Here is a 114,079-nt window from a genome sequence, read left to right as displayed (position 1 = left end):
ACGATCCGGCCGTCCTTGTCGAAGACGATGCAGCGGCTGGAGGTGGTGCCCTGGTCGATGGCCGCGATGAACGGGCCGGTGGTGTGTGCGTCGGTCACGGTGTGCTCCCGGAGGTCTGTAGAGGGTCGGCCGGTCGGCTCAGGCGAACGCGATGGTGTAGATACCCGCGGCGATGGCTCCGCCGACCAGCGGTCCGACGACGGGGATCCAGGCGTAGCTCCAGTCGGAGCCGCCCTTGTTCGGCAGCGGGAGCAGGGCGTGCACGATGCGCGGCCCCAGGTCACGGGCCGGGTTGATCGCGTAACCGGTCGGGCCGCCGAGCGAGAGGCCGATGCCGACCACGACGAGGGCGACCATCAGTCCGCCGACGGCGCCGAGGCCCTTGCCGCTGTCGTTGAGGCCCTGCGTGAGCACCGCGAGGACGAGCACGACCGTGCCGATGATCTCGGTGGCGAGGTTCTGCCAGACGTTCCGGACCTCGGGCCCGGTGGAGAAGATGCCGAGCACGGGGCCGGCCTTGGGTGCGGCCTTCTGGTCGACCAGGCCCTCTTCGGCGGGCTGCGCCGCGAGGATCTCCGGGTCCCTGAGATGGGCCTGGAACTGGCCGTAGTACGCGATCCAGACCAGGGTCGCGCCGATCATGGCGCCGAGTATCTGGCCGGCGAAGTAGACCGGAACGTTGCTCCAGTCGCCGTCCTTGATCGCGATGCCGACCGTGACCGCCGGGTTGAGGTGGGCGCCGGAGAGGCTGCCGGTCATGTAGACGGCGGTCATGACGGCGAATCCCCACCCGAAGGTGATGGCGAGCCAGCCGGCGTTCTGCGCCTTCGAGCGCTTGAGTACGACGGCGGCGACCACGCCGCCGCCGAGCAGGATGAGCACGGCGGTACCAATGATCTCGCCGATGAAGATGTCGGAGCTGGACACCCGCGACTCCTTTGTCCTTCGTCCAGGGGAAAGGCGAACCCCGGGTCCCTCCGGGTGGTCCGCGCCCTCGGTGAGGGCCTAGCCGGTCCCTTGGCGTTGCCACACTCTAGCGCGTATTGCCGGTAGGTGTTCGGCATTGCCGACCGATGAACGGCAGTTTTGTCCTCGGTTAACACGCACGTCAAGAGTTCCGTGACCGGTTTCCCGATCGTTACCAGCCTGGCAGGAGAGAGCGGAACGCGCCTCAGAAGCGGCTGGCGCCCAGGTCCCGCGACACCGCGCGGGCGCAGTCCCGTACGGCCGCGACGAGGTCGCCGCGCAGATCCTGGCCCTCACGGAGCCGCTCCACCGCGCCGGTGATGCCGACGGCGCCGACCGGCATCCGCCGGCGGTCGTGGATGGGGGCGGCGATCGAGGCCACCCCGTCCCAGGTCTCCTCCACGTCGGCGGCCCAGCCGCGCGCCCGCGTCAGGTCGAGCACCGCCTCGAAGTCCCGCACGTCCGTGATCGTGTGCGGGGTGAAGGTCTTGCGCTCGTTCTCGACGACCTCGTTGTGCGCCACCGGGTCGTACGCCGACAGCACCTTGCCCAGCGCGGAGGAGTGCAGCGGCTGCATCGCCCCGACTTCGAGCACCTGCCGGCTGTCGTCCGGACGGAAGACGTGGTGGACGATCAGTACGCCCTTCTGGTGCAGTACGCCCAGATAGACACTCTCGCCGCTGGAGCGGGCCAGGTCGTCCGTCCACACCAGCGCGCGGGCGCGCAGCTCGTGTACGTCCAGATAGGTGCTGCCCAGGCGCAGCAGCTCGGCGCCGAGCTGATAGCGGCCCGAGGCCGGGTCCTGCTCGACAAAACCCTCTGCCTGGAGGGTGCGCAGGATGCCGTGGGCCGTACCCTTGGCAAGACCGAGGGACGAGGCCACTTCGGACAGGCCGAGCCTGCGCTCGCCTCCCGCAAGCAGGCGCAGCATCGCCGCCGCCCGCTCGAGCGACTGGATGTTCTTCGCCACGCTCGGCCACCTCCACCTCGGTTCGACAATGCTGAACACTATCGGTTCATGCCGACCTGGCGGCACCGCCCGGGGCCCGCCCGGCGATCGCCGGCCATCAGAACACGACGCGGACATGACGCCGTCCGGCCCGTGGGACGACTTCACGCCACGGACGGGGTCACGGCTACGCTGGCCAGGTGCGCCTTCCGCCGGGAAGGCGCAAAGCCGACAGCCGTCGCACTCCAGGGAGCAGATCCATGGCCTCGTTGCCAACCCCCACGCCTGCCAGCCACAGCAGCCGCGCAGACGCCCTCCGCGAAGCACTCGCCAGCCGGGTCGTGGTCGCCGACGGGGCGATGGGCACCATGCTGCAGGCGCAGGACCCCAGCCTGGAGGACTTCGAGAACCTCGAAGGCTGCAACGAGATCCTCAACATCACCCGCCCCGACATCGTGCGCACCGTCCACGAGGAGTACTTCGCGGTCGGCGTGGACTGCGTCGAGACCAACACCTTCGGCGCCAACTTCGCCGCGCTTGCCGAGTACGACATTCCCGAGCGCGTCTTCGAGCTGTCCGAGTCGGGCGCCCGCATCGCCCGCGAGGTCGCCGACGAGTTCGCGGCCAGGGACGGCCGCCAGCGCTGGGTGCTCGGCTCGATGGGCCCCGGCACCAAGCTGCCCACGCTGGGCCACGCCCCGTACCTCACGCTGCGCGACGCCTACCAGCAGAACGCCGAGGGCATGCTCGCGGGCGGCGCGGACGCGCTCCTGGTGGAGACCACCCAGGACCTGCTCCAGACGAAGTCCGCGATCATCGGTGCCCGCCGCGCCATGGACGTCGCCGGCATCAGCGTCCCCCTGATCTGCTCCGTGACGGTCGAGACCACCGGCACCATGCTCCTCGGCTCCGAGATCGGCGCCGCGCTCACCGCGCTGGAGCCGCTCGGCATCGACATGATCGGCCTGAACTGCGCCACCGGCCCCGCCGAGATGAGCGAGCACCTGCGCTACCTCGCCCGCCACTCGCGCGTCCCGCTCTCCGCCATGCCCAACGCCGGCCTCCCCGTCCTGGGCAGCAACGGCGCGCACTACCCCCTGTCGGCCGCCGAGCTGGCCGACGCCCAGGAGGCCTTCGTACGCGAGTACGGCCTGTCCCTGGTGGGCGGCTGCTGCGGTACGACGCCCGAGCACCTGCGCCAGGTCGTCGAGCGGGTACGCGACCTCACCCCGGCCGCCCGCGACCCGCGCCCCGAGCCCGGCGCCGCCTCGCTCTACCAGACCGTCCCCTTCCGCCAGGACACGTCGTACCTGGCCATCGGCGAGCGTACGAACGCCAACGGGTCGAAGAAGTTCCGCGAGGCCATGCTGGAGGGCCGCTGGGACGACTGCGTGGAGATGGCCCGCGACCAGATCCGCGAGGGCGCGCACATGCTCGACCTCTGCGTCGACTACGTGGGGCGTGACGGCGCCGCCGACATGGCGGAGCTGGCGGGCCGGTTCGCGACCGCGTCCACCCTGCCCATCGTGCTGGACTCCACCGAGCTGGACGTCCTGCGGGCCGGCCTGGAGAAGCTGGGCGGGCGCGCGGTCATCAACTCGGTCAACTACGAGGACGGCGACGGGCCGGAGTCCCGGTTCCAGAAGGTCACCAAGCTGGCGCGGGAGCACGGCGCCGCGCTGATGGCGCTGACCATCGACGAGGAGGGCCAGGCCCGCACGGTCGAGCACAAGGTCGCCGTCGCCGAGCGGATCATCGCCGACCTGACCGGCAACTGGGGCATCCACGAGTCGGACATCCTCATCGACTGCCTCACCTTCACCATCTGCACCGGCCAGGAGGAGTCCCGCAAGGACGGCGTCAACACGATCGAGGCCATCCGCGAGCTGAAGCGGCGCCACCCCGACGTCCAGACGACGCTCGGCCTGTCGAACATCTCCTTCGGTCTCAACCCGGCCGCCCGCATCGTCCTGAACTCCGTCTTCCTCGACGAGTGCGTGAAGGCGGGCCTCGACTCGGCGATCGTGCACGCGAGCAAGATCCTGCCCATCGCCCGCCTCGACGAGGAGCAGATCAAGGTCGCCCTCGACCTGATCCACGACCGCCGCGCGGAGGGCTACGACCCGCTGCAGCGGTTCCTTGAGCTGTTCGAGGGCGTCGACACGAAGTCGATGAAGGCCGGCAAGGCCGAGGAACTCCTGGCGCTGCCGCTCGACGAGCGGCTCCAGCGCCGCATCATCGACGGCGAGAAGAAGGGCCTGGAGGCCGACCTCGACGAGGCCCTGGCCGAGCGCCCGGCCCTCGACATCGTCAACGACACGCTCCTTGAGGGCATGAAGGTCGTCGGCGAGCTCTTCGGCTCCGGCCAGATGCAGTTGCCGTTCGTGCTCCAGTCCGCCGAGGTCATGAAGTCCGCGGTGGCTTACCTGGAGCCGCACATGGAGAAGACCGACGACGAGGGCAAGGGCACGATCGTGCTCGCCACCGTCCGCGGCGACGTCCACGACATCGGCAAGAACCTCGTCGACATCATCCTGTCCAACAACGGCTACACCGTCGTCAACCTCGGCATCAAGCAGCCCGTCTCCGCGATCCTGGAAGCCGCCGAGGAACACCGCGCCGACGTCATCGGCATGTCCGGTCTCCTGGTCAAGTCGACCGTGATCATGAAGGAGAACCTCCAGGAGCTCAACCAGCGCAAGATGGCCGCCGACTTCCCCGTCATCCTCGGCGGCGCCGCGCTGACACGGGCGTACGTCGAACAGGACCTCCACGAGATCTACGACGGCGAAGTCCGCTACGCCCGTGACGCGTTCGAGGGCCTGCGCCTGATGGACGCCCTGATCGGCGTCAAGCGCGGCGTCCCCGGCGCCAAGCTCCCCGAGCTCAAGCAGCGCCGCGTCCCCAAGACGGCCACGACCGCCGTGCTCGAAGTCGAAGAGCCCGAGGGGTCCGTACGCTCCGACGTCGCCGTCGACAACCGGATCCCCGAACCGCCGTTCTGGGGCACCCGCGTCGTCAAGGGCATCGGCCTGAATGAGTACGCCTCCTGGCTCGACGAGGGCGCGCTGTTCAAGGGCCAGTGGGGCCTCAAGCAGGCACGGACCGGTGACGGGCCGACGTACGAAGAGCTCGTCGAGACCGAGGGCCGCCCCCGGCTGCGCGGCTGGCTGGAGCAGCTCCACACCAGGAACCTGCTCGAAGCCGCCGTCGTCTACGGCTACTTCCCCTGCCACTCCAAGGGCGACGACCTGATCCTCCTGAACGAGGACGGTTCCGAGCGCACCCGCTTCACCTTCCCGCGTCAGCGCCGCGGCCGCCGCCTGTGCCTCGCCGACTTCTTCCGCCCGGAGGAGTCCGGCGAGACCGACGTGGTCGGCCTCCAGGTCGTCACCGTGGGATCGAAGATCGGCGAGGCGACGGCCGAGCTGTTCGAGTCGAACTCCTACCGTGACTACCTCGAACTGCACGGACTGTCCGTCCAGTTGGCGGAGGCGCTCGCCGAGTACTGGCACGCCCGGGTCCGCAGCGAACTCGGCTTCGGCGCCGAAGACCCGGCCGCCGTCGAGGACATGTTCGCGCTGAAGTACCGCGGCGCGCGCTTCTCGCTCGGTTACGGCGCCTGCCCCGACCTGGAGGACCGCGCGAAGATCGCGGACCTTCTCCGGCCGGAGCGGATCGGCGTCCACCTGTCGGAGGAGTTCCAGCTGCACCCGGAACAGTCCACCGACGCGATCGTCATCCACCACCCCGAGGCGAAGTACTTCAACGCGCGCTAGAGCCGGACCAGTCGTACACTGGTCGGTCCAGCGCAGGCCGGTCGCCTTCCCACCTGGGGAGACGGCCGGCCTTCTCGTCCCTTCAGGAGGTGTGCCCGGATGACCAGCACCGTCCCCGCGCCCAGTACCCGTACGGCCGAAGGCTCCGCACTGCAGGCTGTTTTCCTCGACATGGACGGCACCCTGGTCGACACCGAGGGATTCTGGTGGGAGGTCGAGGCGGAGGTCTTCGCCGACCTGGGGCATGTGCTGGACGAGGCGTGGCGCGACGTGGTCGTCGGCGGGCCGATGACGCGCAGCGCGGGTTATCTCATTGAGGTCACCGGCGCGGACATCACGCTGCCCGAGCTCACGGTGCTGCTCAACGACCGCTTCGAGAAGCGCATCGGGCACGGCGTGCCGCTGATGCCCGGTGCGGCGCGGCTGCTCACGGAACTGGCCGCGCACGAGGTGCCCACCGCTCTGGTGTCCGCCTCGCACCGGCGCATCATCGACCGCGTCCTGGAGACGCTGGGCCCCGAGATGTTCGCGCTCACGGTCGCGGGGGACGAGGTGGCCCGTACGAAGCCGCACCCGGACCCGTATCTGCACGCCGCGGCCCGGCTCGGTGCCGACCCCTGGAGATGCGCGGTCGTCGAGGACACGGCGACCGGTGTGGCGGCCGCCGAGGCCGCCGGCTGCCGCGTGGTGGCCGTACCGTCCGTCGCGCCGATCGCGCCCGCGCGCGGCCGGGTGGTCGTGGGATCGCTCGAAGAAGTGGATCTCGCTTTTCTCACCACGCTGATCACACGAATGAACTGACCCGTACACCGAGCGTGCTTTCGCTATTCGGGCGGAACTCTCGGCATTGGACCGTGCATTTTCCGTGACACACGGAAATAGAAATGCGCAGCGGAACAAAACTATTCACCGGGTGAGCTTGGTCACCCCCCGGCCGCGCCGCGAGGCGCGGGGCGGCGCCAAAGCGCCCATGAGAGGCCGTATTTGGCGTCCTTGTGTCCCGATTGGTGGAGTGGTGTACGAATCATTCCGGCCCCACCGCCCCACCCCATGGCGATTGATGATCGCGGGCCGATAACGGGTCGGCCCTGCCCTGGTCCGGCCTCCCCGGCGATCCCCACTAATCTCAACACGAGAACTTCGCCGCACCACCATGTGCCCCAGCGCTCAACCAGTTGCTGGGACCACAGAACCGATCGCTCTGATCCCGGCCCGATCGCTCCGCCCCGACCGGGCGGCCGCGGCGGAGTATCCCGTACACCGCTGTAACTCAGTGCCGGATGAGGAGAACGTCCAGGATGAACCGCAAGACTTTGGTGCTGCCGGCCGTAATCGGCCTGCTGGCGCCCGTGCTCGCCGGATGCGGCGGGCCGGGCGGCGGCAAGGGCGGTGATGCCATTGTCGTGGGCACCACGGACCAGTTCGTGGCCACGAAGGACGCGCCCGCACCCTTCGACCCCGCGTTCGCCTATGACGCGGGTGCCTGGAACGTTCTCCGCCAGACCGTCCAGATGCTGGTGCACGTCCCGCGAGGCGGCGGCGAGCCCGTGCCGGACGCGGCTTCCAAGTGCGGCTTCACCGACACCCAGAACGAGAGCTACCGCTGCACCCTGCGCAGCGGGCTGACCTTCGCCGACGGTGACGCGATCACCGCTGAGGACGCCAAGTTCTCGATCGAGCGCGTCCTGAAGATCAACAACAACAACGGTCCCGTCGCCCTGCTCTCGAACATCGACACGATCGAGACCAACGGCGACCACGAGATCGTCTTCCACCTCAAGACGCCGGACGCCACGTTCCCGTACAAGATCGCCACGCCCGCCGCGGCCATCGTCGACTCCGACACGTACCCGGCGGACAAGCTCCGCGCCGGCGTCGCCGCCGACGGCTCGGGCCCGTACAGGCTGAAGACCGAGACCGAGGGCGACCGGGTCGTCAAGGCGGTCTTCACCAAGAACCCCGACTACAAGGGCGACTTGAAGCTCCAGAACGACAAGGTCGAACTGCGGTCGTTCACCGACGCCCGGTCCATGGAGAAGGCGCTGCGGGACGGCGACATCAGCATGATGACGCGCACCCTGCAGCCCGAGCAGATCAAGGATCTGTCGGACAATCCCGCCGAGGGCATCGAACTCGTCGAGATGCCCGGCCTGGAAATCCGCTACCTCGGCTTCGACACCGACGACTCCACGGTCAAGAGCAAGGCGGTGCGCCAGGCGCTGGCCGCCGTCGTCGACCGCGGCGAGCTCGCCACCAAGGTCTACCCGCAGACGGCCGAGCCGCTGTACTCGCTCATCCCGAACACCATCACCGGCCACCAGAACGCGTTCTTCAACAAGTACGGCGAGCCGAACCGGCCCAAGGCCGCCGGCATCCTCGGCGCGGCCGGCATCAGCACGCCGGTGAAGCTGACGCTGCACTACACGAGTGACCACTACGGCCCGGCGACGAAGAGGGAGTTCGAGGTGCTCCAGGAGCAGCTCAACGCCACGAAACTCTTCGACGTCATCATCAAGGGCACCGAGTGGTCGAAGTTCCGTGACAAGCAGAAGCGCGGCGAGTACGCCGTCTACGGCATGGGCTGGTTCCCCGACTTCCCGGACGCCGACAACTACGTCGCGCCGTTCCTGGACAAGGACAACTTCCTCAACTCCCCGTACGTGAGCGGCGAAGCCAGGAACAAGCTCATCCCCGAGTCGCGCCGCGCGGCCGACCGGGCCACGGCCGCGGGGCCGTTCGAGCGGATCCAGGAGATCGTCGCCAACGACGTACCGGTGCTGCCGCTGTGGCAGGGCAAGCAGTACGTCGCCGCGCGCGACAGCATCACCGGCGTCGAGTGGGCACTCAACTCCTCGGCGGACCTGCAGTTGTGGGAGCTGGGCCGCGGCGTCTCCTGACGCCGGAAGGCAGTAGTCCTTCACAAGCCGGGCCGCGAAGACCGCGTCGCCGGTAGGCAATTCATCGAATCTGTGAGGCAAGGATCCGTGAAAAGGCGTAATCAGTGGCTGACGGCCCCGCTTGCGGCGGGACTGGCGGCGGGGCTGCTCAGCGGTTGTGGCACCGACGGGGGCGGCTCGGGCGGCACGGATGGCGGGGTGGTCATCGGAATGTCGGACGAGGTGCTGGCCACCGATCCGGCATCGGGTTACGACCCGGGCTCCTGGCTGCTGTTCAACAACGTCTTCCAGTCGCTGCTGAGCTTCCCCAAGGGCAGCTCCTCTCCGCAGCCCGAGGCCGCGGAGACCTGCGACTTCGACAAGGGCGGCAGCACGGTCTTCCGCTGCACGCTGCGCGACGGGCTGAAGTTCAGCAACGGCAACGAGCTGACGTCGAAGGACGTGAAGTACTCCTTCGAGCGCTCGCTGAAGATCAACGACAAGGCCGGCCCGGCGGCGGTCATGCTGGGCTCCATCGACACGATCGAGACGCCGGACGAGAAGAACATCGTCTTCCGCCTCAAGGTGCCGGACGCCACCTTCCCGAGCAAGATCGCTTCGGGTGCCGGTTCCATCGTCGACCACCGCGAGTACGCCTTCGACAAGCTGCGCACCGACCAGAAGGCGGTCGGCTCGGGCCCGTACAAGCTGGACAGCTTCGGCCGGACCGAGGCGTCCTTCTCGGTCAACGAGAACTACAAGGGCACCGCCGAGACGAAGAACACCGGCGTCACCATGAAGTTCTTCCACGGTGACCAGAAGGCGCTGGCCGCTTCCCTCAAGGAGCGCGACGTGGACATCGCCTACCGAGGCCTCACCGCCGACGACATCACCGAAATCGAGCACTCGAAGGCCGAGAACGCCAAGGGCATCGAGGTCGTCGAGGGCTCCAGCGCCGAGGTCCAGCACCTGGTCTTCAACGTGAACGACCCGGTCGTCGGCAAGCCCGCCGTGCGCAAGGCCATGGCGTACCTCATCGACCGCGACGCCCTGGTGCGGGACGTCTACCAGTCCACCGCCACCCCGCTGTACTCCATCATCCCGAGCGGTATCGGCGCCCACAACACGGCGTTCTTCGACACCTACGGCGGCAGCCCGCAGCCCGACAAGGCCAAGCGGGCCCTGCGCGGCGCGGGCATCAACGGCAAGGTGAAGCTCACCCTGTGGGCCACGCCGAGCCGCTACGGACCCGCGACGGTCGAGGAGTTCAAGGCGATCGCCGGCCAGCTCAACAAGAGCGGGCTCTTCGACGCGAGCGTCGAGTCGGTCGAGATCAACGAGTACGAGCAGAACATCGCGGCCGGCAAGTACGGCGTGTACGTGAAGGGCTGGGTCCCCGACTACCCGGACCCGGACAACTTCACCCTGCCGTTCTTCGGCAAGGACAACGTCCTCGGCAACAACTACGAGAACAGCCGGATCACCGACGGGATCATCCCGGACACCGCCGCCGCGACCGACCGCCCCAAGGCGGAGGAGGACTTCAACAAGCTCCAGGAGATCGTCGCCGACGAGGTGCCGATCATCCCGCTGTGGCAGGGCAAGCAGTACGCCGTGGCCTACGACGACATCTCGGGCCTGGAGTGGACCCTGGACGCGTCGACCGTCTTCCGGTTCTGGGAGATCAGCAAGGGCTGAGGCAGGCAGGACGCCGGCCGGCAGCAACGCGCTGACGGCCGGCCCCCACCGGTCCGGGTCCGGCGTCCGCTACTGGGCGCCGGGCCTGACCAGGCCGCTCTCGTACGCGTACACCGCGGCCTGCACGCGGTCGCGCAGCCCGAGCTTCGTCAGTACATGCCCCACGTGCGTCTTCACGGTCGTCTCGCTCACGAAGAGGTCGGCGGCGATCTCCGCGTTGGACAGCCCGCGGGCCACCAGCTTCAGCACCTCGACCTCACGCTCGGTCAGGGTGTGCAGCGTATTGGGGACCTGCTCCTCGCCGGACGGCAGGTGATCCGCGTACTTGTCGAGCAGCCGGCGCGTGATGCTCGGCGCCAGCATCGCCTCGCCCGCGGCCACCACCCGGATCGCCTGCACGAGCTCGTTGGCGGGCGCGTCCTTCAGCATGAAGCCGCTGGCCCCGGCGCGCAGCGCCTCCACGACGTACTCGTCGAGGTCGAAAGTGGTCAGCACGAGCACCTTCGCCGGGCCGTCCTTGCCGGGCCCCGTGATCTGACGCGTCGCCTCCACACCGTCCATGCGCGGCATCCGGATGTCCATCAGGACCACATCGGGCTGCAGCGCCCGGACCTGGTCGAGCGCCTGCAGACCGTCTCCGGCCTCACCGACGACCGCGAGATCCTGCTCGGCCTCCAGAATCATCCGGAAGCCGGTGCGCAGCAGGGGCTGGTCGTCGACCAGTAGGACGCGGATAGCCACGGAGTCTCCTTCTCTAGACCGGCCCCATTCTGCCCTGGCCGCCCTCGGCCGGATCGGCCGGGCGCTCCGTCAGCGCGACGGGCAGCGGGTACGCCGGGGGAGTACCGCCGAATTCCGGGCACACCGCCCGGTGGTCGCACCACCCGCAGAGCTTGGTCGGGCGCGGCCGCCAGTCACCGGTCTCGGTCGCTTCCCTGATGGCCTCCCACAGCGCGAGCAGCTTGCGCTCCACCCGCTCCAGATCGGCCTCGACCGGGTCGTACGTCAGCACGTCACCGCTGCCGAGATACACGAGCTGAAGCCGGCGAGGTACGACGCCCTTCCACCGCCAGATCACCAGCGCGTAGAACTTCATCTGGAACAGCGCGCCCTCGGCGTACTCCGGCCGGGGCGCCTTGCCCGTCTTGTAGTCGACGATCCGCACCTCGCCCGAGGGCGCCACATCCACCCGGTCGATGATGCCGCGCAGGCGCAGACCCGACTCCAGCTCCGTCTCGACGAAGAGCTCCCGCTCGGCCGGCTCCAGCCGCGTCGGGTCCTCCAGCGTGAACCACCGCTCGACCAGTTCCTCGGCCTCCACCAGCCAGCGCGACAGCCGCTCGCCCTCCTGATCCCCGGCGAACAGCTCCGTGAGCTGCGGCTTCGACTCCAGGAGCCGGTCCCACTGGCCGGGCACCAGCGCCCTGGCCCGCCCCGCCGTACGCTCCGTCGCCGGGTCGTCGAAGAGCCGCTCAAGGACGGCGTGCACCAGCGTGCCGCGCGTCGCCGCCTCGCTCGGCTTCTCGGGCAGCTTGTCGATCACCCGGAACCGGTAGAGCAGCGGGCACTGCATGAAATCGCTCGCCCGCGAGGGGGAGAGCGACATGGGGCGCTGGGCAGCGTCGGCCCGACCGGAACTCGTAGTCATGTCGAAGACCCTAAGACCCACCACTGACAGCCCGGCATCATCCGGCATCATCCGGCACCAACAGGCCTCAAAAGGGGAGCCGAGGCGGGGTGCGGCGGGGCCGTCCGCATACCATCGACGGCAGACACCTCTCGCGCTGCGTGGCCCGGCGGACGCGGCGCGAGGACGCCGGCGAACGAAGGGCCCCTGTGAACGAGAGCGGCGAGCGCGACAAGCGCGGCGAGAGCGGCGGGAGCGGCGAAAAGCCGCAGCGTCCGCCCGAGCCGGGCGGCGGCCTGCTGATGGGCCGCCCGTTCGGCGTGCCGGTCTACGTCGCCCCCAGCTGGTTCCTCGTCGCCGCCCTCATCACCTGGGTCTTCGGCGGCCAGCTCGACCGCGTCCTGCCGGAGTTGGGCAACCTCCGCTACCTGGTCTCCCTCTTCTTCGCCGTCGCCTTCTACGCCTCCGTACTGGTCCACGAACTGGCCCACACGGTCGCGGCACTGCGCTTCAAGCTGCCGGTTCGCCGCATCCAGCTCCAGTTCTTCGGCGGTGTCTCGGAAATCGAGAAGGAGTCGGAGACGCCGGGCCGCGAGTTCGTCCTCGCCTTCGTCGGCCCGCTGCTCTCGCTCGTACTGGGCGGCGTGTTCTACGCCGGCATGCGGATCGTCGAGCCCGGCACCGTACCCGGCGTCCTGCTGGCCGGCCTGATGATCTCCAACCTCATCGTGGCGGCCTTCAACCTGCTGCCCGGCCTGCCCCTGGACGGCGGCCGGATGCTCCGCGCCATCGTCTGGAAGATCACCGGCAAGCCGATGAGCGGCACCATCGCCGCCGCCTGGGTCGGCCGGGCGCTCGCCGTCGCCGTCCTCATCGGCCTCCCGCTGCTCACCCACACCGGCGCCCTCGGCAACTCCACCCAGGACATCGGCGGCATGGAAACCGTCACCGACGCCCTGCTCGCCGCCATCCTCGCCGCGATCATCTGGACCGGCGCCGGCAACAGCCTGCGCATGGCCCGGCTGCGCGAACACCTCCCCGACCTGCGCGCCCGTACGCTCACCAGGCGCGCCGTCCCCGTCGAGTCGGCCACCCCGCTCTCCGAGGCCCTGCGCCGCGCCAACGCGGCCGGCGCCCGCGCCCTGGTCGTCGTCGACGGCCAGGGAGAGCCCACCGGCGTCGTCCGTGAGACGGCCATCGTCGGCGTACCGGAACACCGCAGGCCCTGGGTCGCGGTGAGCGCCCTCGCGCAGGACCTCACCGAGGACATGAAGATCGCCGCCGAGCTGGCCGGCGAGGCCCTGCTGGAGCGCCTGCGGGCCGCTCCGGCGACGGAGTACCTGGTGGTCGAGGAGACAGGCGAGATCTACGGCGTGCTGTCCACCGCCGACGTGGAGCGCGCCTTCGTGTCGGCCATGGCCCGCCCGCGGTAGACAGTCCCGGCAGCAGACCTGGCCCCTCCGACGGCGTACCGCGGCGAATCGGGCCCCCAAAAGACCGGTAGGCTGGTCACATGTCCGAACCGACCGGTGCCGCCCGCCGTCGCGGCCCCTTCCAGGTCGGGGACCAGGTCCAGCTCACCGACCCCAAGGGACGCCACTACACGTTCACGCTCGAGGCCGGGAAGAATTTCCACACCCACAAGGGTTCCTTCCCCCACGACGAGCTGATCGGTGCTCCCGAGGGCAGTGTTGTCCGTACCACGGGAAACGTCGCCTACCTCGCGCTGCGCCCCCTGCTCCCCGACTATGTCCTGTCCATGCCCCGCGGTGCCGCCGTGGTCTACCCCAAGGACGCGGGGCAGATCCTGGCCTTCGCCGACATCTTCGCCGGCGCCCGCGTCGTCGAAGCCGGGGTCGGCTCCGGCTCGCTGAGCAGCTTCCTGCTGCGCGCCATCGGTGACCAGGGCATGCTGCACTCCTACGAGCGCCGCGAGGACTTCGCCGAGATCGCCACGCAGAACGTGGAGCGCTACTTCGGCGGTCCGCACCCCGCCTGGCAGCTCACCGTCGGCGACCTCCAGGACAACCTGACCGACACCGACGTCGACCGCGTGATCCTCGACATGCTCGCCCCGTGGGAGTGCCTGGAGGCCGTCCGCAAGGCGCTCGTCCCCGGCGGCATCCTCTGCTGCTACGTGGCCACCACCACGCAGCTCGCGCGCACCGTCGAGTCCATCCGGGAGATCGGCTGCTTCGCGGAGCCGACCGCCTGGGAGTCGATGATCCGCAACTGGCACGTCGAGGGCCTGGCCGTCCGCCCCGACCACCGGATGATCGGCCACACCGGCTTCCTGCTCACAGCCCGCCGCCTCGCGGACGGCGTGGAGCCCCCGCTGCGCCGCCGCCGCCCCGCCAAGGGCGCGTACGGCGAGGACTACACGGGTCCCGGAAGCGAGAGCGGGTCGGCCTCCCGAGGCTGACCCGGCAACGAGCAAGCGCCGCCGCTGAGTTCCCCGACCGACCGGGGAACTCAGCGGCGGCGCTTTTCCGTTACCGGCTCGTCGTCACCAAAATTTCCGTCGCTGGTACGGACCCCGCCATTCCGCGGCCCTGTGACGTGTGGCACTATGCTCGCCACCCCCGCCGGCACAGCCCCAGGAGACACCCCGCGTGCAGCCCTCCGCCGCCCTGGACCTCGCGCACACCCGGCCCCGTCCGGTGCACTGGCTCGCCACCGCCGCCGCCATGGCCGCGGTCGTCGCCGCAGCCGGCCTGCTCCAGCCCGAAGCCGCCACCGCCTCCCAGACGGCTCCGGGCACGGAGCCCCGGCCGGTCAGGGCCGCGGCCGCACCCGCACCCGACGCGTCGAGCGCGGCGTACCCGCTGGAGTGCCACGGACAGAAGCCCGCCGTGGTCAAACAGGGCTCCGGCGACCTCGACGGCGACGGCCGGCCCGAGACCGTGGCGGTCGTGCGCTGCGTGTCGGGAATCGGTACACCGCCCAGCGGCGTCTTCGTACTCACCGGGCCTTCGCGCGTCGTGGCGACGCTGGTGGACCCGGCGGACGGGATGGGAGTCAGCGACTTCGCGGTAGGCGGGGGCACGGTCTTCGCGACGCTGCTCGGCTACTCGTCGCCGGACGTGCCGCGCTGCTGCCCGGACCGGCAGGAGAAGGTCAAGTGGCAGTGGAAGGGCGGCAAGTTCGCCCGGACCGTCCTGCCGGATGCGCGCAGTATGTGATTCGTCACTCCGCGTCGGGGCCGTAGACCTCGACCCTGTCCGAAACGCGGCGTACGTGGATGCAGTCGCCCGGGCACTCCTTCGCCGAGTCGACGACGTCCCTCAGAAGCGGCAGGGGTACGGGCGTTGTGGCGCCGGGGCTCTGCAGCAGTTCGTCGCCGGCGCTCTTCACGTACGCCAGGCCGTCGATGTCGAGCTCGAAGACCTCGGGGGCGTACTGGACGCAGATCCCGTCACCGGTGCAGAGGTCCTGATCGATCCACACCTCCAGCGGGTCGCCGGTCTGTGCGCCGTCGTCGGTGGGAGCCTTCTGCTGCACGGTCATATCTCCTGCCGTTTCCTGCGCGGTTGTAGCAATTGGAGCCAGCCCTGACGGGTGTTGAACACTTCGACGATACAACCGGCCGCTTTCCGATGTTGATGGGTGGGTATTCCCCTGGTGTGAGGGAGTACGCAAGGGTGAAGATCGGACACACCCCGGAGTCTTTGTGATCTAGGGGTTTCAACCCGCACCCGCCCAGGTAGGGTCAGGAAGCGTCCAGCTCCCCTTGGAGGAGGTGAGGACCGTGGCAGCCCACGACGACGACATCAACCGCGGCATCCGGCCGGGGCGAGGGTCTGAGGACCCCGCCGGCCAGGTTGCCTATCTCGAGCAGGAAATCGCCGTCCTGCGCCGCAAGCTCGCCGACTCTCCGCGTCATACGAGGATTCTCGAAGAGCGGATCGTCGAGCTGCAGACCAACTTGGCCGGCGTGTCCGCACAGAACGAGCGGCTCGCCAACACGCTCCGTGAGGCCCGCGACCAGATCGTGGCCCTCAAGGAAGAAGTCGACCGGCTCGCGCAGCCGCCGGCCGGCTTCGGTGTCTTCCTCATGGCGAACGAGGACGGCACGGCCGACATCTTCACCGGTGGCCGCAAGCTACGGGTGAACGTCAGTCCCAGCGTGGAGCTCGAAGAGCTCCGGCGTGGCCAGGAGGTCATGCTCAACGAGGCCCTCAACGTGGTCGAGGCCATGGAGTTCGAGCGCGCCGGGGAAATCGTCACCCTCAAGGAGATCCTTGAGGACGGCGAGCGCGCCCTGGTGCTGGGGCACACCGACGAGGAGCGGGTGGTGCGGCTCGCCGAGCCGCTGATGGACGTCACCATCCGCCCCGGCGACGCCCTGCTGCTGGAACCCAGGTCCGGTTACGTCTACGAAGTCATCCCGAAGAGCGAGGTCGAGGAGCTCGTCCTCGAAGAGGTCCCGGACGTCGACTACGACAAGATCGGCGGTCTGGGCAGCCAGATCGAAATGATCCGTGACGCGGTCGAGCTTCCGTACCTCTACCCCGACCTCTTCAAGGAGCACGAACTGCGGCCGCCCAAGGGCATCCTGCTCTACGGTCCGCCCGGGTGCGGCAAGACGCTGATCGCGAAAGCCGTCGCCAACTCCCTTGCCAAAAAGGTCGCCGAGGTGACCGGCCAGCCCGCGGGGAAGAGCTACTTCCTCAACATCAAGGGCCCCGAGCTCCTCAACAAGTACGTCGGTGAGACCGAGCGGCACATCCGCCTGGTCTTCCAGCGTGCCCGTGAGAAGGCGAGCGAGGGCACCCCCGTCATCGTCTTCTTCGACGAGATGGAGTCGCTCTTCCGCACCCGTGGCTCGGGTGTCAGCTCGGACGTGGAGAACACCATCGTTCCGCAGCTGCTCGCCGAGATCGACGGCGTGGAGGGCCTGGAGAACGTCATCGTCATCGGCGCCTCCAACCGCGAGGACATGATCGACCCCGCGATCCTGCGGCCCGGCCGGCTCGACGTCAAGATCAAGATCGAGCGTCCGGACGCCGAGGCGGCGAAGGACATCTTCGCGAAGTACCTCCGCTCCACCCTGCCGCTGCACGCGGACGACCTGGCCGAGCACACCGGCTCCAGGGAGGCCGCGGTCCACGGCATGATCCAGTCGGTCGTCGAGCAGATGTACGCGGAATCCGAGGAAAATCGCTTCCTCGAGGTCACGTACGCGAACGGTGACAAGGAAGTCCTGTACTTCAAGGACTTCAATTCCGGCGCGATGATCCAGAACATCGTCGACCGGGCCAAGAAGATGGCGATCAAGGCCTTCCTCGACCAGAACCAGAAGGGCCTCAGGGTCTCCCACCTCCTCCAGGCTTGCGTGGACGAGTTCAAGGAGAACGAGGACCTGCCGAACACCACGAACCCGGACGACTGGGCTCGTATCTCCGGAAAGAAGGGCGAGCGGATTGTATTCATCCGCACGCTCGTCACTGGAAAACAGGGCGCGGACACCGGACGCTCCATCGACACGGTGGCAAATACCGGTCAGTACCTCTAGATCGCAGACCGGCTGCGGGTGCCCGCCCGGGCATCCGCAGCCGGCTGCTTTCCAGCCACCCCGGCCGCCACACCGACCACACCAGAGCAATGACGCAATTGATCTCCCCACCAGCGCAGAGGCGTTCTAGGCTCTTCGGTACCGCCGAGTCGCGCAGTGCGGGGCCGGGCACCGCACACGCACCGGAGAACCAGCGGTACTTGAGTGCCGCCCCCGTCCGGGGGCGACGCCGGGCAAGGAGGGCCGCATGACCGTACGGCGAGTAATGGGCATCGAGACGGAGTACGGGATCTCCGTCCCCGGCCACCCCAACGCCAATGCCATGCTCACCTCGTCCCAGATCGTCAATGCCTACGCGGCGGCGATGCACCGGGCGCGCCGCGCCCGCTGGGACTTCGAGGAGGAGAATCCGCTGCGGGACGCGCGAGGCTTCGACCTCGCCCGTGAGGCCGCCGACAACAGTCAGCTCACCGACGAGGACATCGGCCTGGCCAATGTCATCCTCACGAACGGGGCGCGGCTCTACGTCGACCACGCGCACCCCGAGTACAGCTCCCCGGAGGTGACCAATCCGCTCGACGCGGTGCTCTGGGACAAGGCCGGCGAACGGATCATGGCCGAGGCCGCCGAGCGGGCCGCGCAGCTCCCCGGCGCCCAGCCGATCCACCTCTACAAAAACAACACCGACAACAAGGGCGCGTCCTACGGCACGCACGAGAACTACCTGATGAAGCGGGAGACCCCCTTCTCGGACATCGTGCGCCACCTGACGCCGTTCTTCGTGTCCCGGCAGGTGGTCACGGGCGCGGGCAGGGTGGGCATCGGCCAGGACGGCCACGAGCACGGCTTCCAGATCAGCCAGCGCGCCGACTATTTCGAGGTCGAGGTCGGCCTGGAGACCACGCTCAAGCGCCCCATCATCAACACCCGCGACGAGCCGCACTCCGACGCCGAGAAGTACCGCAGGCTGCACGTCATCATCGGTGACGCCAACCTTTCCGAGATCTCGACGTACCTGAAGCTGGGCACGACGTCCCTGGTGCTCTCCATGATCGAGGACGGCTTCATCAACGTCGACCTCGCGGTCGACCAGCCGGTGCGCACCCTGCACCAGGTCTCGCACGACCCGGCGCTGCAACGGCTGATCACGCTCCGCAGCGGCCGGACACTCACCGCTGTCCAGCTTCAGATGGAGTACTTCGAGCTGGCGCGCAAGTACGTCGAGGAGCGGTTCGGCGTCGACGCGGACGACCAGACCAAGGACGTCCTGGGGCGCTGGGAGGACGTACTGAACCGGCTGGAGAACGACCCGATGAGCCTGGCGGGCGAGCTGGACTGGATCGCCAAGCGGGAGCTTCTGGAGGGCTACCGCAGGCGCGACAGCCTGGACTGGGACGCGCCCAGGCTCCACCTGGTAGACCTCCAGTACGCCGACGTACGCCCCGAGAAGGGCCTGTACAACCGCCTGGCGGCCCGCGGGAAGATGAAGCGGCTCCTGGACGAGGGCGGGGTCCGCAAGGCCGAGACAAAGCCTCCTGAGGACACGCGGGCCTATTTCCGCGGGCGCTGCCTGGAGCAGTACGCGGACGACGTCGCGGCGGCCTCCTGGGACTCGGTGATCTTCGACCTGCCGGGCCGGGACTCGCTCCAGCGCGTGCCCACCCTGGAACCGTTGCGCGGTACACGTAATCATGTCAAGGAGCTTCTCGACCGGTGCAGGACGGCGGAGGACCTGGTCCGGGTGCTTTCGGGCGGCTGAAAGGTGCGGCGGGTGGGAATCATCGAGGTGATCCCCACGCGTTGTGAAAGTACGGCGCGGATGTCAGACCCCGCTTGTAGGGTCTGATCAAGGACATCGAACCGAGCGAGCGGGGTGAGGTAGAGATGGCGACCAAGGACACCGACGGCGGACAGCAGAAGGCGACGCGCTCCACCGAGGAGGTCGAGGAGACCGCGCAGGACGCGCAGGCCTCGGAAGACCTCAAGGAGCGCCAGGAGAAGCTGTCGGACGACGTCGACTCCGTACTCGACGAAATCGACGACGTACTCGAAGAGAACGCCGAGGACTTCGTTCGGTCCTTCGTTCAAAAGGGCGGAGAGTAAGGCCCGTTGTCCGTCCCGGTGGCCGTGGACCCAGGTCCGGCACACCGGGACGGATGACCGGCGACGGTACGGGTATGGTCCGTGCACAGTTCGAAAGATCGGTCCGGCCTCCCAGTGGCGGGCCGCCGCCTATCCGGAAGGAAACGCGTGGAAGCCAACCCTCGTAGCACCGGGCGTCTGCCGGCTGCCTTCCTGACGCCGGGCTCGTCGTCGTTCATGGATTTCCTGGGCGAGCAGGCGCCCGAGATGCTGCCGGGAAGGCGTGTCCTGCCGCCCGTCAAGGGCGTCATCGAGGCTCCGCACGGCACGACGATCGTCGCCGCCGCGTTCCCCGGCGGTGTGGTGCTCGCCGGTGACCGGCGGGCCACCATGGGCAACATGATCGCGCAGCGCGACATCGAGAAGGTTTTCCCCGCCGACGAGTACTCGGCGGTGGGCATCGCCGGCACCGCCGGTCTCGCGGTGGAGATGGTCAGGCTCTTCCAGCTCGAGCTCGAACACTTCGAGAAGGTGGAAGGCGCCCAGCTCTCCCTGGAGGGCAAGGCGAACCGGCTCTCCACCATGATCCGCAGCAACCTGGGGATGGCCATGCAGGGCCTGGCCGTCGTCCCGCTCTTCGCGGGCTGGGACGTCGACCGCGAGAAGGGCCGCATCTTCTCGTACGACGTGACGGGCGGCCGCTCCGAGGAGCACGGATTCGCGGCCACGGGTTCCGGTTCCATCTTCGCCCGCGGGTCGATGAAGAAGCTCTACCGCGACGACCTGACGGAGCAGCAGGCGACCACGCTGGTGGTCCAGGCGCTGTACGACGCGGCCGACGACGACTCGGCGACCGGCGGCCCGGACGTGGCCCGCCGTATCTACCCGATCGTCACCGTGATCACCGAAGAGGGATTCCGGAGGCTCACCGAGGCGGAGTCCTCCGAGCTGGCCCGCTCGATTCTTGAGCGGCGCCTGGAGCAGCCCGACGGTCCCCGGGCCGCGCTTCTCTGACGGCTCCTGTCCTTGGAATCAACGTGATAACGACAGAAAGGGACGGATAGCCGGTGTCGACGCCGTTCTATGTCTCACCCCAGCAGGCCATGGCCGACCGGGCGGAATACGCCCGCAAGGGCATCGCCCGCGGTCGCAGCCTTGTCGTGCTGCAGTACGCCGACGGCATCGTATTCGTCGGCGAGAACCCGTCCCGCGCACTGCACAAGTTCAGCGAGATCTATGACCGGATCGGCTTCGCCGCCGCCGGCAAGTACAACGAGTACGAGAACCTGCGGATCGGCGGCGTCCGGTACGCCGATCTGCGGGGATACACGTACGACCGTGAAGATGTGACGGCCCGTGGCCTCGCCAACGTCTACGCGCAGACGCTGGGCACGATCTTCTCCAGCAACGCGGAGAAGCCGTACGAGGTGGAGCTGGTCGTCGCCGAGGTCGGGGCCCGCCCCGAGGGTGACCAGATCTACCGGCTGCCCCACGACGGTTCGATCGTGGACGAGCACGGCTCGGTCGCGGTCGGCGGCAACGCGGAGCAGATCAGCAGCTTCCTCGACCAGCGCCACCGGGACGGGATGACGCTGGCGGAGGCACTCAAGCTCGCCGTGCAGGCGCTCTCGCGGGACACCAACGGCAGTGAGCGGGAGATCCCCGCCGAGCGGCTGGAGGTGGCGGTCCTGGACCGTACACGCCCGCAGGAGCGCAAGTTCAAGCGCATCGTCGGCCGCCAGCTGGCGCGCCTGCTGGAGGCGGACGGCGACGCGGCCACTCCCACCGACACTCCGTCGGACACCGAGGAGCCGTAGCCGCTGCGACGTCACCGTCCGGTGCCCCGGTCCGCCCAGGCGGTCCGGGGCACACGCGTCACCCGACGGTGCGTCAGACGCGTGCGGTGGAGCCGCGGACCATCAGCTCCACCGGGACCTCGCCGCCCTCGGGCCGCCGGCCTTCCAGGACGGCCAGCAGTGCGGCCATGCCCCGCTCCCCGACCTGCTCGGCGGGCAGCCGTACGGTGGTGAGTTCCGGCTCCACGGCGGTCGCCAGAGCGAGGTCGTCGAAGCCGGTGACCGAGACGTCCTCGGGCACCCGCAGTCCGAGGCGGCGTACCGCCTTGCAGGCGCCCGCCGCGACGATGTCGTCGTCGCAGATCAGCGCCGTCGGCCTCGGCCCTGGACCGGTCAGGGCCAGTTCGGCGGCTGCTCTGGCGCCGTGCACGTCCAGGGGCGCGGGCACCGTGCGTACGACCGCGTCGGGGGCCCGGCGCAGCGCGTCGTGGAGGGCTGAGGCCCGTACATCGAACGTCCAGGACGTCACGGCCGACGCGAGATGGACGAACCGGCGGTGGCCGAGAGCGAGCAGATGCTCCGTCACCTGGCGCATGCCGTCGGCGATGTCGAGGTTCACGTACGCGGCGGCGCCCGGGTCGGCCGGGTCGCTGTCGAGCATCACGAGCGGCAGCCCCGCGCCCCGGATCGCGCCGAGGGCGCCGGCGGCCATGGACGACGCGATGACGCCGTCCAGGGTGGCCTGTGCGGAGGCGAAGGGGTCGCGGGCGGGGCCCACGCCCTCGGGGGAGGGGTAGAGGACGACGCCGAAATCGTGGGCGGCGGCCGTGCGGGCGGCGCCCGTGTAGACCCGGGCGAAGAATTCGTTGGTCAGGGCGGGCACGACGAGCAGCGCGGTCCTGGTCCTGCCGAGCCGCAGGTTCCGGGCGGCGAGGTTCGGACGGTACCCGAGCTCCCGCGCCGCCCCGCGCACCTGATCCGCGGTGCGCTCCGACACACGCCCGCGCCACTTGTCGCCGAGCACGAGTGAGACGGTCGCCTGCGAGACCCCGGCGGCGCGGGCGACGTCCCTGCTGGTCGGCGGCGCGGGAGGCGCCCCGGATCCGGCGGCCTCGTAGGTCTCGTCCGGGGTGTCGTCCGGGCTGGTCACTGGTGCCTCCGCAGCAAGGGCTCCTGACCGCGAGGTGGACCCGCGGCCTGGCTCATGGTACGTATGGCACCGGACGTTATACGTACAACTTCGGTGCCGGCCGGAGCGGAGAGGGGCGGACATGGCCGCGGGATACGCGGAACTGCTGAGGACGCGGTACGCCGCGCGCCTGCTGGCGGGCACTTTGGTGGGGCGGCTGCCCAACGCCACCGCCCCCATCGCGATCGTGCTGCTCACCCGCGCCGAGGGCGGCAGCTACTCACTGGCCGGCGGCCTTGCCGCGGTGTACGGGCTGGCCAACGCGGTGGGACAGCCGCTGCTCGGCCGGGCCGTGGACCTGTACGGGCAGCCGCGCGTGCAGCTCCCCGCCGCCGTCCTGTCCGCCCTTGGCATGGTCCTGCTCACCCTCGCCGGAATCGACCCGCTGCCGCTCACGTACGCCGCCGTGGCCCTGGCGGGCGTCTTCACACCGCCCCTCGAAGGGGGTTTGCGGGCCCTGTGGCCCAATGTGCTCGGCCGCGAGGACCGGGTGCACCGGGCGTACGCCATGGACGCGGTGGCGCAGGAAATCATGTTCACCGTCGGTCCCCTGCTCGTCACGCTGCTCGTGGCGCTCTGGTCGCCGGCGGCCGCACTGCTCGTCATCAACGCCGTAGGCGTGCTGGGCGCGCTGTCCGTCGTCCTGTCCGAGCCTTCGCGCACCTGGCGGTCGGCGCCCCGCGAGGCGCACTGGCTGGGCGCCCTGCGCTCGCCGGGCCTGCTGGCCCTCCTCGGCTCCTTCTTCTTCATCGGCCTCGCCCTCGGCTCCATCACCGTCGCGGGTGTCGCGTACGCCGACGACCACGGCCGCGAAGCGGTGTACGGCTGGCTGATGGCGGCGCTCGGGCTCGGCGCGCTCGCCGGCGGCGTGGTGTACGGCGCCCGGCAGTGGGCCGGCGCCCCCGAGCGGCGGCTGCGGTTCATCGTCGCCCTGCTCGCGGCCGGTTACCTGCCCCTCATGCTCACCCCCGGCGTCCCGGCGATGGTCGTACTCGCCGCCGTCTCCGGAGTCTTCCTCGCCCCCGCGCTCGCCTGCGCCTTCATCGTCGTCGACCGGCACGCCCCGCGCGGCACCGTCACCGAGGCGTTCTCCTGGCTGGTCACCACCTTCGGCGTAGGCGCCGCGGTGGGAACCGGAGCCGCGGGACCGGCCGTCGAGTACGGCGGCACGGCCGCGAGCTTCGCCGTCGCGGCGGGCGGCGGAGTGGCCGCGCTGCTTGTCCTGCTGGCCACCCGCAGGGTTCTCACGATTCCCGTTGCCACGCCTCTTCCCACAGACTCCGTCGTAATGCCTTGCGAAAATGATCGAATCGGTGCGGCCGAACCCGGTTTCAGGACAGGCCATCAGGCGTAATGTTCAGTCATGGACCGCCGCATTTTCGGGCTGGAGAACGAGTACGGCGTCACGTGCACGTTCAGGGGACAGCGCCGACTGTCACCTGACGAAGTGGCGCGCTACCTCTTCCGCCGTGTTGTGTCATGGGGCCGCAGCAGCAATGTCTTCCTGCGGAACGGCGCCCGCCTCTACCTCGACGTGGGATCGCATCCGGAATACGCAACCCCCGAATGCGACAACGTGACCGAGCTCGTCACCCACGACAAGGCGGGCGAGCGCATTCTCGAAGGCCTGCTCGTCGACGCCGAACGCCGCCTGCACGAGGAGGGAATCGCGGGCGACGTCTATCTCTTCAAGAACAACACCGATTCTGCGGGAAACTCCTACGGCTGCCACGAGAATTATCTGGTGGCCCGGCACGGGGAGTTCTCCAGGCTCGCGGACATCCTCATCCCGTTCCTCGTCACCCGGCAGCTCATCTGCGGCGCCGGCAAGGTGCTGCAGACCCCGCGGGGCGCGGTCTTCTGCGTCAGCCAGCGTGCCGAGCACATCTGGGAGGGCGTCAGCTCCGCGACGACCCGCTCCCGTCCCATCATCAACACCCGCGACGAACCGCACGCCGACGCCGAGCGCTACCGCAGGCTCCACGTCATCGTCGGCGACTCCAACATGTCCGAGACGACCATGCTCCTCAAGGTCGGCGCCACCGACCTCGTCCTGCGCATGATCGAGGCGGGCACGGTGATGCGCGACCTCACCCTGGAGAACCCCATCCGGGCCATCCGTGAGGTCAGCCACGACATCACCGGGCAGCGCAAGGTGCGCCTGGCCAGCGGGCGCGAGGCGTCCGCCATAGAGGTGCAGCGGGAGTACTACGAGAAGGCCGTGGACTTCGTGGACCGCCGCGGCATCCGTACGGGCACGGTCGAGCAGGTCCTCGAACTGTGGGGCCGCGCGCTCGACGCGATCGAGGCCGAGGACCTCGACCGGATCGGCACGGAGATCGACTGGGTCATGAAGTACAAGCTGATCGAGCGCTACCGCGCCAAGCACAACATGACCATGTCGCACCCACGGGTCGCCCAGATAGACCTCGCCTACCACGACATCCACCGGCGGCGCGGGCTCTACTACCTCCTGGAGAAGAAGGGACAAGCCGCCCGCATCTGCAACGACTTGAAGATCTTCGAAGGCAAGTCGGTGCCGCCGCAGACCACCCGCGCGCGGCTGCGCGGCGACTTCATCCGCAGGGCCCAGGAACAGCGCAGGGACTTCACCGTCGACTGGGTGCACCTCAAGCTCAACGACCAGGCACAACGCACAGTGTTGTGCAAGGACCCCTTCAGGTCGGTCGACGACCGGGTGGAAAAGCTCATCGCCGGTATGTGATCCGGCCATGTCCGGTTTTCCGGAACGCAACCCGGGCCCCGCACGTTCCTCGTGCGGGGCCCCGGCCACGCCTTAGAGTGGCGGGCGACTACTGTGCCGTCTGAGATCTGAGGAACACGTGCGCCGACTTGCCGGCCTACTTGTCGTCCCCCTGCTGCTGCTCTCGACAGCGGCGTGTGGCAACGACAAGGGCTCCGACTCCACCTCGTCAAAGAACGGACTGCCGGCGATCACCGCGGGAGCCAAGTTCGGCGAGAAGCCGACCCTCGCCAAGGGAGAGGGCGATCCGCCCAAGGAACTGAAGACCGAGGTCCTCAGCAAGGGCAAGGACGATGCTGCGACCCTCAAGAAGGGTGACGCCATCGAGGTGAACTACCTCGGCCAGCAGTGGGACTCCACGAAGCCCTTCGACAACAGCTTCGACCGCAAGCAGCCCTTCCCGCTGACCCTCGGCGCGGGCATGGTCATCCCCGGCTGGGACAAGGGCCTGGAGGGCCAGAAGGTCGGCAGCCGCGTCCAGCTCGTCATCCCGCCCGAGATGGGTTACGGCGCGCAGGGCCAGCCCCCGACGATCAAGCCGAACGCCACCCTGGTCTTCGTCGTGGACATCCTGAAGGCCAAGAGCATCCCCTCCTCCGCCAAGGGCAGCGAGGTCGCGCAGGACAACATCGACCTGCCCAAGGTCGGCGTCAACACCGACGGCAAGGCGCCGAAGGTCACGATGCCGAAGAAGTCGGACCCGCCGAAGAAGCTCCTCTCCACCTACGTACTGGAGAGCGACGGCGCGGTGGTGAAGGACTCCGACACGGTGTCCGTCGCCTACCAGGGGCTGATCTGGAAGGACGGCAAGCTCTTCGACAGTACGTACGCCCAGGGCAAGACCCAGCAGTTCGCGCTGCCGCAGGTCACGCTGAAGGGCCTCAAGGACGGACTGGTCGGCAAGAAGGCCGGCAGCCGCGTGCTCCTCGTCATCCCGCCGGACCAGGCCTTCGGTGACAAGAAGCAGCAGTCCATCCCCGCCAACTCGACGCTGGTGTTCCAGGTGGACATTCTCGCGGTGATGTAAGACTGTCCAGGTTGCCCAGTTCGTAGTACAGAGGAGCATTTTCCGTGAGCATCGAGAAGCCCGAGGTCGACTTCCCGGGTGGAGAGCCGCCGAAGGACCTGCAGATCAGGGACATCTGGGAGGGCGACGGCGAGGTGGCCAAGGCGGGCCACAACGTCAAGGTCCACTACGTGGGTGTGGCCTTCTCCACCGGCGAGGAGTTCGACTCCAGCTGGAACCGCGGCACGCCGCTGCAGTTCCCGCTCGGTGCCGGCCGCGTCATCGCCGGCTGGGACCAGGGCGTGCAGGGCATGAAGGTCGGCGGCCGCCGCGAGCTGATCATTCCCCCGCACCTCGCGTACGGCGACCACGGCGCCGGCGGCGTCATCAAGCCGGGCGAGACGCTGATCTTCGTCTGCGACCTCGTCGCGGTCTGATCAAGGTCGCTCTCTGATCAAGTGAGAGCGGTACGAGGGCCCATGCCGTCCGGCATGGGCCCTCGGCTTTTGCCGCGACACCCCGGAGCGGTACGGTCGACGGTCGTAGAGCAAGAGAGAGGGTGCCGATGGCGATTGCCAAGGCCGAACGGTTGATGAACCTGGCGTTGTGCCTGCTCGGGACCCGGCGCCCGCTCAGCAAGCGGGAACTGCGTGGGTCCATCGAGGCCTACCTCGAAGCGGGCACCGACGACTCCTTCAACCGCATGTTCGAGCGCGACAAGGACGATCTGCGCGAACTCGGTCTGGTCATCGAGACCGTCGAGAACCTCGACGGCGAAGCCGGCTACCTGGCCCGCCGCGACAGCAACCGCCTGCCCGCCATCACCCTCGACGCCGAGGAGGCCGCTGCCCTCGGCCTCGCCGCCAAGGTCTGGCAGCAGGCCCGCCTCGCCGGCGCCGCCAGCGGCGCGCTGCAGAAGCTGCGCGCGGCGGGCATGCCCGAGGCGGAGGACCCGTACGAAGGCCACCAGAGCGCCCTCGAACCCCGCATCCCGGTGCACGAGACGGCCTTCGAGCCCCTGATGCTGGCCTGCCGCGACCGGCGGCCCGTCGTCTTCGACTACCGCAAGGCCAACGCCGCCCGCCCCGAGACCCGGCACGTCGAGCCGTGGACGCTGGAGTGCTGGCGCGGCCACTGGTACCTCGCCGGCTGGGACCGCGAGCGCGGCGCCGAGCGGGTCTTCCGGCTCTCCCGGATCACCGGCAAGGTGCGCTCGCGCGCCGGGTCCTTCACGGCCGAGGTGCCGGACGTCGTGACCGTACGCGAGACCGTCGAGAGCTGGGCGGGCGAAACCGCCACCCGCACCGCCCTGATCAAGCTGCGCCAGGGCTCCGGCTACCCGCTGCGGGCCAGGGCGACCGCCGTACGGGACCTGGGTGACGGCTGGGACGAGCTGGCGATTCCGTACGGACACGGTCTCGACGCCTGGCTCGTCGAGCTCGGCCCCGAGGTCGTCGTACTGGAGCCCGCTGACCTGCGGGCGGACGTCGTGGACCGGCTGCGCGCCGTGGCCAAGGACTGAGAAGGACCGAGGACACAGCCACCATGGCCACGAACGCGATCGACCAGACCCGGCGGATGCTCTCCCTGGTGACGTACCTGCGCGAGCGCCCCGGCGCGCATGTCACCGATGTCGCCCGCGCCTTCGGGATCACTGAGGACGAGCTGATCTCCGACCTCGACGTGCTGCCCATGTGCGGGACCAGCTTCCGCGGCGGCGACCTTCTCGACATCGACACCGACGGCGACCGGATCTGGTGGCACAACCCGGACGATGTTGCCGAGCCGCTGCGGCTCGCCGCCGACGAGGCAACCGCGCTGCTCGTCGCCGCCCGCGCTGTCTCCACGCTCCCCGGCCTGCGTGAGGGCGACCGGCAGGCGCTGCTGCGCGCCACGGCGAAGCTGGAGGCCGCGGCGGGCGAGGCGGCGGGCGCCAGCTCCAGGTTCTCGGTGACCTTCGAGTCCGAGGGCGGGGTCTTCGCGGACGTCGACCGGGCGATCTCGGAGCGGCGCCGGCTGTGGCTGCGCTACTACTCACCGGCGCGCGACAAGCTCACCGAGCGCGAGGTCGACCCGATCCGGCTCTTCGCCGTGGGGCACACGTACATGGAGGCCTGGTGCCGGCTCTCCGAGGCACGGCGTACGTTCCGGCTCGACCGGGTCGCCGAGATCAGGCTGCTCGACGAGCCGTCCGTACCCCCGGAGATCGAGCTGCGTGACCTGTCGGAGGGGCTCGTACAGCCCGCGGCGGACGACCCCGAGGTGGTGGTGGAGGTGGGGCCGGGCGGGCGCTGGGTCGCCGAGTACTACCCGCACGACAGCGCGGAGGAACTGCCCGACGGCGGCCTGCGGATCACGCTGCGTACGCCGGAACCGGCCTCGCTGCGGCGGCTCGCGCTGCGGCTCGGCGGGGACGGGCACATCGTGTCGCCCCCGGAGCTGGCGGTCAGCGCGCGGGAAGCGGCCCGCGAGGCGCTCGCGGCGTACGAGAGCGCCGGTCAGGTCTGAGGAGATTGGTGGACATGTCACTGCTGCCCGGTATTCCCGCCCAGGTGGGCCCTGTCCTCTTCAAGGCGGGCTGCCCCGACTGCGGAGCCCGCTTCGAACTGTCCGCGGGTTCGCTGCGCCTCGCGATCGGCGCCAGCCGCCGTACGACCTTCTACTCCTTCACCTGCCCCGAGTGCGAGACGCCGGTGCGCAAACCGGCGGGGGAGCGGATCGTCGAGCTGCTCACAGGGGGCGGCGTACGGACGCTGCGACTCCACTCCACTGTCTGAACCGTCTAGGCTCTGCGCATGTTCTGGCCGATGCTCGCAATCGCTTTTGGTTTCTGTGGTCTTGCCGTACTGGGCGTTCTGGCGATCCGGGTATTCATCGAGGTCCAGCGCCTCGGGCGCCAGGTCGCCAAGACCTCGCAGGACATCAACAAGGCCGCACAGAACCTGGAACGCGCGGCCGAGGACCTGGCGCGCACCGGCGAAGCGTGGCGGTAGGAGCGCGGCCCGCCGCCGGGAGCGGGCGGGAGCGTAGGCTGGCCGGGCGGCTCCCGCGGTGAGGCGCGGGTCGCAATCCGGAGTACGCATGGGCATTGCCCCACGTTTACTCCTACGGGTTACGATCGCTTGAGCATGAAGGGCGGACATCGGTCCGACCGGAGGGACAGCCCGCAGTTCCACCCCAGCCGCCTCAGTGAGAAGGAAGTCGCACATGATCGGCAATCTGAAGCCCCTCGAGATCGTTCTGATCCTCGCCGTCATTCTGTTGCTCTTCGGTGCCAAGAAGCTTCCGGACATGGCGCGTTCGCTCGGCAAGTCCGCTCGTATTCTCAAGAGCGAGGCCAAGGCGATGAAGAAGGACGACGAGGCGGCGAATCCGGCCGACCCCGCCCCGGCGACGCCCGACCAGCAGACTCCCGCACCGCGGACGATCAAGGCCGCGCCCGGCGATGTGACCAGCGCGCGTCCGGTGAACGACCCGACCCACACCACTCAGAGCTGACGCGGTTCAGTCGAATCCGATTACAGCCGCCGCACGAGACGAGGGGCGTGGGTTGCTCAAGTCTGCCCGCAAGCAGGTGAAGGACGACGAGGGGCGCATGCCGCTCGCCGAGCACCTGCGTGAGCTGCGTAACCGACTGCTGAAGTCTGTACTGGCCATCGTTGTCATGGTGGTTGTCGCAGCGTTCTATCAGCGGGAAATCTTCAGGTTCCTGATGCAGCCCATCCTGTCCTCGGTGGGCTGTGTGGACGGCGCCCTCACCATGCGCAACGGCAAGCCGTGCGCGTCGATGACGACCAACGGTCTGCTGTCGCCCTTCACCATCGCGCTCAAGGTCTCGCTGATGGCGGGCGTCCTGGTGGCCACTCCGGTATGGCTCTACCAGCTTTGGGCGTTCGTCGCGCCCGGCCTGCACCGCACGGAGAAGCGCTACTCGCTGGCCTTCGTGGCGGCGGGGGTCCCGCTCTTCGCGGGCGGCGCCTACCTGGCGTACGCGATCCTCCCGCAGACCGCTGAGATCATGCTCAGCTTCACGCCCGACGACGCGCAGAACTTGCTGCCGCTCGACGACTACCTCGATCTGATCACCCGCATGGTGATCGTCTTCGGTCTTGCCTTCGAGCTGCCGCTGCTGCTCATCCTGCTCAACATCACCGGCGTCCTCACGGGCGCCCGCATGCTGCGCTGGTGGCGCGGAATGCTCGTCGGCCTCACCGCCTTCGCGGCCATCGCCACCCCTGGTGGCGAGCCCATCTCGATGCTGCTGCTGGCGGGCCCGCTGGCCGTCCTCTACTTCCTCGCGGTCGGCTTCTCGCTGCTCAATGACAAGCGCCGCCGGCGAAACGATCCGGACGCCGAGCTGGACGACGACGAGGCGTCCGTCCTCGACCTCAGTCCCGAGGCCGTCGGTGAGGTCGAAGCCGTGTCCGCCTCGCGCGCGCTGCCCGAGCAGGCCGGTGCCGAGAGCTCGGGGCCGGGACGCAAGCAGCTGACCGGATACGACGACGCCACCTGACTTTCAGGGTCCCGCCGGGCCGCGATAAAGATCAGGCTGACTGTCATACCTGGCGGGTAGGCTCGAAGACAAGATGACAGAGGAACTCTCCCCAGCCGAGCGTTACGCCGCTGCCCGGACCCGTGCGGCCGAGCAGGCCACCGCGCTTGCGCCCTTCCGCGAGCTGTACGACTTCGAGCTGGACCCGTACCAGGTCGAGGCCTGCAAAGCCCTCGAAGCCGGAAAGGGCGTGCTCGTGGCCGCCCCGACCGGCTCGGGCAAAACCATCGTCGGCGAGTTCGCCGTGCACCTGGCTCTGGCCGAGCGGCGCAAGTGCTTCTACACCACGCCCATCAAGGCGCTGTCGAACCAGAAGTTCCAGGACCTGGTGAGGCGCTACGGCGCCGACAAGGTCGGGCTGCTGACCGGCGACAACAGCGTCAACCCCGACGCCCCGGTGATCGTCATGACCACCGAGGTCCTGCGGAACATGCTGTACGCGGGATCGCAGGCGCTGCGCGGGCTCGCCTATGTGGTGATGGACGAGGTGCACTACCTCTCCGACCGCTTCCGCGGCGCCGTCTGGGAAGAGGTGATCATCCACCTCCCCGATTCGGTGACGCTGGTGTCGCTGTCGGCGACCGTGTCCAACGCGGAGGAGTTCGGTGACTGGCTGGACACCGTCCGCGGCGACACCGAGGTGATCGTCTCCGAGCACCGGCCCGTGCCGCTGTGGCAGCACGTGCTCGCCGGGCGCAAGATGTACGACCTCTTCGAGGAGTCCGACGACGGCCGGGGCGGCAGGCGCGAGGTCAACCCCGACCTGGTGCGCATGGCACGCATGGAGAACGGCACCCCGTCCTTCGCGCGCGGCCGTGGCCGCGGAAACATGCGGGAGGCGGACCGGGAGCGGGAGCGCAGGCAGCGCAGCCGTATCTGGACACCCGCCAGGCCCGAGGTCATCGAGCGGCTCGACAGCGCGGGCCTGCTGCCCGCGATCACCTTCATCTTCAGCCGGGCCGCCTGTGAGGCCGCCGTACAGCAGTGCATGTACGCGGGCCTGCGCCTCAACGACCAGGACGAGCGCATGCTGGTGCGCGAGATCGTCGAGGAGCGGACGGCTTCCATCCCCGGCGAGGACCTACATGTCCTCGGGTACTACGAATGGCTCGAAGGCCTGGAGCGGGGCATCGCCGCGCACCACGCCGGGATGCTGCCGACCTTCAAGGAGGTCGTCGAGGAACTGTTCGTACGGGGGCTGGTCAAGGCGGTCTTCGCGACCGAGACGCTGGCGCTCGGCATCAACATGCCGGCCCGCTCGGTGGTGCTGGAGAAGCTCGTCAAGTGGAACGGTGAACAGCACGCCGACATCACCCCCGGCGAGTACACGCAACTGACCGGCCGGGCGGGGCGGCGCGGCATCGACATCGAGGGCCACGCCGTGGTGCTCTGGCAGCGCGGTATGGACCCGGGGGCGCTCGCGGGACTGGCCGGGACGCGTACGTACCCGCTGCGCTCCAGCTTCAGGCCGTCGTACAACATGGCGGTCAACCTGGTGGAGCAGTTCGGGCGGCACCGCTCGCGCGAGCTGCTGGAGACCTCCTTCGCGCAGTTCCAGGCCGACAAGTCGGTCGTCGGGATCTCGAAGCAGGTCCAGAAGAACGAAGAGGGCATTCAGGGCTACCGGGAGGGCATGACCTGTCACCTCGGGGACTTCGAGGAGTACGCGCGGCTGCGCCGCGAGCTCAAGGACCGCGAGACCGAGCTGGCCAAGCAGGGCGCTGTGCAGCGGCGGGTCGCGGCGGCCGCGTCGCTGGAGAAGCTCAAGACCGGTGACGTCATCCACGTGCCCACCGGCAAGTTCGCCGGTCTGGCGCTGGTGCTGGATCCGGGGCTGCCCGCCGGGCGGGCCAACGGACACCGCGGATTCGATCAGCACGACGGGCCGCGGCCTCTGGTCCTGACCGCCGAGCGGCAGGTCAAGCGGCTCGCGTCGATCGACTTTCCGGTGCCGGTGGAGGCGCTGGAGCGGATGCGCATCCCGAAGTCGTTCAACGCGCGCAGCCCGCAGTCGCGGCGTGATCTGGCCTCCGCGCTGCGGACCAAGGCCGGGCACATCGCCCCCGAGCGGCACCGCAAGCAGCGCGCGGCGGCGGCCGACGACCGTGAGATCTCGCGGCTGCGTGCCGAGCTGCGCGCGCACCCGTGCCACGGCTGCGACGAGCGTGAGGACCACGCCCGGTGGGCCGAGCGCTACCACCGCCTCCAGCGGGACACGAAGCAGCTGGAGCGGCGCATCGAGGGACGGACGAACACCATCGCCCGTACCTTCGACCGGATCTACGCCCTGCTGACCGAGCTGGACTACCTGCGCGGCGACAAGGCCACCGAACACGGCAAGCGGCTGGCCCGGCTCTACGGTGAGCTCGACCTGCTGGCGTCCGAGTGCCTGCGCGAAGGCGTGTGGGAAGGGCTCAAGCCGGCCGAACTGGCGGCGTGCGTCTCGGCGTTGGTGTTCGAGGCACGCCAGGCGGACGACGCGGTCGCGCCGAAGGTGCCGACCGGGCCCGCGAAGATCGCACTGGCTGAGATGGTCCGCATCTGGGGCAGGCTCGATGCCCTGGAGGAGGAGTTCAAGATCAACCAGGCGGAGGGCGTCGGGCAGCGCGAGCCCGATCTCGGCTTCGCCTGGGCGGTGTACATGTGGGCGTCGGGCAAGGGGCTCGACGAGGTGCTGCGCGAGGCGGAGATGCCGGCGGGAGACTTTGTCCGCTGGTGCAAGCAGGTCATCGACGTACTGGGGCAGATCGCGGCGGCCGCGCCGTCGTCTGCCGAGGGAAGCACGGTCACGAAGAACGCGCGCAAGGCGGTCGACGCGGTGCTGCGCGGCGTGGTCGCGTACTCGTCGGTGGGCTGACGGTTCTTCGCCGGGCTCCAGGTGCTGCTGGTGCGCCGCTCCCCGCGAGGCCTCGCTTTTGAGGCTGGCGGGGGCGGCGCAGTGGTGTTGGTGGGGTCAACGGGGCCGGTGTGACGCGTGGTTGCGTTCGCGCGCCCGTTGCCCGCTCCGCACCAGCACCGCTCCGGTGCGGTAGCCCAGCAGGGCCGCGACTCTGTGCCCGGCGTTGGCGGGGCGCTCGTGTGCGACGATCGGCGTCATGAGCACCACAGGACGACGGGTCGGACGGCCGCGCGCCCAGGAGCGGCGGGACAACGGGCTGACGCCGCGTGAGGAACTCCTCGAAGCGGCGGCCGAGTTGTTCACCACCCACGGTTACGCGGCCACGACGACCCGCGCCGTCGCCGAGCGCGCGGGGATGCGCCAGGCGACGATGTACCACTATGTCGTCGGCAAGGAAGAACTGCTGGCCGGCCTGCTGGACTCTACGGTCGCGCCGTCCCTGGCCCTCGCCCGCCGCCTGCTCGCCGACGACACCGCGTCGGCGGAGGCCAGGCTCTGGCAGCTCTGCCGCTCCGACGTCGAGCTGCTGTGCGGCGGTACGCACAACCTCGGCGCGCTCTACCTGCTGCCGGAGGTGCGCACCGAGGCGTTCTCCGGCTTCCGCCAGGTGCGTGCCGATCTCAAGGGCGCCTACGGGCAGTTGCTGGCCGCGACGAAGGCCTGCGGCGCACTCGACCCGGATGAACTGGCGCTCCGTACCGACCTGGTCTTCGGGCTCATCGAGGGCGTCATCCTGATCCACCGTTGCGACCCCGCCCGCCCGCCCGAGGCTTTCGCCGCCGCGACGGCGGACGCCGCGCTGCGCGTCGCGGGCATCGCGGAGCGCCCGGCCGGCTGAAGCGCCGGACGCCGCGCAGAGCCCGTGAACCGGCCGGCCGGCAGGGAGGCGCCGTGGTCATTTCAGGCCGCGCGCCCGCTCGAAGCGGGTACGTCCCTCGGCGAGGTCCACGACGGGGTCCGGGTAGTCGATCCGCGCCCGGTCCGGTCCGGTCACCGTCCAGGGCTGGTGGACGGCCGCTCCCGCGAGCCCCGCGAGTTCGGGCACCCAGCGCCGTACGTAGTCGCCCCTCGGGTCGAAACGCCTGGCCTGGACGAGCGGGTTGAGCAGCCGGTTGGGGCGTGTGTCGGTTCCGGTGCCCGCCACCCACTGCCAGTTGAGCTGGTTGTTGGGGATGTCCCCGTCCACCAGCAGATCCAGGAAATGCCGGGCGCCCACGCGCCAGTCGACGTACAGCGTCTTGGTCAGGAAACTCGCCGCCAGCAGCCGGCCCCGGTTGTGCATCCACCCCTCGTGCCGTAGTTGGCGCATGGCCGCGTCCACCACGGGATATCCGGTGCGGCCCTCCTGCCAGGCGGCGATCTCCTGGCTGTCCGTACGCCATTGATCGCCGCGCGGACGGTAGTCGGCCCACGACGCGGCGGGGCGGGCCGCGAGGACCTGGTAGTGGAAGTCCCGCCAGGCGAGCTGTCGTACGAACGCGTCCGCACCCGGCCCGCCCCCGCGCCGCGCGCGGTGGATCAGTTCGGCCGCGGAGAGGCAGCCGAAGTGGAGGTGGGGAGAGAGCCGGGAAGTGGCATCACCCGGCAGGTCGTCATGATGTTCCTCGTACGCTTCGACGCCGTCCGCCAGCCAGGCCCGCAGCCGCTTGCGGGCCTCATGTTCACCGCCCTTCGCGAGACCGGGAGACGTTCCCGTGACGGCGCGGCGCGACGGGAGGGGTTCGCTTTCGACGGCGTCCGGGACGCGCACCGACCGGGGGGCCGACACGGGGTCGCGCACACCGGCCGCTTCCCATTTGCGCAAGTACGGCGTGAAGACAGCGAAGTGGTCCTTTCCGGCCGGCGTGATGTGGCCGGGCGGTACTGCCGTGATCACCGCGTCGTGGACGTGCAGCGCGCACCGGACGTTCCCGAGGGCGGTCCGCAGCCGTTCCTCCCGGCGCGCCGCGTAACGGCTGACCCCGCCGGCGAGATGTACCTCGCGAGCCCCGGACCGGACCACCACGCGGCAGACCTGTTCCACCACATCACCCGTACGGACAACCAGGCGCCCACCCCGCTCGCGCAACCCCGCGTCCAGGGCGGCCAGGCAATCGGCCAGGAAGGCAAGGCGGTTGGGCGCGTCGAAGCCCGCCTTCGTCACGCCCCGGTCCCGTACGAACAGGGGCACCACCTCGTCGGCCCGGCGCAGCGCCGCGGCGAGCACCGGCTGGTCGGACAGCCGCAGATCCGACGTGAACAGCACCACTGCGACGCTCATGCGCGCGTTCCTTTCCTCTGTGCCGCGCAGGGCACCCCTTATGGTCGCCTTCGTCCGCATCGCGCGCGATACGAGCATTCCCGCGACCGCGCCGGCCGCGATGAGCGCCGCGGCCGTGAGCGTTGCGCCGTCCGGGTGTATCAGTGCCTAACCGCGCAGTGCCTGCCAGGCGAGCAGGGCGAGGACGGCGGCGTACGAACCGGAGGCCACCAGGACGGGACCAGGTGAAGGGCGTGCATGAGGTTGGCCAGACCCGCTCCCACCAGCGCGATGACCGCGCCGAGCCGTGCTCATCGCGCTGCGCAGGCTCGCGCAGGTGGACGAGTCGGCTCGTACCTGTGGAGCCCGAAAAGCCCCCCGCTGAGTACCGGCGGGGGCCGAGTGGTTTTTGTCCGTACGGACAAGGGCGGGGCGGGGGATCAGGCAGCGGACTCCTGCTCGCGCTCGACCTGTTCGTTCCACTCGCGCTTGACCGCGCGCCAGGCGTCGTCGTCCTGGCCGAGCCGCCAGTAGCCCGAGATGGACAGCCGCTCCCGCGCGATCCCGCGGTCCAGGCGCAGATGGCGGCGGAGGTCCTTCACGAAGCCCGCCTCGCCGTGGACGAAGGCGTGGACGTCGCCCGCCGGGAAGTCGAGGCCGCGCACGGCGGCGACGAGAGCTTCACCCACCGGGCTCTGGCCACGGTGCAGCCAGGTCACCGCCACCCCGTCGGGCGTGGCGATCTTCTGCTCCTCCTCGAAGCCCGCCACCTCGACGAAGGCGTGCACCACGGCGCCTTCCGGCATCCGTTCCAGGGAGGCGGCGATCGCGGGGAGCGCGCTCTCGTCGCCCACCAGCAGGTGCCAGTCGGCCGCGGGGTCCGGGGCGTAACCCCCGCCGGGGCCGAGGAAGCGCACCGTCTCGCCGGGCTGGGCCCGCGCCGCCCACGGACCGGCCAGACCCTCGTCGCCGTGCACCACGAAGTCGACCGTCAGCTCACGCTGTACGGCGTCCCAGGCGCGCACCGTGTACGTCCTGGTGACCGGCCACTGCTCGGCCGGGAACTCCTCGCGGATGCGGGCCATGTCGAACGGCTCCGGGTAGACCGCGCCGGCCGGGGGGAACAGCACCTTGATGTAGTGGTCGGTGAACTCGTCGGCGGCGAAGCCGGCCAGCCCCTCACCGCCCAGGACGACCCGCACCATGTGCGGCGTGATCCGCTCGGTGCGCACCACCTGTGCCTCGCGGGCCTGCGGTGTCTTGCGGGCCGGTCGTTCTGCCACGGCGCTCTCCCCTGACTCTCGCTTGATCGGACGCTTGCTTAGGCTTACCTAAGTCAGCAGTCTAACCATGGAGCGTCGTGAGCAACCGCTCCAGCGAACCTCCGAGCCCCCACCGCGCCGCCAGCTCGTCGAGCGCGGCCGGATCCAGCGGCTCGCCCGGCAGCGCCGGATCGAAGTCCGGCAGCGGTACGTCGGAGGCGACACGCACCACCTTCGGCGCCACGGCGAGGTAGTCCCGCGCCCCGTCCAGTCGCTTGCGCTGCGACGGCGTGAGCCCGGACACGGGGTCGTCGACCGCCGCCATGATCCCGGCCAGGTCGCCGTACGCGGCGAGGAGCTTCGCGGCCGTCTTCTCGCCGATGCCCGGAACACCCGGAAGCCCGTCGCTCGGGTCGCCGCGCAGGAGCGCCAGATCTACGTACCCGGGGCCGCTCACGGCGTACTTCTCGCGCAGCCACGCCTCGTCGGTGACCTGGAGCGAGCCGACGCCCTTGAGCGGGTACAGGACGCGCACCTGGCGGGCGTCGTCGACCAGTTGGTAGAGATCGCGGTCGCCGGTGACGATGTCGACGGGCCCGGTGGCCAGTCCCGCGAGTGTGCCGATCACGTCGTCCGCCTCGTACGGCTCGACGCCCACCCGGGCGATCCCGAGCGCGTCGAGAACGTCCTCGATGACCGGCACCTGGGGTGAGAGCGTGTCCGGGATCTCCTCCTCATCCGGCCCCGTCACCGTCTCCTGCGCGACGCGGTGTGCCTTGTAGGAGGGGATCAGCTCCACCCGCCAGTGCGGCCGCCAGTCGGCGTCCATGCAGGCGACGAGGTCGTCGGGGTGGTGGTCCTGGACGAGCCGGGTGATGAAGTCGAGCAGGCCGCGTACGGCGTTGACCGGCGTGCCGTCCGGAGCGCGTACGGAATCCGGGACTCCGTAATATGCGCGGAAGTAGAGGGAGGCGGTGTCGAGGAGCATCAGGCGTCGCGTCACACCCCGATCATGCCGCACGCCTTCCACGCCGTACGCCCGGGCGCCCACTGGCCGGCGAGGCCGGGCGCGGACGCATCACCGCAGCTCCACCGGGGGGTGGGCATCGTCTTGTGGCGAGGCCCGCCCCTCGGTGCTGTCCTGGACAGGGGGGTCTTCCCTGACGTATGTACGAAACCGGCGAGCGAAGCTGCGTAGGCTGCACCCAGCGTTGACGACCACGAGACAGGGAGGGAGCCGGAGCGATGGACGACAAGGAAACACTTCGAGTCGGTACGGCCGTCCGGAGGCGCCGCAAGTCCCTGGCCCTCACCCTGGCCACGGTCGCGGCCCGCAGCGGGCTCTCGGTGCCGTTCCTCAGCCAGATCGAGAACGAGCGGGCGAGACCCAGCACCCGCTCCCTGGAGCGGGTGGCCCGGGCGCTGGAAACCTCGGCGGCCGACCTGATCGCCGCCGCCGACTCGGGGCGTACGGTCGATGTCGTACGGGCCGGGCAGGACGACGGCGGCGACGGCGAGGCGGCCGTGCGGTGCGTGGTGCGCGGCAGGCACCAGCTGCGGGCCACCGAGTACACCGGGGAACAGGACACCGGACGCGAGTTCCAGCACCACGGCGACGAGCTGATGTACATCGCCGACGGCGCCGCCGAGGTGGAGGCCGAAGGGCGGGCGTACCGGCTGGAACGCGGTGACACGCTGTTCCTCTCCGGTGGCGTACGGCACCGGTGGCGGGCGACCGAGGCGGGCACCCGGATCCTCGTGGTCGCGGCGGCGGGAACCGTCGGGCACGACGACCCCGGCGACGCCGACGCCCGTAACGACGGCTGACGGCGGGCGGGCCCCGTGCGCGTCGTGTCGCTCGTGCCGTCCCTGACGGAGGCCGTCGCCGTCAGCGCGCCCGGCCTGCTGGTCGGGGCGACCAACTGGTGCAGCCACCCGGTGGACCTCGATGTCGTACGGATCGGAGGGACCAAGAACCCGGACGTCGAGGCGGTCGTACGGCTGCGCCCGGACCTCGTCGTCGCCAACGAGGAGGAGAACCGCGAGCCCGACCTGGCCGCCCTGCGGCAGGCCGGGCTCACCGTCATGGTCACCGTGCTCCGGGACCTGCCCGAGGCCCTCGCCGAGCTGGAGCGGGTCCTGCTCGACGGCTGCGGTCTGAAGGCCCGCCCCGCCTGGCTCGACGCGGCCGAGGCGGCCTGGGACGGCGTGGAAACGGGCGGCCCACGGCGGAAGGCGGTCGTGCCCATCTGGCGCCGGCCCTGGATGGTCCTGGGCCGCGACACCTTCGCCGGGGACCTGCTGGCCAGACTCGGCGTCGACCACCTCTACGCCGGCCACGCCGAGCGCTACCCGCGCGTCCCCCTCGACGAACTGCGCGCCGCCGGGGCGGACCTCGTCGTACTGCCGGACGAGCCCTACCGCTTCACGGCCGACGACGGGCCCGAGGCCTTCCCCGGACTGCCCGCCGCGCTCGTCAGCGGCCGCCACCTCACGTGGTACGGGCCGTCACTGGCCGAGGCGCCGCAGGTGCTGCGAGCAGCACTCCGCTGACCAGACCGCGCAGCGTACGCACGCCCGCGACCGCCCAGGCGAGGACGAGCGCCGCGTACAGGCCCGCCGACAGCCAGCCGAGGGCGTCGAGCCCGGTGTGGCGGGCGAGCCCGGCGGCGCCCGTCACGCACGTACCGACGGGGAAGGTGAACGCCCACCACGTCATGGCGAACCCCATGCCGTTCCTGGCCGCCCTGACCACCATCGCCGCGGCGAGCACCAGCCACAGCAGCGCGAAGCCCATCACCGGCACGCCGTAGAGCACCGCGAAGGCGCCGAGCGCGTCGGCGTACGGCGCTCCTATGGCCCCGGGGGCCACATCCGCGAGGGAGTTGACCGCGGTGGTGGACTGGCCGAGCGGGCCGAGTACGAGAAACAGCGTCGGCGTCAGCGCGAGCGGCAGCGGGCCGCCGTGGACGAGGCGGCCGAAGATCAGCGGCAGCATCAGCAGCGTCGCGAGCAGGCTGAGCCCGAACATCGCGTAACAGGCCAGCAGCATCGCCTCCCGCCACTGCCCCTCGGGCAGACGCGGGACGATCTGCGGGCCGAGCGCCGCCGAGACCATCGGCGCCACCACGGCGAGCAGCCACACGGGCGAGGCGCTGCCGGGCTTCACCCGGTGGCGTACGACCATCAGGTACGGGATCGCGACGGCGACCGCCAGAGCGACAGCCGTCCCCACGCCCCACAACACCGCGCCGGCGGCAAGGGCGGCTCCGGGGCCGATGAGGTCCCTGCCGACCGCCACGGTGGCGCCGCCGACCGAGAGCAGCGCCATGGCCAGGCAGCCGTAGAAGGGGGCCACGGCGGGGTCGAGGAGGTGCGCCCCCGCCTGGTCGCGGTGGTACGCCCAGTGGCCGGCGCGCGCGAGCAGCAGCGCGCCGAGCAGCACGGCCGACAGCCCCCAGACGCCGGTGAGTACCGGACGCAGGCCGGGGACGGCGAAGGGGAGGGCGGCGCCGGCGTTGGCGACGATGGCGGTGCCCATGACCGTGGCGTACCAGTTGGGGCCGAGATGGCGCAGCGCGGGCAGGCGGGGGGCGGCGAGGAGGGGGCGCGGCTGCGCATAGGTGGCCATACGCCCACACTGGACATACGATGCGGCCCCCGCCAGAGACGGTCGTTCTATGGGGCCATAAGCTGATGTTATGAGCGACGTCAACGACCCTGGCCCCGGCCCCGGTGCCGGTCGTGGCCACGAACCCGGCCCCGGCCCCGGCCGCGGCCGCGGCCCGGCCTCCGGCTCCGGCTCCGGCTCCGGCTCCGGCGAAAGGGTGCCGCTCGCCCACCGTGTGCCCGACCTCGGTGCCATGGAACTGCTGCTCGGTGTCGCCCGGCTCGGCAGCCTGGGGCGCGCGGCGCGGGAGCTCGGCATCAGCCAGCCCGCCGCGAGCAGCCGTATCCGCTCCATGGAACGGCAGCTCGGTGTCGCCCTCGTCGACCGTTCGCCACGCGGCTCGCGGCTCACCGAGGCGGGCGCGCTCGTCACCGACTGGGCGCGCCGGGTCGTGGAGGCGGCCGAGGCCTTCGACGCGGGGGCGCAGGCGCTGCGCGGGCGGCGGGACTCGCGGCTGCGGGTCGCGGCCAGTATGACGATCGCCGAGTATCTGCTGCCGGGCTGGCTGATCGCGCTGCACGGACAGCGCCCGGGTACGGCGGTCTCGCTGCTCGCGGGAAACTCCGCCGCCGTCGCGCAGCGCCTGCTCAGCGGTGAGGCGGACCTGGGCTTCGTGGAGGGCCTGGCCGTACCCGACGGGCTCGACGGCGTCGTCATCGGCCACGACCGGCTCGTCGTGGTCGCGGCCAGGAACCACCCCTGGGCGCGCAGGCGCCGTCCGGTGGACGCGCGGGAACTGGCCGAGGCGTCACTCATCCTGCGGGAGAAGGGCTCGGGCACCCGGCAGGTGCTGGACGCGGCGCTCGCCGGTTACGGCGGCCTCGCCGACCCCCTCCTCGAACTCGCCTCCACGACAGCGGTGAAGGCGGCGGCCGTCAGCGGCGCGGGCCCCAGCGTGCTCAGCGAACTCGCCGTGGGCGAGGAGCTGGCCTCCCGCCGCCTGGTCGAAGTCCCGGTCGAGGGCGTGCGGCTGAGCCGCGATCTGCGCGCGGTCTGGCCGACGGGTCCGCGGCCCACGGGGCCCGCCCGGGACCTGTTGGGGCTGACCCGCCCCGCACCGGAGAAGGGATGACTGTTTGTCACGGCTCTGAGCGGATACCCGAAGGCCATGACTGAACAGGACAAGAACACCAAGGCAAAGGCCAACACAACAGCGACCCGTGCTGCCAACGGCGCCACCAGTAAGGCCGCGAACGCGACCGGCACCGCGAAGGCCACCGCCAACGGCGCCGCCGGAAAGGCCTCGAACGCGGCGGACACCGCGAAGGCCGCCGCCTCCGACACCACCGCGAAGGCCACCGACCTGGCCGGTTCCGCGAAGGCCGCCGGAATCAAGGGAGTCGAGGTGAGCCGTCAGGCTCTGGAGTCCGCGGCCGGCAAGGTCGCGTCGACCGCGTCCACGGCCTGGGTGCTGATGAACGCCCGCAAGGCCGTCATCGCGGGTGCCGGCGCGGGCGCGGTAGCCATCGGAGCGGTCTCGTTCGTGGCGGGCCGCAAGGCGGAACAGCGCAGCCTGGGCCCGGTCACCCGCCTGCTGGCGGGCCGTATCTGACCGCGCGTCCAAAAGCGAAGCCGCGACCTCAACGACGGCGCTCACGCGCACCATGCCGCCGCCCAGGCCCAACGGCGAGCACGGCCGGACGCGCCCCCCGGCCCAGTCCTGCCCGGACGGGGAGAATCGCCCCCGCCACGGCACGCCAGGCGCCGCCCGCGCCCACCGCCTGCCCGACGCGCGCCCTCTGCCCCAGCGGATGCGCCGACCGCCGGGGCGGACGCGCCGTCGGCGTCATGGCGCGGCAGGCGCCGACCGCCGCAGCGCCTGCCGGATGCCTGCCCTGTGCCCGAGTAGATGGGTTGACCGTCGGGGCGGACTTGTCGCCAAGCTTCATGGCGCGGCAGGCGCCAGCCGCAGGCCGGCCGCCGCAGCGCCTGCCTGCGCCCGCAGGTGCGCCGGGCGTTGATGGGCGGATGCGAAGGGGCCCGTACGGTCCGGCGAACGGCACGGTACCCCGGCGCGCGTCACCGGAGCGATGCCTCCTCAGGCCTGGAGCTGTCGCTCGTGCAGTGACGGCCGGTCTGCGGCGGCTGCCGTGGCTGTCACCAACGCCTCCATCACCCGCAGGTCCTCGCCCATCTCCGGATGCCACTGGACCCCGAGCACCCACTGCCCGCCGGGCAGTTCGAGTGCCTCCGGCGTCCCGTCCGCCGCGTACGCGGACACCACCAGCCCGTCACCGAGCCGGTCGATCGCCTGGTGGTGGTACGTCGGTACGCCGGTCTCCTCCGGTACGACCGACGCGTAGCGCGTGCCGGGCACCGGCCGCACCGGGTGCCGGCCGAACACGCCGGGGCCTGCGGTATGGCCGTCCAGGTGCTGCACGAGCGTGCCGCCGAGCGCGACGTTCAGCAGCTGCATGCCCCGGCAGATGCCGAGCAGCGGCGTACCGGACACCAAGGCGGCCCGGATCAGGGCGAGCTCCCAGGCGTCCCGCTCGCGGGCCGGCGGCCCGGTGCGGGGGTCCGGCTCGGCGCCGTACCGTACGGGCTCCACATCCGCGCCGCCCGCGACGACCAGCCCGTCGAGGCGGGCCACCACGTCCTCGGCGTAAGGCGGCGAGTCGGGCGGCACCATCGCCGCGAGACCGCCCGCCGCCTGCACGAGGCGCGGATACCCGGCGGGGAGCAGGGCGGCGGGCATGTCCCAGACACCCCACTTGGCGGGCTGCAGGTAGGTGCTGATGCCAATGAGCGGCTTGGACACGGATCCTCCGGTCGGTCGTACGGGGACAGAGTCAGTCGCGTTCGAGTTCGGCCTCGGCCTCGGCCAGGGCGGCGAACTCCTCCTCGGGCGCCGCGGCGACGAGCCGGTGCCGGCTGTAGAACGCGAAGTAGGCGAGAGCGACGACGTAGACGCCCAGCGCGATGAACGCCGCGTCCTTGTCCACCAGGAACGTCGCCACCAGCGCGGACAGCGCCAACGCCAAGGCCACGGACGAGGTGAGGACGCCGCCCGGCGTGCGGTACGGGCGGTGGAGGCCGGGCTCGCGGCGGCGCAGCACGATGTGCGAGAGCGCCATCAGGGCGTACGAGATGGTGGCGCCGAAGACCGCGATGTTCAGCATCCGGGCGCCGTCACCGGTCCCCGCCGCCAGCGCGAAGCCGATCGCGCCGGGGATGAGCAGCCCGAGGTACGGGGCCTTGCGGCGGCTCGTCAGCGACAGGAAGCGGGGCAGGTAACCGGCTCGGGAGAGCGCGAACAGCTGCCGCGAACCGGCGTAGATGAGCGAGAAGAAGGAAGCGACGAGACCGGCCAGGCCCGCGTAGTTGACGAACCGGCTGAGCGGCGTCGGGTCGCCGTCGCCCTGGAGCGCCACGACCAGCGGGTTGCCCGCGTCCTGGACGGCGGCGGAACCGCGCGCACCGGTGGCGGCGAAGAAGGTGATCAGGGCGAGGAGCGCGAGTACGGCCATGGAGATGGCCAGCGCGCGCGGCATGGAGCGCACCGGGTCCTTGGCCTCCTCGGCGGCCAGCGGAACACCCTCCACACCGAGGAAGAACCACATCCCGAAGGGGAAGGCGGCCCAGATGCCGAGCAGTCCGAAGGGCAGCCAGGAGTTCGCGCCGAGCGCGTCCTTGTCGACCGGGATGTCGTTGAGGCCGTCCGCGCTGAACTCGGTGAACGCGCCGGCCGCGAAGATCAGCAGCGCCGCCACGGCGATGGCGGTCACGATGAGGCTGAAGCGCAGCGCCTCACCGACGCCCCACAGGTGGATGCCGATGAAGACGGCGAAGCAGGCCAGGTAGACCGGCCATCCGGCGGTGAGTCCGAAGAGGTTCAGCGACTCGACGTACTGGCCGATGAAGATGGAGATGGCGGCGGGCGCCAGGATGTACTCGATGAGGATGGCGGTGCCGGTCAGGAAGCCGCCCCAGGTGCCGAGCGCCCGCCGGGCGAAGCCGTAGCCGCCGCCCGCCGTGGGCAGGATGGCGGACAGCTCCGCGAGTGAGAAGACCAGGCAGGCGTACATCACGCCCATCAGGAGGGTGGCGATCGCGAGCCCGCCGAAGCCGCCTTCGGCCAGGCCGATGTTCCAGCCGGAGAAGTCACCGGAGACGACGTACGCGACGCCGAGTCCGGTGAGCAGCAGCCAGCCGGCGCTGCCGCGGCGCAACGTGCGCCGTCGCAGATAACCGGCGTCGGCAGCGGCGTCGGCAGCGGCAGCGGCGTCGGCATCGGGGGAGGCTGGTGCCGCGGGGACGGGTGGGGTGCGCGAGTCGGTGCTGTCGGCCATGAGCCGCTCCTGCCTCGGGTCAATGGTGGGATGCCATACCTTTGTGGTCCGGCCGGTCCCAGCGCAAGACCTGTGCGTTAAGCCGCTGTTACGGATCCGCATCGCCCGGCGTCAGGTGAGGAAGCCCCGCAGCAGGGCCGCCGTGCCCGAGCAGTGCTCACGCATCACCTCGCGCGCGCCGTCCGCGTCACCGTCGAGCACCGCCTCGACCAGCGCCGTGTGCTGCTGCTGGGAGTGCTCCAGGTTGCGCACGAGCAGCGGGATGCAGTCGAGCAGCCCGTTCACCGTGGCCCGTACGGCGGCGTACTGCGCGGTCAGCGTCGGCGATCCGGACAGCTCGGCGAGCGTGAGATGCAGCAGGGTGTCCAGCCTGCGGTAGTCCGCGAGGGGCGCGTCGTGCGTCGCGGCGAGCGCCGCCCGCAGCCGCCGCGCACCGTCCTCGTCCATCCCGTACGCCGCACACAGCCCGGCCGCGCCCACCTCCAGCACCTCGCGGAAGCGCAGCGCGTCCTCCACGTCGACGGACTCCACGCGACGGCGCAGCTCGCCCTCCCCGGACGCGTCCGGGTGCGGCAGCACGAACGTACCGCCGTACCTGCCGCGCCTGCTCTCGACCAGGCCCTGGTCCTGGAGGACCTTCAGGACCTCGCGCAGCGTGACCCGGCTGATCCGCAGGCGGTCGGCGAGCTCGCGCTCGGCGGGCAGCCGCTCCCCGACGGGCACCAGGCCCAGGCGCAGAACCTGGAGGATCTGCTCCAGCGCCTCCTCGAATCCGTTGCCCGCCCGCACGGGCCGCAATACGGGCGTCAGACGGTCCACAGAATCGATTTCGCTCGCCACCTTGCGGTTTCCCCTTCCCAAGCAATGGTCTTCAGCAATACCTTATGGCTTCCGGCTGACCGAAGGAGGAACTTTCCGTGGCAGACCGCACACCCCCGCTCGCTCTTGAGGAGCTCCGCGCCCTCGTGGCGAGCGGTGAGATCGACACAGTCGTCCTGGCCTTCCCCGACATGCAGGGACGCCTCCAGGGCAAGCGGTTCGCCGCCCAGTTCTTTCTCGACGACGTACTGGACCACGGCACCGAGGGCTGCAACTACCTTCTCGCCGTCGACACCGAGATGAACACCGTCGACGGATACGAGATGGCCTCCTGGGACCGCGGCTACGGCGACTTCGCCATGCACGCCGACCTCTCCACCCTGCGGCGCGTTCCCTGGAACGACGGAACGGCCATGCTCATCGCCGACCTGGCCTGGAACGACGGTTCCCCCGTCGTCGCCGCGCCCCGCCAGATCCTGCGCCGCCAGCTTGAGCGCCTCGCCGAGCTCGGCTACACGGCCCACGTCGGCACCGAGCTCGAATTCATCGTCTTCAAGGACAGTTACGAGCAGGCCTGGGACCGCGGCTACAAGGACCTCGTGCCCGCGAACCAGTACAACATCGACTACTCGGTCCTGGGCACCGGCCGCATCGAGCCCCTCCTGCGCCGCATCCGCAACGACATGACCGCGGCGGGCCTGACCGTCGAGTCGGCCAAGGGCGAGTGCAATCCCGGCCAGCACGAGATCGTCTTCAAGTACGACGAGGCGCTCGTCACCTGCGACCAGCACGCCATTTACAAGACCGGCGCCAAGGAGATCGCCTCCCAGGAGGGCGTCTCGCTCACCTTCATGGCGAAGTACAACGAGCGCGAGGGCAACTCCTGCCACATCCACCTCTCCTTGCAGGATGCGGACGGCCGAAACGCCATGGCGGACGACGCCGCCTCCGATGGGATGTCACCCGTCATGCGGCACTTCCTCGCCGGACAGCTGGCCGCCCTGCGCGACTTCGCCCTCCTCTACGCACCCAACATCAACTCCTACAAGCGCTTCCAGCCGGGCTCCTTCGCCCCGACCGCCGTCGCCTGGGGCAACGACAACCGCACCTGCTCCCTGCGCGTCGTCGGCCACGGCCGCTCCATGCGCTTCGAGAACCGGCTGCCCGGCGGCGACGTCAACCCGCACCTCGCCGTCGCCGGCCTGGTCGCGGCCGGCCTCTACGGCATCGAGCACCAACTCGAACTCCCCGAGGCCTGTACGGGCAACGCCTACACCGGCGACTACGAGCACGTCCCCACGTCGCTGCGCGAGGCCGCCGAACTCTGGGAGAACAGCCCCATCGCCAAGGCCGCCTTCGGCGACGAAGTCGTCGCGCACTACCGCAACATGGCGCGGGTCGAACTCCAGGCATTCGACTCCGCGGTGACCGACTGGGAGCTCCGCCGCTCCTTCGAACGACTGTGAGGCCCGCCTTGTCCTTCGAGCCCTCGTCCGAGCACCACATCCTCAACCCGGCCACCGAAGAAGTCATCGCCACCGTCGCGGCCTCCACCGCCGCCGACATCGACGCGGCCGTCGTACGGGCCACCGGGGCGCAGCGTGCCTGGGCGGCCGCCGCCCCCGCCGACCGCGCCCGGCTGCTGCGCCGCTTCGCGGCAAAGGTCGACGAACACATCGAGGAACTGGCCGGGCTGGAGGTCCGCGAGGCCGGCCACACCCTCGGCAACGCCCGCTGGGAAGCGGGCAACGTACGCGACCTGCTCGACTTCGCCGCCGGGGGAGTGGAACGCCTCAGCGGCCGGCAGATCCCGGTCGCCGGCGGCCTGGACATCACCCTCCTCGAACCGCTCGGCGTCATCGGGGTCATCGCGCCCTGGAACTTCCCCATGCCGATCGCCGCCTGGGGCACGGCCCCCGCCCTCGCCGCGGGCAACGCCGTCATCCTCAAGCCCGCCGAGACGACCCCGCTCACGGCCCTGCGGCTGGCCGAACTCGCCCTCGAAGCGGGGCTCCCCGACAACCTGTTCCAGGTCCTGCCGGGAGCCGGTGACGTGGCGGGCAACGCCCTGGTCGAACACCCCGGCGTAGCGAAGATCGTCTTCACCGGCTCCACCCGCGTCGGCAAGCAGATCATGGCCAAGTGCGCCGACCGCGTGAAGCGCGTCACCCTCGAACTCGGCGGCAAGAGCCCCAACATCGTCTTCGCCGACGCCGACATCGAGGCTGCCGTCGCCGCCACCCCGATGTCCTTCCTGGACAATTCCGGCCAGGACTGCTGCGCCCGTACGCGCATCCTCGTCCAGCGCACGGCGTACGACCGCTTCCTGGAGCTCCTCGCGCCGGCGATCGAAGCCGTGGTCGTGGGCGACCCCTCGGACGCCAAGACGCAGATGGGCCCGCTGATCTCCAAGTCCCAGCTGGAGCGCGTACGTTCGTACGTCCCCGAGGGCACGCAGGCCATCCGGGGCAACGCCCCCGAAGGCCCCGGCTTCTGGTTCGCGCCGACCGTCCTCACGGGCACCGGTCCGGACGCGCCCGCCGCGACGGAGGAGGTCTTCGGCCCCGTCGCCGTCGTCCTGCCCTTCGACGACGAACAGGACGCGGTCCGCCTCGCCAACGCCACCGAGTACGGCCTGTCCGGATCCATCTGGACACGGGACGTGGGCCGGGCCCTGCGCGTCTCCCAGGGAGTCCGTGCGGGCAACCTGTCCGTCAACTCCCACAGCAGCGTCCGCTACTCGACCCCGTTCGGCGGCTACAAGCAGTCGGGCCTCGGCCGCGAACTGGGCCCCGACGCACTCACCGCTTTCACCGAAACCAAGAACATCTTCATCAGCACGGAGGCCTGAAACCATGACTGCGATTGACGCGACCGACTCGACCGACTCCATCGTGTGCCGCCGCCTGGTCGGACGTACCGCCGTCATCACGGGCGCCGGCAGCGGCATCGGCCTCGCCACCGCGCGCCGCCTGGCCTCCGAGGGGGCGCGGGTCGTCTGCGGCGACATCGACGAGATCGCGGGCAAGGCCGCGGCCGACGAGGTGGGCGGGACGTTCGTACGGGTCGACGTCACCGACGCCGAGCAGGTCGACGCGCTCTTCAAGACGGCGTACGACACCTATGGTTCGGTCGACATCGCCTTCAACAACGCGGGCATCTCGCCCCCCGACGACGACTCGATCCTCACCACGGGCCTCGATGCGTGGAAGCGCGTCCAGGACGTCAACCTCACCTCCGTCTACCTCTGCTGCAAGGCCGCCATCCCCTACATGCAGCGACAGGGCCGCGGTTCCATCATCAACACCGCGTCGTTCGTCGCGATCATGGGCGCGGCGACCTCCCAGATCTCGTACACCGCGTCCAAGGGCGGGGTCCTCGCCATGTCGCGCGAGCTGGGCGTGCAGTTCGCCCGCGAGGGCATCCGCGTGAACGCGCTCTGCCCCGGCCCGGTCAACACCCCGCTCCTCCAGGAACTGTTCGCCAGCGACCCGGAGCGGGCGGCGCGCCGGCTCGTCCACATCCCCGTCGGCCGTTTCGCGGAGGCGGAGGAGATCGCGGCGGCGGTGGCGTTCCTGGCGAGCGACGACTCGTCGTTCATCAACGCCACGGACTTCCTGGTCGACGGGGGAATCGCGGGCGCGTACGTGACCCCGCTCTAACCCGCGCACCGGAGGCCGGGCCGGACCCGTGGGCCCGGCCTCCGCCCGCTACAGGAAGGTCCGCCCTTCTCCGCGGTACGTCGGTACGGTCGCCGTAACCGCATCGCCCTCGATGAGGTGGAGCTCGTCGAACCGCTCGCACATCTCGCCCGCCTTCGCGTGCCGGAACCACACCTTGTCGCCGATCAGCAGATCGTCGGCGGGGGAGCCGAGCAGCGGTGTCTGCACCTCGCCGGCCCCCTCCTGGGGGTCGTACCACAGTCCCTCCGGGAGATAGGGGACGGGCGACCGGTCGGGGCCGGCGGCCCCCGAGGCGGGGTAGCCGCCGCCGAGCACCGTCACCACACCCACGCCCGGCCGGCGGACGACGGGCTGCGCGAAGAGGGCGGCGGGCCGTCCCGTGAACGACGAGTAGTTGTCGAAGAGCCGGGGGAGGTAGAGCCCCGAGCCCGCCGCGATCTCGGTCACGGCGCGCTCGGCGGCGGTGTGCTGGACGCTGCCCGTGCCGCCGCCGTTGACGAACTCCAGGTCCGGAGCGACGGCCCGTACCGCCCGTACGACGGCCGCCCGCCGGACCGCGAGCTCCTTGCGCGCCGCGCCCTGCATGACCCTGACCGCCCGCGAACGCAACGGCCGCCCCACGACCGCGTCCCCGACCCCGGCGACATGGCCCTCGTACGCCATGATGCCGACCAGGCGGAATCCGGGACGGCGGGCCACCGAGCGGGCCAGCTCGGCCAGCTGGGCGGGTTCGCGCAGCGGCGAACGCAGCGCGCCGATCCGGACGCGGCCCCCGAGCGGCTGCCACGACGTATCCAGCTCGAGGCAGACCCGGATCTCCTCACGGCCGCCGTCCCTGGCCCGGTCGATCAGCTCCAGCTGTGCGGGGTCGTCGACCATCACGGTGACGGCGGCGGCGAGCTTGGGATCGGCCGCGAGTTCGGCGAACCCGCCCCTGTCCGCGGACGGATACGCGAGCAGAACATCCTCGAACCCGGAGCGCGCGAGCCACAGGGACTCCGCCAGCGTGAACGACATGACGCCCGCGAACCCGTCCCGCGTCAGCACGCGCTCAAGGAGCGCCCGGCAGCGTACGGACTTGCTCGCCACCCGGATCGGTTTCCCCGCCGCGCGGCGGACCAGGTCGGCGGCGTTGTCGTCGAACGCCTCGAGGTCGACAACGGCGACGGGGGCGTCGAGGTGAGCGGTGGCCCGGTCGTACCTGGCCCGGTCGGCAGCACGCGGTGTCATGGCCAGAGCTTGCCAGAGCGGATTACCGCTGGGTAGGGGGATGATCCGGTCAGATGCCGCGAGGCCGGGGACTGGTTCCCGTCCGACCCGCCGCAGCCCGTAGAGTGACGCTCAAGCGGTGAGGACGACTCGAACGGACCTGCCCCGAAAGGCGATCGGGCATCGCGGGGCACAGGCCGGGCGACCATGAACAGGGGGGCGGATGAGCACCGAGGCACACCGTGCCCCTCTCCCACCCCACCCCACGACCCCACCGCCCCCGCCCACCTGGCACACCCCACCACCCCCCCGCGTACCAACGCCCCCCAACCCCCCGCACTCGCCCCCCACCCCGCGCGAGCCTGCCCCGTCGCCACGCCCCGCCGACTCCGCCCCCGGCGCGCCCGGCCCCGCCATGCCCGGCCTCGGCGGGCCGGCTGCGGCTGCCGCAGCGTCCCACGTGGTGCCCGCACCGTCCGGCGCCGCCCGTGCGGGTGCGCCGGTCACGCCTGCTGCCGTCGCTCCGCGTCACCCCGCCCCGGTGCCTCCGCCCGCCATGCCGGGTCCCGCCATGCCCGGCCTCGGCGGGCCGGCTGCGGCTGCCGCACCGCCCCACGCGGCGCCCGCACCGTCCGGCGCCGCCCGCGCGGGTGCGCCGGTCACGCCTGCTGCCGTCGCTCGGCGTCACCCCGCCCCGGTGCCTCCGCCCGCCATACCGGGTCCCGCCATGCCCGGCCTGGGCGGGCCGGCTGCGGCTGCCGCAGCGTCCCACGTGGTGCCCGCACCGTCCGGCGCCGCCCGTGCGGGCGCCCCGGTCACGCCTGCTGCCGTCGGTCCGCGTCACCCTGGCCCGATGCCTCCGCCCGCCGCAGGCAACAAGGCGGGGTCTGACGCTGTCGCCGGGCCGTCCCACAGCGCGCCTGTCGCGCCCCCCTGCGCCTCGCGCGTGGGTGCTCCGGATGCCGACTTCGGCATGCCATCCCCGGCGCCCGCGCCCTCACCGCCGGGCCCGGTGCGCGCCGCTGGTGACGTGCCGGGGGGTCCTGGAGCTCCGGCCGCCGCCAGTGGCCCGCAGGGTGTCGGGGGTCGGCAGGACGGCCGCCGGGCCGGCGGCGGGGGCGACGCCGCGCCGGCCGAGATCACCGCGCGGCTGCGGCCCGTGCCCGGCTCGCCGGGGCCGCTGCCGGCGCAGGTCCCGCCGCCGCCCGTGGCTCCGCCCGTAACGCCGCCCGTAACGCCGTCGCCCGGCGCCGCCCGGCGACGGCCCGTCGGAGCCGTCGACCTGGGCCCGCAGCCCGGTGCGCCCCGGCCGCCGGCCCACTTTGCCGCGCCGCGGCACTGGGGGGTACCCGAGACGCCGGCCGAGACCACCACCCGGCTGCGGCCCGTCCGTACTCGCCGCCCCGCACGCGTCGTGGCCGCCGCGGCCTGCCTCGTACTCGGAGCCGGCCTGGTCGGCGGCGCCGTTACGGGGAGCTGGCTCACCGGCGGCGCCGACGCCGGGGCCGCCGCTCCCACCGGCTACGCCGAGGCACGCGGCCTCTGGCACAGCGCCCCCGTCGACACGCTCTTCCCGCCGGCCATCAAAGGCGACGGCGCGGGCCCCGGCGGCGCCGACCGCGTCTGGACACGCGTCGCCGTCGCCCCCGACAGCGGCTGCGCGCAAGCCCTCGACCCGCTGCTGCTCAAGGCGCTCGAACCGGTCGGCTGCCTGCGCCTCGTGCGCGCCACCTACACCGACGCCACCACCAGCAGCGTCACCACGGTCGGCATGCTCTTCACCGAGGCCGGCGCACCGGCCATGAAGGCCCTGCGCACCCGCTTCAGCAACGAGGGCCTCGCCGACCGCACCGACCTCATGCCGCGCACCTACCCCGCCAAGGGGACCGTCGCCGCCGACTTCGGCGACCGGCAGCGCGCGAGCTGGACGGTGCGTGTGCTCACCGACGTACCGGTCGTCGTGTACGCCGTCTCCGGCTTCGCCGACGGCCGCACCGTCGCCGACCCGCAGCCCGCCGGCCGGGCCACCGTCCCCGGTGCGACGAACGCCCCCGCGCAGGCGGGCCTCGGCCATGAGGCCAAGGGCATCGCCGACCGCGTCGAACGCGGCCTCCGCAGGACCGCGCACCCGGCCACGGAGCCTCCCCGATGAACCACGAAACCGGCGCCACCTCCCGCACCGCCCGCCGCACAGGCTCCCGCGCCTTCGCCGCCGCCCTCGCCGCTACCGCGCTCGCCCTGCTGCCTGCGCCGGCCGCTCACGCCGACAGCATCCGGGCCCAGCAGTGGGCGCTCGACGCACTCCACACCGACGAGGCCTGGCGTACGACCAAGGGCGAGGGCATCACCGTCGCCGTCCTCGACACCGGCGTGGACGGCAGCCACCCCGACCTCGAAGGCCGCGTACTGGCAGGCAAGGACTTCATAGGCTTCGGCGCGGGGAAGGGCGACCGCGCCTGGGCGCGCCACGGCACCGCCATGGCCGGGATCATCGCGGGCCACGGCAACGGCCCCGGCCGCGCCGACGGCGTAGTCGGCATCGCGCCGGAGGCGAAGATCCTCCCGGTCCGCGTCATCCTGGAAGGCGGCGACCCCGCCCGCAAGCGCGCCCGCACCACCCGCGGCAACGCCCTCGCCCAGGGCATCCGCTGGGCCGCCGACCACGGCGCCGACGTCATCAACCTCTCCCTCGGCGACGACAGCAAGTCCGCCCACCCCGAGCCCGCCGAGGACGCCGCCGTCCAGTACGCCCTCGCCAAGGGCGCCGTCGTGGTCGCCTCCGCGGGCAACAGCGGCGAGGACGGCGACCACATCTCGTACCCCGCCGCCTACCCCGGCGTGATCGCGGTCGCCGCCGTCGACAGCACGGGCACCCACGCGTCCTTCTCCACCAGCCGCTGGTACGCGACCGTCAGCGCCCCCGGCGTCGACGTGATCATCGCCGACCCCGACCGCCGTTACTACGAGGGCTGGGGTACGAGCGCCGCCTCCGCCTTCGTCTCCGGCGCCGCCGCGCTCGTACGCTCCGCGCACCCGGACCTGACGCCCGCCCAGGTCAAGAAGCTCCTCGCGGACACCGCCCGCAACGCACCCGAGGGCGGCCGCGACGACGACCGCGGCTACGGCTTCGTCGACCCGGCTGCCGCCATCGAGGCGGGCGGCAAGCTCCGCCCGGCGGGCCTGCGCCCCACCTCGGCCCCGCACGGCAAGAAGTACTTCGGCGCCGGCCCCGGCCCCCTGCGCGACGCCGGCGAACCGGCGGGCTGGCTCGCCCCGGCAGTGGGCGGCATCGGCGTACTCCTGCTCGCCGGCTCGGTGGCTCTCTGGCGCACCAGCCGGCCCGCCGCCCCCCGCCACTTCCGCTGACGCAACGGTGGTGCCCGCAGGCCCCGTGGGAAAGCCGCCCCGACCCGGCGGCTAGTCTCGTGGAGTGGCGCTCAAGAACATCCCGGACCCCGGTTTCTCCCAAGACGACGGCACCGCCGACCCCCGGCTGACCGCGGCGCTCGCCGCCTGGGCCGAGGACCCGGCGGCCGAGCCGCGGGTGCTCGAAGCGCTGGCCGGCGCCCGGCTCCTGGTCCCCGTCGTCGCCGTACTCGGTGAAGTCGAGACGGACGAGAACGGCCTGCGCCGCGAGAAGACCAGCGACATGGCCGTGCCGACGCTCCAGGCGGGGGAGCGCCGCGCCCTGCCCGCGTTCACCTCCACCGAGGCCCTGGCCCGCTGGAATCCCGAGGCGCGCCCCGTCGCCGTACCGCTGCACCAGGCGCTCCAGGCCGTCGCCCACGAGCGGGCCGACACGCTGGTCCTCGATCTGGCCGGTCCTGTGCCGTACCAGCTGACCGGGTCCGCGCTGCTCGCCGCCGCCGAGGGCCGCACCAGCGCGGTGCCGCTCGACGACCCGGCCGTCACCGAGGCGGTACGGGCCGCTGTCGCCGCCGAGCCCGCGGTCCTGCGCGCCCACCTCGGGCCGGGCGCCGCCGACGGCACCCTCGCGCTGGTCCTCGCCCCCGGCGCCGAACCGGGCGAGGCGGCCCGCCGCCTCGCCGGGGCACTGGCCGCCGACGAAACGCTGAGGGCCCGCCTGGTGCGCGGCCTCGACCTGGCACTGCTGCCGGCCGGGGTCACGCCTCCGGGCGAGCCCTTGTTCGTACGCGCGTAACGGCTAACGGGTAACGGGTGACTGGTGCCGCTCGGTCAGCCGTAGACCGGGCCCGTGTACTTCTCGCCCGGACCCTGCCCCACCTCGTCCGGCACCGCCGACGCCTCGCGGAACGCCAGCTGCAGTGACTTCAGCCCGTCGCGCAGCGGCGCCGCGTGGAAGGAGCTGATCTCGGTCGCGCTCGCGTCCAGCAGACCGGCCAGGGCGTGCACCAGCTTGCGGGCCTCGTCGAGGTCCTTGTGCTGGTCGCCGTCCTCGGTCAGGCCGAGCTTCACGGCGGCGGCGCTCATCAGGTTGACCGCCACCGTCACGATCACCTCGACTGCCGGTACTTCCGCGATGTCGCGCGTCATGGCGTCGAAGTCGGGGGATTCACTGGGGGAGGTCGCGTCACTCATGACGCACACGATATGCCCAGGCGAGCAGGGCTTTCCCCACGGGTTCGCCCCTTCCCGCCGGAGCTGCTAACCTTGTGTAACGACCGGCCGGACACCTGTGTGCCCGGCCCACAAGTGGAGGCTCCGATCTCCCACCTGGCTGTCCTCACGGACGGCGGGTCACCGGTCAGGCGGTCCCCATCGTTCCGTACGGACGATGGAGCACCGCTCGATGATGCGCCCCGCGGTTGATGCGCGGTGGTGCTCCGGTATATCCAGGAGCCCCACCTGTGTTCCCGTCCGGGGCATTTTTCATGGCTCCCTGAGGTTGGTCTCACGAAACAGACGTTACGCGGCTGTCTGCCAGACAGTCGTGTGGTGCTACTGAGGAGGATCCATCAGCGCTGAGCCCCGCATTAACGACCGGATTCGCGTTCCCGAGGTGCGACTCGTCGGACCCAGCGGCGAGCAGGTCGGCATTGTGCCTCTTGCGAAGGCCCTGGAGCTTGCGCAGGAGTACGACCTCGACCTGGTCGAGGTCGCGGCGACCGCCCGTCCGCCCGTGTGCAAGCTCATGGACTACGGGAAGTTCAAGTACGAGTCGGCCATGAAGGCCCGTGAGGCGCGTAAGAACCAGGCGCACACGGTCATCAAGGAAATGAAGCTCCGGCCGAAGATTGACCCGCACGACTATGACACCAAGAAGGGTCATGTCGTCAGGTTCCTCAAGCAGGGCGACAAGGTCAAGATCACGATCATGTTCCGTGGTCGTGAGCAGTCCCGCCCCGAGCTCGGCTTCCGACTGCTTCAGCGTCTGGCTTCGGACGTCGAGGACCTTGGCTTCATCGAGTCGAATCCCAAGCAGGACGGCCGGAACATGATCATGGTTCTGGGCCCGCACAAGAAGAAGACCGAGGCCATGGCCGAGGCGCGCGAGGCCCAGGCGGCCCGCAAGGCCGAACGCCAGGGTCACGGCGCGGACGAGGCCGAGCAGGCCGAGTCGACGGACGAGGTCGCCGAGGCTCCGGCCGAGGCACAGACCGAGACCCCTTCCGAAGCGTGATCCGCGGGGCTGCCATCCAGGCGGCCCCGGGTTCGGCCAGGAAGCCCCTATACCAACGACTGACGCTCCCGCTCTCCGGTACGTACCGGGGGAGCGCCACTGACGAGGAGAGAACGGCGCTATGCCGAAGAACAAGACGCACAGCGGTGCCAGCAAGCGCTTCAAGGTCACCGGCTCCGGCAAGGTCATGCGCGAGAAGGCCGGCAAGCGCCACCTCCTGGAGCACAAGTCCTCCAAGAAGACCCGCTCGCTGACCGGCGCTGTCGTGGTGTCCCCGGCGGACGCCCCGAAGATCAAGAAGCTTCTCGGCAAGTGACGCCGCGGCTCCGGGTGACCGGAGTCCCTCGTCGGAACGACCGAGACCAATACGTTTCCGGGCCGTGTGAGTTCCACCGCGGCCCCGCTACAAGGAGTTAACAAGTGGCACGCGTCAAGCGGGCAGTCAACGCCCACAAGAAGCGCCGGGCAATCCTCGAGGCGGCCAAGGGCTACCGCGGTCAGCGTTCGCGCCTGTACCGCAAGGCCAAGGAGCAGGTCACCCACTCCCTGGTCTACAACTACAACGACCGCAAGAAGCGCAAGGGCGACTTCCGTCAGCTGTGGATCCAGCGCATCAACGCCGCTGCCCGCCAGAACGGCATGACGTACAACCGCCTCATCCAGGGTCTGAAGGCCGCCAACATCGAGGTGGACCGCAAGATCCTGGCCGAGCTTGCGGTCAACGACGCCAACGCGTTCGCCGCGCTCGTCGAGGTCGCCCAGAAGGCGCTCCCGAGCGACGTCAACGCCCCGAAGACCGCCGCCTGATTCCCTCAGGCAGCACCTCTTCGTCCACGGGACCCGCAGGCGTTCGCCGCCTGCGGGTCCCGTGCGTTGTGAGCCTCCGGTGCGTTGTGAGCCGGCGCGAGCACGACGAGAACGACCCCTTTCGTACGCAGAGATACGCAGAGAAGTGAGCCGCCGACCATGGGCACCCCCGAGCTGATCTCCCCGCGGTCCCCGCGCGTCGCCGCCGCCAAGCGGCTGGCCAAGCGGAGCTTCCGCGGCAAGGAGCGCCGGTTCATCGCCGAGGGGCCGCAGGCCGTGCGCGAGGCCGTCGAGCACCGCAGCGACGGCGAACCGACCCTGATCGAGCTCTTCGCCACCGCCGAGGCAGCCGAGCGGTACACCGGCATCGTCGACGCCGCCCGCGCCGCCGGCGCCCGTGTGCACCTGGCTCCCGACGAGGTGCTCGCCGAGGTCTCGCAGACCGTCACCCCGCAGGGCATCGTGGGCGTCTGCCGCTTCCTGGACTCGCCCTTCGAGGAGATCCTGGCGGCGAAGCCCCGGCTCGTCGCCGTCCTCGCGCACGTCCGCGACCCCGGCAACGCCGGTACGGTGCTGCGCTGCGCGGACGCCGCCGGCGCCGACGCCGTCGTGCTCACCGACGCGTCCGTCGACCTCTACAACCCCAAGTCCGTACGCGCGTCGGTCGGCTCGCTCTTCCACCTGCCGGTCGCCGTCGGCGTCCCCGTCGAGCAGGCCGTCAGCGGGCTGAAGAGCGTGGGCGTACGCATCCTGGCGGCCGACGGAGCGGGCGACGACGACCTCGACGACGAGCTCGACGCGGGCACCATGGGCGGGCCCTCCGCCTGGGTTTTCGGCAACGAGGCATGGGGCCTGCCGGAGGAGACCCGCGCACTCGCGGACGCCGTGGTGCGCGTCCCGATCCACGGCAGGGCCGAAAGCCTCAACCTCGCCACAGCCGCCGCCGTGTGCCTCTATGCCTCCGCTCGTGCGCAGCGCGCTTCCGGAGGGTGCCGCAGCGTCACCCCGAGCTAGTAGTGTGGCGGGCTCGGGGGCCCTCCCCCAAGCTCTCGGCTCCGCTCGAGCAGGGAGGTACCCCCTTGCTCTTCGGAAGAGGTGGGATACGGGGATGGCTGTCGGCACGAGCGGTCTGTCGAAGGCGGGCGACGCGTTACCGCGTCCGTACGCGCAGGACGGCGGCCAGGGGATCGATCCCGACGACCTCCCCGACGGCCTCGTTGTCGCCGACGAGAGCGGCCGCGTCGTCTGCTTCAACGCCGCGGCGGTGCGGATCACCGCCATCCCCGGGGAAGCCGCCCTCGGCAGGCCCCTGGAGACCGCGCTGCCCCTGGAAGACCTCGAAGGCCGGCGCTGGTGGAACCTCACCGACCCGTACGGCGGACTCGCCATCCGGTCCGGACAGCCCGAACGCAACCTGCTGCTGCCCGGCGGCCGCGAGGTGCTGGTCTCCGCCCGGTACGTACGCCACGAGCCGGCCGGCCCCGTGCGGCGGGTCGTCGTCTCGCTGCGCGGCACCGAGGCCAGGCGCCGCACCGAGCGCAGCCACGCCGAACTGATAGCCACCGTCGCCCACGAGCTGCGCTCCCCGCTGACCTCGGTCAAGGGGTTCACGGCGACGCTGCTGGCCAAATGGGAGCGCTTCACCGACGACCAGAAGAAGCTGATGCTGGAGACCGTCGACGCCGACGCGAGCCGCATCACCCGGCTGATCGCCGAGCTGCTCGACATCTCCCGGATCGACTCCGGGCGTCTTGAAGTGCGCAGGCAGCCCGTGGACATTCCGACGGCCGTCGGCCGGCACGTCCAGGCGCACATCTCCAACGGTCAGCCCCCGGACCGCTTCCTGGTCCGTATCCAGCAGCCGCTGCCCGATTGTTGGGCAGACCCGGACAAGATCGACCAGGTGCTTGGCAACCTGCTGGAAAATGCGGTGCGACACGGGGAAGGAACGGTCACCATCGAGGTGAGCGCAGCCCCGATGAACACCGCCGACCACGCAGCGAAGGGAACAGCCGTCACCGTGAGCGACGAAGGCACCGGCATTCCCGAGGAATCGATGGGGCGTGTCTTCACCCGGTTCTGGCGGGGCAGCAAGCGCGGCGGCACCGGCCTCGGTCTGTACATCGTCAAGGGCATCGTCGAGGCGCACGGCGGCTCGATCACCGTCGGGCGCGGACCCGGCGGCGGCGCCGAGTTCCGATTTATTCTGCCCGTCGGCGCTCCGGCCTATCTCGCCTGAGCAGCCCACGGGCTTCTTCACCTCTCGCGGCCTTTAGACTCGACCTTTGGCACCTTTGCGTCCTCAGTCGTCGAGCCGGGGCCACGGGGGTCCGGGGGTGTCCCCCGGCAAAGGCAGTACCAGCCAATCGGAAGTACGGGAAGAGATGTCCGCACCCAATAAGTCGTACGACCCTGTCGAGGTCGAGGCGCTGAAACCGGAAGAGATCGAGCGCATGCGGGACGAGGCGCTCGCCGCCTTCGACGCCGCGGCGGATCTCGACGCGCTCAGCCACGCGAAGACCGCGCACACCGGCCCCACCTCACCGCTCTCGCTCGCCAACCGTGAGATCGGCGCCCTGCCGCCGGCCGCCAAGGCCGAGGCCGGCAAGCGCGTGGGCATGGCCCGCGGCGCCGTGAACAAGGCCCTCGCCGCCCGCCTCGCCGCCCTGGAGGCGGAGCGTGACGAGCGCGTGCTGGTCGAGGAGGCGGTGGACGTCACACTGCCGTACGACCGCGTTCCGGCCGGCGCCCGGCACCCGCTGACCACGCTGATGGAGCGCGTCGCCGACGTCTTCGTCGCCATGGGGTACGAGGTCGCTGAGGGCCCCGAGGTCGAGGCGGAGTGGTTCAACTTCGACGCCCTCAACTTCGTCCCGGACCACCCGGCGCGCCAGATGCAGGACACCTTCTTCGTGCAGGGCGCAGACGGGTCGAAGTCCGACGAGTCCGGCGTCGTGCTGCGCACGCACACCTCCCCGGTCCAGGCCCGCGCGCTGCTCGACCGGGAACCGCCCGTGTACGTCGTGTGCCCCGGCCGCGTCTACCGCACCGACGAGCTCGACGCCACGCACACCCCGGTCTTCCACCAGATCGAGCTGCTCGCCGTCGACGAGGGCCTCACCATGGCCGATCTCAAGGGCACCCTGGACCACATGGTCCAGGCGCTCTTCGGTGAGGGCATGAAGACCCGGCTGCGCCCGAACTACTTCCCGTTCACCGAGCCGTCCGCCGAGATGGACATGGTCTGCTACGTCTGCCGCGGCGAGTCCGTCGGCAACCCGGACCGTCCCTGCCGCACCTGCGGCAGCGAGGGCTGGATCGAGCTGGGCGGCTGCGGCATGGTCAACCCCAAGGTGCTCACCGCCTGCGGCGTCGACCCCGCGAAGTACAGCGGATTCGCCTTCGGGTTCGGCATCGAGCGGATGCTCATGTTCCGCCACAACGTAGAAGACATGCGAGACATGGTCGAGGGTGACGTCCGGTTCACTCGGCCCTTCGGGATGGAGATCTGATGCGGGTCCCGCTTTCCTGGCTGCGGGAGTACGTCGATCTCCCCGCCACCGAGACCGGCCGTGACGTACAGGCCAAGCTCGTGTCCGCCGGCCTGGAGGTCGAGACGGTCGAGCAGCTCGGCGCCGGCCTCAAGGGCCCCCTGGTCGTCGGCAAGGTCCTCACCATCGAGGAGCTGACGGAGTTCAAGAAACCGATCCGCTTCTGCACCGTCGACGTCGGCATGGCCAACGGCACCGGTGAGCCGCAGGAGATCGTCTGCGGCGCCCGTAACTTCGCCGTCGGCGACAAGGTCGTCGTGGTGCTGCCCGGCGCCGTCCTGCCCGGCGACTTCGTGATCGCCGCGCGCCAGACGTACGGCAAGACCTCGCACGGCATGATCTGCTCCGGCGACGAGCTGGGCATGGGCGACGACGGCAGCAACGGCATCATCGTGCTGCCGCCGGAGTACGAGGTCGGCACCGACGCCATCGAGCTGCTCGAACTCGTCGACGAGGTCCTCGACATCGCCGTCACGCCCGACCGCGGCTACTGCCTGTCGATGCGCGGCGTGGCCCGCGAGGTCGCCACCGCGTACGGGCTGCCGCTGCGCGACCCGGCGCTCCTGGATGTGCCCGCGCCCAACTCGTACGGCTACCTCGTGAAGATCGCCGACCCGCGGGGCTGCGACCGCTTCACCGCGCGTACGGTCGTCGGCCTGGAGCCCGAGGCGCGCTCCCCGATCTGGCTGCGGCGCCGGCTCCAGAAGGCCGGGATGCGCCCGGTCTCCCTCGCCGTCGACGTCGCCAACTACGTGATGCTGGAGCTCGGGCAGCCGCTGCACGCGTACGACCGGTCCCGCATCGACGGGCCGATCGGGGTGCGCCGCGCCGAGCCGGGCGAGAAGTTCACGACGCTCGACGGCACCAAGCGTGTCCTCGACGCCCAGGACCTGGTGATCACCGACAACCGCGGCCCGATCGGCCTCGCGGGTGTCATGGGCGGCGCCAACACCGAGATCGCGGACTCCGTGACCGACCCGGAGACCGGGGCCGTACGCGGCACCACCGAGGTCGTCATCGAGGCGGCTCACTTCGACGCGCTGTCCATCGCCCGTACGGCGCGCCGCCACAAGCTCGCGTCCGAGGCGTCCAAGCGCTTCGAGCGCGGCACCGACCCGCAGGCCACCTCCGCGGCGGCCCAGCGGACCGTCGACCTGCTGGTGCTGCTCGCGGGCGGCACCGCCGAGGCGGGTGTCACGGAGGTCATCGCGCCCTCCGCGCCCCGCACGATCTCCATGCCCGCCGACCACCCCGACCGCGTCGCGGGTGTCGGCTACGGCCGGGAGACCGTCGTACGCCGTCTCCAGGAGGTCGGCTGCGACGTGTACGGGCAGGACGAACTGGTCGTGACCGTGCCGTCCTGGCGCCCCGACCTGGCCTTCCCGAACGACCTGGCCGAAGAGGTCATCCGTCTTGAGGGGTACGAGAACCTGCCGTCGACCCTGCCGACGCCGCCCTCCGGCCGCGGGCTCACCGACCGGCAGCGGCTGCACCGCCGCATCGGCCGGGCGCTGGCAGGTGCCGGTTATGTCGAGGCGCTGAACTACCCGTTCATCGGCGACGCCGTGCTCGACCAGCTCGGCCTGGACGCCGAAGACGACCGCCGCCGTACGGTCAAGCTGGTCAACCCGCTCTCCGACGAGGAGCCGGCGCTGCGCACCACGCTGCTGCCCGGCCTCCTCGGCGCGCTGCGCCGCAACGACGGCCGTGGCTCGCACGACCTGGCGCTCTTCGAGACCGGCCTGGTCTTCAGGCCCACGGGCGACGAGCACAAGGCGGCCCGGCTGCCCGTCGACCGCCGGCCGACCGACGAGGAGATCGCCGCTCTCAACTCCACGCTGCCGCGCCAGCCGCACCGCGCCGCCGTCGTCCTCGCGGGCGCCCGCGAGCAGGCCGGCTGGTGGGGCAAGGGCCGGCCGGGCAACTGGGCGGACGCCGTCGAGGCCGCTCGTACGCTCGCCCGTGAGGCCGGTGCCGAGCTGATCGTCCGGGGCGACCAGCACGCGCCGTGGCACCCCGGCCGCTGCGCCGCGCTGTACGTCACCGTGAACGGCGCGGAGACACTCGTCGGGCACGCCGGTGAGCTGCACCCGCGCGTCATCAAGGCACTCCACCTGCCGGAGCGCACCTGCGCCATGGAGATCGAGACCGACCTGCTGGAGCAGGCCGGTACGGGAGCCCTCCAGGCGCCGCGGATCTCCACCTTCCCGGTGGCGACCCAGGACGTCGCGCTCGTCGTCTCCGCCGATGTCGCTTCGGTGGACGTCGAGGCGGCGCTGCGCGAAGGCGCCGGTGAACTCCTCGAATCGCTGCGGCTGTTCGACGTGTTCACGGGTGAGCAGCTCGGTGCGGGCAAGAAGTCGCTCGCGTACGCGCTGCGCTTCCGCGCCGCCGACCGCACGCTGACCGTCGAGGAGGCCTCGGCCGCCCGCGACGCCGCCGTCGCGCTCGCCGGCGAGCGCACGGGCGCGGTGCTGCGCGGGGCGTAACACCTGGTGAAGCGGTAGTGAGGGGCGTGTCCGGAGTCACGGGCGCGCCCCTCACTCATTCGGGTGAGAAGTGGGGATGAGGTAGGCAAACAGGTACGTACCGTCGACACAATCATTCCGGCCGACGAGGGCCAGCGTCGTACAGGCAGCGTCGTACAGGGCCAGGGCCTAGGGGGCCGTCGGGATGATCCGTACAACAACCTGGCGGGGCGTGCGGCGCGCGTGCGTTCCTCATGCGCGGCGTGCCCTTGTCTTCGGGCTGCCCGCCGTCTGGCTCGTCGCCGCGACGGCCTGGGAGCTGGTCTGCCCGTTCGACTCCCACGACGGGATGGCGCCCCGCTTCGTGACGTGCGCGGCCTTCCTCGCCCTGGTCGCGTATCTGCTGACCAGCGTACGGCTGGGCCCCGTGCGGGAGTTGCGCCGGACCCGCGAGATCGCGCGCGCCGCCCAGCAGGTGCTGCTGCGGCCGCTGCCGGCCCGGCTCGACGGACTCGCCCTCGCCGCGGGACAGCTGTCCGTGAGCCGCGGGGCGACGGTCGGCGGCGATCTGTACGAGGCTGTGGCCACCGTGCACGGGGTGCGGGTCGTCATCGGTGACGTACGGGGGCATGGGCTCGCCGCCATCGGAGCGGTGGCCGCCCTGCTCGGCAGTTTCCGGGAGGCGGCGCACGACGAGGCCGAACTCGCGGGTGTCATGCGGAAGCTGGAGCGGGCGCTGCACCGGCATCTGCGGGAGAGGTCGCGGTCCGAGCACCCGTCGGTGAGCGGTACGGACCCCGACAACCCGCTGGCCGAGGAGTTCGTCACCGTACTGCTGCTGGAGATCCATGAGGACGGGGAGGTACTGGCACTCAACTGCGGCCACCCGTGGCCCTACCGGCTGCGCGGCGCCGCCGAGCCGATCGCGGGCGGGGACGTGCTGCCGCCGCTCGGCATGTTCCCGCTGCCCGGCGGCCTGTCCGCCCGCCGGTGCACGCGCCTGCTTCCCGGCGAGACCCTCGTCCTGCACACCGACGGGGCGGAGGACGCCAGGAACGCCGCCGGGGAGTTCTTCTGCCTGCGACGTGCCCTCACCGAGGCCGCGGCGCTGGGCTCGCCGGTCTCACCGGCCGTGGTGGTGCAGCGCGTTCACACGGCGCTGCTGCGGCACACGGGCGGGCGGCTCACCGACGACGTCGCGCTGCTCGTCCTGCGCAACGACCGCAGGCGCCTGCCGGCGCAGCCCGGGGATCAGGGACTGCGCCGCTCGTGCGCGGAATCCTCCCATCGGTGACCGGCCGTCGCTCCAAAACCGCTGTACGGGCTCCGTCCGCCCTGCCGCGGAGTGTCGGGCAGACCGGCAGGGCGGACGGTGCGGGAACGGGCCGCCGCACTGTACGAGGGGGAGCCGGCGGCCCGGCCACCTCTTGGAGAGGCGAAGTGAAGTCAATCGGACCAGGGGTGGGGTGCGGCAGAGCACGCGGGGCACGAACGCGGGCACTCCGTTCACACCCCGTGTGAAACAACCTCCACTACGCTGACTCCACCGAGCCACCGGAGAGGCCATGCAGCCGAATACCCTGCTCGACGCCCTGCTCGACGAGGCGGGCATCTCCCACGCCGGCCTCGCCGCCCATGTGAACCAGGCGGGCAGCGTGAGAGGTCTCGCGCTGAGGTACGAACACACCGCCGTCGCACGGTGGTTGAAGGGCCAGCGGCCGCGCGGCCAGGTGCCCGATCTGATCTGCGAAGTGCTCGCGGCCCGGCTGCACCGGCCCATAACGCTGGACGACATCGGGTTCGGCCAGCCGGGCGAGGCGGCCATGCCGCACGGCTCCCCGCTCACGGGCTTCGTGGAACGGGCCACCGCGTTGTGGCGCTCCGACGAGCAGCAGCGGCCGCACATCCTCGGCGCCCCGGCGGTGACCGGGACGCCGGCGGTGATGCCCGTGTGGGAGTGGGAGAACCCGCCGGAGGACGCGGACGTCTCGCGCAAGGGACAGACGCGCGTCAGCGTCGCCGACATACAGATGCTGCGCGCCGCCAGGGCGCACTACGAGCTGATGTACCGCAAGGCGGGCGGCGTCGCGACCCGGGCGCGGGTCGTCGGCTTCCTCAACGCCGAGACCGCCCCTCTGCTGCGCGGCAGTTACTCCAACGCCATGGGCCGCCACCTGCACCGGGCCACGGGCGGCCTGGTGGCGGTGGCGGGCATCTGCGCGTACGACTCGGACGCCCAGGGGCTCGCCCAGCGGTACTTCCACCAGGCCCTGCGGCTCGCGAAGGCCAGCGGGGACCGCGGGCTCGGCGCGTACATCATCGCGCTGCTGGTCAACCAGTCGCTGTTCATGGCCGAATACCGGCAGGCGGTGGCCTTCGCGGAGGCGGCCCTGCGCACGGCGGGTACGCAGATCACCCCGGCGCTGGCCGCCGACCTGCACGCGATGCAGGCCAAGGCGTACGCCCATCTCGGCGACAGCAAGGGAGCGTTGTCCTGCATCCGGCGTGCGGAATCCGAGGCGGATTCCATCAGACCGGGCAGCGAGCCGGACGAGACGGGGTACGTACAGCCGGGGCTGGTGAACGTACAAGTGGCCGAGGCTCTGCTGAGCCTCGGGGATCTGCCCGCCGCGCGTGAGCACGCGGACGCGGCGGTCGGCTCACCCGCGCACGACAGGGGCCGCGTGCACCGGCTCGCCATGCTCACCCACATCGAGCTGCGGCAGGGCAAGGCCGACCGGGCGGTGGAGATCGCCACGGAGATGGCGCAGCGCGCCCAGGGGATGGAGTCGCAGCGGATGCGCGACCGCCTGCGGGCGGTCCGCGAGCACCTGGTGGCAAGCGGGTGCGCCGGCGCCGAAGAGGCGGCCGAGCTGATCGACGGGGCTTTGCGCGTTCCGCTCTGACCGTCCTCCTGCTGCGATGTTGCCACCTACTTGTCGGAAGGTGGCAAAACAGTGCAGTGGACGAACTTAAGCGAACAGACTGTGTACAAGAACCCCTGGTTCCGGATCAACCTCGCGGACGTCGAACTCCCCGACGGCCGGCACCTCGACCACTTCGTCATACGGCTGCGGCCGGTGGCCGTGGCGACGGTCGTCAACGAGGCCAACGAGGTGCTGATGCTCTGGAGGCACCGCTTCATCACCGACAGCTGGGGCTGGGAGCTCGCCGCGGGAGTGGTCGAGGACGGCGAGGACGTCGAGACGGCCGCGGCCCGCGAGATGGAGGAGGAGACCGGCTGGCGGCCCGGGCCGCTGCGCCACCTCCTCACCGTCGAGCCGTCCAACGGCCTCACCGACGCCCGGCACCACCTCTACTGGGCCACGGAGGCGACGTACACCGGCCATCCCGAGGACGACTTCGAGTCCTCACGGCGCGAGTGGGTCCCGCTCAAACTGGTACCCGAGATGGTGGCCCGCGGTGAAGTCCCGGCCGCCAACATGGCGGCCGGGCTGCTGATGCTCCACCACCTGCGGCTCGGCTAGCGGCCGACGGCCTGCCAGACGGTCACCGCGAGCGCTCCGGCCGCGGTGAGTGCCGAGATGGCCGGCAGCGGCCATCGGTTCTGCTCCAGGGCCGTCACCCGCGCGGCCAGGCCGGCCAGGTCGCTGTCGGCCTGGTCGCCCCGGTGGGCCAGCAGCGCCAGATGTCCGTCGATCCTGGTGAGCCCCACGTCGAGGCAGCGACGTAACTCGGCGTACTCCTCGACGACCACGGTCTGATCGGTGTCGATACTCACGGTCCGCTCCTTTTTCAACAGGGCCGTCCGACGGCCTCGTGCATGTGCCACAGAGCCAACTCGCCCTGTGGCCATGGCGGGAGCGTGTGTGCGGGGCATATGCGTGTACGCCCCGCACACTCCGTGCGAATCGCGGCTCAGCAGGGCTCAGGAGTACGGGTAGAAACCGGATCCCGTCTTACGTCCCAGCCTGCCCGCGTCCACCATCCGCTGGAGCAGCGGGGGAGCGGCGTACAGCGGCTCCTTGAACTCGGCGTACATCGAGTCGGCGACCGAGGCGACCGTGTCCAGGCCGATGAGGTCCGCGAGCTTGAGCGGGCCCATCGGGTGGGCGCAGCCCAGCTCCATGCCGTTGTCGATGTCCTCGCGGCTCGCGATGCCGGACTCGAACATCCGGATCGCCGAGAGGAGGTACGGGATGAGGAGCGCGTTGACGACAAAGCCCGAGCGGTCCTGGGCGCGGATCGCGTGCTTGCCCAGCACGTTCTGCACCACGCCCTCGGCGCGCTTGATGGTCTCCTCGGAAGTGGTCAGCGCAGGGATCAGCTCGACGAGCTTCTGCACCGGGGCCGGGTTGAAGAAGTGGATGCCGATGACCTGGTCCGGGCGGGAGGTCGCGACGGCCAGCTTCACCAGCGGGATCGAGGAGGTGTTGGAGGCGAGAATCGCGTCCCGGCGGGTCACGACCTGGTCGAGGACCTGGAAGATCTCCGTCTTGATCGATTCGTTCTCGACGACGGCCTCGATGACGAGGTCGCGGTCCGCGAACTCGCCGAGGTCGGTCGTGAAGCTGAGACGGGCGAGCGTCTCGTCGCGCTCCTCCTCGGTGATCTTGCCGCGCTCGGCGGCCTTCGAGAGGGAGTTGTAGAGCCGGGTGCGGCCGATCTCCAGGGCCTCGCCCGTGGTCTCGGCGACCTTCACCTCGAGGCCGCTGCGGGCACACACCTCGGCAATGCCTGCGCCCATCTGGCCGCAGCCCACTACTCCGACGCGCTGCACATCCGCCATGGAGTCCGTCACATCGTGCCTTTCGCTGATCAACAGTTCGGCAGGCCCCCGGCTCGTGACCGGTGCCCGCCTCGGCCCCGACGTTACTCCGGACCTACGTGTGCGTGAGGGGGCGGGGCGGGCATGCTCTGCGGATACGACGGGACGTATGCACCTAGTAAGGGGCGACATATGGGTCAGATCGGTCGAAGAGGGTTGTTGGCGGCTGCGGCCGGAGCGCTGTCCGTGCTGGCGGTCACCGGGGACGCGGCGGCCGTCCCCGCGCGGCGGCGCAGGCCCTCGAAGCGCGAGATGCGGGGGATGTGGCTGGCGAGCGTCGCCAACCGCGACTGGCCCTCCAGGGCCGGCCTGACCGCCGACCAGCAGAAGGCCGAACTGCTGGCCCATCTGGACACGGCGGTACGGCGCAGGCTGAACGCGGTGATGTTCCAGGTGCGGCCGACCGCCGACGCGATGTGGCCCTCGCCGTACGAGCCCTGGTCCCAGTACCTCACCGGCGTACAGGGCCGGGATCCGGGATGGGACCCGCTGGGGACGGCGGTGGAGGAGGCGCACCGGCGGGATCTCGAACTGCACGCCTGGTTCAACCCGTACCGAGTCGCGAATCACACCGACCCGTCGCGGCTGGTGGAGTCACATCCGGCGCGCGTGCACCCGGAGTGGGTGCTGCCGTACGGCGGCAAGCTGTACTACAACCCCGGACTTCCGGAGGTCAGGCGCTTCGTGCAGGACGCCATGCTGGACGCCGTAGAGCGCTACGACATCGACGCCGTGCACTGGGACGACTACTTCTACCCGTATCCGGTGGCAGGACAGGACTTCGACGACGACGAGGCGTACGCCCGCTACGGCACGGGGTTCCCCGACAAGGCGGCCTGGCGGCGCGACAACACCGACCTGCTGGTGAGTGAGACGGCCGACCGCATCAAAGCGGTCAGGAAGACGGGCAAGAAGGTCCGCTTCGGGATCAGCCCCTTCGGGGTGTGGCGCAACGCCTCGACCGACCCGCTGGGCTCACAGACGCGGGCCGGGGTGCAGACGTACGACGATCTGCACGCCGACACCCGCAAGTGGGTGAAGGAGGGCTGGATCGACTACATCGTGCCGCAGCTCTACTGGCACATCGGCTTCGAGGCCGCCGACTACGCGGAGCTGGTGCCGTGGTGGTCGCGGACCGTGCGCGGCACCGGCGTCGACCTCTACGCCGGTGAGGCGCTCTACAAGGCCGGAGACCCGGCCCAGCCCGCGGCCTGGCAGGACCCGGCCGAACTCTCCCGCCATCTGACCCTGGCCCAGGACCACCCACACGTGCGCGGCCATGTCTTCTTCTCGGCGAAGGAGGTCGCGGTCGACCGCATCGGGGCGATGGACCGGGTGGTGGCGGACCACTACCCGGCCCGGGTGCGGCCGCCCCGGTGACCGGTCTGCGGCTATTGCGGTGTTCCGCCGTGCTCCGTGTGCCGTACGACGGAGTCGGGGCCCGGCGAGACCAGCGCCTCGTGTCCGTCGTCGAAGCGCACCCGGAACGGCGGGTTCCCCTCGGAACCCAGCACCTCGACGATCTTCGCGACCTTGTCCTCGTGGCCCACGGTCCTGCCGTGCACCAGCAGCTGGTCGCCCACGCTCGCTTGCATCGGGAGTGCCCTTCTGTGGCCGGCTCTACGTAAGGCCAGTCTAAGACCGCGGGCCCGAGTTGGCGCCTCGCCGCTGCGCCGTTCAGGTCCGCGCGCGCTGGGTGACCGCGATGCAGACGAGTACGCCGACGGCCGCGAGCGGGGCCGCGGGGGAGAGGTGCTCCCCGAGCAGGGCGACGGACCAGAACAGGGTCAGCAGGGGCTGGGCGAGCTGGATCTGGCTGGCCTTGGACACCCCGATCTCGGCCATGCCGCGGTACCAGACGACCAGGCCGAGGAACTGCGAGCCGATCGCGACCCACAGGAGCCCGGTGACGCTGTGCGCCGTGAGGTGCACCGGCTCGAAGCTGAGCGCCACAGCCGCTGCCGGGACGGCGAGCGGGAGGCACAGCACCAGCGCCCAGCCGATGACCTGCCAGCCCGGCATCTCGCGCGCCAGCCTGCCGCCCTCGGTGTAGCCCGCCGCGCAGACCAGCAGCGCGCCGAAGAGGTACAGATCGCCGGTGGACAGCGCGCCGCCGCTCTGCTGCACCGTGAACGCGATCACCACGGCGGCGCCGGCGAGGGCTGCCAGCCAGAACGCGCGGGACGGGCGTGCTCCGGTGCGCAGCGCCGAAAGGGCGGCGGTCGTCAGTGGCAGCAGGCCGACCACGACGGCGGCGTGCGAGGTGGTGGAGGTCTGGAGGGCCAGCGTGGTCAGCATCGGAAAGCCGAGGACCACACCGCCGCCCACCACGGCGAGTCCGGCCCAGTGGCGGCGGGAAGGCACCGGTATCCGCAGGACGAGCAGGGCGGCGCCGGCGACGAGTGCGGCCAGGACGCTGCGTACGGCCACCAGTGACCAGGGGCCGAAGCCTTCGAGGCCCCAGGCGGTGGCCGGGAAGGTGAGCGAGAAGGCGGTGACTCCCAGCGCGGCGAGGAGGGTTCCGCTGCGGGCCGTACGGGTCGCCGGGCCGCCGGAGCTACTGCTGACCGCTACTGTCCTGCTGCGAGTAGCGCTATTGTGTGCTGTCATGCATGAGCGTAGCAGCGTCATGGAACTGGCAGAAGCGCTGAAGCGCGAACTCAACCACTACTCTCCAGGTGGAAAGCTCCCGTCGAGCCGCGCACTGGTCGAGCGCTACCGCGTGAGCCCGGTGACGGTCGCCCGCGCCCTCGCCCAGCTCGCCGCCGAGGGCCTGGTCGTCACCCGGCCCGGCGCGGGAGCCTTCCGCACGCAGCCCCGTACGGACACGGCGGCGCCCGGTGACACCTCATGGCAGGAGGTCGCGCTGAGCGCCGACGGCGCCACCGAACTCGTACCGCGCTCGGTCGACGCGTCCGGCGTCCTCGTCACGCTCGCCGCCCCGCCGCCCGGCGTCATCGAGTTCAACAGCGGCTACCTCCACGCCTCCCTCCAGCCCGAGCGGGCCATGGCAGCCGCCCTCGCCAGGGCCGGCCGCCGCCCCGGCGCCTGGGGCCGGCCGCCCACCGACGGCATCCCCGAGCTGCGCGAATGGTTCGCACGAGGGATCGGCGGCGCCATCACGGCCGCCGAAGTCCTCATCGCCGCCGGTGGCCAGAACGCGCTGACGACCGCCCTGCGCGCCCTCGCACCGCCCGGCGCACCGGTCCTGGTCGAGTCGCCGACGTACCCCGGCATGCTGGCGATCGCGCGGGCGGCGGGACTGCGCCCGGTGCCGGTGCCGGTGGACTCCGACGGTGTACGCCCCGAACTCCTCGCCGCGGCCTTCAGGGCCACCGGCGCCCGCGTCTTCGTCTGCCAGCCGCTCTTCCAGAATCCGACCGGCGCGGTGCTCTGCGCCGAGCGGCGCCCCGAGGTGCTGCGCATCGCCCGCGAGGCCGGGGCCTTCGTCATCGAGGACGACTTCGTACGGCGCCTCGTCCACGACGACGCCGGGCCGCTGCCCCGGCCGCTCGCCACCGACGACCACGACGGCGTCGTCGTTCACGTCTCCTCGCTCACCAAGGCGACCTCGCCCAGCTTCCGGGTGTGCGCCCTGGCGGCGCGCGGCCCGGTGCTGGAGCGGCTGCGCGCCATCCAGGTGGTCGAGAGCTTCTTCGTGCCCCGGCCGCTCCAGGAGGCGGCGGTGGAGCTGGTCGGCTCCCCGGCCTGGCCGCGCCATCTGCGCACGGTCGCGGGGGAGTTGCGGGGCCGCCGGGACACCCTGTCCGCCGCCCTGCGCCTCGGCCTCCCCGAACTCGCCCTCCCGCACATCCCGGCGGGCGGCTACCACCTGTGGCTGCGCCTGCCCGACGGCGTGGATGAGAACGCCGTGGTCTCGGCGGCGCTGCGGGCGGGCGTCGCGATCGCACCCGGCCGCCCGTACTTCAGCGCGGAGCCGACCGCGGGGCACGTCCGGCTGAGCTTCGCGGGGGTGGCGGGGCCGGCGGAGATCACGGAGGGCGTACGACGGCTGCGCGGCGCGTGCGAGGGCCTGCTGGGCACGTCGTAGCCCCTGCGGGAGGCTTGTTCCCGCAGGGGCTCCGCCCGCCGGCGCGGCCACCGCCGTCCCGCGTCGCTACCGCTTCACCGACCGCAGGACCACGAACTTCGGATCGCTCGCGACCAGTTCGCTGTTGCCGAAGATCCGGCGCAGTGTCACGTGGTAGCCGAGGTGCCGGTTGCCGATCACCCACAGCTCGCCACCCGGCCGCAGCGCGTCGCGCGCCCCGGTGAACATGCGCCGGGCCGTCGCGTCCGTCGTCGCCTGGTGGCTGTGGAACGGCGGGTTGTTCAGTACGAGGTCCACCGTTCCCTCCGGTACACCCGACAGACCGTCGCCCACGCGGAACTCCGCCTTCCGCCCCGCCCCGGCGTTCGCCCGGAAAGTGGCCTCCGCCGACGCCACCGCCTGGAACGACTCGTCGGTGAACAGGATCTCGGCCTCGGGGTTGGCCAGGGCGACCGCCGTACCCACCACACCGTTGCCGCACCCGAGGTCCGCGACGCGCTCGGGGCCGCGGGACCGCGGGAGGTGGCGCAGAAAGAAGCGCGTGCCGATGTCGAGGCGCTCGGCGCAGAAGATGCCGGCGTGGTTGGTCACGGTGATGCCGGACACCACACCGACGTCGGACGGCAGCGCGTAACTGCGCGGCCACGGGTCGCTGCCACGGGCGAGGTCCGGGTCCGGCGTACAGAAGATGAGCCGTGCCTTCTTCACCGCCAGTGACGTCCGTGTCGTACCGAGAAGCCGCTCGAACAGCCTGAGCGTAGAGGTGTGGATCTCCTTGGTCATCCCCGTGCCGACGACGACGGTGCCCGCGTGGACGTGCGGGGCGAGCCGGTGGAGCTGGTCCTCAAGGAGCGCGAGGCTCTTGGGCACGCGGATCAGGAGTACGTCGATCCGCTCCGGCGGGGCTTCGCGGGTGGACAGGAGCCGCACCGCCGACGGGTCGGCCCCGTTGCGTTCCAGGTTCAACCGGGTCGCCTGCTGGGCGAGGAAGGAGTCGGTGACCTGCGTGGGACGGCAGCCGGCGAGCGCGGTGGCCAGGGCGCCCCAGCGGTCGCCGACCACGACAACGGTGCCGGACAGGTCCGCCGGAGGAGTGTCGCCGGTTCCTTCGAGGTGCCGCAGCAGGTACTCGTCGGCCGCGTCCCAGGCGCGGAGCCTGTCGCGGGGGTCCTCGGGGAAGCGAACGAGGTCGTACTCGCCCAGTGACGTCGTCAAATGGTTCATTGTGCCCTCAGGCTAGCCGAGCGGCCGCTCCCCTCACTCCGGGTCGCTCCGGGTCAGTCCGCCATGGCGTAGGTGGCGATGACGAGACACATGAACGGCACCACGATCGCGGCCACAACGGCCGCCACGATGAGGATCGCCTTGATCACCCTTTCCGCGGTCCGGTGGTCGCGGACGGGCCGCACGGGGCCTCGGGAGGCGAGCTCGTGTTCGTTCATGGGGCCAGCCTGTCGATCTCGGCGGCGTTACGCATCCGTAGACGTACTCACGCGGACGTACTTACGCGGACGTGTTCACGCGCGACGGCTGCCTGCCTGCCGGGTCAGAGGGCGCGCAGGACACCGACGTGACGCGGGCCGCGCCGCCCGCCGCGGCCACCGCCTTGTCGAGGATGGCGGTCGCCCGGTCGCCGGCGCGGATGGTGACGGCGAGGGTCCGGCGCACTCGGTATCCGGTCACCACGGAGCCGCCTGAGCCGTCCGGCTCAAGGACGGGCGTCAGGCTGAGACGCAGAGTGCCCGCGTCGCGCGGGGCGACGCCGTTGGCCTCAAGGGTTTCCAGTACGCGACGCGTCACAGCGGTGTTGTGGTTCATCGCCTCCGAGGCTGTGCGCTTCACCGACTCCACCACGACCGTGGCCAGCACCGTCTTGCAGGCGAGGGCGGGCCGGGCCACTTCAGTGGCCGGTACGGTCCGGTCGCCGCCGGACGCCGCCCCGGCGGACGCGGTCCCTCCGGCCAGCAGGCCGACGGCGAGGGTGGCGGTGACGAGCGACCTGGTCACGCAGGTGGTGGCGGTGGGCACGAACAACGCGGTCTCCAGATGTCAGCGGCTCGGTGGGCCGACCAATACCGACAGGGTTCGGTCATGCACTCGCGTCGACCGTTCCACGGGTTCGGCACAGGCGCGAGTTCCGGGGGCCGGCTCTACTCCATTCGTTGCATAAAAGTGCGGGGTTGCGTATAGTCATGCCATCGACGAGGAGGATTCGATGGCGGTACGTGCAGCAGTGGCAGGGGCGAGTGGATACGCGGGCGGTGAACTGCTCCGGCTGCTCCTCGCCCACCCCGGCGTCGAGATCGGCGCCCTGACCGGCCACTCCAACGCCGGGCAGCGCCTGGGCTCCCTCCAGCCGCATCTGCTGCCGCTGGCCGGGCGGGTGCTGGAGCCGACCACCGCCGAGGTCCTCGCCGGGCACGACGTCGTGTTCCTCGCGCTTCCGCACGGCCAGTCCGCCGCCGTCGCCGAGCAGCTCGGCGACGAGGTGCTCGTCGTCGACATGGGCGCCGACTTCCGGCTCCAGAACGCCGCGGACTGGGACCAGTTCTACGGTTCGCCGCACGCCGGGACCTGGCCGTACGGCCTCCCCGAACTCCCCGGCGCCCGCGCCGCGCTCGAAGGCTCCAAGCGGGTCGCCGTCCCCGGCTGCTACCCCACCGCCGTCTCGCTCGCACTCTTCCCGGCGTACGCCGCGCAGCTCGCGGAGTCCGACGCCGTGATCGTCGCCGCCACCGGGACCTCCGGCGCGGGCAAGGCGCTCAAGCCGCATCTGCTCGGCAGCGAGGTGATGGGTTCCATGTCGCCGTACGGCGTCGGCGGCGGCCACCGCCACACCCCCGAGATGATCCAGAACCTCAGCGCCGCCGCGGGGGAGCGGATCACCGTCTCCTTCACGCCGACGCTGGCCCCCATGTCCCGCGGCATCCTCGCCACGTGCAGCGCCAAGGCGAAGCCGGGCGTGACAGCGGCCGGCGTACGGGACGCGTACGAGAAGGCGTACGCCGACGAGCCGTTCGTGCACCTCCTGCCCGAGGGGCAGTGGCCCGCGACCGCCTCCGTGTACGGCTCCAACGCCGTCCAGATCCAGGTCGCGTACGACGAGGCCGCCGGCCGCGTCATCGCGATCAGCGCCATCGACAACCTCACCAAGGGCACCGCCGGCGGCGCGGTGCAGAGTATGAACATCGCCCTCGGACTTCCCGAGGACACAGGTCTTTCCACGACAGGAGTGGCACCGTGAGCGACGCCCGCGCAGCCGCCGGGCTGCAGGCAATGACGAAAGCCGCACCGCTGCGCTGCGCGGGCGGAGAAGCGAACGAGGAGATGCAGTGAGCGTCACGGCACCGAAGGGATTCACCGCGGCGGGCATCGCCGCGGGGATCAAGGACAGCGGCGGTCCCGACCTGGCCCTCGTGGTCAACAACGGGCCCCGCCTCGCCGCCGCGGGCGTCTTCACCACCAACCGTGTGAAGGCCGCGCCGGTCCTGTGGTCCGAGCAGGTCGTCAAGGGCGGCCAGATCTCCGCCGTCGTCCTCAACTCGGGCGGCGCCAACGCCTGTACGGGCCCCAAGGGCTTCCAGGACGCCCACGCCACGGCCGAGAAAGCCGCGGAGGTCCTCAAGGGCCACAGCGCCGGTGAGATCGCCGTCGCCTCCACCGGCCTCATCGGCATCACCCTCCCCATGGGCAAGCTCCTCCCCGGCATCGAGAAGGCCGCCACCGAGCTCTCCGCGCACGGCGGCGAGAAGGCCGCCATCGCCATCAAGACCACCGACACCGTCCACAAGACGGCCGTCGCGGGCGGCGACGGCTGGACCGTCGGCGGCATGGCCAAGGGCGCGGGCATGCTCGCACCCGGCCTCGCCACCATGCTCGTCGTGCTGACCACCGACGCCGACCTCGAAGCCGGCGTACTCGACAAGGCACTGCGCGACGCCACCCGCGTCACCTTCGACCGCGTCGACTCCGACGGCTGCATGTCGACGAACGACACCGTGCTGCTGCTGGCCTCCGGCGCGTCCGAAGTGACCCCCGGATACGACGAGTTCGCCGCGGCCGTACGCACCGTCTGCGACGACCTCGCCCGCCAGCTCATCGGCGACGCGGAGGGGGCCAGCAAGGACATCCGCATCGAGGTGATCAACGCGGCGACCGAGGACGACGCCGTCGAGGTGGGCCGCTCCATCGCCCGTAACAACCTCCTCAAGTGCGCCATCCACGGCGAGGACCCCAACTGGGGCCGGGTGCTGTCCGCGATCGGCACCACGAAGGCCGCCTTCGACCCCGACCGGCTCAACGTCGCCATCAACGGCGTCTGGGTCTGCAAGAACGGCAGCGTCGGCGAGGACCGCGACCTGGTCGACATGCGCTACCGGGAGGTCAGGATCACCGCCGACCTCGCGTCCGGCACCGAGTCCGCGGTCATCTGGGCCAACGACCTCACCGCCGACTACGTCCACGAGAACAGCGCGTACAGCTCATGAGCACCCGCAAGCACACCGCCCTGCCCAAGGCGCAGATCCTCGTCGAGGCGCTGCCCTGGCTCACCCGCCACCACGGCCGGACCGTCGTCATCAAGTTCGGCGGCAACGCCATGATCGACGAGGACCTGAAGGCCGCCTTCGCCCAGGACGTCGTCTTCCTGCGGCACGCCGGTCTCAAGCCGGTCGTCGTGCACGGCGGCGGCCCGCAGATCAGCGCGCAGCTCGACCGGCACGGCCTGGTGAGCGAGTTCAAGGCGGGGCTGCGGGTCACCACCCCCGAGGCCATGGACGTCGTACGCATGGTCCTGGCGGGCCAGGTGCAGCGCGAGCTCGTCGGGCTGCTCAACCAGCACGGGCCGCTCGCCGTCGGCATGACCGGCGAGGACGCGCACACCATCACCGCCACCCAGCACTACCCGCGGATCGACGGCGAGTCCGTCGACATCGGGCGGGTCGGCGAGATCACCGCCATCGACACCGGCGCCATCCAGGCCCTGCTCGACGACGGACGTATCCCGGTCGTCTCGTCCATCGCCCGCAGCGCCGACGACCACCACGTGTTCAACGTCAACGCCGACACCGCCGCGGCCGCGCTGGCCGCCGCGCTCGGAGCGGAGACGCTCATGGTCCTCACCGACGTCGAGGGCCTTTACGAGGACTGGCCCCACAGCGACGAAGTGATCAGCCGGCTCACCGCCAAGGAGCTGGAGAGGCTGCTGCCCGAGCTCTCCAGCGGCATGGTCCCCAAGATGGAGGGCTGCCTGCACGCCGTACGCAACGGGGTCAACACCGCCCGCGTGATCGACGGCCGTGTGCAGCACTCGATCCTGCTGGAGATCTTCACCGACGAGGGCATCGGCACGATGGTCGTGCCCGACCAGCACGAAGGGGGAACGACGAAGTGACCGCGAACCAGGAGCTGACGCAGCGCTGGCAGGGCGTGATGACGGACAACTACGGCACGCCCAAGCTGTCGCTCGTACGCGGCCGGGGGGCGAAGGTCTGGGACGCCGACGGCAAGGAGTACGCCGACTTCGTCGGAGGCATCGCCGTGAACGCGCTGGGCCACGCCCACCCCGCGATCGTCGAGGCCGTGTCCCGCCAGGTCGCCTCCCTCGGCCATGTCTCCAACCTGTACGTCGCCGAGCCGCCCGTGGCCCTCGCCGAGCGGCTGATCCAGCTCTCCGGCCGCCCCGGCCGCGTCTTCTTCTCCAACTCCGGCGCCGAGGCCAATGAAGCCGCCTTCAAGATCGGGCGCCTCACCGGCCGTACGCACATGGTCGCCACCGAGGGCGGGTTCCACGGCCGGACCATGGGCGCCCTCGCCCTCACCGGGCAGGAGGCCAAGCGGACCCCCTTCCTGCCGCTGCCGGGCGATGTCACCCACGTCCCCTTCGGAGACGTCGACGCCCTGCGCGCCGCCGTCACCACCGACACCGCACTGCTGATCATCGAGCCGATCCAGGGCGAGTTCGGCGTCGTCGTCCCGCCCGAGGACTACCTGCGGGCCGCCCGCGAGATCACCCGCGCCACCGGCACCCTGCTCGTCCTCGACGAGGTCCAGACGGGCATCGGACGGACCGGCCACTGGTTCGAGTACCAGGGGCACGACGCCGTCGAGCCCGACGTCGTCACCCTCGCCAAGGGCCTCGGCGGCGGCCTGCCGATCGGCGCCACGCTCGCCTTCGGCGCTGCCGCGGACCTCCTCAAGCCCGGCCAGCACGGCACGACGTTCGGCGGGAACCCCGTCGCGTGCGCCGCCGGACTGGCCGTACTGGACACCATCGCGGCCGACGGACTCCTCGACCACGTCAAGCGGATGGGAGAGAAGCTGCGCGACGGAATCGAGTCACTCGGGCACCCGCTGGTCTCCCACGTCCGTGGTGCGGGTCTGCTCCTGGGTATCGTGCTCACCGAGTCTCTTGCTCCCCAGGTGCAGCAGGCGGCTCAGGACGCCGGTCTCCTGGTGAACGCGCCCGCCCCCGATGTCGTACGCCTCATGCCGGCGTATCTCATCGGGGACGAAGAGGTGGAGACGTTCCTCCGGGCCCTGCCCGGCGTTCTCGACACCGCACACGGGGACCGACGATCCGGAGAATGACACCGATGACCGAGGCGCAGGCGCAGGACCACGAGCACGGCGGGCCTGCCGTACCGCAGACCCGCACCGCCAGGCACCGCCGGATCGTGGACATCCTGAACCGGCAGCCGGTGCGCTCGCAGAGCCAGCTGGCCAAGCTCCTCGCCGACGACGGGCTGAGCGTCACCCAGGCGACGCTCTCCCGTGACCTCGACGAACTGGGCGCGGTGAAGATCCGCAACACGGGCGGCGAGCTGATCTACGCCGTACCGAGCGAGGGCGGCTTCCGCACCCCGCACGCGCCCCTCGGCGAGTCCGCCAAGGAGGAGCGCATGCGGCGCCTCTCCGGCGAGCTCCTCATCTCCGCCGAGGCGTCGGCCAACCTCGTCGTGCTGCGTACGCCGCCGGGGGCCGCCCAGTTCCTGGCCTCGGCCATCGACCAGGCCGAGCTGAACGCCGTCCTGGGCACCATCGCGGGCGACGACACGCTGCTCCTGATCAGCCGCGACCCGGCGGGCGGCCAGGCGCTGGCCGACCACCTCCTGCGCCTGGCCCAGAACGACCGTTAGCGAGGCCGGGCGCTCGGCTCAGTCCGCCCGCGCGGGCAGCGGCAGCGGCAGCGCGGGCAGGCCGTCCAGGCTCTTGCCGAGGTACTCCTTCTTCTCGCAGTACGCCGCGAACTCCTCGTCCGTCTTGCGGGCGAAGTGCTCGGCGTGCTGCGTCCGTTCCTCCTGGTACTCCATGAACGGGACGGCGAAACCGCAGCTGTCGCTGATGCGCCGCGCGTGCACCACGACGATGGCGCGGGCGCTCGGCCCGTCGACGTCCTTGAAACGCGTGATGAGACCCGGCCACCGTGAATCGTCCCGGAACACGGCCTCACCCTGCCCGTGCACCCGCAGCACCTTGGGCGGCCCGGAGAAGGCGCACCACATCAGGGTGACGCGCCCGTTCTCCCGTATGTGCGCGACGGTTTCCGCGGTGCTCCCGCCGAAGTCCAGGTACGCCAGCGTCATTTCGTCCAGTACGACGAGGGTCCCGGCCCGCCCCTTGGGCGATACGTTGACGTGCCCGTCGGCGGTCAGTGGCGCTGTGGCGGTGAAGAAGACCGGCTGGTCCTCGATGAAGGTGCGGATTCGGCCGTCTATCCGTTCATAAAGCTTTCCCATGCTAATGATTATGCGCGCCAACTGCACATACCTGGCAGTGTTTCAGCTGCTGCAACGAGCTCGTTGTCTAGTGCCTGGCCGCCGGCTGCCCGCTGTGTTCACGGACCTGCTCCGGCGTCAGGTACACGGAAGTGTTCTCGAAGTCCTGGAGGGTGCCGGCCCGTCGGGCCTGGAAGTCCGTACGGACGAAGTCGTCACCGGCGACCGCGTTGAGCGTCCAGTTGGTCATGACCCGGGTCCTGGCGGTCATGGTGGGCAGCGCCAGCAGGTGGTAGCCGCGGGCCACCGCCTGGGCGGGCAGGCCGTGCAGCTCCACGCCCAGGGGCTTGGAGACCGCGTCCCGGCCGCCGAGGTCCACGACCAGGCCGAGGTCCTTGTGCACGTACGGCTTCAGCGGCATGCCACGCAGCCGGGCGACGATGTTGTCGGCGAGGACCTTGCCCTGGCGCTGGGCGTGCTGCGCGGTCGGCGGGCACATCGCGTCGCCGCCCTTCGCGACGTCGGGCACAGCGGCCGCGTCGCCCGCCGCGAACAGGCCGTCGAAGCCGGGGACGGTCAGCTGGGGCGTGGCGGCGAGACGGCCGCGTACTGTCTCCGCTCCCAGCGTGGCCACCAGGGGGCTCGCGGCGACTCCGGCGGTCCAGATGAGGGTGTGCGACGGCAGCGTACGGCCGTCGGTGAGCCTGACGGACGTCGCGTCGACGGAGGCGACCGAGGTGCCGAGCGAGAACTCGATGCCCCGGTAGCGCAGCATCGCCATGGCCTTCTCGCCCAGCTTCTCGCCGAGTTCGGGCAGCAGCCGCGGGGCCACGTCCACCAGATGCCACTTGATCTGCGCCCGGTCCAGATTCGGGTAGCGCTCGACCGCCGCGGAGGTGAGGCGCTGCAGGCAGGCGGCGGTCTCGGTGCCGGCGTAACCTCCGCCGACGACCACGAACCGCAGCCGCGCCTCCCGTTCGGCCTGGTCCGTCGTGGCGGCGGCGATGTCGAGCTGGGCGATGACGTGGTCGCGCAGATGGGCCGCCTCGGCCAGGGACTTCATGCCGCGTCCGTGGTCCCGCAGGCCGGGGATGTCGAAGGTGCGGGTGGTGCTCCCGGCCACGAGGACGAGCTGGTCGTACGATTCGGCGATCACCTCGCCCGTGATCTTCCTGATGACGCACACCTTGGCCCTGCCGTCGATGCCGATGGCGCCGCCGGGGCAGATCCGCGTGCGGCGCAGCCGGCGGCGCAGCGACACCGCGACGGACTGCGGGGTGAGAACCCCCGCCGCCACATGCGGCAGCAGCGGCAGGTAGAGCTGGTAGTCGGACGGTGACACGAGCACCAGCTCGGCCTCGCGGGGAGCCAGTTTCCGTTCCAGCCGCTGGAGGCACTGGACGCCGGCGAAACCCGCGCCGACCACGAGGATCTTCGGTCGCGTCATAGCTGTCCACTGCTCCTTACGGCTTTCCGGTGGCCCGCAGCCCGCGTTTCCACCTTCGGCGTACGGACGAGAGGCCGCCCCCCGGCGAGGTGCATTCGGGGGGAGGGCCCGCGGCGCCGGGCACGGTTCACGGGCGCCGGCCGGCTCCCTCGGGCCCCTCCACCTGCTGGGCACGGCACAGAGACCGGTAGTGGTCACTGGTGTCGAGCAGTTCCTCGTGGCTGCCCGTGGCGACGATCTCACCCGCGTCGAGTACGACGATCAGGTCCGCGGCGTGGATCGTCGAGAACCGGTGCGCGATGACCAGCAGCGCGCACTCGCCGCTCGTCCGGCGGATCGACCGGCGTAGCGCCGCCTCGTTCACGGCGTCGAGGTGGGCGGTCGGCTCGTCGAGCAGCAGCAGGCTGGGCCGGGTGAGCAGGGACCTGGCGATGGCGATGCGCATGCGTTCGCCGCCGGAGAGCGCCATGCCGTGTTCCCCGGCGTCGGTGTCGAGGCCGCGCGGCAGCCGGGACGCCAGCTCCGTGAGCTGGGCCAGCTCCACCACCCGGTCCAGTTCGCCGGCGCCGGCCTCGGGGGCGGCGTACAGCAGGTTCTCCCGCAGCGTGCCGTACATGACCGGGGCGTGCTGCTCGACGAGCCCGATCCGGGCGCGGTGCTGGGCGCGGCTGAGGGTCCGTACGTCGCGGCCCTCGAACAGGACAAGTCCCTCGTCGGGGTCGTAGAAGCGCTCTGCCAGCGCGAAGACCGTCGATTTTCCGACGCCGGAGCTGCCGATCAGGGCGACATGACCGCGTGGCGGCACCTCGAACGACACCCCGCGCAGCACCGGATGCCGCGGGTCGTAGCCGAACCAGACGTCCCTGAACTCCAATACCGGCGGGCGGGTCACCTCGGTCGCCGGGGAGGTGACGTCGTACCGGCGCCCGCTGTCCGGCTCCTGCGGCAGGTCGAGGATCTCGGCGATCCGCCGCAGCGCTCCCGCGCCCTGCTGCATGGTGCTCACGGCCTGGAAGACCGCGCCGACCGGCCCCACCAGATAGAGCATGTAGAGCAGGAAGGCGGCCAGGTCGGCGACCGAGCCGCCCTGGCCCGCGACCCGTACGCCGCCGATGAGCAGGACCACGAGGAACGACCCGTGGAGCGTCAGGTCGATCGCCGGTGTGACCACCGCGTCCAGCTTCCCCACCCGTACGCCCGCGGAGAACGCCGACCGGGCCTGTGCTCCGATGCGGTCCGCCTCCCGCCGTTCGGCGCGACTGGCCCGTACGGTGCGGATGGCGCCCAGGGCCCGCTCCAGTTCCGCGGTCATCGATCCGGTGGCCTGCTGGGCGTGGAGCGAGGCGCGGGCGATGCCGCGCAGCACCGAGGCGACGACCAGCGCGCCGAAGGCGATCATGGCGATGACGACGAGGAAGAGGGCCCAGTCGAGCCAGATCATCAGGGCGACCACACCGGCCAGGCCGATGCTGCCGGTGACCGCGTCGGTGAAGCCCTGGGCGATGAGCAGGCGCAGGGCTGTGCTGTCGGTCCCGGCCCGCGAGATCAGGTCGCCGATCCGATGCCGGTCGTACGTCCTCATGGGCAGCCGCAGCAGATGGTCGATGAGGTTGAGGCGTACGCCCAGAACGACCCCTTCTCCGGTGCGCGCCAGGACGTAACCGGCCACCGCCTCGACCAGCGCCTGGGCGACGAACAGCGCGACCAGCAGGACGACGGACCCGGCGACGGCCGTCCCCGCACCGGACGAGTCGATCACTCGCCTGACCACCAGAGGCTGGGCCAGACCCAGTGCCGAAGCGATCAGCGTCAGCGTCACCGCGCCCGCGATCCACCGCCGGTGCCCGCGCAGTACGCGCAGGACCTCCCGCGGTGCGGTGAGGTGTCCGCCGCCGGGCACGCCGTCGCCACCCGTGCCGCTCATGGCACCGTGAAGAAGGCCCGGAAGTAGTCGGGCGGGGCGTCCTCGCCGACGGGAACACCCGCGGCCTCCACCCAGGCGTGCGCCGCGAACGGTGCCACCCGCCGCGCCCCCACACACCAGACCGGCCACCGTCCGTGCAGGCGGCACAGCAGGGCGGTGGCCAGTGACCGGGGCAGGCAGCCTTCCGGCGCGGCGCAGGCCAGGCTGACGGCCACCACGGTCTCGCGGGCGGCCAGCGCCTCGTCGTAACGCGCGGGACGGGCACCACGGCTGACGCGGCGGAGTACCGCCCGGATGCGCCGCGGAGGGTGACGCGCCAGCAGCCGGGCAAGGCCGACGACCAGCCGCACTTCGGCCCGGCGCGCCGGGGGCACCGCGCGCGGTTCGTGAGAGAGGGCTTGCGGAAAGGTCACTGGGCTCTCCTTCTCCTACCGCTCCACCAGGCCGGACGAGTCGAGTGCCTCGACCAGGCCCCGTACGTCGTCGCGCGCGCTCTCGGCATCGACGTCGCAGGTATCGGTCAGGTCCCGCACCGCCTGCTCCGAGGTGCCGCCGCGCAGCAGGAGCCGCAGGACCTGCGCGCCGGTGGGGTTCAGCTCCCAGTACTCGCCGCTGTCCTCGTCGAGCAGCGCGATTCCGTAGTCGGTGTCGGCGCAGGACACGCCGGTACGCAGCTTGAGTGTCATGGCATCGCTCCCGCGGTCGGTTGGGCGGCGGCCCGTTCCCAGGTACGCAGCCAGATTTCGCAGGCCACGCTCTGGTAGAGCCCGCCGTGCAGATCGTGGGGATGGTTGGGGTCGAGGGGCCGGGTGCAGATCCCGCGCAGTTCCGCCGCGTCGATCAGTCCCAGCCGGCCCAGCCGGGAGTCGTCCCACAGGGCGAGCAGGTCCGCCCGGTTCGTGCGCAGCGCGACATTGAGGTCGCAGATTCCCCCGGATTTGGTCTGCCGCGTCAGGCTCGCCGGAGGGATGATGCCGCGCATCGCCGCCAGGATCAGCGGCTTGTACTCCCAGGGGGTGCCCTTCTCCTCCGGCCGCACCGCGAGGCTCGCTTCGAGCACGCGGTCGTCGAAGTAGGGCGCGGCGAGGGTGATTCCCGCCCGGTCGGCGAGCCGGGCGATGTGACGCACGGGGTGGGCCGCGTACTGGATTCCCTCCAGTTCGAAGTGCTGCCCCTGGCGCCCGGCGAGCGGCTCGGCGGTGGGTGCCTCCGCGCGGATCAACTCCCTTACGGCGCCGACCGCTTCCGGCGTGGCCCACGGCGGCAGACTCGGAGGGGACCCCCAGCCCAACGACACCCCGTCCTGCGCCGAGGGAGTGGTGAGCCGGTCCGCAGCTCCCAGAAGCCAGCGGTCGTACGGACGACGGTCGGCCAGCTCCCGGAGCAGTTGCTTGCGGGACCACCCGTGCTTCGTCGCCAGGACGTTGAGCTGCCGCAGGGCGACAGCGGGGCGCGTACGCAGCAACGTAAGCAGGTGGGACGTCGAGGAGGCCAGCAGCTCGTCTCCGCCGAAACCCGTCAGGTGCAGCCGGCACCCGTGTGCTGCGGCGCGTCCGGCGATGGTGAGCCAGCGGGCGTGATCGGCGATGCTCCCGCAGGGCTCGTCGAACAACTCGTCCACGTCCAGCAGCCCGTGGTAAATCAGCGGCATCTCGTCGGACGGGATGACGTGGTGTTCCACGCCACCGTCGAGCGCGGCCGCCGTGCGGGTCGCCCACAGCACGTCGTCGTCGAGCGGATCGGGACTCGCCGCGGTGCAGGCCACGACCTTGGACCGGCGGGCCGCCAAGGAGCACACCGACGTCGAGTCCAGTCCGCTCAGATCGCAGCCGACCGGATCACGGCCTCCGGTACGGGCGTCCACCGCGGCCGTCAGCGCCGCGCGCAGCCGTTGCGCCCCCTGAGCCAACGGCAGCTCGGGCTCGGGTGGCGTCCACCAACGGATCTGCCGGGCACGGCCGCTCTCGTCGAGCAGCAGATAGCGGTCGGTGGGCAGGAAGGTCACGTCCCGCCACACCGGTTTGTCCGACAGGGGGTGAAGCACGGGCGGCACCAGCAGATGAACGGCGAGCCGCCGTTCGTCCATGCCGGACCCGAGGAGCAGCGCGAGTACATCGGCCCGGTCCGAGGCGGCTGTGACTCCGTTGATCTCGGCGGAGAACACCCGCCGCAGGCCGGTGACGGTGCCCTGTACGCGTACTTTCCCGGCCACCGAGGCGATCAGATGCGAACTGCCCGTCAATTCGGCGGCCAAGGCGTCGACATCGCCGGGGGTCCGCACGCGTTCGGCGCTCCGGCTCACCCGGCGCCGGTCGGCGCTCGCGTGCTGGCCCAGCACGGCGACTTTGCTGTCTCCCGCCTCCGCGGCGGCCATCTCGTCGACGGCCCACCGGCCCAACACCCATGGCTGCCCCGACGGGTGACTGACGGTCACGTCCGCGTAGCCGCGCAAAGCCCGCGCAAGGGGGCCCGCCGCCGCGCAGTCGGGAAGAACGACGAACCATGAGGGAACCGCTGCCAGTCCGGTCAATCCGGCCATGGGGCCCCGCTTTCGCTGGACGGGCCTGGTGGCGGTATCCAGCACCGCCACCAGGGTTCCGCTTCTCTCGGGTGACCTCAGCCGACCAGGCGGTGGCGGTGGAGAATGTCAGGAGGGCCTGTCCTCTTGACTCGTCCGCCGGTCACCTTCCCGAACGAACCCATCGGAGTCAGGGTCGGACGCTCGTAGGTGCGCATTTCGGTACACCTCCCTTCGCGTTCCTCTCGATGTGCCGACCCGCGCGGCCACAGCCGTGCGCGAAGGCAGCAGGAACCTGAACCTGAGGGTCTTGGCTGGACAGTCGCCCCAGCGCGCACTCGAACGCGGGCGCGTCATCAGCGGCGCGTCATCAGCCATCCGGCGCCGGCTCCGTGCCCTGGAGCACGCTCGCCGTACGCCATTCCAGGCTAGGCCTTGATCCGCATTCGCGCATCGCGTCCGCCCGCCCCGGCGCCTCGGGGACCGGGTTGACGAAACATACGGAGTGCTGCATAGTTATGCCTACTACCGCATGCATCGTAAGGAGAAACCCGTGACCGAGCGCGTCGTACTCGCCTACTCGGGCGGCCTGGACACCTCCGTCGCCATCGGCTGGATCGCCGAGGAGACGGGCGCCGAGGTCATCGCCGTTGCCGTGGACGTCGGCCAGGGCGGCGAGGACCTGGACGTCATCCGCAAGCGCGCGCTCGCCTGCGGTGCCGTCGAAGCCGAGGTCGCGGACGCCAAGGACGAGTTCGCCGAGGAGTACTGCCTCCCGGCGATCAAGGCCAACGCCCTCTACATGGACCGCTACCCGCTGGTCTCCGCCCTCTCGCGGCCGACCATCGTCAAGCACCTCGTCGCCGCCGCCAACAAGCACGGCGCCTCGATCGTCGCCCACGGCTGCACCGGCAAGGGCAACGACCAGGTCCGCTTCGAGGCCGGCATCTCCGCGCTCGGCCCCGACCTGAAGTGCATCGCCCCGGTCCGCGACTACGCGATGACCCGCGACAAGGCGATCGCCTTCTGCGAGGAGAAGAACCTCCCGATCGCGACCACCAAGAAGTCCCCGTACTCCATCGACCAGAACGTCTTCGGGCGCGCCGTCGAGACGGGCTTCCTGGAGGACATCTGGAACGCCCCGATCGAGGACATCTACGAGTACACCTCGAACCCGGCGCTGCCGCGCGAGGCCGACGAGGTCGTCATCTCCTTCAAGGAGGGCGTCCCGGTCGCCATCGACGGCAAGCCCGTCACCGTCCTCCAGGCGATCCAGCAGCTCAACGAGCGCGCCGGCGCCCAGGGCATCGGCCGGATCGACATGGTCGAGGACCGGCTCGTGGGCATCAAGTCCCGTGAGGTGTACGAGGCCCCCGGCGCGATCGCACTGATCACCGCCCACCAGGAGCTGGAGAACGTCACCGTCGAGCGCGAGCTGGCCCGCTACAAGCGGCAGGTCGAGCAGCGCTGGGGCGAGATGGTCTACGACGGCCTGTGGTTCTCCCCGCTCAAGCGCGCCCTGGACGGTTTCATCAACGAGGCCAACCAGCACGTCACCGGCGACATCCGGATGACCCTGCACGGCGGCCGCGCCGTCGTCACCGGCCGGAAGTCCGACGAGTCGCTGTACGACTTCAACCTGGCGACGTACGACTCGGGCGACACGTTCGACCAGTCCAAGGCGCAGGGCTTCATCGAGATCTTCGGCCTGTCGTCGAAGATCGCGGCGAAACGTGACCTGGCGTAACCCGAACTCGTTCGACAGCCGCCTCCCCGACCCTCTGCGGCGGGGAGGCGGTCGCACATCCCCACCCTTGAGGAGCAGTAGCTGTGAGCAGCAACAACGGTGACGTCCGGCTCTGGGGCGGCCGTTTCGCCGACGGACCGGCCGAGGCCCTGGCCAAGCTCTCCGCGTCCGTCCACTTCGACTGGCGTCTCGCGCCGTACGACATCGCCGGTTCCCGCGCCCACGCCCGCGTGCTCCACAAGGCGGGGCTGCTCACGGCGGACGAGCTGGAACGCATGCAGGCCGGTCTCGACCAGCTCGAAGCCGATGTCGCGAACGGCTCCTTCGTCGGCACCATCGCCGACGAGGACGTGCACACCGCCCTGGAGCGCGGCCTCCTGGAGCGCCTCGGCCCCGACCTCGGCGGCAAGCTGCGCGCCGGACGGTCCCGCAACGACCAGGTCGCCACGCTCTTCCGGATGTACCTGCGCGACCACGCCCGCGTCATCGGCGGCCTGCTCGCCGAGCTCCAGGACGCGCTCGTCGGCCTCGCGGAGGCCCACGCGGACGTGGCCATGCCCGGCCGTACGCACCTCCAGCACGCCCAGCCGGTCCTCTTCGCCCACCACGTCCTGGCCCACGCCCAGTCCCTCTCGCGGGACGCCGAGCGGCTGCGGCAGTGGGACGAGCGGACGGCCGTCTCGCCGTACGGTTCAGGGGCCCTGGCGGGTTCCTCCCTCGGCCTGGACCCGGAGGCGGTGGCGGCCGACCTCGGCTTCGAGCGCGGCTCCTCCGGCAACTCCATCGACGGCACGGCGTCGCGCGACTTCGTCGCCGAGTTCGCCTTCATCACCGCGATGATCGGCGTCAACCTCTCCCGGATCGCGGAAGAGATCATCATCTGGAACACGAAGGAGTTCTCCTTCGTCACCCTCCACGACGCCTTCTCCACCGGCTCGTCGATCATGCCGCAGAAGAAGAACCCCGACATCGCCGAACTCGCCCGCGGCAAGTCCGGCCGGCTCATCGGCAACCTCACCGGCCTGATGGCGACCCTGAAGGCGCTGCCCCTCGCGTACAACCGCGACCTCCAGGAGGACAAGGAGCCGGTCTTCGACTCCTGCGACACGCTCGAAGTCCTGCTGCCCGCCTTCACCGGCATGCTGGCCACGCTCACCGTCAACCGCGAGCGCATGGAGGAACTGGCGCCGGCCGGCTTCTCGCTCGCCACCGACATCGCCGAGTGGCTGGTCCGGCAGGGCGTGCCGTTCCGCGTCGCCCACGAGGTCGCCGGTGAGTGCGTCAAGGAGTGCGAGCAGCAGGGCATCGAGCTCGACCAGCTCACCGACGAGCAGTTCGCCAAGATCTCCCCGCACCTCACCCCCGAGGTGCGTACGGTCCTGAACGTCGCCGGCGCCCTCGCCTCCCGCAACGGGCGCGGCGGCACCGCGCCCTCCGCGGTCGCGGTCCAGCTCGACGAGGTCAAGGCCGACTTGGCGATCCAGCACGCCTGGGCCACCGCCAAGAACTGAACCGCGCGGTGCGGTTGAGTACGGTAGTGAGGGACCGTACTCGACCGGACCCGCGGGGAGGCCACGATGCCCTTTGCCCGGCTGGCGGCGGTGACCACTGCCACCGCCCACTTCGGACTCGGCCTCGCGGCCCTCGGCCGTCCGGCGTACATCACGCCCGGCCGGGACCGAGATCTGCCCGGCGGCCGCAGCCCCGACGCCCTGCGCAAGCGCGCCCACGAACTGCTGGACGCCGCCTACGCGCAGGGCGTCCGGTATTTCGACGCCGCGCGGTCCTACGGCCGCGCCGAGGAGTTCCTCGCGCAGTGGCTGCGCGCCAGGCCCGAGATCCAGGACGTGGTGATCGGCAGCAAGTGGGGCTACACGTACACGGCCGACTGGCGCTCCGACGCCGAGGTCCACGAGGTCAAGGACCACAGCGTGGAGGCCTTCGAGCGGCAGCGCGCGGAGACCGACGCCCTGCTGGGCGAGCGTCTCGATCTGTACCAGATCCACTCCGTCACCCCGGACAGCCCGGCGCTCACCGACCCCGCGCTCCACGCCCTCCTGGCGGAGTTCGCCGCCGGTGGCGTCACCGTCGGCATCTCCACCAGCGGCCCCGCCCAGGCCGACGCCATCCGGGCGGCGCTCGCCGTGACGGTGGACGGCGAGCCGCTGTTCCGTACGGTCCAGGCGACGTACAACCTGCTGGAGACCTCGGCGGCGCAAGCGCTGGCCGAGGCGCACGACGCGGGCCTGACCGTGATCGTGAAGGAAGCCCTGGCGAACGGCCGGCTCGCCGGTTCCGCCGCCCCGCCCGCCCTGCGAGCGGTCGCCGCGGAGACCGGCTCCACCTGCGACGCGGTCGCTCTGGCGGCGATCCTGCGGCTGCCGTGGGCGGGTGTCGTCCTGTCGGGCGCCGCGACCGTGCTCCAGTTGTCGGCGAACCTGCACGCCGCGGTGGTGGATCTCGACGAGGGGCAGCTGGCTCGCCTCGCGGAGCTGCCGGAGGAGCCGGCGGCGTACTGGAAGCACCGCTCACAACTGCCCTGGAGCTGAGCTGAGCTGAGCTGAGCTGAGAAGCCGATCCGGGATTTCGGGACATTTATGTCTCATTCGGGTTATGGTTGTCTCATGACAGTCGATCGCGAGCAGGTGCTCCGCACCGCGGCCGCCCTCCTCTCCCGCAAGGCGACCGCGACCATGGACGAGGTCGCCAAATCGGCCGGCATCGGCCGGGCCACCCTGCATCGCCACTTCGCCGGGCGTGACGCCCTCGTCAAGGCGCTCGAAGAACTCGGAATCCGCGAGTTCGAGGCGGCGCTCGACACCGCCCGGCTCGACGAGGGGACCGCCGAGGAAGGACTGCGCCGCCTGATCGCGGAGATCGAGCCCGCCGCCGGTCTGCTCGCCTTCCTCGTCACCGAGAACCAGCTCTTCGAGGGCGCCCACGTCAACGAGGGATGGGGCCGTCTGGACGCGCGCGTCTCCGCGCATTTCCGGCGCGGCCAGCAGCAGGGCGAGTTCCGGATCGACCTCACCCCGGCCTGGCTGACCGAGGCCCTGTACGGGCTCATCGGCACCGGAGCGTGGGCCGTCCAGGACGGCCGGGTGGCGGCCAAGGACTTCCAGTACATGATCGTCGAGTTGCTGCTCGGCGGAGCACGTCGGAACGTGGAGCAATGACCAGTAGCGGCCGGCACCCGATGGCGCGGGAGGCCATCCACCACCCCGGCCGCTGGCTGGCCCTCGGCGTACTCGTCCTCGCCGTGCTCCTGGTCGCCGTCGACGCGACCGTACTCGGCCTCGCGACACCCTTCCTCAGCGAGGACCTCCAGCCCTCCGGCACCCAGCTCCTGTGGATCGGCGACGTCTACTCGTTCATCATCGCCGGACTTCTCGTATCGATGGGCAGCCTCGGCGACCGGATCGGCCGCAAGAAGCTGCTGCTGACCGGCGCCGTCGCGTTCGGCGCGGTCTCCGTGCTCAACGCGTACGCCACCAGCCCCGAAATGATGATCCTCGCCCGCGCCCTGCTCGGTGTGGCCGGTGCGACGCTGATGCCGTCCACGCTCGCGCTGATCCGCAACATCTTCCACGACGCCGAGGAACGCAGCTTCGCCATCGGCGTCTGGGGCGCCGCGGCCTCGGCGGGCGCGGCCGTCGGCCCGGTCGTCGGCGGCTTTCTCCTGGAGAACTTCTGGTGGGGCTCGGTCTTCCTCATCAACGTGCCCGTGATGCTGATCCTGGTCCTCGTCGGCATCAAGCTGCTGCCCGAGTCCAAGAACCCGGCCCCCGGCCCGTGGGACCTGCTCAGCGTCGGACTCTCGCTCGTCGGCATGGTCTGTGTCGTGTACGCCGTCAAGGAGGCGGCGGCGCACGGCTTCCGCTGGGACATCGGACTCACGGCGGTGGCCGGTGTGGCGGCGCTCGTCTGGTTCGTACGGCGTCAGCTCACGCTTCCGTCGCCGCTGCTCGACATGCGCCTGTTCCACCACCGCGGGTTCTCCGGCGCGGTCCTCGCCGACCTGCTGACCATCCTGGGCCTGTCCGGCCTGGTCTTCTTCCTCTCGCAGTTCCTGCAACTCGTCCAGGAGCGCTCGCCTCTGGAGTCGGGCCTCATCGAACTGCCCGCCGCGGCCGGCGCGGTCGCCGCGGGTCTGGTGGCGGGCTACGTGGCGCGCAGGGTCTCGGTCCGCAGTGCGGTGACCGGCGGCCTGGTGGCGCTCGGGATCGGGCTGGCGAGCTGCACCGTGGTCACGGCGGACACCGGCGTGGTGATGCTGGTGTCAGCCATGATCGTCGGCGGCATCGGGGCGGGGCTGGCCTTCACCGTGACGGCGGACGTCATCCTGTCCAGCGTCCCCAAGGAGCAGGCGGGAGCCGCGTCGGCCGTATCCGAGACGGCGTACGAACTGGGCGCGGCGCTCGGTATCGCACTGCTCGGCTCGATCGTGACCGGCATCTACCGCGGCTTCACGGTGCCCGCGGGCACCCCCGGCGATGTGGCGGACGCGGCGCACGACTCGCTCGGCGGGGCCGTGGAGTCGTCGGCGGCGCTCCCGCCCGAACAGGCCGCCGCACTGATCTCCATGGCGCAGGACGCGTTCACCGACGGCTTCCAGGCGGCGGCGTGGGTGGGCTCGGTGGTGCTGTTCGCGACGGCGGCCGCCGCATGGTTCATGCTGCGGGGCCAGAAGCTGGCGGTGGGCATCGTCGCGGACGAGCCCTGAGGGACGGCGTACGGCGGAGGGGCCGTGCCACCCGTCGGTGGCACGGCCCCTCCGCGTTACGCCCCCGTCGCCTCAGGCAGCCTTCGCCTTGGTCGCGTACATGTCCACGTACTCCTGGCCGGACAGCCGCATGACCTCCGCCATCACGGAGTCCGTCACCGCCCGCAGCACGTACCGGTCGCGGTCCATGCCCTCGTAGCGGGAGAACTCCATCGGCTCACCGAAGCGCACCGTCACCTTGCCCGGACGCGGCAGGCCGGCGCCGCCCGGCTGGAGCTTGTCCGTACCGATCATCGCGAACGGCACCACCGGGGCGCCGGTCATCAGCGTGAGGCGGGCGATGCCCGTACGGCCGCGGTACAGGCGGCCGTCGGGGGAGCGGGTGCCCTCCGGGTAGATCGAGAAGATCTTGCCCTCTTCGAGCACCCGGCGGCCGGTCATCAGCGCCGCGACACCGCCGCGCCCGCCGTCCCGGTCCACCGGGATCATGCCGCAGCTCGTGAAGAACCAGGCCATCAGCCGGCCCTTGAGCCCCTTGCCGGTGACGTACTCGTCCTTGCCGATGTAGTAGACCTGCCGGTCGCAGCAGACCGGCATGATCATCGAGTCGATGAACGTCAGATGGTTGCCCGCCAGGATGACCGGACCGGTACCGGGAATGTTCTGGGCGCCCTCCACCTGTGGGCGGAACATCAGGCGCAGGATCGGTCCGAGCACTGCCTTGATGAGCGCGAGACGGGACAACGGTTCCTCCGGTGTCGTGGCCGAGTGGGGCGTGGCGGCCGGGTCTGGATGAGTCTGTGCAGGTGAGGACGATACTCGCGGTGTCCGGCCGACCGCACATCGGGTTCATCACATCGATACGCAGTGTTGACGTGTGTTTCCACCCCGTTCCGTCCAGAGTCTCCTCCGTGTAAGACGTAGGCACCTACGATCGGGCCTTCGCTTTAGCGGGAAACTTCGCGGGAAACATGCGACATCACAGAGGAGCGTTCATGACACAGGGCGGACAGGCAAAGCCGGGGCGGCGCAGCGTTCTCGGCGCGGCCGTGCTCGGCGCGGGCGGCGTCACCCTCGGGCTGCCGGGCACGGCGGGCGCCGCCGCGGGCAAGGGCCACGGCTCGTACCGTGACCTGCCCGTACCGACCGTCGTCGCGCACCGGGGAGCCAGCGGCTACCGCCCCGAGCACACCATCGGCTCGTACCAGCTTGCCCTGGACATGGGCGCGCATGTCATCGAGCAGGACCTGGTGCCGACCAAGGACGGGCACCTCGTCTGCCGCCACGAGAACGACATCACCGGCACCACGGACGTCGCGGCGCACCCCGAGTTCGCCTCCCGCAAGACGACCAAGTCCGTCGACGGCGTCTCTCTGACCGGCTGGTTCACCGAGGACTTCACGCTCGCCGAGCTCAAGACGCTGCGCGCCAAGGAGCGGATCCCGGGCACCCGGCAGGAGAACACGCTGTACGACGGCCGGTGGACGATCCCCACCTTCGAAGAGGTACTGCGCTGGGCCGAGCACGAGGGAAGGGCGCGCGGCCGGCGGATCTGGCTCCACGTCGAGACCAAGCACCCCACGTACTTCCGAGGACTCGGCCTCGGCCTGGAAGAGCCCCTCGCCGACCTGCTGCGCAAGTACGGCCGCCACAAGAAGAACGCGCCGAACTTCCTCCAGTCCTTCGAGCCCAGCAGCATGCGGCGGATGGCCGAACTGGTCGCCGCGCCGCGTGTCGTCCTGCTGGACGCCGCGGACACTCGGCCCTGGGACTTCGTCCAGGCGGGTGACCGGCGTACCGTCGCCGACCTGGTCAAGCCCGAGGGCCTGAAGTGGATCGCCGGCTTCGCCCAGGGCATCGGCCCCTGGCTCGACCTGATCATCCCCAAGGACGCGGCGGGCAAGCTGGGCAGGCCGACGACGCTGGTACGGGACGCGCACGCGCAGGGCCTGGTCGTTCACCCCTACACGATGCGCAACGAGAACACCTTCCTGCCCGCCGACTTCAGGCGCGGCACCGATCCGGCGGCGTACGGCGACGCCTTCGGCGCCTTGAAGCTCTACTTCGAGCAGGGCATCGACGGGATCTTCTCCGACAATCCGGACACGGCACTGCTGGCGGCGGCGGACTTCGCGCGCCACCGCTGACCGCCTGGTGGTGCGGGCCGGTGACCACGGACGGGTGACAGTGGTGCCGCGCGGCAACCGCCGGCCGCCGGCGCCACGTCCCGCCTGGCATGACCCTCCCCATGCCTGCCGCCCCGCCCACGGCCGCGTCGCCGTCCGCCCTGTTCAGCTCGCTGCGCCCGCTGCTCGCCGCCGAAGCCGTGGCGGAGGCCGCGGGCGGGGGAGTCGAGCCCGGCGACCTGGAACAGGCCGTATGGCTGCGGCTCCTCGAACTCCTCGACGGGTCGGGCCCGCCGCCCGACCCGGCGGGCTGGCTGCTGCACGCCGTACGGACCGAGGCGAGCCTGGCCCGGCGCGCGACGCGGCGCGAACTGCCGTACCCCTCCCCGCCGGCCGCCACAACCGACACCGCCTGCCCGGAACGCGCCGCGCTGAGTGCCGAGCGGCGCCGCGTGCTGCGGGCGGCGGTGGGCAGGCTGCCCGGCCGGTGCCGGCGGCTGCTGGACGCGATGCTGTCGCCGGCGGACCCCACGTACCGGGAAATCGCAGGGGAGTTGGGAATGTCACAAGGCAGTTTGGGGCCCATGCGTTCCCGTTGCCTGGGATGCCTGCGCAGAATGCTCGCGGCGGAGGTTGCAGCTCCTGGGCAAAGGGGAATGGAGCGATAAGCAACCGGCGTATCAGGCGAGCGGGAGGCATGCACACATGGGCATGAGCGTGACCATCTCAGCGGCAACGGCGCAGGATGCCGAGCAGATCCTCAAGTTGCAGTACCTGTGCTACCAGAGCGAGGCCGAGCTGTACGGCGACTACCGCATCGAGCCGCTCACCCAGACCCTCGACGACCTGCGGGCCGAACTCGGGCGCGGCCACGCGCTGGTGGCGCGGCTCGGCGACGAGGTGGTCGCGTCCGTGCGCGCGGCGGTCGACGAGGCGGGGACCGCGCGGATCGCCAAGCTCATCGTCCATCCCCGGATGCAGCGGCACGGGCTCGGCGGGCGGCTGCTCGACGCGATCGAGGAGTACGTCGCCGGGGAGCCGGCGGCCAAGCGCTTCCAGCTCTTCACCGGTCACCGCAGCGAGGGCAACCTGCGCCTGTACCGCAGCCACGGTTACGCCCCGGTCGCCACGGAACAGGTCGCCCCCGGCTTCGCGCTGGTGACCCTCCAGAAGGAACCGGCACCCCAGGCGTACGCGGCGAGCGCGTAGGGGGCGGGTCGGCCCTGCGGGGCTTGTTCCCCACCCCGCCCCTTCCCGAACTGGGGGCAAGCCCCCAGACCCCGGACGCCCTCCGGGCGTGTCCTCAAACGCCGGACGGGCTGGATATGCGGGGGTGGGCTGGATGTTGCCGCTTGCGGCAATTCTCCAGCCTCTCCGGCGTTTGAGGAGCGGGGTCTGGGGCGGAGCCCCAGTTCGGGAAGGGGCGGGGTGGGGAACAAGCCCGCCGCAGGCGTCCGCCCCACCCGCGCCGCCCCCCTACCCGCGCCGCCCCGCCTTCCGCAGCCACACCACGCCGGTGACCGGCAGCAGCACCGGAATGAACAGGTACCCCTTCCCGAACGCCGACCACACCGTCGCGTCCGGGAACGCCGACGGCTCGATCACCGTCCACGTCCCCACCACCAGCACCCCCACAAGCTCCGCCGCACAGCACACCAGCGCGGCCCGGCGAGCCGTCTCCCCGCCCCGCACCAGCGTGTACGTGATGAACGCGTACACCACGGCGGCCACGGCCGACAGGGTGTAGGCGAGCGGCGCCCGGTCGTACTCCGTGGCGATCTGGTAGACCGACCGGGAAACCGCGCCGACCGACATGACGCCGTACAGCCACACCAGCAGCAGACCGGGCCCCTTGACCAGCCGCGCGCGCCCGGCGACGGACTCACTCACGGACTCATTCACGGTCAGCCTCCCCAGATGTCATGGAGCCGGACTTCGAGCACAGCCAGTACGACCGCGCCGGCCGCGACCGTCACCGAGCCCCAGCGAGTCCGCTCGGCCAGCGACAGGAAACCGGCCGCGGGCACCGCCGCGAGCGCCCCGACGAGATACGAAACGAAGATCACCGCGCCCTCGTCCGGCTTCTCGCCGCGCGCCAGCCGCACGACGCCGACCACCAGCTGGGCGAGCGCGAGCACCGTCACGACGGCCATGCCGATGAAGTGCCAGTCCTTGGTGGGCTGATCGCGGAAGGCGGCGTAACCGCACCACGCGGCGAGTACGAGCGCGGCCACGGAGACCGCGACCGTCAGGGCGTCAAGCATGACGACGAGCGTATTACGGCCGTTTACGTTGGCGACAACGGGTGGGCGTAGGGTCGGTCTCCATGAAGATCGACGCCGAAGCCCTCCTGTTCGACAACGACGGAACGCTCCTCTCCTCCATGGAGTCGGTGATCCGCTGCTGGGCCCGCTGGGCGGCGGAGTACGGCATATCGGCGGAGGAATTCGCGGCCGTCGAGCTGCACGGACGTCCCGCCGCCGAGATCGCCGCCGATCTGCTGCCCGCGGACGTGGTGCCGGGCGCGGTGGCCCGTATCGAACAGCTTGAGGTCGAGGACGTGACCGCTCCCGGCGCAGTCGTGCTGCTCCCAGGAACCGCCGCGCTGCTCGCGAGCCTCCCCGCCGACCGCTGGGCCGTCGTCACCTCCGCCACCCGCAGGCTCGCCGAGGCGCGGCTGGCCGAGGCCGGCATCCGCCCCAAGGCGATGATCGCCGCGGACGACATCACGCGCGGCAAGCCCGACCCGGAGCCCTACCTGCTGGCGGCCCGCAGGCTGGGGGTGGACCCGGCGCGGTGCGTGGTCTTCGAGGACGCTCCCGCCGGGCTCCGGTCCGGCCGCGCGGCGGGCATGAAAACCGTGGCGTTGGCCACAACCCACGACGCCTCCGAGCTGGTCGCGGACGTCGTCGTCAGTGACCTCTCGGCGGTGTCGGCGCAGGCCACGCACGGCGGCGTGGAGATCGTCATCGCCGGCTGACCGCGACCGGCAGGACCCCATGGCGAGACAGAAGCGTCCGCTATTCGGACAGGGATGATCGGTGCGTACGCACGTCTGGTTTACTCATCGCATGACCACGACGAGCAGCCGCACCAGTGCGACCGAGGCGACGATGACGCCCGGTGCTCGTTGTATGTGTCGAATGTGCGCCTTCTGAGGGCCCCTGCCTGAGCCTCGCGCCCCGAAGCGAGACCCGACAGCCGCGCCCCGCGTCCACCCGAGTGCGTACGTACTCCACGGACCGGGCCTGCCTGCCCCGCGCACGCGTTGCCTCCGGTACCCACCGACCCAGCCGTGCCACGTCCACAAGACGAATGCCCCGTGCCCGGCGGACACTTCGCCGCGCACTCGACAGTGACGGAACCCCTGTGATCACCACTACAGGCCTCACCAAGGTCTACCCGGCGCGTGGCCGTGAAGTCACCGCCCTGGACGGCGTCGACCTGCACGTCCGCGAGGGCGAGGTGTACGGAGTCATCGGCCAGAGCGGCGCCGGGAAGTCCTCGCTCATCCGCTGCGTCAACCTGCTGGAGCGGCCCACCGCCGGCACGGTGACCGTCGACGGCCAGGACCTCACCGCACTCGCCGGCCGTGGCCGGCGCGCCGGCAAGGAGCTGCGCCAGGCGCGCAGCCGCATCGGCATGGTCTTCCAGCACTTCAACCTCCTCTCCTCGCGCACCGTGAAGGACAACATCGAGCTGCCGCTCGAAATCCTCGGCGTGTCCGGACAGGAGCGCTCCCGCAAGGCCCTGGAGCTGCTCGACCTCGTCGGCCTCGCCGACAAGGCCAAGGCCTACCCCGCCCAGCTCTCCGGCGGCCAGAAGCAGCGCGTCGGCATCGCCCGCGCCCTGGCCGGCGACCCCAAGGTGCTGCTCTCCGACGAGGCAACCTCGGCCCTCGACCCCGAGACCACCCGCTCGATCCTCCAGCTCCTGCGCGACCTCAACCAGCAGCTCGGCCTGACCGTCCTGCTCATCACGCACGAGATGGACGTCGTCAAGACGATCTGCGACTCGGCCGCGCTGATGAAGAAGGGCCGGATCGTCGAGTCCGGCACGGTGAGCCAGCTCCTGGCGACACCGGGATCCGAGCTCGCGCAGGAGCTCTTCCCGGTCGGCGGGCAGGCGTCGGGCCCCGGCCGCACCGTCATCGACGTCACCTTCCACGGTGAGGCCGCGACGCAGCCGGTGATCTCCCAGCTCTCCCGTACGTACAACATCGACATCTCGATCCTGGGCGCCGCGATGGACACCGTCGGCGGCAACCAGATCGGCCGGATGCGCATCGAGCTGCCCGGCCGGTACGACGAGAACGTCGTCCCCGTCGGCTTCCTGCGCGAGCAGGGGCTCCAGGTCGAAGTCGTCGACGACGAACAGGCCGCGGCCGGCTCCGCCGGCGTACCGGCGCAGGCCGCCACCCCCGCCCTGGTGAAGGAAGGTGCCAAGTGAACTGGTCGGAGATGCAGCCGCTGCTGACGCAGGGCACCATCGACACCCTCTACATGGTGCTGTGGTCGACCCTGGTGTCGGTCATCGGCGGCCTGCCGCTCGGCATCCTGCTCGTCCTCACGGACAAGGGCGGACTGCTCCAGAACGTGGCCGTCAACAAGGTCATCGGCGTGATCGTGAACATCGGCCGGTCGCTGCCGTTCATCATCCTGCTGATCGCCCTCATCCCCTTCACGACGCTGGTCGTCGGTACGTTCATCGGCCCCAGCGCGATGATCGTGCCGCTCGCCATCGGCGCCATCCCGTTCTTCGCCCGGCTCGTCGAGACGGCGATCCGCGAGGTCGACCACGGCCTGGTCGAGGCGGTCCAGGCGATGGGCGGCGGCGTACCGACCGTCGTGTTCAAGGTGCTGCTGCCGCAGTCCCTGCCGTCCCTGATCTCCGGCATCACCACCACCGTGATCGTGCTCGTCGGCTACTCCGCGATGGCGGGCGCGGTCGGCGGCGAAGGCCTCGGCAGCAAGGCCGTCACATACGGATACCAGCGCTTCGAGACCGAGTTCATGCTGGTCACCGTGGTCATTCTGATCGCACTCGTGACCATCGTGCAGCTCATCGGCGACGGCGCGATCCGGCTCCTGGCGCGTCGCGGCCGTACCGCCTCCTAGAACCGTCTCTCCCCAAGAAGCCCGCACTCCTTGTCCGGGCGACACCACCGCAACACCAGAAAGAGGCACTTTTCGTGCGTAAGAACATCAAGATCACCGCGGCTGCCGCCGCCTCCGCCGCCCTCGCTTTCGGCCTCACCGCCTGCGGCACCGCCTCCGACCCGGGCGCCAAGACTGAGCCGGGCGGCAAGGCCGACCCGTCCAAGGCGCTCGTCGTCGCCGCGTCCCCGACGCCGCACGCCGACATCCTGAACTACGTCAAGGACAACCTGGCGGTGAAGGCCGGCCTGAAGCTGGAGGTCAAGGAGTTCACGGACTACGTCCTGCCGAACACCGCCACCCAGAGCGGCGAGGTCGACGCCAACTTCTTCCAGCACAAGCCGTACCTCGACGACTTCAACCAGAAGAAGGGCACCACCATCGTGCCTGTCGCCGATGTCCACCTGGAGCCGCTGGCCCTCTACTCCAAGAAGGCCAAGGACATCAAGGACATCAAGCCCGGCCAGACGGTCGCGGTGCCCAACGACACCACCAACGAGGGCCGCGCGCTCAAGCTGCTCGCGGACAACGGCCTGATCACGCTCGAGGACGGCGCGGGCCAGGACGCCAAGCTGTCCGACATCAAGGACAAGAAGGGCCTTGAGTTCAAGGAGCTGGAGGCGGCCACGCTGCCCCGCGCCCTGAACGACGTCGACGCGGCCGTCATCAACGGCAACTACGCCATCGAGGCCGACCTCAAGCCCGCGAAGGACTCGCTGGTGATCGAGAAGGCCGAAGGCAACCCGTACGCCAACTTCCTCGCGGTCAAGAAGGGCAACGAGAAGGACGCGCGCGTCCAGAAGCTCGCCAAGCTCCTCAACTCCGCCGAGGTCAAGAAGTTCATCGACGACAAGTACGCCGGCTCGGTCGTGCCGGCCTTCGGTGCCGTCAAGTCCTGACGCCCGCACGCTCCTTGTGAGCGAAGGCCCCGCCAGTCCGCAGCGGCTGCGCGGGGCCTTCGCATCCCAGGAGCCCCGCCACCCGGCCATGCACACGGCAGGGATGATGCTGCATGCTGTGCCTTTACGTCCTTCACGACGGTCCACGGCATGGAGCTGCGCATGACTACCACCTTCCCGGACATCTCCATCAGCACGGACCGGCTGGTGTTGCGCCCCTTCGACGAATCCGACATCCCGCCGCTCACCGAGATGATGCGCGACGAACTGGTCATCGCCTGGACCGCCGCCCCGCACCCCTACACCACGCTCGACGCCGAGCGCTGGGTCCGCAGGATCGCTCCTTCTGAGCGCACCCAGGGCCGCGGCATCGCCTTCGCCGTCACCGAATTCCTCACCCAGCGACTCGTCGGGACCGTCCACCTCCAGCACACCGACTGGCGCACCCGCGCCACCGAAGTCTCCTACGTGACGGCCCCCTGGGCGCGCGGCGAGGGCTACGCCACCGAGGCGGTGCTCGCCGTCGCCCAGTGGATCTTCCGCGACCAGCGGTTCGAGCGCCTGGAACTGCGCACCGCCGCCGACAACACCGCCTCCCAGCAAGTCGCGCAGAAAATCGGCTGCATCAGCGAGGGCGTCCTGCGCAACGCCTGGATAGCCCGCACGCGGACCGAGAACGGCACGGACGGCGGATGGACCGACATCCGCACCGATTTGATCGTATGGAGCCTGCTGCCCGAGGATCTCGAAGGTGTGGCCGACCGGATGGCCGACGCGGGCGGTTACGGGTCGTACAACGACTGGAACTGACCGCCCGCCCGAGGCCGTCCTGGTCTGTACCAGATACGCTCACCTCGCGCCGCCCCACCCGCCCCGGCCACACCCCCACGCACCAACCAGCGACAACTCCAGGAGACTGACAGGATGGCCGACCGGGTCACGGTGATCGGCTGGGACGGATCGCCGCTCACCGCCGCGGCCAGGTCCGCACTCGCGGCCGCCACCCTCGTCGCGGGCGCCGCGCACCACCTGGCGCTCCCCGAAGTGCCGCCGGGCGCCGAGCGCATCCGCCTCGGCAGCGTCGACCTCGCCGCCCGCCGCATCGCGGGCCACCGGGGCACGGCCGTCGTCCTCGCCGACGGAGACCCCGGCTTCTTCGGCGTCGTACGGACGCTGCGCGCACCTCAGCACGGCCTGGAGGTCGAAGTCGTGCCCGCCGTCTCGTCGGTGGCCACCGCGTTCGCCCGCGCCGGGATGCCCTGGGACGACGCCCAGATCGTCGTCGCCCACCGCCGCACGCTGCGCCGCGCCGTCAATGTGTGCCGGGCGCACACCAAGGTCGCGGTGCTCACGTCACCGGGCGCCGGCCCCGCCGAACTCGCCCTGCTGCTCGAAGGAGTCCACCGCACCTTCGTCATCTGCGAGGAACTGGGCACGGCCCGCGAGCAGGTCACCGTCCTGACGTCCGACAAGGCCGCCGACCACGCCTGGCGCGACCCCAATGTCGTCATCGTCATCGGCGGCAGCGCCGGACCCGCCGGCCCCGACGGCACGGGCGGCGGCTGGATGGGCGGCCGGGACCCCGGCTATCCGCCCGCCGTACGGGGCTGGGCGCTGCCCGCCGAGGAGTACGGCGCCGGGCGGCCGGGCGAGCGACCTGGGCAGGCGGCCGGGCAAGGGATCACGCAAGGGCTCGGGGAGGGTGAGTCCGCCGGGCTCCGGGCCGCCCAACTGGCCCGTCTCGGGCCGCGTACCGGCGACCTGGTCTGGGACATCGGCTCGGGCAGCGGGGCGCTCGCCGTCGAGGCGGCCAGGTTCGGCGCGGCGGTCATCGCTGTCGACGCCGACCCGGACGCGTGCGGCCGTACGACAGCCGCCGCACGGCGTTTCGGCGTACAGCTCCATGTCGTGCACGGGCGGGCGCCGTACATCCTGGAAGACCTGCCCGAACCCGATGTCGTACGCATCGGGGGCGGGGGAGTGCCCGTCGTCTCGGCGTGCGCGGACCGCAGGCCCGAGCGCATCGTGACGCACGCGTCCACGCGCGACGAGGCGGAGGCGATCGGCAGGGCACTCGCCGAGGGCGGTTACGCCGTCGAATGCGCGCTGCTCCAGTCCGTCGAACTCGACACCGACGCCTGGTCGGAACGCGACCGCTCGGTGGTCTTCCTGCTCTCCGGCGTCCATGAGCGGCGCGAAGCCTCCCGATGAGCGGGAGCGGCCGCCCGGCGGAACGGGCAGCCGGAATGCGCCCCATGATGATGCCGCTGCGTGGCGCGGGGTAGGCTGGCCGATCGTTGTACCGCAGCCGGGCGTTCGGTGCTTCGTGCGCCAATGTCCGGAAACGGGGCCCGTTTTGGAGCTCTATGTGGTACGGCGCAGCCGGGGGCGCGCAACGTGGCGCAGCCCACACCGGGCCGTGGCGGGACTTCCTGCCCTGGCGGCGAACGGCCGCGAGAATGCATGGTGTCCGCGGGGCATTCGTGCCGCGTGACAGGGACGCTCGTTCTTCCGTTGAACGGGTGCCGAACGTGCCGCGAGCGGGCGTCCCAGGGCGAAGGGCCGAAGGAGCACAAGCGATGGGCGAGGGGTACGCATGACTGACACCGGCCGGGTCTCGGGCGAGGGACTGCCGGAGGACGCAGGCATGGTGGCGCAGCCGGGCATCGCCGCTCCGGACGCGTACGCCTTCCTAGAACCCTCCGAGAGCGCAGCCGAGGACGACGACCTGCTGCTGATGCCGGGCGCGCAGGGCGCGTGGAGCGACCCTCAGGTCGTGCCGGCGCAGCAGGCGCAGGAGCGGCAGGCGCCGCCGCCGATACAGCAGGTGGCCCAGCCCCAGCCCCAGCAGGCGCCCCAGCCGACGGAAACTCCCGAGCCGCAGGCGGCCTCCGCCCCCGACGGGCAGAGCGCGCCGCAGCACCCCGAGGCGGCCCAGGCCCCGCAGCCGCAGCCCGTGCCTCAGCCCAACCTCCAGATGGACGGACCCGGACCCGGCGCGCACGAGACCGGTGGCCGCGACTCCGGTTCCATCGACCTCAGCGTCGTACGGACTCCGCAGCCGCAGCCAGCGCCGGCAGCGGCCCAGGCCCCCACACCCACGCCCGCACGCCGTCCCCTGCACCTCGGCCCGCCGGTGCCCGACGCGACCGGTGGCGTCGTACGATCGCTGGCCGACCGCGGACCCGCGGCCGGTGCTGGTGCGCCCAGCGCGGCGACGATGCCGCAGAATCCGGGGCCCGTACGGCAGCCTGGCCCGCCGGTCACCGGCCCCGAGTACCTGGACATTCCGAGTGAAGAAGCGGCCGCGCTGCCAGGGCCCCAGCTCGGCATGATTCCGTCACAGGCTGCTATGTCTTGGCCTCGGCCGCAGGAGTCTCAGGTGCCTCAGGAGATCCCCGCAGAAACGGTCGTTCCGGAGATCGTCGCACCGGAATCCCAGCCCCACGTCGCGCCTGAGCCCACGGCTGAGCCCGTTCCGGCGCCCGCGCCGGTGGCGGAGGAGGCGGCGAGCGTCCCGGCCGCACCGGAGCCGGTGACGGCGGAGCCAGCCGCCGCCGAGCCGGTGGCGCCCGAGACAGCCGCTCCGGAGACGGTTGCTCCGGTGACCGCTGCTCCGGAGCCTGTTGCCGCGGAGCCCGCCGCTCCCGAGCCTGTTGCTCACGAAGCCCAGCAGCCCGAACCGCAGCAGCCCGAACCGGAGCAGGCCCAGCCACAGCAGCCGCTGCCGCCGCAGGAACCTCAGGGGCCTCAGGCCGTCGGCCAGTTCGTCCCGGTCGAGGGTTCTCTCGCCACCGAGCCGCACCTCGCTCCTGCGCCGGTCGAAGAGCCGGCCGCCGAGCCCGTCCCCGAGCCGGTAGCGGAAGCGACCCCGGCCGCTGTTGCCGCCGAGGCAGCACCGGTGCCCGAGGCGGCGCCCGAGCCGGAGACGGTGCCGGTGCCCGAGGCAGCACCCGTGCCCGAGACGGCGCCGGAAGCGGAGGTCGCCCCCGCCGCCGCGCCCGCTCCGCAACCCGCCGAGGCTCCGGTACCAGCACCGGTACCGGAACCCGAGCCCGTCGCGGTCGCGGAGCCGGTGGCCGAGCCGCAGCCCGTGCCCCAACCGGCCACAGCGGCCATCGAGCCGCAGCCGCAGCCGCAGCCGCAGCCGGAGCCGGAGTCCCAGCCGGACGCCGCCCCTGTCCCGGAGCAGCTCGCCGAGCACGTGGCGGCAGCGTCTCTCCCCCTCCTCGTACCCGCGCCGCGCGACGGTGGCCCCGCCGCCGAGCTGCCCGTACAGCAGGGCCCGGAGCCGGTGGCCGAACCCGCGCAGGCAACGGCCGCGCCCCCCCAGCCGGAAGCGATTGCCGAGCCCGAGCCCGAGCCCACGCCCGAACCGGCGCCGGTGGTTTCCGAGACCGCCACTCCCTCCGCCACCGCCAGTTCCTCCACCTCAGCCCCCGCCCCCGCTCCCGGATACGACGACGCCGAGCGCGAAGCTGTCCTGCGGGTCATGCGGGAGCGCCGGGACATCCGTAACGGCTTCCGCAGCGACCCCATCCCGCACGAGGTCCTCCTCCGCGTCCTCGAAGCAGCGCACACCGCGCCGAGCGTCGGCCACTCCCAGCCCTGGGACTTCGTGGTCATCCGCTCCGCCGAGACCCGCCGGACGATGCACGAACTCGCCGTCCGCCAGCGCGACGCGTACGCCAAGTCGCTGCCCAAGGGCCGGGCGAAGCAGTTCAAGGAACTGAAGATCGAGGCCATCCTCGACACCCCGGTGAACATCGTCGTCACTGCAGACCCGACCCGCGGCGGCCGCCACACCCTCGGCCGCCACACGCAGCCGCAGATGGCGCCGTACTCCTCCGCGCTCGCGGTCGAGAACCTCTGGCTCGCCGCCCGAGCCGAAGGGCTGGGCGTCGGCTGGGTCAGCTTCTTCGACGAGCGCGAGATGGTCCGCGCGCTGGGCCTGCCGGAGCACCTCGAAGTAGTCGCGTACCTCTGCGTCGGCTACGTCGACGAGTTCCCAGAAGAACCCGAGCTGATGCAGGCGGGCTGGTCCAAGCGCCGCCCGCTCTCCTGGGTCGTCCACGAGGAGACGTACGGCCGCAGAGCCCTGCCCGGCGAGGAGCCGCACGATCTCCTCCAGGAGACCGTCTCCAACATCCGCCCCCTCGACGCCAAGGCGCTCGGCGAGGCATGGGAACGCCAGAAGCGCATGACGAAGCCGGCCGGTGCGCTCGGCATGCTGGAGATCATCTCCGCGCAGCTGAGCGGCCTGTCCCGGATGTGCCCGCCCCCCATCCCAGAACCGGCGGCCGTCGCGATCTTCGCGGGCGACCACGGTGTGCACGCCCAGGGCGTCACCGCCTGGCCGCAGGAGGTGACATCGCAGATGGTCGCCAACATCCTCGGCGGCGGCGCGGTCTGCAACGCCTTCGCGAGCCAGGTCGGGGCGGAGGTCTGCGTGGTGGACGTGGGCGTAGCGGGCGAACTGCCTTCCACGCCGGGCCTGTTGCCGCGCAAGGTACGTGCGGGCACGGCGGACTTCACCACGGGGCAGGCGCTCACCCACGAGGAGGTGCTCGCCGCGATCGAGGTGGGCATCGAGACGGCGCGCGATCTGGTGGCGGCGGGCAACAAGGCGCTGGTCACCGGCGAGATGGGCATTGCCAACACCACGGTGTCGGCCGCTCTGATCGCCGTGTACACGGGCCAGGACCCGGCTGAGATCACCGGCCGTGGTACGGGCATCAACGACGAGATGCACGCCCGCAAGGTGGACGTCGTACGCCGCGCCCTGGAGCTCCACCAGCCGGACCCGGCGGACCCGATCGGCGTCCTGGCGGCGGTCGGCGGCCTGGAACACGCGGCGCTGGTCGGGTTCCTGCTCGGCGGAGCGTCGCTGCGTACGCCGGTGATCCTGGACGGCGTGAGCGCGGGAGCGGCCGCTCTGGTCGCCCGCGCGATCGCGCCCGAGGCGCTGGCGGCCTGCATCGCGGGCCACCGCAGCGCGGAACCGGGCCACGTGGCCGCCCTGAACAAGCTGGGCCTGCGCCCGCTGGTGGACCTGGACCTCCGCCTCGGCGAGGGCACGGGCGCGCTGCTGGCGCTCCCGGTCGTCCAGAGCGCGGCGAGGGCGATGCACGAGGTCGCCACGTTCGACTCGGCCGGAGTGACCGAGAAGTAGCCCGCACGCAACTGCAGGCCGTGCCCGCCGCGCTCATGCGCGGGGGCACGGCCCTTCTGGCCGTGTGCGGGACACGGGTCCCGAGTGGGCCCGCAGCGCCCCCGGATGCCTGCCCGAGGTGCGGAGGGGACGTGTCGGGGTGCTCCCCGCAGGGTGTCGAACGCAACGAGTCCGCATGTACGCAGCGGTACCGGAACGTTCGGCACCCGAGGAGACGCCCCGAGGCGGCCCCGTCCCCGCGACCTGGCCGTTGCCGGACACGGGTCCCGAGTGGGCCCGTAGCGCCCCCGGATGCCTGCCCGAGGTGCGGGAGGGGACGTGTCGGGGTGCTCCCCGCAGGGTGTCGAACGCAACGAGTCCGCATGTACGCAGCGGTACCCGAACGTTCGGCACCCGAGGAGACGCCCCGACGCGGCCCCGCCCCGACGCCCCCGCGACGCGGCCCCGGCCAAAGGCCCCCACTCCACGGCCGCCGCCCCCGCCCCCGCCCCCGCCCCCGGTGACCCCGCCGCCCCCGGCCCGTAAGGTATTCGCGGGGGCACCGAACCCCGCCCCACCAGCCGCTTCACCGTCGCAGCGGCACAAGGCCCCAGCCAAGGCACCCAAGCCACAGAGTGGCGAAGCCGCAAGCCGCACCCACCTCCCCGCCCCGAGGAGCCGCACGCCATGACCGCGCCGCACGCCGCCGCAGGCGACCCATACCCCGCCTACCCCGTCGGACTCCGCCTCGCCGGCCGGCGCGTCGTCGTCATCGGCGGCGGTCAGGTCGCCCAGCGACGACTCCCGGCGCTCATCGCGACCGGCGCCGACATCGTCCTCGTATCGCCGTCCGCCACCCCCTCCGTCGAGGCGATGGCAGAAGCCGGTGAGATCCGCTGGGAGCGGCGGCCGTACGCCGAAGGGGACCTGGCCGACGCCTGGTACGCCCTGATCGCGTCCACCGACACCGCCGCCAACGCCGCCGCCTCCGCCGAAGCCGAACGTACCCGCACGTGGTGCGTCCGCTCCGACGACGCCGAAGCCGCCACCGCCTGGACCCCCGCCACCGGCCGCTCCGAGGGCGTGACCGTGGCCGTCCTCACCAGCGGCGGCCCCGACCCCCGCCGCACGGCCGCCGTACGCGACGCCATCGTCGAGGGCCTGCGCGACGGCACCCTGGTCGCCCCCCAGCACCGCACCCGTACCGCCGGCGTCGCCCTCGTCGGCGGCGGCCCCGGCGACCCGGACCTGATCACGGTCCGCGGCCGCCGCCTCCTCGCCGAGGCCGACGTCGTCATCGCCGACCGCCTCGGCCCGCGCGACCTCCTCGACGAACTCCCGCCGCACGTCGAAGTGATCGACGCCGCGAAGATCCCGTACGGCCGCTTCATGGCGCAGGAGGCCATCAACAACGCGCTCATCGAGCACGCGAAGGCGGGCAAGGCGGTCGTACGCCTCAAGGGCGGCGACCCCTTCGTCTTCGGCCGCGGCATGGAGGAGGCCCAGGCGCTCGCCGAGGCCGGCATCCCGTGCACCGTGGTCCCCGGCATCTCCAGCTCCATCAGCGTCCCCGGCGCGGCCGGGATCCCCGTGACCCACCGCGGCGTCGCGCACGAGTTCACGGTGATCAGCGGCCACGTCGCCCCCGAGGACCCGCGTTCCCTCGTCGACTGGAAGGCGGTCGCGGGCCTGCGCGGCACGCTCGTGCTCCTCATGGCCGTGGAGCGGATCGGCGCGATCGCCGCGGCCCTGACGGCGTACGGCCGCTCACCCGAGACGCCCGTGGCGATCATCCAGGAAGGCACGATGGCCGCCCAGCGCCGCGTGGACGCGACGCTCGCGACGGTCGCGGAGAAGGCCAGGTCGGAGGACGTACGCCCGCCGACCGTCATCGTCATCGGCGACGTGGTCAACGTAGGACCGAAGCAAGCAAACCAAGGCCGACCAAGGCGCATATGACGCACGGTCCCCATTACCGGAGCTCGTAACCTCCGGTAATCATCCCCCCGCCCCACCCGTTGGCACCGCATCCACGACAAGGCAGTATCACCCTGTGGCCGATCTCATCACCATCGACGATCCCGACGACCCGCGCCTGCGCGACTACACGGGCCTGACCGACGTCGAGCTCCGGCGCAGGCGCGAGCCCGTCGAGGGGCTCTTCATCGCCGAGGGCGAGAAGGTCATCAGGCGTGCCAGGCACGCCGGTTACGAGATGCGGTCGATGCTGCTCTCCGCCAAGTGGGTCGACGTCATGCGCGACGTCATCGACGAGGTCCCGGCCCCGGTGTACGCCGTGAGCCCGGACCTCGCCGAACGCGTCACCGGGTACCACGTGCACCGCGGCGCCCTCGCCTCGATGCAGCGCAGGCCCCTCCCGACCGCCGAGGACCTGCTCGCGACGGCACGCCGGGTCGTCGTCATGGAGGCGGTCAACGACCACACCAACATCGGCGCGATCTTCCGCAGCGCCGCCGCCCTCGGCATGGACGCCGTGCTGCTCTCCCCGGACAGCGCCGACCCGCTCTACCGCAGGTCGGTCAAGGTCTCCATGGGCGCGGTCTTCTCGGTGCCGTACGCCCGGCTGGAGTCCTGGCCCAAGGACCTGGAGAAGGTACGGGAGGCCGGCTTCAAGCTCCTCGCCCTCACCCCCGACGAGAAGGCATCGGCGATCGACGACGCGGCCCCGCACCGCCTCGACCGGGTCGCCCTGATGCTCGGCGCGGAGGGCGACGGCCTGTCCAGGCAGGCGCTCGTCGCCGCCGACGAGTGGGTCCGTATCCCGATGGCACACGGCGTCGATTCGCTGAACGTCGGGGCGGCAGCCGCGGTCGCGTTCTACGCGGTGGCGACAGGCCGCCCGCAGTCCTGACCGGAGACCGGGCGCCCTTCAGACCGGGTCGCCCCGGTGAGACCAGCCGCCGTGAGACCAGCCGCCCCCGAGAGACCGGCCGCCCCGTGAGGCCGCCCGCCCCCATGAGACCGGTCAGCTCTTTGATCGCGGCCGGCTTGCTCAGTAATCGTGGCCGTCCGGTGGCGAGCCGCCGGGGCTCAGAGGACCCGCGGCCCCTCCTGGGCCGGCTGCCGCTCCACCTCATGTGTTACGCCGAGACTCCTGTCCGGGCCCTGACACCCCTGCGCCGCCGTGATCCCCAGCGCCACCAGCAGCGTCACCACGACGAAGACGACGAGGCGCTGCCGCAGCAGCTTCGGGTTCGCCGGACGCCGCCCGGCGAATGTCGTTCTGGCCCCCGTCCTGGTGCCTGGCCGCCCGTTCGTACGACCGCCTGAACGCGTGGTACTGCGCCCGGCCGACGGCCGTGAACCCGACCGCGGCGTCGAGGCGCGCGGAGCCTGCGCGCGCGGCGCGGGCGTACCCGCCGGGCGCCCCCGTTCGGTGTCCTGCTCGACGTACCGCTCGGTGAGCCGCCCGGTGGGCCGGTCGTGATCGGCGCGCGACGTGTGCGGCCGCGCCTCACCGACACCCTGGGCCTCCCGAGCCGCGATCTCCTTGAGCCGCATCGAGAGCTGCAGCGTGCTGGGCCGTTCCTCCGGATCCTTGGCGAGACAGGCCCGCACCAGCGGCGCGAGGGCGTCGGGCACTCCGTACAGCTGCGGCTCCTCGTGCACCACGCGGTACAGCATCACCTCCGAACTGCCCTGCCCGAAAGGGGAGTCGGCCGTGGCGGCGTACGCCAGCGTGGCCCCGAGGGCGAACACGTCCGTGGCCGGTGTGACCGCCGCGCCGCGCACCTGCTCGGGGGCCAGGAAGCCGGGGGAGCCCACCGCCGTTCCCACATGCGTGAGGGTGCTGGCCCCGGTCGCCCAGGCGATGCCGAAGTCGATGATGCGCGGGCCCTTGGGCGACAGCAGGATGTTCGACGGCTTCAGGTCGCGGTGGACAACACCGGCCTCGTGCACGGCCACCAGCCCCTCCGACAGCGCCGCACCGATGGCGGCCACGTCGCAGGCCGTCAGCGGACCCTCTTCGGCCACCTTGTCGTGCAGTGAGGGCCCCGGTACGTACTGGGTTGCGAACCACGGCCGGTCCGCCTCCAGGTCGGCCGCCACCAGCCGCGCCGTACAGCCGCCCCGGATCCGCCGCGCGGCGGACACCTCGCGCGCGAAGCGCGACCTGAATTCCTGGTCCTCCGCCAGGTCCGGCCGGATCACCTTCAGAGCGACGCGCTGGCCGCGCCGGTCCGAGCCCAGGTAGACGACGCCCATGCCGCCCGCCCCCAGCCGCCGGTGAAGCCTGAACGAGCCGACGACACGCGGGTCCTCGCGCCGGAGCCGCATCATCGCCATGTCCGTCCCCTACCTCTGGTGGGGCCTCCCCCACGCCGCTGCTGACCGGTCCGTCCGACGTCGCACAGCTTACGTACCTGCGGCCCGGTGTGCTCATAGGCCGCGCCCTCTCGAATCGATCGATTGTCAGTGCCGGGTGGGAAACTTGAAGAGTGGTCAGGGGGCGGCCGATCCGCCGTCCCCGGCCCGTGCGAGATCTCAAAGATCCGTCGCAGAAGGGGGATTGGATCAATGAAGGGCGATCGCGTGGAGATAGTGGTCGACGCGGGAGACACGACGCGTACGTACGAGGTGGTGGCCTCGCGGGCAGGCCGGCGGGTGGAAACCGCGGTCCGTAGGGGAGTGGTCGAAGTGAGCGAAGTCACCCGAAGCGGCTCCGTGGTACGCACCGCGCGCTTCATGGCGACCAGGGTGCTCGCCCTGGTCGAACAGCCGGTCCCGAGGGAGGACGCCTCCGAACACCAGGAGGGCCCCCGCCCCCTCCGGGAAGACCCCAAGACGTAGGGCGGCCTCTCCACCCTGGGGAGTACGCCGCCGGGTGGTGGCTCATCCTCCGGGAGGCCCGGCAATCAGTACGCGGGCATGACGCCCCGGTCGTGACGCGCGCCTAATGTTGAGGTCAAGCGGCGGGTGGAGCACTCGTCCCCCGAGGTCAGACACCCGCCGCTGCCAACTCACGACAGGAGAGGGACCATGGCGGACACGGCGCCGCGGACGATGATCCGTACGCAGGGACGCAGGGCATTCGCCTCGTTCGGCGGCCGCCCGTCCGGCACGCGCCACCCCCTGGTGGCGACGGCCATGGTCCTTCCCTTCGCGGCGCTGCTCGTCGTCCTCTTCGGAGGCTGGGAAGCAGTGGTCACACAGGCGTCGTCCGTGGGCGTGATGCTCGGGCGCTGAGCGGCGCCCACGGCCCGGTAGAGCGGACCGGGCCAGGACATCCGGCCATTTCAAAACCCCGTGGGGACGGGGGTGCGGCGGACGACTGCGTTTGCCCGGACAGCTGGGGAGCTGTCCGGGCAACGCCTTTTTCCCTACCGGGTGGCAGCGCGCGATTTAACGCCGGGGCTCCCTGCAGCGGGCTTTTCCCCACCCCACCCCGCCCCTTCCCGCTGTGACACTTCACGGCTCCGCCGCGTGAGGGGCTCCGCCCCAGACCCCGGTCCTCAAGCGCCGGACGGGCTGGAGTGGGCCGGGGGTTGCTGGGCTCCGCCCGAGGCCCCGCTCCTCAAACGCCGGAGGGGCTGAGAGTTGCCGCTGTGCGGCAAATCCAGCCCGTCCGGCGTTTGAGGACATGCCCGCAGGGCGTCCGGGGGTCTGGGGGCTTGCCCCCCCGCGGCGGAGCCGCACATGTCACAGCCGGGAAGGGGCGGGGTGGGGAAAAGCCCAGCGCAGCGCCTAGGCTCCCGGGCGGCACCGCACCGCAGCCGCCGCACCGCACCACACCGCACCTAACCGCACCGAACCGCACACCCCTGGGGGGACCGGGACCGTGACCGTATCCGTCGCGCAAGCGCTGACCGCGGTCGCGCACGACGCCGCACCCCGGCCCGCCCAGACGCCCCCCGGCCACCGGACCACGCCCCCCGCCTGCCCCTGTCCCCGCCCCGACATCCTGGCCGACAGGCCGGACGGCACGGTCGTACGTCACGGCGACGTCGTCGCCAAGTCCCACGCACCCGACACGGACCCCGCCGCCCTCACCGCACGTATCGCCGTCGCCGCACACCCACTCCTCGCCGGCATCCTCCTGCCCCCTCTGCCCGTACCCGCCGCCGCGCGAGGGGGCGCCTTCACCACCGTGCTGCACGGCCGGCCCCTCACCCTGTGGCCGTACGGCACACCCGTCGACCCCGAGGACCCGGACGCCGCCCCCTGGGAGGACGCCGCGACCCTCCTCGCCCGGCTGCACGCGATCGCACCCGGCGCGCTCCAACTCCCCGCGCCGCTGCCGCCCATGCGCGGCCCGGCGAAGGCGGCCCGCGCCATCGCGCGCATGCGGGCGGCGACAGGCCCTCACCCTGCCTCTACCGCCACGGCCACCACCACCGCCGCCACGACAGCCGTACTCCGCGCCTGGGCCGGACTCCCGGCCTGGGCCCGCGACGAAGCCCCGCCGCCGCACGGCCGCGCAGCCCTGTGCCACGGCGACCTCCACCTCGGCCAGCTGGTCCGGCACCCGGCCGGCGCCCCGAGCACGGACCGCTGGCTGCTGATCGACGTGGACGACATGGGCATCGGCGACCCCGCCTGGGACCTGGCCCGCCCCGCCGCCTGGTACGCCGCGGGCCTGCTCGCGCCCGACGTCTGGGACCGCTTCCTCGGCGCGTACCGGTCCGCCGGCGGTACGGCCGTACGCCCCGACGGTGACCCCTGGCCCCAACTCGACGTCCCCGCCCGCGCCCTGACCGTCCAGACCGCCGCCCTCGCCCTCGCCAAGTCCGCCGCCGACAACCGGCCGCTGGACGAGGTGGAGGAAATGATGATCGAGGCCTGCGCCCGTATCGCCTCGCTGCCGCCCGAGTTGGCGTACGAAGCCACGCCGTAGGGTGAACGGACCGTCGCCGGGCATGCATTCCGGCGATGCCAGACCGACGGCGAGGAGTTGACCCGACCATGCAGTGCCCCAAGTGCCACGCGCCCATGCACACGTACAACCGCAACGGTGTCCAGATCGAGCAGTGCAGTGGTTGCCGCGGGATTTTTCTCGACTACGGCGAACTGGAATCACTGACCCGCCTCGAGTCGCAGTGGACGCAGCAGGCCCCGCCCCCGCCGCCGGCCCCCCAGGCCTACCCCGCAGCGCCCGCACCCGCCTGGGGCGCCCCGCAGCACGGCCACCACGGCGGTCACCACGGGGGCCACCACGGCGGACACCGTCAGAAGGGCTTCGGCCGGATGCTCTTCTCGTCCTGACCGCGCACACGAAGCAGCCCCCGGCCGTGGTCACGGTCGGGGGCTGCTTACTGGTGGTGCGCGATACTGGGATTGAACCAGTGACCTCTTCCGTGTCAGGGAAGCGCTCTCCCGCTGAGCTAATCGCGCGAGGGTCATTCAGTTGATCTTGCGGTCGTGCATCCTGCGTCCCGCATCCTGGGAACTGCATCCTGCATCCTGCGAACTGCGTGCGCGATACTGGGATTGAACCAGTGACCTCTTCCGTGTCAGGGAAGCGCTCTCCCGCTGAGCTAATCGCGCGGGACGGACACCCGTTTCCGGGGATCC

At 71.1% G+C, this 114,079-nt stretch carries 107 protein-coding genes and 2 tRNA genes (1 of these 109 cut by a window edge); 72 read left to right on the top strand and 37 right to left on the bottom strand.

What is annotated here, in order from left to right; genetic code table 11:
- From glpK to G412_RS0131265, 3 genes are all read right to left on the bottom strand, one after another.
- On the bottom strand, nt 1-98 hold the 5' end (the start) of the coding sequence (gene glpK / locus G412_RS0131275) for a glycerol kinase GlpK (protein WP_028815475.1). The gene continues 1,429 nt to the left of window position 1, outside the view; only the first 98 of its 1,527 coding nucleotides appear in the window; the start codon lies at nt 96-98; its stop codon lies off the left edge, out of view.
- Nucleotides 99-138: 40 nt separating this feature from the next.
- Entirely contained in the window at nt 139-927 is a 789-nt protein-coding gene (locus G412_RS0131270) for an MIP/aquaporin family protein (RefSeq protein ID WP_028815474.1), read from the bottom strand.
- Between the two features lie 244 nt (nt 928-1,171).
- Entirely contained in the window at nt 1,172-1,936 is a 765-nt protein-coding gene (locus G412_RS0131265) for an IclR family transcriptional regulator (protein ID WP_028815473.1), read from the bottom strand.
- 239 nt (nt 1,937-2,175) lie between these two features.
- Between G412_RS0131265 and metH the strand changes: the two genes are divergently transcribed.
- From metH to G412_RS0131245, 4 genes are all read left to right on the top strand, one after another.
- A complete protein-coding gene (metH, locus tag G412_RS0131260) occupies nt 2,176-5,694 on the top strand; it encodes a methionine synthase (RefSeq protein ID WP_028815472.1) in 3,519 nt (1,172 codons plus the stop codon).
- Between the two features lie 99 nt (nt 5,695-5,793).
- A complete protein-coding gene (locus tag G412_RS0131255) occupies nt 5,794-6,495 on the top strand; it encodes an HAD family hydrolase (RefSeq protein ID WP_028815471.1) in 702 nt (233 codons plus the stop codon).
- Between the two features lie 497 nt (nt 6,496-6,992).
- Nucleotides 6,993-8,591, top strand: coding sequence for an ABC transporter substrate-binding protein (locus tag G412_RS0131250; RefSeq protein WP_028815470.1), 1,599 nt, complete (start codon nt 6,993-6,995; stop codon nt 8,589-8,591).
- 87 nt (nt 8,592-8,678) lie between these two features.
- A complete protein-coding gene (locus tag G412_RS0131245; RefSeq protein ID WP_028815469.1) occupies nt 8,679-10,268 on the top strand; it encodes an ABC transporter substrate-binding protein in 1,590 nt (529 codons plus the stop codon).
- A gap of 69 nt (nt 10,269-10,337) precedes the next feature.
- Here the strand turns inward: G412_RS0131245 and G412_RS0131240 are convergent, their stop codons facing one another.
- Both G412_RS0131240 and G412_RS0131235 read right to left on the bottom strand, forming a co-directional pair.
- Entirely contained in the window at nt 10,338-11,009 is a 672-nt protein-coding gene (locus G412_RS0131240) for a response regulator (RefSeq protein WP_028815468.1), read from the bottom strand.
- Between the two features lie 13 nt (nt 11,010-11,022).
- Complete coding sequence (locus tag G412_RS0131235) at nt 11,023-11,916, bottom strand: RecB family exonuclease (protein ID WP_028815467.1); 894 nt, start codon at nt 11,914-11,916, stop codon at nt 11,023-11,025.
- Nucleotides 11,917-12,104: 188 nt separating this feature from the next.
- Here G412_RS0131235 and G412_RS0131230 point away from each other — a divergent pair, with 188 nt between their 5' ends.
- The 3 genes from G412_RS0131230 to G412_RS0131220 all read left to right on the top strand — a co-directional run bounded on the left by G412_RS0131230 (nt 12,105) and on the right by G412_RS0131220 (nt 15,077).
- Nucleotides 12,105-13,328 carry a site-2 protease family protein gene (locus G412_RS0131230; RefSeq protein ID WP_028815466.1) on the top strand — a complete coding sequence of 408 codons (1,224 nt, stop codon included), beginning with the start codon at nt 12,105-12,107 and terminating at the stop codon, nt 13,326-13,328.
- Between the two features lie 80 nt (nt 13,329-13,408).
- The gene (locus G412_RS0131225) at nt 13,409-14,317 is read left to right on the top strand and encodes a tRNA (adenine-N1)-methyltransferase (RefSeq protein WP_028815465.1); all 909 of its coding nucleotides are present in this window, start codon (nt 13,409-13,411) and stop codon (nt 14,315-14,317) included.
- Between the two features lie 190 nt (nt 14,318-14,507).
- Nucleotides 14,508-15,077, top strand: coding sequence for a hypothetical protein (locus G412_RS0131220; protein WP_028815464.1), 570 nt, complete (start codon nt 14,508-14,510; stop codon nt 15,075-15,077).
- Nucleotides 15,078-15,081: 4 nt separating this feature from the next.
- Here G412_RS0131220 and G412_RS0131215 read toward each other — a convergent pair whose 3' ends face one another.
- The gene (locus G412_RS0131215) at nt 15,082-15,402 is read right to left on the bottom strand and encodes a ferredoxin (RefSeq protein WP_028815463.1); all 321 of its coding nucleotides are present in this window, start codon (nt 15,400-15,402) and stop codon (nt 15,082-15,084) included.
- 241 nt (nt 15,403-15,643) lie between these two features.
- On the opposite strand from G412_RS0131215, the gene arc reads away from it, so the two are divergent.
- From arc to prcA, 5 genes are all read left to right on the top strand, one after another.
- Nucleotides 15,644-17,410, top strand: coding sequence for a proteasome ATPase (gene arc, locus G412_RS0131210; RefSeq protein ID WP_028815462.1), 1,767 nt, complete (start codon nt 15,644-15,646; stop codon nt 17,408-17,410).
- Between the two features lie 247 nt (nt 17,411-17,657).
- A complete protein-coding gene (dop, locus tag G412_RS0131205) occupies nt 17,658-19,169 on the top strand; it encodes a depupylase/deamidase Dop (RefSeq protein WP_341860616.1) in 1,512 nt (503 codons plus the stop codon).
- 125 nt (nt 19,170-19,294) lie between these two features.
- Entirely contained in the window at nt 19,295-19,513 is a 219-nt protein-coding gene (locus G412_RS0131200; protein WP_028815460.1) for a ubiquitin-like protein Pup, read from the top strand.
- Between the two features lie 147 nt (nt 19,514-19,660).
- Nucleotides 19,661-20,506, top strand: coding sequence for a proteasome subunit beta (prcB, locus tag G412_RS0131195; RefSeq protein ID WP_028815459.1), 846 nt, complete (start codon nt 19,661-19,663; stop codon nt 20,504-20,506).
- A 53-nt stretch (nt 20,507-20,559) separates the two neighbouring features.
- The gene (gene prcA / locus G412_RS36885; RefSeq protein WP_051338729.1) at nt 20,560-21,309 is read left to right on the top strand and encodes a proteasome subunit alpha; all 750 of its coding nucleotides are present in this window, start codon (nt 20,560-20,562) and stop codon (nt 21,307-21,309) included.
- Nucleotides 21,310-21,382: 73 nt separating this feature from the next.
- Here prcA and G412_RS36880 read toward each other — a convergent pair whose 3' ends face one another.
- A complete protein-coding gene (locus G412_RS36880) occupies nt 21,383-22,438 on the bottom strand; it encodes a LacI family DNA-binding transcriptional regulator (protein WP_051338728.1) in 1,056 nt (351 codons plus the stop codon).
- Nucleotides 22,439-22,559: 121 nt separating this feature from the next.
- On the opposite strand from G412_RS36880, the gene G412_RS0131180 reads away from it, so the two are divergent.
- From G412_RS0131180 to G412_RS0131130, 11 genes are all read left to right on the top strand, one after another.
- Entirely contained in the window at nt 22,560-23,831 is a 1,272-nt protein-coding gene (locus G412_RS0131180; RefSeq protein ID WP_028815458.1) for an MFS transporter, read from the top strand.
- A 9-nt stretch (nt 23,832-23,840) separates the two neighbouring features.
- Nucleotides 23,841-25,202, top strand: a complete 1,362-nt coding sequence (pafA, locus tag G412_RS0131175) for a Pup--protein ligase (protein ID WP_028815457.1) — start codon at nt 23,841-23,843, stop codon at nt 25,200-25,202.
- 118 nt (nt 25,203-25,320) lie between these two features.
- Nucleotides 25,321-26,268 carry an FKBP-type peptidyl-prolyl cis-trans isomerase gene (locus G412_RS0131170; protein ID WP_028815456.1) on the top strand — a complete coding sequence of 316 codons (948 nt, stop codon included), beginning with the start codon at nt 25,321-25,323 and terminating at the stop codon, nt 26,266-26,268.
- 44 nt (nt 26,269-26,312) lie between these two features.
- Nucleotides 26,313-26,684, top strand: a complete 372-nt coding sequence (locus G412_RS0131165; RefSeq protein ID WP_028815455.1) for an FKBP-type peptidyl-prolyl cis-trans isomerase — start codon at nt 26,313-26,315, stop codon at nt 26,682-26,684.
- A 128-nt stretch (nt 26,685-26,812) separates the two neighbouring features.
- Complete coding sequence (locus tag G412_RS0131160) at nt 26,813-27,769, top strand: helix-turn-helix transcriptional regulator (protein WP_028815454.1); 957 nt, start codon at nt 26,813-26,815, stop codon at nt 27,767-27,769.
- A 23-nt stretch (nt 27,770-27,792) separates the two neighbouring features.
- Entirely contained in the window at nt 27,793-28,755 is a 963-nt protein-coding gene (locus G412_RS0131155; RefSeq protein WP_028815453.1) for a helix-turn-helix transcriptional regulator, read from the top strand.
- A 14-nt stretch (nt 28,756-28,769) separates the two neighbouring features.
- Nucleotides 28,770-29,024: a hypothetical protein gene (locus G412_RS0131150; protein ID WP_028815452.1), complete on the top strand. Its 255-nt coding sequence runs from the start codon at nt 28,770-28,772 to the stop codon at nt 29,022-29,024.
- Between the two features lie 18 nt (nt 29,025-29,042).
- The gene (locus G412_RS0131145) at nt 29,043-29,240 is read left to right on the top strand and encodes a hypothetical protein (RefSeq protein ID WP_028815451.1); all 198 of its coding nucleotides are present in this window, start codon (nt 29,043-29,045) and stop codon (nt 29,238-29,240) included.
- 214 nt (nt 29,241-29,454) lie between these two features.
- Nucleotides 29,455-29,745: a Sec-independent protein translocase subunit TatA gene (tatA, locus tag G412_RS0131140; protein ID WP_028815450.1), complete on the top strand. Its 291-nt coding sequence runs from the start codon at nt 29,455-29,457 to the stop codon at nt 29,743-29,745.
- A gap of 52 nt (nt 29,746-29,797) precedes the next feature.
- Entirely contained in the window at nt 29,798-30,760 is a 963-nt protein-coding gene (gene tatC, locus G412_RS0131135; RefSeq protein WP_028815449.1) for a twin-arginine translocase subunit TatC, read from the top strand.
- A 73-nt stretch (nt 30,761-30,833) separates the two neighbouring features.
- Nucleotides 30,834-33,656: a DEAD/DEAH box helicase gene (locus tag G412_RS0131130; RefSeq protein WP_028815448.1), complete on the top strand. Its 2,823-nt coding sequence runs from the start codon at nt 30,834-30,836 to the stop codon at nt 33,654-33,656.
- Nucleotides 33,657-33,752: 96 nt separating this feature from the next.
- On the opposite strand, the gene G412_RS40015 is transcribed toward G412_RS0131130, so the two are convergent.
- Nucleotides 33,753-33,896, bottom strand: coding sequence for a hypothetical protein (locus tag G412_RS40015; protein ID WP_157839221.1), 144 nt, complete (start codon nt 33,894-33,896; stop codon nt 33,753-33,755).
- Here G412_RS40015 and G412_RS0131125 point away from each other — a divergent pair.
- Nucleotides 33,895-34,536, top strand: coding sequence for a TetR/AcrR family transcriptional regulator (locus G412_RS0131125; protein WP_028815447.1), 642 nt, complete (start codon nt 33,895-33,897; stop codon nt 34,534-34,536). The two genes, G412_RS40015 and G412_RS0131125, sit on opposite strands and share 2 nt — an antisense overlap.
- A gap of 57 nt (nt 34,537-34,593) precedes the next feature.
- Here G412_RS0131125 and G412_RS0131120 read toward each other — a convergent pair whose 3' ends face one another.
- The 3 genes from G412_RS0131120 to G412_RS0131105 all read right to left on the bottom strand — a co-directional run bounded on the left by G412_RS0131120 (nt 34,594) and on the right by G412_RS0131105 (nt 38,187).
- Nucleotides 34,594-35,958: a cryptochrome/photolyase family protein gene (locus tag G412_RS0131120; RefSeq protein ID WP_028815446.1), complete on the bottom strand. Its 1,365-nt coding sequence runs from the start codon at nt 35,956-35,958 to the stop codon at nt 34,594-34,596.
- A gap of 419 nt (nt 35,959-36,377) precedes the next feature.
- A complete protein-coding gene (locus tag G412_RS0131110; RefSeq protein WP_028815445.1) occupies nt 36,378-37,220 on the bottom strand; it encodes a siderophore-interacting protein in 843 nt (280 codons plus the stop codon).
- 61 nt (nt 37,221-37,281) lie between these two features.
- On the bottom strand, nt 37,282-38,187 hold the full coding sequence (locus G412_RS0131105) for a 5'-3' exonuclease (protein ID WP_028815444.1): 906 nt from the start codon (nt 38,185-38,187) through the stop codon (nt 37,282-37,284).
- A gap of 257 nt (nt 38,188-38,444) precedes the next feature.
- Here G412_RS0131105 and G412_RS0131100 point away from each other — a divergent pair, with 257 nt between their 5' ends.
- Both G412_RS0131100 and G412_RS0131095 read left to right on the top strand, forming a co-directional pair.
- Complete coding sequence (locus tag G412_RS0131100; RefSeq protein WP_028815443.1) at nt 38,445-39,026, top strand: helix-turn-helix domain-containing protein; 582 nt, start codon at nt 38,445-38,447, stop codon at nt 39,024-39,026.
- 15 nt (nt 39,027-39,041) lie between these two features.
- Nucleotides 39,042-39,752, top strand: coding sequence for a helical backbone metal receptor (locus G412_RS0131095; protein WP_028815442.1), 711 nt, complete (start codon nt 39,042-39,044; stop codon nt 39,750-39,752).
- Here G412_RS0131095 and G412_RS0131090 read toward each other — a convergent pair.
- Nucleotides 39,691-40,830, bottom strand: coding sequence for a TDT family transporter (locus G412_RS0131090; RefSeq protein WP_028815441.1), 1,140 nt, complete (start codon nt 40,828-40,830; stop codon nt 39,691-39,693). The genes G412_RS0131095 and G412_RS0131090 overlap by 62 nt on opposite strands.
- 232 nt (nt 40,831-41,062) lie before the next feature.
- Between G412_RS0131090 and G412_RS0131085 the strand changes: the two genes are divergently transcribed.
- Both G412_RS0131085 and G412_RS40010 read left to right on the top strand, forming a co-directional pair.
- Nucleotides 41,063-41,941 carry a LysR family transcriptional regulator gene (locus tag G412_RS0131085; RefSeq protein WP_037650571.1) on the top strand — a complete coding sequence of 293 codons (879 nt, stop codon included), beginning with the start codon at nt 41,063-41,065 and terminating at the stop codon, nt 41,939-41,941.
- A 36-nt stretch (nt 41,942-41,977) separates the two neighbouring features.
- Nucleotides 41,978-42,421: a hypothetical protein gene (locus G412_RS40010; RefSeq protein ID WP_028815439.1), complete on the top strand. Its 444-nt coding sequence runs from the start codon at nt 41,978-41,980 to the stop codon at nt 42,419-42,421.
- A 486-nt stretch (nt 42,422-42,907) separates the two neighbouring features.
- On the opposite strand, the gene G412_RS36875 is transcribed toward G412_RS40010, so the two are convergent.
- The 3 genes from G412_RS36875 to G412_RS0131065 form a co-directional block, all read right to left on the bottom strand.
- Nucleotides 42,908-43,630 (bottom strand): gamma-glutamyl-gamma-aminobutyrate hydrolase family protein, encoded by a 723-nt coding sequence (locus G412_RS36875; RefSeq protein WP_037650532.1) that lies wholly within the window; start codon nt 43,628-43,630, stop codon nt 42,908-42,910.
- Between the two features lie 31 nt (nt 43,631-43,661).
- On the bottom strand, nt 43,662-45,161 hold the full coding sequence (eat, locus tag G412_RS0131070; RefSeq protein WP_028815438.1) for an ethanolamine permease: 1,500 nt from the start codon (nt 45,159-45,161) through the stop codon (nt 43,662-43,664).
- A gap of 111 nt (nt 45,162-45,272) precedes the next feature.
- Nucleotides 45,273-46,001: a FadR/GntR family transcriptional regulator gene (locus G412_RS0131065; protein ID WP_028815437.1), complete on the bottom strand. Its 729-nt coding sequence runs from the start codon at nt 45,999-46,001 to the stop codon at nt 45,273-45,275.
- A 77-nt stretch (nt 46,002-46,078) separates the two neighbouring features.
- On the opposite strand from G412_RS0131065, the gene G412_RS0131060 reads away from it, so the two are divergent.
- Genes G412_RS0131060 through G412_RS0131050 form a run of 3 tightly spaced genes read left to right on the top strand, consistent with a single transcriptional unit; the run spans nt 46,079 to nt 49,642 of the window.
- Entirely contained in the window at nt 46,079-47,446 is a 1,368-nt protein-coding gene (locus G412_RS0131060) for a glutamine synthetase family protein (RefSeq protein WP_028815436.1), read from the top strand.
- An 8-nt stretch (nt 47,447-47,454) separates the two neighbouring features.
- Nucleotides 47,455-48,831 (top strand): aldehyde dehydrogenase family protein, encoded by a 1,377-nt coding sequence (locus G412_RS0131055; protein ID WP_028815435.1) that lies wholly within the window; start codon nt 47,455-47,457, stop codon nt 48,829-48,831.
- Between the two features lie 4 nt (nt 48,832-48,835).
- On the top strand, nt 48,836-49,642 hold the full coding sequence (locus G412_RS0131050) for a 3-oxoacyl-ACP reductase (protein ID WP_028815434.1): 807 nt from the start codon (nt 48,836-48,838) through the stop codon (nt 49,640-49,642).
- 48 nt (nt 49,643-49,690) lie between these two features.
- On the opposite strand, the gene G412_RS0131045 is transcribed toward G412_RS0131050, so the two are convergent.
- Nucleotides 49,691-50,893, bottom strand: coding sequence for an amino acid deaminase/aldolase (locus G412_RS0131045; RefSeq protein ID WP_028815433.1), 1,203 nt, complete (start codon nt 50,891-50,893; stop codon nt 49,691-49,693).
- Nucleotides 50,894-51,845: 952 nt separating this feature from the next.
- On the opposite strand from G412_RS0131045, the gene G412_RS0131040 reads away from it, so the two are divergent.
- The 3 genes from G412_RS0131040 to G412_RS0131030 all read left to right on the top strand — a co-directional run bounded on the left by G412_RS0131040 (nt 51,846) and on the right by G412_RS0131030 (nt 55,034).
- Complete coding sequence (locus G412_RS0131040) at nt 51,846-53,024, top strand: hypothetical protein (protein ID WP_244283338.1); 1,179 nt, start codon at nt 51,846-51,848, stop codon at nt 53,022-53,024.
- Complete coding sequence (mycP, locus tag G412_RS36870) at nt 53,021-54,238, top strand: type VII secretion-associated serine protease mycosin (RefSeq protein WP_051338727.1); 1,218 nt, start codon at nt 53,021-53,023, stop codon at nt 54,236-54,238. The genes G412_RS0131040 and mycP overlap by 4 nt, the downstream gene beginning before the upstream one ends.
- Before the next feature lie 64 nt (nt 54,239-54,302).
- Nucleotides 54,303-55,034 (top strand): SseB family protein, encoded by a 732-nt coding sequence (locus G412_RS0131030; protein ID WP_028815431.1) that lies wholly within the window; start codon nt 54,303-54,305, stop codon nt 55,032-55,034.
- Nucleotides 55,035-55,069: 35 nt separating this feature from the next.
- Here the strand turns inward: G412_RS0131030 and G412_RS0131025 are convergent, their stop codons facing one another.
- Nucleotides 55,070-55,432 carry a DUF1844 domain-containing protein gene (locus tag G412_RS0131025; RefSeq protein WP_028815430.1) on the bottom strand — a complete coding sequence of 121 codons (363 nt, stop codon included), beginning with the start codon at nt 55,430-55,432 and terminating at the stop codon, nt 55,070-55,072.
- Between the two features lie 376 nt (nt 55,433-55,808).
- On the opposite strand from G412_RS0131025, the gene infC reads away from it, so the two are divergent.
- The 10 genes from infC (at nt 55,809) to G412_RS0130975 (ending at nt 66,788) form a co-directional block, all read left to right on the top strand.
- Nucleotides 55,809-56,474: a translation initiation factor IF-3 gene (gene infC / locus G412_RS0131020; RefSeq protein ID WP_244283350.1), complete on the top strand. Its 666-nt coding sequence runs from the start codon at nt 55,809-55,811 to the stop codon at nt 56,472-56,474.
- Between the two features lie 121 nt (nt 56,475-56,595).
- Nucleotides 56,596-56,790, top strand: coding sequence for a 50S ribosomal protein L35 (rpmI, locus tag G412_RS0131015; RefSeq protein ID WP_028815428.1), 195 nt, complete (start codon nt 56,596-56,598; stop codon nt 56,788-56,790).
- A 104-nt stretch (nt 56,791-56,894) separates the two neighbouring features.
- On the top strand, nt 56,895-57,281 hold the full coding sequence (gene rplT / locus G412_RS0131010; RefSeq protein ID WP_028815427.1) for a 50S ribosomal protein L20: 387 nt from the start codon (nt 56,895-56,897) through the stop codon (nt 57,279-57,281).
- Nucleotides 57,282-57,440: 159 nt separating this feature from the next.
- On the top strand, nt 57,441-58,295 hold the full coding sequence (locus G412_RS0131005) for a TrmH family RNA methyltransferase (RefSeq protein ID WP_028815426.1): 855 nt from the start codon (nt 57,441-57,443) through the stop codon (nt 58,293-58,295).
- A gap of 94 nt (nt 58,296-58,389) precedes the next feature.
- A complete protein-coding gene (locus G412_RS0131000) occupies nt 58,390-59,520 on the top strand; it encodes a sensor histidine kinase (protein WP_028815425.1) in 1,131 nt (376 codons plus the stop codon).
- Nucleotides 59,521-59,665: 145 nt separating this feature from the next.
- Nucleotides 59,666-60,793 (top strand): phenylalanine--tRNA ligase subunit alpha, encoded by a 1,128-nt coding sequence (pheS, locus tag G412_RS0130995; protein ID WP_028815424.1) that lies wholly within the window; start codon nt 59,666-59,668, stop codon nt 60,791-60,793.
- Nucleotides 60,793-63,321 carry a phenylalanine--tRNA ligase subunit beta gene (gene pheT / locus G412_RS0130990; RefSeq protein ID WP_028815423.1) on the top strand — a complete coding sequence of 843 codons (2,529 nt, stop codon included), beginning with the start codon at nt 60,793-60,795 and terminating at the stop codon, nt 63,319-63,321. The genes pheS and pheT overlap by 1 nt, the downstream gene beginning before the upstream one ends.
- A 184-nt stretch (nt 63,322-63,505) precedes the next feature.
- Complete coding sequence (locus G412_RS0130985) at nt 63,506-64,594, top strand: PP2C family protein-serine/threonine phosphatase (RefSeq protein ID WP_037650526.1); 1,089 nt, start codon at nt 63,506-63,508, stop codon at nt 64,592-64,594.
- 271 nt (nt 64,595-64,865) lie between these two features.
- On the top strand, nt 64,866-66,206 hold the full coding sequence (locus G412_RS0130980; RefSeq protein WP_028815421.1) for a tetratricopeptide repeat protein: 1,341 nt from the start codon (nt 64,866-64,868) through the stop codon (nt 66,204-66,206).
- A 51-nt stretch (nt 66,207-66,257) separates the two neighbouring features.
- Complete coding sequence (locus G412_RS0130975; RefSeq protein ID WP_078607555.1) at nt 66,258-66,788, top strand: NUDIX hydrolase; 531 nt, start codon at nt 66,258-66,260, stop codon at nt 66,786-66,788.
- Here the strand turns inward: G412_RS0130975 and G412_RS0130970 are convergent.
- On the bottom strand, nt 66,785-67,042 hold the full coding sequence (locus G412_RS0130970) for a hypothetical protein (protein ID WP_028815419.1): 258 nt from the start codon (nt 67,040-67,042) through the stop codon (nt 66,785-66,787). The two genes, G412_RS0130975 and G412_RS0130970, sit on opposite strands and share 4 nt — an antisense overlap.
- 147 nt (nt 67,043-67,189) lie before the next feature.
- Nucleotides 67,190-68,050 (bottom strand): 3-hydroxybutyryl-CoA dehydrogenase, encoded by an 861-nt coding sequence (locus G412_RS0130965; RefSeq protein WP_028815418.1) that lies wholly within the window; start codon nt 68,048-68,050, stop codon nt 67,190-67,192.
- Nucleotides 68,051-68,221: 171 nt separating this feature from the next.
- Between G412_RS0130965 and G412_RS0130960 the strand changes: the two genes are divergently transcribed.
- Nucleotides 68,222-69,469, top strand: a complete 1,248-nt coding sequence (locus G412_RS0130960) for a glycoside hydrolase family 10-like protein (RefSeq protein ID WP_028815417.1) — start codon at nt 68,222-68,224, stop codon at nt 69,467-69,469.
- Nucleotides 69,470-69,480: 11 nt separating this feature from the next.
- Here the strand turns inward: G412_RS0130960 and G412_RS0130955 are convergent, their stop codons facing one another.
- Both G412_RS0130955 and G412_RS0130950 read right to left on the bottom strand, forming a co-directional pair.
- The gene (locus G412_RS0130955) at nt 69,481-69,684 is read right to left on the bottom strand and encodes a DUF1918 domain-containing protein (protein ID WP_028815416.1); all 204 of its coding nucleotides are present in this window, start codon (nt 69,682-69,684) and stop codon (nt 69,481-69,483) included.
- An 82-nt stretch (nt 69,685-69,766) separates the two neighbouring features.
- A complete protein-coding gene (locus G412_RS0130950) occupies nt 69,767-70,699 on the bottom strand; it encodes a DMT family transporter (RefSeq protein WP_028815415.1) in 933 nt (310 codons plus the stop codon).
- On the opposite strand from G412_RS0130950, the gene G412_RS0130945 reads away from it, so the two are divergent.
- Nucleotides 70,698-72,140, top strand: coding sequence for an aminotransferase-like domain-containing protein (locus G412_RS0130945; protein WP_028815414.1), 1,443 nt, complete (start codon nt 70,698-70,700; stop codon nt 72,138-72,140). The two genes, G412_RS0130950 and G412_RS0130945, sit on opposite strands and share 2 nt — an antisense overlap.
- Before the next feature lie 66 nt (nt 72,141-72,206).
- Here G412_RS0130945 and G412_RS0130940 read toward each other — a convergent pair whose 3' ends face one another.
- The 3 genes from G412_RS0130940 to G412_RS40000 all read right to left on the bottom strand — a co-directional run bounded on the left by G412_RS0130940 (nt 72,207) and on the right by G412_RS40000 (nt 74,168).
- A complete protein-coding gene (locus tag G412_RS0130940; RefSeq protein WP_028815413.1) occupies nt 72,207-73,364 on the bottom strand; it encodes a methyltransferase in 1,158 nt (385 codons plus the stop codon).
- Between the two features lie 53 nt (nt 73,365-73,417).
- Complete coding sequence (locus G412_RS40005) at nt 73,418-73,582, bottom strand: hypothetical protein (protein WP_157839220.1); 165 nt, start codon at nt 73,580-73,582, stop codon at nt 73,418-73,420.
- Between the two features lie 61 nt (nt 73,583-73,643).
- Complete coding sequence (locus G412_RS40000) at nt 73,644-74,168, bottom strand: SIMPL domain-containing protein (protein WP_157839219.1); 525 nt, start codon at nt 74,166-74,168, stop codon at nt 73,644-73,646.
- Nucleotides 74,169-74,355: 187 nt separating this feature from the next.
- Between G412_RS40000 and argC the strand changes: the two genes are divergently transcribed.
- The 5 genes from argC (at nt 74,356) to G412_RS0130900 (ending at nt 79,276) form a co-directional block, all read left to right on the top strand.
- The gene (gene argC, locus G412_RS0130925; RefSeq protein ID WP_028815411.1) at nt 74,356-75,384 is read left to right on the top strand and encodes an N-acetyl-gamma-glutamyl-phosphate reductase; all 1,029 of its coding nucleotides are present in this window, start codon (nt 74,356-74,358) and stop codon (nt 75,382-75,384) included.
- Between the two features lie 88 nt (nt 75,385-75,472).
- Nucleotides 75,473-76,627, top strand: a complete 1,155-nt coding sequence (gene argJ / locus G412_RS0130915) for a bifunctional glutamate N-acetyltransferase/amino-acid acetyltransferase ArgJ (protein WP_028815410.1) — start codon at nt 75,473-75,475, stop codon at nt 76,625-76,627.
- Nucleotides 76,624-77,532 carry an acetylglutamate kinase gene (gene argB / locus G412_RS0130910; protein WP_028815409.1) on the top strand — a complete coding sequence of 303 codons (909 nt, stop codon included), beginning with the start codon at nt 76,624-76,626 and terminating at the stop codon, nt 77,530-77,532. Before argJ ends, argB begins: the two co-directional genes overlap by 4 nt.
- Before the next feature lie 38 nt (nt 77,533-77,570).
- Entirely contained in the window at nt 77,571-78,728 is a 1,158-nt protein-coding gene (locus G412_RS0130905; RefSeq protein WP_051338739.1) for an acetylornithine transaminase, read from the top strand.
- A 5-nt stretch (nt 78,729-78,733) separates the two neighbouring features.
- Nucleotides 78,734-79,276 (top strand): arginine repressor, encoded by a 543-nt coding sequence (locus G412_RS0130900; RefSeq protein WP_028815407.1) that lies wholly within the window; start codon nt 78,734-78,736, stop codon nt 79,274-79,276.
- 18 nt (nt 79,277-79,294) lie between these two features.
- Here the strand turns inward: G412_RS0130900 and G412_RS0130895 are convergent, their stop codons facing one another.
- The 7 genes from G412_RS0130895 to G412_RS41890 form a co-directional block, all read right to left on the bottom strand.
- The gene (locus G412_RS0130895; RefSeq protein ID WP_028815406.1) at nt 79,295-79,876 is read right to left on the bottom strand and encodes a pyridoxamine 5'-phosphate oxidase family protein; all 582 of its coding nucleotides are present in this window, start codon (nt 79,874-79,876) and stop codon (nt 79,295-79,297) included.
- Nucleotides 79,877-79,943: 67 nt separating this feature from the next.
- Entirely contained in the window at nt 79,944-81,302 is a 1,359-nt protein-coding gene (locus G412_RS0130890; protein ID WP_028815405.1) for an NAD(P)/FAD-dependent oxidoreductase, read from the bottom strand.
- A gap of 127 nt (nt 81,303-81,429) precedes the next feature.
- Nucleotides 81,430-83,226, bottom strand: coding sequence for an ABC transporter ATP-binding protein (locus G412_RS0130885; RefSeq protein ID WP_037650518.1), 1,797 nt, complete (start codon nt 83,224-83,226; stop codon nt 81,430-81,432).
- Nucleotides 83,223-83,639, bottom strand: a complete 417-nt coding sequence (locus G412_RS0130880) for a lasso peptide biosynthesis B2 protein (protein WP_028815403.1) — start codon at nt 83,637-83,639, stop codon at nt 83,223-83,225. Before G412_RS0130880 ends, G412_RS0130885 begins: the two co-directional genes overlap by 4 nt.
- Before the next feature lie 15 nt (nt 83,640-83,654).
- Nucleotides 83,655-83,912, bottom strand: coding sequence for a lasso peptide biosynthesis PqqD family chaperone (locus G412_RS0130875; RefSeq protein ID WP_028815402.1), 258 nt, complete (start codon nt 83,910-83,912; stop codon nt 83,655-83,657).
- Nucleotides 83,909-85,765, bottom strand: a complete 1,857-nt coding sequence (locus G412_RS0130870) for an asparagine synthase-related protein (RefSeq protein WP_028815401.1) — start codon at nt 85,763-85,765, stop codon at nt 83,909-83,911. Before G412_RS0130870 ends, G412_RS0130875 begins: the two co-directional genes overlap by 4 nt.
- Before the next feature lie 77 nt (nt 85,766-85,842).
- Nucleotides 85,843-85,962, bottom strand: a complete 120-nt coding sequence (locus G412_RS41890; protein WP_425274527.1) for a keywimysin-related RiPP — start codon at nt 85,960-85,962, stop codon at nt 85,843-85,845.
- Between the two features lie 335 nt (nt 85,963-86,297).
- Between G412_RS41890 and G412_RS0130865 the strand changes: the two genes are divergently transcribed.
- From G412_RS0130865 to G412_RS0130845, 5 genes are all read left to right on the top strand, one after another.
- The gene (locus tag G412_RS0130865; RefSeq protein WP_028815400.1) at nt 86,298-87,491 is read left to right on the top strand and encodes an argininosuccinate synthase; all 1,194 of its coding nucleotides are present in this window, start codon (nt 86,298-86,300) and stop codon (nt 87,489-87,491) included.
- 83 nt (nt 87,492-87,574) lie between these two features.
- Nucleotides 87,575-89,002 (top strand): argininosuccinate lyase, encoded by a 1,428-nt coding sequence (gene argH, locus G412_RS0130860; protein WP_028815399.1) that lies wholly within the window; start codon nt 87,575-87,577, stop codon nt 89,000-89,002.
- Between the two features lie 66 nt (nt 89,003-89,068).
- Nucleotides 89,069-90,040 (top strand): aldo/keto reductase, encoded by a 972-nt coding sequence (locus G412_RS0130855; RefSeq protein WP_028815398.1) that lies wholly within the window; start codon nt 89,069-89,071, stop codon nt 90,038-90,040.
- A gap of 75 nt (nt 90,041-90,115) precedes the next feature.
- A complete protein-coding gene (locus G412_RS0130850; protein WP_028815397.1) occupies nt 90,116-90,667 on the top strand; it encodes a TetR/AcrR family transcriptional regulator in 552 nt (183 codons plus the stop codon).
- On the top strand, nt 90,664-92,214 hold the full coding sequence (locus G412_RS0130845) for an MFS transporter (RefSeq protein ID WP_028815396.1): 1,551 nt from the start codon (nt 90,664-90,666) through the stop codon (nt 92,212-92,214). Before G412_RS0130850 ends, G412_RS0130845 begins: the two co-directional genes overlap by 4 nt.
- A gap of 72 nt (nt 92,215-92,286) precedes the next feature.
- Here G412_RS0130845 and G412_RS0130840 read toward each other — a convergent pair whose 3' ends face one another.
- Complete coding sequence (locus tag G412_RS0130840; RefSeq protein ID WP_028815395.1) at nt 92,287-92,958, bottom strand: lysophospholipid acyltransferase family protein; 672 nt, start codon at nt 92,956-92,958, stop codon at nt 92,287-92,289.
- 251 nt (nt 92,959-93,209) lie between these two features.
- Between G412_RS0130840 and G412_RS0130835 the strand changes: the two genes are divergently transcribed.
- The 3 genes from G412_RS0130835 to G412_RS0130825 all read left to right on the top strand — a co-directional run bounded on the left by G412_RS0130835 (nt 93,210) and on the right by G412_RS0130825 (nt 95,549).
- Nucleotides 93,210-94,361 (top strand): glycerophosphodiester phosphodiesterase, encoded by a 1,152-nt coding sequence (locus G412_RS0130835; protein WP_028815394.1) that lies wholly within the window; start codon nt 93,210-93,212, stop codon nt 94,359-94,361.
- 101 nt (nt 94,362-94,462) lie between these two features.
- Complete coding sequence (locus tag G412_RS0130830) at nt 94,463-95,008, top strand: sigma-70 family RNA polymerase sigma factor (RefSeq protein ID WP_037650513.1); 546 nt, start codon at nt 94,463-94,465, stop codon at nt 95,006-95,008.
- Between the two features lie 37 nt (nt 95,009-95,045).
- On the top strand, nt 95,046-95,549 hold the full coding sequence (locus G412_RS0130825; RefSeq protein WP_028815392.1) for a GNAT family N-acetyltransferase: 504 nt from the start codon (nt 95,046-95,048) through the stop codon (nt 95,547-95,549).
- Nucleotides 95,550-95,816: 267 nt separating this feature from the next.
- Here G412_RS0130825 and G412_RS0130820 read toward each other — a convergent pair whose 3' ends face one another.
- Together G412_RS0130820 and G412_RS0130815 are read right to left on the bottom strand one after the other, a co-directional pair.
- The gene (locus G412_RS0130820; RefSeq protein WP_244283349.1) at nt 95,817-96,155 is read right to left on the bottom strand and encodes a hypothetical protein; all 339 of its coding nucleotides are present in this window, start codon (nt 96,153-96,155) and stop codon (nt 95,817-95,819) included.
- 89 nt (nt 96,156-96,244) lie between these two features.
- A complete protein-coding gene (locus G412_RS0130815; protein WP_028815390.1) occupies nt 96,245-96,604 on the bottom strand; it encodes a hypothetical protein in 360 nt (119 codons plus the stop codon).
- Nucleotides 96,605-96,666: 62 nt separating this feature from the next.
- On the opposite strand from G412_RS0130815, the gene G412_RS0130810 reads away from it, so the two are divergent.
- The 9 genes from G412_RS0130810 to G412_RS0130770 all read left to right on the top strand — a co-directional run bounded on the left by G412_RS0130810 (nt 96,667) and on the right by G412_RS0130770 (nt 109,418).
- Nucleotides 96,667-97,320, top strand: a complete 654-nt coding sequence (locus G412_RS0130810) for an HAD family hydrolase (RefSeq protein ID WP_028815389.1) — start codon at nt 96,667-96,669, stop codon at nt 97,318-97,320.
- Nucleotides 97,321-97,709: 389 nt separating this feature from the next.
- Nucleotides 97,710-98,789, top strand: coding sequence for a methionine ABC transporter ATP-binding protein (locus G412_RS0130805; protein ID WP_028815388.1), 1,080 nt, complete (start codon nt 97,710-97,712; stop codon nt 98,787-98,789).
- Nucleotides 98,786-99,457 (top strand): methionine ABC transporter permease, encoded by a 672-nt coding sequence (locus G412_RS0130800; protein WP_028815387.1) that lies wholly within the window; start codon nt 98,786-98,788, stop codon nt 99,455-99,457. The genes G412_RS0130805 and G412_RS0130800 overlap by 4 nt, the downstream gene beginning before the upstream one ends.
- A gap of 74 nt (nt 99,458-99,531) precedes the next feature.
- A complete protein-coding gene (locus G412_RS0130795; RefSeq protein WP_028815386.1) occupies nt 99,532-100,395 on the top strand; it encodes a MetQ/NlpA family ABC transporter substrate-binding protein in 864 nt (287 codons plus the stop codon).
- A gap of 162 nt (nt 100,396-100,557) precedes the next feature.
- Entirely contained in the window at nt 100,558-101,205 is a 648-nt protein-coding gene (locus tag G412_RS0130790; RefSeq protein ID WP_051338724.1) for a GNAT family N-acetyltransferase, read from the top strand.
- A gap of 114 nt (nt 101,206-101,319) precedes the next feature.
- Nucleotides 101,320-102,606, top strand: a complete 1,287-nt coding sequence (gene cbiE / locus G412_RS0130785; RefSeq protein ID WP_028815384.1) for a precorrin-6y C5,15-methyltransferase (decarboxylating) subunit CbiE — start codon at nt 101,320-101,322, stop codon at nt 102,604-102,606.
- 385 nt (nt 102,607-102,991) lie between these two features.
- On the top strand, nt 102,992-106,567 hold the full coding sequence (cobT, locus tag G412_RS0130780; RefSeq protein ID WP_028815383.1) for a nicotinate-nucleotide--dimethylbenzimidazole phosphoribosyltransferase: 3,576 nt from the start codon (nt 102,992-102,994) through the stop codon (nt 106,565-106,567).
- A gap of 666 nt (nt 106,568-107,233) precedes the next feature.
- Nucleotides 107,234-108,505, top strand: coding sequence for a uroporphyrinogen-III C-methyltransferase (gene cobA, locus G412_RS0130775; RefSeq protein ID WP_028815382.1), 1,272 nt, complete (start codon nt 107,234-107,236; stop codon nt 108,503-108,505).
- Between the two features lie 94 nt (nt 108,506-108,599).
- Nucleotides 108,600-109,418: a TrmH family RNA methyltransferase gene (locus G412_RS0130770; RefSeq protein WP_028815381.1), complete on the top strand. Its 819-nt coding sequence runs from the start codon at nt 108,600-108,602 to the stop codon at nt 109,416-109,418.
- A gap of 179 nt (nt 109,419-109,597) precedes the next feature.
- Here G412_RS0130770 and G412_RS0130765 read toward each other — a convergent pair whose 3' ends face one another.
- The gene (locus G412_RS0130765; protein WP_028815380.1) at nt 109,598-110,854 is read right to left on the bottom strand and encodes a serine/threonine-protein kinase; all 1,257 of its coding nucleotides are present in this window, start codon (nt 110,852-110,854) and stop codon (nt 109,598-109,600) included.
- A 231-nt stretch (nt 110,855-111,085) separates the two neighbouring features.
- Here G412_RS0130765 and G412_RS0130760 point away from each other — a divergent pair, with 231 nt between their 5' ends.
- The 4 genes from G412_RS0130760 to G412_RS0130745 all read left to right on the top strand — a co-directional run bounded on the left by G412_RS0130760 (nt 111,086) and on the right by G412_RS0130745 (nt 113,770).
- A complete protein-coding gene (locus tag G412_RS0130760) occupies nt 111,086-111,358 on the top strand; it encodes a hypothetical protein (protein WP_028815379.1) in 273 nt (90 codons plus the stop codon).
- A 189-nt stretch (nt 111,359-111,547) separates the two neighbouring features.
- Nucleotides 111,548-111,754 carry a hypothetical protein gene (locus tag G412_RS0130755; protein ID WP_028815378.1) on the top strand — a complete coding sequence of 69 codons (207 nt, stop codon included), beginning with the start codon at nt 111,548-111,550 and terminating at the stop codon, nt 111,752-111,754.
- A 592-nt stretch (nt 111,755-112,346) separates the two neighbouring features.
- Complete coding sequence (locus G412_RS0130750; RefSeq protein WP_028815377.1) at nt 112,347-113,402, top strand: phosphotransferase; 1,056 nt, start codon at nt 112,347-112,349, stop codon at nt 113,400-113,402.
- 68 nt (nt 113,403-113,470) lie between these two features.
- A complete protein-coding gene (locus G412_RS0130745; RefSeq protein ID WP_028815376.1) occupies nt 113,471-113,770 on the top strand; it encodes a TFIIB-type zinc ribbon-containing protein in 300 nt (99 codons plus the stop codon).
- 54 nt (nt 113,771-113,824) lie between these two features.
- On the opposite strand, the gene G412_RS0130740 is transcribed toward G412_RS0130745, so the two are convergent.
- Nucleotides 113,825-113,899 (bottom strand) — tRNA-Val (locus tag G412_RS0130740).
- A gap of 81 nt (nt 113,900-113,980) precedes the next feature.
- A tRNA-Val gene (locus G412_RS0130735) sits at nt 113,981-114,052 on the bottom strand.
- Nucleotides 114,053-114,079 lie beyond the last annotated feature (27 nt).

It is taken from the genome of Streptomyces flavidovirens DSM 40150 (genome assembly GCF_000429085.1).
In the GTDB taxonomy this organism is placed as follows: domain Bacteria; phylum Actinomycetota; class Actinomycetes; order Streptomycetales; family Streptomycetaceae; genus Streptomyces; species Streptomyces flavidovirens.
This window is presented reverse-complemented; position numbering and strand designations above follow the sequence as displayed.

Excerpts from the sequence above, each read along its gene's own strand:
- G412_RS0130905 (WP_051338739.1), top strand. The coding sequence starts at position 77,571 with ATGACGGACAACTACGGCACGCCCAAGCTGTCGCTCGTACGCGGCCGG.
- rpmI (WP_028815428.1), top strand. The coding sequence starts at position 56,596 with ATGCCGAAGAACAAGACGCACAGCGGTGCCAGCAAGCGCTTCAAGGTC.
- G412_RS0130900 (WP_028815407.1), top strand. The coding sequence starts at position 78,734 with ATGACCGAGGCGCAGGCGCAGGACCACGAGCACGGCGGGCCTGCCGTA.
- eat (WP_028815438.1), bottom strand. The coding sequence starts at position 45,161 with ATGGCCGACAGCACCGACTCGCGCACCCCACCCGTCCCCGCGGCACCA.
- G412_RS0131225 (WP_028815465.1), top strand. The coding sequence starts at position 13,409 with ATGTCCGAACCGACCGGTGCCGCCCGCCGTCGCGGCCCCTTCCAGGTC.
- G412_RS0130870 (WP_028815401.1), bottom strand. The coding sequence starts at position 85,765 with ATGGCCGGATTGACCGGACTGGCAGCGGTTCCCTCATGGTTCGTCGTT.
- pafA (WP_028815457.1), top strand. The coding sequence starts at position 23,841 with ATGGACCGCCGCATTTTCGGGCTGGAGAACGAGTACGGCGTCACGTGC.
- G412_RS0131235 (WP_028815467.1), bottom strand. The coding sequence starts at position 11,916 with ATGACTACGAGTTCCGGTCGGGCCGACGCTGCCCAGCGCCCCATGTCG.
- G412_RS0130885 (WP_037650518.1), bottom strand. The coding sequence starts at position 83,226 with ATGAGCGGCACGGGTGGCGACGGCGTGCCCGGCGGCGGACACCTCACC.
- G412_RS0131000 (WP_028815425.1), top strand. The coding sequence starts at position 58,390 with ATGGCTGTCGGCACGAGCGGTCTGTCGAAGGCGGGCGACGCGTTACCG.
- G412_RS0131160 (WP_028815454.1), top strand. The coding sequence starts at position 26,813 with ATGGCGATTGCCAAGGCCGAACGGTTGATGAACCTGGCGTTGTGCCTG.
- G412_RS0131050 (WP_028815434.1), top strand. The coding sequence starts at position 48,836 with ATGACTGCGATTGACGCGACCGACTCGACCGACTCCATCGTGTGCCGC.
- G412_RS0131150 (WP_028815452.1), top strand. The coding sequence starts at position 28,770 with ATGTCACTGCTGCCCGGTATTCCCGCCCAGGTGGGCCCTGTCCTCTTC.
- dop (WP_341860616.1), top strand. The coding sequence starts at position 17,658 with ATGACCGTACGGCGAGTAATGGGCATCGAGACGGAGTACGGGATCTCC.
- G412_RS0130985 (WP_037650526.1), top strand. The coding sequence starts at position 63,506 with ATGATCCGTACAACAACCTGGCGGGGCGTGCGGCGCGCGTGCGTTCCT.
- G412_RS0131025 (WP_028815430.1), bottom strand. The coding sequence starts at position 55,432 with ATGAGTGACGCGACCTCCCCCAGTGAATCCCCCGACTTCGACGCCATG.
- G412_RS0131100 (WP_028815443.1), top strand. The coding sequence starts at position 38,445 with ATGGACGACAAGGAAACACTTCGAGTCGGTACGGCCGTCCGGAGGCGC.
- G412_RS0130940 (WP_028815413.1), bottom strand. The coding sequence starts at position 73,364 with ATGAACCATTTGACGACGTCACTGGGCGAGTACGACCTCGTTCGCTTC.
- G412_RS0130980 (WP_028815421.1), top strand. The coding sequence starts at position 64,866 with ATGCAGCCGAATACCCTGCTCGACGCCCTGCTCGACGAGGCGGGCATC.
- G412_RS0131105 (WP_028815444.1), bottom strand. The coding sequence starts at position 38,187 with ATGCTCCTCGACACCGCCTCCCTCTACTTCCGCGCATATTACGGAGTC.
- G412_RS0131155 (WP_028815453.1), top strand. The coding sequence starts at position 27,793 with ATGGCCACGAACGCGATCGACCAGACCCGGCGGATGCTCTCCCTGGTG.
- G412_RS0131250 (WP_028815470.1), top strand. The coding sequence starts at position 6,993 with ATGAACCGCAAGACTTTGGTGCTGCCGGCCGTAATCGGCCTGCTGGCG.
- cobA (WP_028815382.1), top strand. The coding sequence starts at position 107,234 with ATGACCGCGCCGCACGCCGCCGCAGGCGACCCATACCCCGCCTACCCC.
- mycP (WP_051338727.1), top strand. The coding sequence starts at position 53,021 with ATGAACCACGAAACCGGCGCCACCTCCCGCACCGCCCGCCGCACAGGC.
- G412_RS0131085 (WP_037650571.1), top strand. The coding sequence starts at position 41,063 with ATGGAACTGCTGCTCGGTGTCGCCCGGCTCGGCAGCCTGGGGCGCGCG.
- G412_RS0130890 (WP_028815405.1), bottom strand. The coding sequence starts at position 81,302 with ATGACGCGACCGAAGATCCTCGTGGTCGGCGCGGGTTTCGCCGGCGTC.
- G412_RS0130825 (WP_028815392.1), top strand. The coding sequence starts at position 95,046 with ATGGGCATGAGCGTGACCATCTCAGCGGCAACGGCGCAGGATGCCGAG.
- G412_RS0130845 (WP_028815396.1), top strand. The coding sequence starts at position 90,664 with ATGACCAGTAGCGGCCGGCACCCGATGGCGCGGGAGGCCATCCACCAC.
- G412_RS0130850 (WP_028815397.1), top strand. The coding sequence starts at position 90,116 with ATGACAGTCGATCGCGAGCAGGTGCTCCGCACCGCGGCCGCCCTCCTC.
- G412_RS0130955 (WP_028815416.1), bottom strand. The coding sequence starts at position 69,684 with ATGCAAGCGAGCGTGGGCGACCAGCTGCTGGTGCACGGCAGGACCGTG.
- G412_RS40010 (WP_028815439.1), top strand. The coding sequence starts at position 41,978 with ATGACTGAACAGGACAAGAACACCAAGGCAAAGGCCAACACAACAGCG.
- G412_RS0130950 (WP_028815415.1), bottom strand. The coding sequence starts at position 70,699 with ATGACAGCACACAATAGCGCTACTCGCAGCAGGACAGTAGCGGTCAGC.
- G412_RS0131180 (WP_028815458.1), top strand. The coding sequence starts at position 22,560 with ATGGCCGCGGGATACGCGGAACTGCTGAGGACGCGGTACGCCGCGCGC.
- G412_RS0131120 (WP_028815446.1), bottom strand. The coding sequence starts at position 35,958 with ATGAGCGTCGCAGTGGTGCTGTTCACGTCGGATCTGCGGCTGTCCGAC.
- G412_RS0131145 (WP_028815451.1), top strand. The coding sequence starts at position 29,043 with ATGTTCTGGCCGATGCTCGCAATCGCTTTTGGTTTCTGTGGTCTTGCC.
- G412_RS0130895 (WP_028815406.1), bottom strand. The coding sequence starts at position 79,876 with ATGGGAAAGCTTTATGAACGGATAGACGGCCGAATCCGCACCTTCATC.
- G412_RS0130875 (WP_028815402.1), bottom strand. The coding sequence starts at position 83,912 with ATGACACTCAAGCTGCGTACCGGCGTGTCCTGCGCCGACACCGACTAC.
- G412_RS0130830 (WP_037650513.1), top strand. The coding sequence starts at position 94,463 with ATGCCTGCCGCCCCGCCCACGGCCGCGTCGCCGTCCGCCCTGTTCAGC.
- G412_RS0130765 (WP_028815380.1), bottom strand. The coding sequence starts at position 110,854 with ATGGCGATGATGCGGCTCCGGCGCGAGGACCCGCGTGTCGTCGGCTCG.
- G412_RS0131005 (WP_028815426.1), top strand. The coding sequence starts at position 57,441 with ATGGGCACCCCCGAGCTGATCTCCCCGCGGTCCCCGCGCGTCGCCGCC.
- G412_RS0130810 (WP_028815389.1), top strand. The coding sequence starts at position 96,667 with ATGAAGATCGACGCCGAAGCCCTCCTGTTCGACAACGACGGAACGCTC.
- G412_RS0131090 (WP_028815441.1), bottom strand. The coding sequence starts at position 40,830 with ATGGCCACCTATGCGCAGCCGCGCCCCCTCCTCGCCGCCCCCCGCCTG.
- G412_RS0131200 (WP_028815460.1), top strand. The coding sequence starts at position 19,295 with ATGGCGACCAAGGACACCGACGGCGGACAGCAGAAGGCGACGCGCTCC.
- pheT (WP_028815423.1), top strand. The coding sequence starts at position 60,793 with ATGCGGGTCCCGCTTTCCTGGCTGCGGGAGTACGTCGATCTCCCCGCC.
- G412_RS0131255 (WP_028815471.1), top strand. The coding sequence starts at position 5,794 with ATGACCAGCACCGTCCCCGCGCCCAGTACCCGTACGGCCGAAGGCTCC.
- G412_RS40005 (WP_157839220.1), bottom strand. The coding sequence starts at position 73,582 with ATGAACGAACACGAGCTCGCCTCCCGAGGCCCCGTGCGGCCCGTCCGC.
- G412_RS0130815 (WP_028815390.1), bottom strand. The coding sequence starts at position 96,604 with ATGCTTGACGCCCTGACGGTCGCGGTCTCCGTGGCCGCGCTCGTACTC.
- metH (WP_028815472.1), top strand. The coding sequence starts at position 2,176 with ATGGCCTCGTTGCCAACCCCCACGCCTGCCAGCCACAGCAGCCGCGCA.
- argC (WP_028815411.1), top strand. The coding sequence starts at position 74,356 with ATGGCGGTACGTGCAGCAGTGGCAGGGGCGAGTGGATACGCGGGCGGT.
- G412_RS40015 (WP_157839221.1), bottom strand. The coding sequence starts at position 33,896 with ATGACGCCGATCGTCGCACACGAGCGCCCCGCCAACGCCGGGCACAGA.
- G412_RS0130835 (WP_028815394.1), top strand. The coding sequence starts at position 93,210 with ATGACACAGGGCGGACAGGCAAAGCCGGGGCGGCGCAGCGTTCTCGGC.
- G412_RS0130755 (WP_028815378.1), top strand. The coding sequence starts at position 111,548 with ATGGCGGACACGGCGCCGCGGACGATGATCCGTACGCAGGGACGCAGG.
- cbiE (WP_028815384.1), top strand. The coding sequence starts at position 101,320 with ATGGCCGACCGGGTCACGGTGATCGGCTGGGACGGATCGCCGCTCACC.
- G412_RS0130820 (WP_244283349.1), bottom strand. The coding sequence starts at position 96,155 with ATGTCGGTCGGCGCGGTTTCCCGGTCGGTCTACCAGATCGCCACGGAG.
- pheS (WP_028815424.1), top strand. The coding sequence starts at position 59,666 with ATGTCCGCACCCAATAAGTCGTACGACCCTGTCGAGGTCGAGGCGCTG.
- G412_RS0130760 (WP_028815379.1), top strand. The coding sequence starts at position 111,086 with ATGAAGGGCGATCGCGTGGAGATAGTGGTCGACGCGGGAGACACGACG.
- argB (WP_028815409.1), top strand. The coding sequence starts at position 76,624 with ATGAGCACCCGCAAGCACACCGCCCTGCCCAAGGCGCAGATCCTCGTC.
- cobT (WP_028815383.1), top strand. The coding sequence starts at position 102,992 with ATGACTGACACCGGCCGGGTCTCGGGCGAGGGACTGCCGGAGGACGCA.
- G412_RS41890 (WP_425274527.1), bottom strand. The coding sequence starts at position 85,962 with ATGCGCACCTACGAGCGTCCGACCCTGACTCCGATGGGTTCGTTCGGG.
- G412_RS0131040 (WP_244283338.1), top strand. The coding sequence starts at position 51,846 with ATGCCATCCCCGGCGCCCGCGCCCTCACCGCCGGGCCCGGTGCGCGCC.
- G412_RS0130745 (WP_028815376.1), top strand. The coding sequence starts at position 113,471 with ATGCAGTGCCCCAAGTGCCACGCGCCCATGCACACGTACAACCGCAAC.
- G412_RS0131130 (WP_028815448.1), top strand. The coding sequence starts at position 30,834 with ATGACAGAGGAACTCTCCCCAGCCGAGCGTTACGCCGCTGCCCGGACC.
- tatA (WP_028815450.1), top strand. The coding sequence starts at position 29,455 with ATGATCGGCAATCTGAAGCCCCTCGAGATCGTTCTGATCCTCGCCGTC.
- G412_RS0130960 (WP_028815417.1), top strand. The coding sequence starts at position 68,222 with ATGGGTCAGATCGGTCGAAGAGGGTTGTTGGCGGCTGCGGCCGGAGCG.
- G412_RS0131045 (WP_028815433.1), bottom strand. The coding sequence starts at position 50,893 with ATGACACCGCGTGCTGCCGACCGGGCCAGGTACGACCGGGCCACCGCT.
- G412_RS0130790 (WP_051338724.1), top strand. The coding sequence starts at position 100,558 with ATGACTACCACCTTCCCGGACATCTCCATCAGCACGGACCGGCTGGTG.
- G412_RS0131215 (WP_028815463.1), bottom strand. The coding sequence starts at position 15,402 with ATGACCGTGCAGCAGAAGGCTCCCACCGACGACGGCGCACAGACCGGC.
- G412_RS0130855 (WP_028815398.1), top strand. The coding sequence starts at position 89,069 with ATGCCCTTTGCCCGGCTGGCGGCGGTGACCACTGCCACCGCCCACTTC.
- G412_RS0130965 (WP_028815418.1), bottom strand. The coding sequence starts at position 68,050 with ATGGCGGATGTGCAGCGCGTCGGAGTAGTGGGCTGCGGCCAGATGGGC.
- G412_RS0131125 (WP_028815447.1), top strand. The coding sequence starts at position 33,895 with ATGAGCACCACAGGACGACGGGTCGGACGGCCGCGCGCCCAGGAGCGG.
- G412_RS0130945 (WP_028815414.1), top strand. The coding sequence starts at position 70,698 with ATGCATGAGCGTAGCAGCGTCATGGAACTGGCAGAAGCGCTGAAGCGC.